General features: G+C 74.4%; 91 protein-coding genes and 4 pseudogenes (2 of these 95 cut by a window edge). 41 read left to right on the top strand and 54 right to left on the bottom strand.

The window, feature by feature from the left end; translation table 11 throughout:
- The 3 genes and pseudogenes from OG946_RS01980 to OG946_RS01970 all read left to right on the top strand — a co-directional run.
- A protein-coding gene (locus OG946_RS01980; protein ID WP_326794419.1) for a DNA alkylation repair protein crosses the window boundary here: on the top strand, positions 1-360 show its 3' end. Its footprint begins 411 nt before the window's first position; only the last 360 of its 771 coding nucleotides appear in the window; its start codon lies beyond the left edge, outside the window; it ends in the stop codon at positions 358-360.
- Positions 297-593 (top strand): annotated as a pseudogene (locus OG946_RS01975) (elongation factor Tu); the annotation flags it as partial. The gene OG946_RS01980 and the pseudogene OG946_RS01975, both read left to right, overlap by 64 nt.
- A 99-nt stretch (positions 594-692) precedes the next feature.
- Positions 693-1556, top strand: a complete 864-nt coding sequence (locus tag OG946_RS01970) for a spermidine synthase (RefSeq protein ID WP_326794418.1) — start codon at positions 693-695, stop codon at positions 1554-1556.
- Here the strand turns inward: OG946_RS01970 and OG946_RS01965 are convergent.
- Together OG946_RS01965 and OG946_RS01960 are read right to left on the bottom strand one after the other, a co-directional pair.
- Positions 1487-2932 carry an MFS transporter gene (locus tag OG946_RS01965; protein WP_326794417.1) on the bottom strand — a complete coding sequence of 482 codons (1446 nt, stop codon included), beginning with the start codon at positions 2930-2932 and terminating at the stop codon, positions 1487-1489. The genes OG946_RS01970 and OG946_RS01965 overlap by 70 nt on opposite strands.
- Positions 2933-2983: 51 nt before the next feature.
- Positions 2984-3934, bottom strand: a complete 951-nt coding sequence (locus tag OG946_RS01960; RefSeq protein WP_326794416.1) for a hypothetical protein — start codon at positions 3932-3934, stop codon at positions 2984-2986.
- A 63-nt stretch (positions 3935-3997) separates the two neighbouring features.
- Between OG946_RS01960 and OG946_RS01955 the strand changes: the two genes are divergently transcribed.
- The gene (locus OG946_RS01955; RefSeq protein ID WP_326794415.1) at positions 3998-4450 is read left to right on the top strand and encodes a DUF4442 domain-containing protein; all 453 of its coding nucleotides are present in this window, start codon (positions 3998-4000) and stop codon (positions 4448-4450) included.
- A gap of 92 nt (positions 4451-4542) precedes the next feature.
- On the opposite strand, the gene OG946_RS01950 is transcribed toward OG946_RS01955, so the two are convergent.
- Positions 4543-5079: a gamma carbonic anhydrase family protein gene (locus OG946_RS01950; RefSeq protein ID WP_326794414.1), complete on the bottom strand. Its 537-nt coding sequence runs from the start codon at positions 5077-5079 to the stop codon at positions 4543-4545.
- A 119-nt stretch (positions 5080-5198) separates the two neighbouring features.
- Between OG946_RS01950 and OG946_RS01945 the strand changes: the two genes are divergently transcribed.
- Complete coding sequence (locus tag OG946_RS01945) at positions 5199-5903, top strand: acyltransferase (protein WP_326800117.1); 705 nt, start codon at positions 5199-5201, stop codon at positions 5901-5903.
- Positions 5904-6058: 155 nt separating this feature from the next.
- Here the strand turns inward: OG946_RS01945 and OG946_RS01940 are convergent, their stop codons facing one another.
- A complete protein-coding gene (locus OG946_RS01940; RefSeq protein WP_326794413.1) occupies positions 6059-6922 on the bottom strand; it encodes a DMT family transporter in 864 nt (287 codons plus the stop codon).
- Between the two features lie 105 nt (positions 6923-7027).
- Between OG946_RS01940 and OG946_RS01935 the strand changes: the two genes are divergently transcribed.
- Both OG946_RS01935 and OG946_RS01930 read left to right on the top strand, forming a co-directional pair.
- Complete coding sequence (locus tag OG946_RS01935) at positions 7028-7600, top strand: helix-turn-helix domain-containing protein (protein ID WP_326794412.1); 573 nt, start codon at positions 7028-7030, stop codon at positions 7598-7600.
- Between the two features lie 20 nt (positions 7601-7620).
- Positions 7621-8175 carry a YbaK/EbsC family protein gene (locus OG946_RS01930; RefSeq protein ID WP_326794411.1) on the top strand — a complete coding sequence of 185 codons (555 nt, stop codon included), beginning with the start codon at positions 7621-7623 and terminating at the stop codon, positions 8173-8175.
- A 43-nt stretch (positions 8176-8218) separates the two neighbouring features.
- On the opposite strand, the gene OG946_RS01925 is transcribed toward OG946_RS01930, so the two are convergent.
- Complete coding sequence (locus OG946_RS01925; RefSeq protein WP_326794410.1) at positions 8219-8626, bottom strand: CoA-binding protein; 408 nt, start codon at positions 8624-8626, stop codon at positions 8219-8221.
- A gap of 84 nt (positions 8627-8710) precedes the next feature.
- Between OG946_RS01925 and OG946_RS01920 the strand changes: the two genes are divergently transcribed.
- From OG946_RS01920 to OG946_RS01910, 3 genes are read left to right on the top strand one after another with little or no spacing between them, the layout of a single operon-like run.
- Complete coding sequence (locus OG946_RS01920; RefSeq protein ID WP_326794409.1) at positions 8711-9337, top strand: YigZ family protein; 627 nt, start codon at positions 8711-8713, stop codon at positions 9335-9337.
- A gap of 51 nt (positions 9338-9388) precedes the next feature.
- The gene (locus OG946_RS01915) at positions 9389-10558 is read left to right on the top strand and encodes an exonuclease SbcCD subunit D (protein ID WP_326794408.1); all 1170 of its coding nucleotides are present in this window, start codon (positions 9389-9391) and stop codon (positions 10556-10558) included.
- Positions 10555-13569 carry an SMC family ATPase gene (locus OG946_RS01910; RefSeq protein ID WP_326794407.1) on the top strand — a complete coding sequence of 1005 codons (3015 nt, stop codon included), beginning with the start codon at positions 10555-10557 and terminating at the stop codon, positions 13567-13569. Before OG946_RS01915 ends, OG946_RS01910 begins: the two co-directional genes overlap by 4 nt.
- Positions 13570-13666: 97 nt before the next feature.
- Here the strand turns inward: OG946_RS01910 and OG946_RS01905 are convergent, their stop codons facing one another.
- Both OG946_RS01905 and OG946_RS01900 read right to left on the bottom strand, forming a co-directional pair.
- Positions 13667-15352 carry a DUF885 domain-containing protein gene (locus OG946_RS01905; RefSeq protein ID WP_326794406.1) on the bottom strand — a complete coding sequence of 562 codons (1686 nt, stop codon included), beginning with the start codon at positions 15350-15352 and terminating at the stop codon, positions 13667-13669.
- Positions 15353-15409: 57 nt separating this feature from the next.
- Entirely contained in the window at positions 15410-15880 is a 471-nt protein-coding gene (locus OG946_RS01900) for an Lrp/AsnC family transcriptional regulator (RefSeq protein WP_326794405.1), read from the bottom strand.
- A 59-nt stretch (positions 15881-15939) separates the two neighbouring features.
- On the opposite strand from OG946_RS01900, the pseudogene OG946_RS01895 reads away from it, so the two are divergent.
- A pseudogene (locus OG946_RS01895) lies at positions 15940-17176 on the top strand (trans-sulfuration enzyme family protein).
- On the opposite strand, the gene OG946_RS01890 reads toward OG946_RS01895, so the two are convergent.
- The 3 genes from OG946_RS01890 to OG946_RS01880 form a co-directional block, all read right to left on the bottom strand.
- Positions 17142-17807 (bottom strand): GNAT family N-acetyltransferase, encoded by a 666-nt coding sequence (locus OG946_RS01890; RefSeq protein ID WP_442814255.1) that lies wholly within the window; start codon positions 17805-17807, stop codon positions 17142-17144. The pseudogene OG946_RS01895 and the gene OG946_RS01890 overlap by 35 nt on opposite strands.
- An 89-nt stretch (positions 17808-17896) precedes the next feature.
- A complete protein-coding gene (locus OG946_RS01885) occupies positions 17897-18406 on the bottom strand; it encodes a DUF1990 family protein (protein ID WP_326794404.1) in 510 nt (169 codons plus the stop codon).
- 61 nt (positions 18407-18467) lie between these two features.
- Complete coding sequence (locus OG946_RS01880) at positions 18468-19997, bottom strand: alkaline phosphatase D family protein (RefSeq protein ID WP_326800116.1); 1530 nt, start codon at positions 19995-19997, stop codon at positions 18468-18470.
- 275 nt (positions 19998-20272) lie between these two features.
- On the opposite strand from OG946_RS01880, the gene sigJ reads away from it, so the two are divergent.
- Complete coding sequence (sigJ, locus tag OG946_RS01875; RefSeq protein ID WP_442814582.1) at positions 20273-21112, top strand: RNA polymerase sigma factor SigJ; 840 nt, start codon at positions 20273-20275, stop codon at positions 21110-21112.
- A gap of 72 nt (positions 21113-21184) precedes the next feature.
- On the opposite strand, the gene OG946_RS01870 is transcribed toward sigJ, so the two are convergent.
- A complete protein-coding gene (locus OG946_RS01870; protein ID WP_326794402.1) occupies positions 21185-21931 on the bottom strand; it encodes an SDR family oxidoreductase in 747 nt (248 codons plus the stop codon).
- Between the two features lie 167 nt (positions 21932-22098).
- Here OG946_RS01870 and OG946_RS01865 point away from each other — a divergent pair, with 167 nt between their 5' ends.
- Positions 22099-22836: a GntR family transcriptional regulator gene (locus OG946_RS01865; RefSeq protein WP_326794401.1), complete on the top strand. Its 738-nt coding sequence runs from the start codon at positions 22099-22101 to the stop codon at positions 22834-22836.
- A 111-nt stretch (positions 22837-22947) separates the two neighbouring features.
- On the opposite strand, the gene OG946_RS01860 is transcribed toward OG946_RS01865, so the two are convergent.
- From OG946_RS01860 to OG946_RS01850, 3 genes are read right to left on the bottom strand one after another with little or no spacing between them, the layout of a single operon-like run.
- Positions 22948-24105, bottom strand: a complete 1158-nt coding sequence (locus tag OG946_RS01860; protein WP_326794400.1) for an ROK family transcriptional regulator — start codon at positions 24103-24105, stop codon at positions 22948-22950.
- Positions 24106-24149: 44 nt separating this feature from the next.
- On the bottom strand, positions 24150-24809 hold the full coding sequence (locus tag OG946_RS01855; RefSeq protein WP_326794399.1) for a response regulator transcription factor: 660 nt from the start codon (positions 24807-24809) through the stop codon (positions 24150-24152).
- A gap of 4 nt (positions 24810-24813) precedes the next feature.
- Positions 24814-26052, bottom strand: coding sequence for a sensor histidine kinase (locus OG946_RS01850; protein ID WP_326794398.1), 1239 nt, complete (start codon positions 26050-26052; stop codon positions 24814-24816).
- A 100-nt stretch (positions 26053-26152) separates the two neighbouring features.
- Here OG946_RS01850 and OG946_RS01845 point away from each other — a divergent pair, with 100 nt between their 5' ends.
- Together OG946_RS01845 and OG946_RS01840 are read left to right on the top strand one after the other, a co-directional pair.
- Positions 26153-26899 (top strand): ABC transporter ATP-binding protein, encoded by a 747-nt coding sequence (locus tag OG946_RS01845; protein ID WP_326794397.1) that lies wholly within the window; start codon positions 26153-26155, stop codon positions 26897-26899.
- 3 nt (positions 26900-26902) lie between these two features.
- Positions 26903-27643, top strand: a complete 741-nt coding sequence (locus OG946_RS01840; RefSeq protein ID WP_326794396.1) for an ABC transporter permease — start codon at positions 26903-26905, stop codon at positions 27641-27643.
- A 35-nt stretch (positions 27644-27678) separates the two neighbouring features.
- Here OG946_RS01840 and purB read toward each other — a convergent pair whose 3' ends face one another.
- From purB to bioB, 11 genes are all read right to left on the bottom strand, one after another.
- Positions 27679-29118 carry an adenylosuccinate lyase gene (purB, locus tag OG946_RS01835; RefSeq protein WP_326794395.1) on the bottom strand — a complete coding sequence of 480 codons (1440 nt, stop codon included), beginning with the start codon at positions 29116-29118 and terminating at the stop codon, positions 27679-27681.
- A 123-nt stretch (positions 29119-29241) separates the two neighbouring features.
- On the bottom strand, positions 29242-30009 hold the full coding sequence (locus tag OG946_RS01830; protein ID WP_326794394.1) for an SGNH/GDSL hydrolase family protein: 768 nt from the start codon (positions 30007-30009) through the stop codon (positions 29242-29244).
- Positions 30010-30064: 55 nt separating this feature from the next.
- A complete protein-coding gene (locus OG946_RS01825; protein ID WP_326794393.1) occupies positions 30065-31078 on the bottom strand; it encodes a hemolysin family protein in 1014 nt (337 codons plus the stop codon).
- Positions 31075-32475, bottom strand: coding sequence for a hemolysin family protein (locus OG946_RS01820; protein ID WP_326794392.1), 1401 nt, complete (start codon positions 32473-32475; stop codon positions 31075-31077). The genes OG946_RS01825 and OG946_RS01820 overlap by 4 nt, the downstream gene beginning before the upstream one ends.
- Before the next feature lie 57 nt (positions 32476-32532).
- On the bottom strand, positions 32533-32970 hold the full coding sequence (locus tag OG946_RS01815; RefSeq protein ID WP_326794391.1) for a GNAT family N-acetyltransferase: 438 nt from the start codon (positions 32968-32970) through the stop codon (positions 32533-32535).
- Between the two features lie 155 nt (positions 32971-33125).
- Positions 33126-35726, bottom strand: coding sequence for an FtsX-like permease family protein (locus OG946_RS01810; protein ID WP_326794390.1), 2601 nt, complete (start codon positions 35724-35726; stop codon positions 33126-33128).
- Between the two features lie 6 nt (positions 35727-35732).
- Positions 35733-36515, bottom strand: a complete 783-nt coding sequence (locus tag OG946_RS01805; RefSeq protein WP_326794389.1) for an ABC transporter ATP-binding protein — start codon at positions 36513-36515, stop codon at positions 35733-35735.
- A 239-nt stretch (positions 36516-36754) separates the two neighbouring features.
- The gene (locus tag OG946_RS01800) at positions 36755-37417 is read right to left on the bottom strand and encodes a class I SAM-dependent methyltransferase (RefSeq protein WP_326794388.1); all 663 of its coding nucleotides are present in this window, start codon (positions 37415-37417) and stop codon (positions 36755-36757) included.
- A 22-nt stretch (positions 37418-37439) separates the two neighbouring features.
- Positions 37440-38186: a dethiobiotin synthase gene (gene bioD / locus OG946_RS01795; protein ID WP_326794387.1), complete on the bottom strand. Its 747-nt coding sequence runs from the start codon at positions 38184-38186 to the stop codon at positions 37440-37442.
- A 17-nt stretch (positions 38187-38203) separates the two neighbouring features.
- Entirely contained in the window at positions 38204-39508 is a 1305-nt protein-coding gene (locus OG946_RS01790; RefSeq protein WP_326794386.1) for an adenosylmethionine--8-amino-7-oxononanoate transaminase, read from the bottom strand.
- Entirely contained in the window at positions 39501-40643 is a 1143-nt protein-coding gene (gene bioB, locus OG946_RS01785) for a biotin synthase BioB (RefSeq protein ID WP_326794385.1), read from the bottom strand. The genes OG946_RS01790 and bioB overlap by 8 nt, the downstream gene beginning before the upstream one ends.
- 145 nt (positions 40644-40788) lie before the next feature.
- On the opposite strand from bioB, the gene OG946_RS01780 reads away from it, so the two are divergent.
- A complete protein-coding gene (locus OG946_RS01780; protein WP_326794384.1) occupies positions 40789-41961 on the top strand; it encodes an 8-amino-7-oxononanoate synthase in 1173 nt (390 codons plus the stop codon).
- Here the strand turns inward: OG946_RS01780 and OG946_RS01775 are convergent.
- A complete protein-coding gene (locus OG946_RS01775) occupies positions 41958-42218 on the bottom strand; it encodes a DUF397 domain-containing protein (RefSeq protein ID WP_326794383.1) in 261 nt (86 codons plus the stop codon). The genes OG946_RS01780 and OG946_RS01775 overlap by 4 nt on opposite strands.
- Entirely contained in the window at positions 42215-43087 is an 873-nt protein-coding gene (locus OG946_RS01770; protein WP_326794382.1) for a helix-turn-helix domain-containing protein, read from the bottom strand. Before OG946_RS01770 ends, OG946_RS01775 begins: the two co-directional genes overlap by 4 nt.
- A gap of 240 nt (positions 43088-43327) precedes the next feature.
- On the opposite strand from OG946_RS01770, the gene OG946_RS01765 reads away from it, so the two are divergent.
- On the top strand, positions 43328-43756 hold the full coding sequence (locus tag OG946_RS01765) for an ATP-binding protein (RefSeq protein WP_326794381.1): 429 nt from the start codon (positions 43328-43330) through the stop codon (positions 43754-43756).
- Positions 43757-43808: 52 nt separating this feature from the next.
- Positions 43809-44759 carry a serine/threonine dehydratase gene (locus tag OG946_RS01760; protein ID WP_326794380.1) on the top strand — a complete coding sequence of 317 codons (951 nt, stop codon included), beginning with the start codon at positions 43809-43811 and terminating at the stop codon, positions 44757-44759.
- Positions 44760-44762: 3 nt separating this feature from the next.
- On the opposite strand, the gene OG946_RS01755 is transcribed toward OG946_RS01760, so the two are convergent.
- The 4 genes from OG946_RS01755 to OG946_RS01740 all read right to left on the bottom strand — a co-directional run bounded on the left by OG946_RS01755 (position 44763) and on the right by OG946_RS01740 (position 47102).
- A complete protein-coding gene (locus OG946_RS01755) occupies positions 44763-45326 on the bottom strand; it encodes a DUF6328 family protein (protein ID WP_326794379.1) in 564 nt (187 codons plus the stop codon).
- A gap of 29 nt (positions 45327-45355) precedes the next feature.
- Positions 45356-46057, bottom strand: coding sequence for a GNAT family N-acetyltransferase (locus OG946_RS01750; protein WP_326794378.1), 702 nt, complete (start codon positions 46055-46057; stop codon positions 45356-45358).
- Between the two features lie 79 nt (positions 46058-46136).
- Positions 46137-46460: a hypothetical protein gene (locus tag OG946_RS01745; RefSeq protein WP_326794377.1), complete on the bottom strand. Its 324-nt coding sequence runs from the start codon at positions 46458-46460 to the stop codon at positions 46137-46139.
- Positions 46461-46466: 6 nt separating this feature from the next.
- Positions 46467-47102 (bottom strand): ATP-dependent Clp protease proteolytic subunit, encoded by a 636-nt coding sequence (locus tag OG946_RS01740; RefSeq protein WP_326794376.1) that lies wholly within the window; start codon positions 47100-47102, stop codon positions 46467-46469.
- Positions 47103-47184: 82 nt separating this feature from the next.
- On the opposite strand from OG946_RS01740, the gene OG946_RS01735 reads away from it, so the two are divergent.
- Positions 47185-47493: a type II toxin-antitoxin system Phd/YefM family antitoxin gene (locus OG946_RS01735; RefSeq protein ID WP_326794375.1), complete on the top strand. Its 309-nt coding sequence runs from the start codon at positions 47185-47187 to the stop codon at positions 47491-47493.
- An 86-nt stretch (positions 47494-47579) separates the two neighbouring features.
- Here the strand turns inward: OG946_RS01735 and OG946_RS01730 are convergent, their stop codons facing one another.
- Positions 47580-48791: an MFS transporter gene (locus tag OG946_RS01730; RefSeq protein ID WP_326794374.1), complete on the bottom strand. Its 1212-nt coding sequence runs from the start codon at positions 48789-48791 to the stop codon at positions 47580-47582.
- Between the two features lie 190 nt (positions 48792-48981).
- Between OG946_RS01730 and OG946_RS01725 the strand changes: the two genes are divergently transcribed.
- The 6 genes from OG946_RS01725 to OG946_RS01700 all read left to right on the top strand — a co-directional run bounded on the left by OG946_RS01725 (position 48982) and on the right by OG946_RS01700 (position 55631).
- On the top strand, positions 48982-49350 hold the full coding sequence (locus OG946_RS01725) for a YciI family protein (RefSeq protein WP_326794373.1): 369 nt from the start codon (positions 48982-48984) through the stop codon (positions 49348-49350).
- A 2-nt stretch (positions 49351-49352) separates the two neighbouring features.
- Positions 49353-50579 (top strand): RNA polymerase sigma factor, encoded by a 1227-nt coding sequence (locus OG946_RS01720; protein ID WP_326794372.1) that lies wholly within the window; start codon positions 49353-49355, stop codon positions 50577-50579.
- 128 nt (positions 50580-50707) lie between these two features.
- Positions 50708-51226, top strand: a complete 519-nt coding sequence (locus OG946_RS01715) for a cupin domain-containing protein (RefSeq protein WP_326794371.1) — start codon at positions 50708-50710, stop codon at positions 51224-51226.
- A 192-nt stretch (positions 51227-51418) separates the two neighbouring features.
- Positions 51419-53653, top strand: a complete 2235-nt coding sequence (locus OG946_RS01710) for an MMPL family transporter (protein WP_326794370.1) — start codon at positions 51419-51421, stop codon at positions 53651-53653.
- 5 nt (positions 53654-53658) lie between these two features.
- Positions 53659-54942 (top strand): sensor histidine kinase, encoded by a 1284-nt coding sequence (locus tag OG946_RS01705; protein ID WP_326794369.1) that lies wholly within the window; start codon positions 53659-53661, stop codon positions 54940-54942.
- Complete coding sequence (locus tag OG946_RS01700; protein WP_326794368.1) at positions 54939-55631, top strand: response regulator transcription factor; 693 nt, start codon at positions 54939-54941, stop codon at positions 55629-55631. Before OG946_RS01705 ends, OG946_RS01700 begins: the two co-directional genes overlap by 4 nt.
- A 3-nt stretch (positions 55632-55634) precedes the next feature.
- Here the strand turns inward: OG946_RS01700 and OG946_RS01695 are convergent, their stop codons facing one another.
- From OG946_RS01695 to OG946_RS01675, 5 genes are all read right to left on the bottom strand, one after another.
- Positions 55635-56831 carry an FAD-dependent monooxygenase gene (locus tag OG946_RS01695; protein WP_326794367.1) on the bottom strand — a complete coding sequence of 399 codons (1197 nt, stop codon included), beginning with the start codon at positions 56829-56831 and terminating at the stop codon, positions 55635-55637.
- Entirely contained in the window at positions 56828-58210 is a 1383-nt protein-coding gene (locus tag OG946_RS01690; protein ID WP_326794366.1) for an MFS transporter, read from the bottom strand. The genes OG946_RS01695 and OG946_RS01690 overlap by 4 nt, the downstream gene beginning before the upstream one ends.
- 170 nt (positions 58211-58380) lie before the next feature.
- Positions 58381-59214, bottom strand: coding sequence for a TIGR02452 family protein (locus OG946_RS01685; protein WP_326794365.1), 834 nt, complete (start codon positions 59212-59214; stop codon positions 58381-58383).
- 129 nt (positions 59215-59343) lie between these two features.
- The gene (locus tag OG946_RS01680; protein WP_326794364.1) at positions 59344-60051 is read right to left on the bottom strand and encodes a lysophospholipid acyltransferase family protein; all 708 of its coding nucleotides are present in this window, start codon (positions 60049-60051) and stop codon (positions 59344-59346) included.
- Between the two features lie 86 nt (positions 60052-60137).
- Positions 60138-61364 (bottom strand): acyl-CoA dehydrogenase family protein, encoded by a 1227-nt coding sequence (locus tag OG946_RS01675; RefSeq protein ID WP_326794363.1) that lies wholly within the window; start codon positions 61362-61364, stop codon positions 60138-60140.
- A 157-nt stretch (positions 61365-61521) separates the two neighbouring features.
- On the opposite strand from OG946_RS01675, the gene OG946_RS01670 reads away from it, so the two are divergent.
- The 5 genes from OG946_RS01670 to OG946_RS01650 all read left to right on the top strand — a co-directional run bounded on the left by OG946_RS01670 (position 61522) and on the right by OG946_RS01650 (position 65703).
- Positions 61522-62196, top strand: coding sequence for a TetR family transcriptional regulator (locus tag OG946_RS01670; RefSeq protein ID WP_326794362.1), 675 nt, complete (start codon positions 61522-61524; stop codon positions 62194-62196).
- 180 nt (positions 62197-62376) lie between these two features.
- On the top strand, positions 62377-63615 hold the full coding sequence (locus tag OG946_RS01665) for a MurT ligase domain-containing protein (RefSeq protein ID WP_047014315.1): 1239 nt from the start codon (positions 62377-62379) through the stop codon (positions 63613-63615).
- A gap of 28 nt (positions 63616-63643) precedes the next feature.
- On the top strand, positions 63644-64372 hold the full coding sequence (locus OG946_RS01660; RefSeq protein WP_326794361.1) for a type 1 glutamine amidotransferase: 729 nt from the start codon (positions 63644-63646) through the stop codon (positions 64370-64372).
- 105 nt (positions 64373-64477) lie between these two features.
- Positions 64478-65413 (top strand): cytochrome c oxidase assembly protein, encoded by a 936-nt coding sequence (locus tag OG946_RS01655; protein WP_326794360.1) that lies wholly within the window; start codon positions 64478-64480, stop codon positions 65411-65413.
- Positions 65414-65565: 152 nt separating this feature from the next.
- Positions 65566-65703: a hypothetical protein gene (locus OG946_RS01650; protein WP_326800474.1), complete on the top strand. Its 138-nt coding sequence runs from the start codon at positions 65566-65568 to the stop codon at positions 65701-65703.
- A 21-nt stretch (positions 65704-65724) separates the two neighbouring features.
- Here OG946_RS01650 and OG946_RS01645 read toward each other — a convergent pair whose 3' ends face one another.
- Complete coding sequence (locus tag OG946_RS01645; RefSeq protein ID WP_326794359.1) at positions 65725-65907, bottom strand: hypothetical protein; 183 nt, start codon at positions 65905-65907, stop codon at positions 65725-65727.
- A 326-nt stretch (positions 65908-66233) separates the two neighbouring features.
- Between OG946_RS01645 and OG946_RS01640 the strand changes: the two genes are divergently transcribed.
- Positions 66234-67040, top strand: a complete 807-nt coding sequence (locus OG946_RS01640) for a hypothetical protein (protein WP_326794358.1) — start codon at positions 66234-66236, stop codon at positions 67038-67040.
- A 48-nt stretch (positions 67041-67088) separates the two neighbouring features.
- On the opposite strand, the gene OG946_RS01635 is transcribed toward OG946_RS01640, so the two are convergent.
- On the bottom strand, positions 67089-68150 hold the full coding sequence (locus OG946_RS01635; RefSeq protein ID WP_326794357.1) for a LacI family DNA-binding transcriptional regulator: 1062 nt from the start codon (positions 68148-68150) through the stop codon (positions 67089-67091).
- Between the two features lie 142 nt (positions 68151-68292).
- Between OG946_RS01635 and OG946_RS01630 the strand changes: the two are divergent.
- Together OG946_RS01630 and OG946_RS01625 are read left to right on the top strand one after the other, a co-directional pair.
- Positions 68293-69038, top strand: a pseudogene (locus OG946_RS01630) (glycosyl hydrolase 115 family protein); the annotation flags it as partial.
- Positions 69038-69361 carry a hypothetical protein gene (locus OG946_RS01625; RefSeq protein WP_326800115.1) on the top strand — a complete coding sequence of 108 codons (324 nt, stop codon included), beginning with the start codon at positions 69038-69040 and terminating at the stop codon, positions 69359-69361. The pseudogene OG946_RS01630 and the gene OG946_RS01625, both read left to right, overlap by 1 nt.
- Positions 69362-69454: 93 nt before the next feature.
- Here OG946_RS01625 and OG946_RS01620 read toward each other — a convergent pair whose 3' ends face one another.
- Positions 69455-70297: an alpha/beta fold hydrolase gene (locus OG946_RS01620; RefSeq protein ID WP_326794356.1), complete on the bottom strand. Its 843-nt coding sequence runs from the start codon at positions 70295-70297 to the stop codon at positions 69455-69457.
- A 524-nt stretch (positions 70298-70821) separates the two neighbouring features.
- Here OG946_RS01620 and OG946_RS01615 point away from each other — a divergent pair.
- Both OG946_RS01615 and OG946_RS01610 read left to right on the top strand, forming a co-directional pair.
- The gene (locus tag OG946_RS01615) at positions 70822-71400 is read left to right on the top strand and encodes a snapalysin family zinc-dependent metalloprotease (RefSeq protein WP_442814254.1); all 579 of its coding nucleotides are present in this window, start codon (positions 70822-70824) and stop codon (positions 71398-71400) included.
- A gap of 196 nt (positions 71401-71596) precedes the next feature.
- The gene (locus OG946_RS01610) at positions 71597-72451 is read left to right on the top strand and encodes an alpha/beta fold hydrolase (protein ID WP_326794354.1); all 855 of its coding nucleotides are present in this window, start codon (positions 71597-71599) and stop codon (positions 72449-72451) included.
- 35 nt (positions 72452-72486) lie between these two features.
- Here the strand turns inward: OG946_RS01610 and OG946_RS01605 are convergent, their stop codons facing one another.
- A complete protein-coding gene (locus OG946_RS01605; protein WP_326794353.1) occupies positions 72487-73488 on the bottom strand; it encodes a glycoside hydrolase family 64 protein in 1002 nt (333 codons plus the stop codon).
- Between the two features lie 261 nt (positions 73489-73749).
- Between OG946_RS01605 and OG946_RS01600 the strand changes: the two genes are divergently transcribed.
- Positions 73750-75033: a lectin gene (locus OG946_RS01600; RefSeq protein WP_442814253.1), complete on the top strand. Its 1284-nt coding sequence runs from the start codon at positions 73750-73752 to the stop codon at positions 75031-75033.
- A gap of 181 nt (positions 75034-75214) precedes the next feature.
- Here OG946_RS01600 and OG946_RS01595 read toward each other — a convergent pair whose 3' ends face one another.
- From OG946_RS01595 to OG946_RS01575, 5 genes and pseudogenes are all read right to left on the bottom strand, one after another.
- Positions 75215-75925, bottom strand: a complete 711-nt coding sequence (locus tag OG946_RS01595; protein ID WP_326794352.1) for a hypothetical protein — start codon at positions 75923-75925, stop codon at positions 75215-75217.
- A 70-nt stretch (positions 75926-75995) separates the two neighbouring features.
- Positions 75996-76787, bottom strand: a complete 792-nt coding sequence (locus OG946_RS01590; protein ID WP_326794351.1) for a hypothetical protein — start codon at positions 76785-76787, stop codon at positions 75996-75998.
- Positions 76788-76899: 112 nt separating this feature from the next.
- A complete protein-coding gene (locus OG946_RS01585; protein ID WP_326794350.1) occupies positions 76900-78213 on the bottom strand; it encodes an ATP-grasp domain-containing protein in 1314 nt (437 codons plus the stop codon).
- Positions 78214-78243: 30 nt separating this feature from the next.
- Positions 78244-78912, bottom strand: coding sequence for a 4'-phosphopantetheinyl transferase family protein (locus OG946_RS01580; RefSeq protein WP_326800113.1), 669 nt, complete (start codon positions 78910-78912; stop codon positions 78244-78246).
- Positions 78913-78987: 75 nt separating this feature from the next.
- Positions 78988-79839 (bottom strand): annotated as a pseudogene (locus OG946_RS01575) (metallophosphoesterase family protein); the annotation flags it as partial.
- A gap of 259 nt (positions 79840-80098) precedes the next feature.
- On the opposite strand from OG946_RS01575, the gene OG946_RS01570 reads away from it, so the two are divergent.
- Positions 80099-81214, top strand: a complete 1116-nt coding sequence (locus tag OG946_RS01570) for a hypothetical protein (RefSeq protein ID WP_326794349.1) — start codon at positions 80099-80101, stop codon at positions 81212-81214.
- A complete protein-coding gene (locus tag OG946_RS01565; RefSeq protein WP_326794348.1) occupies positions 81214-81912 on the top strand; it encodes a TetR/AcrR family transcriptional regulator in 699 nt (232 codons plus the stop codon). The genes OG946_RS01570 and OG946_RS01565 overlap by 1 nt, the downstream gene beginning before the upstream one ends.
- Positions 81913-81954: 42 nt before the next feature.
- Here the strand turns inward: OG946_RS01565 and OG946_RS01560 are convergent, their stop codons facing one another.
- On the bottom strand, positions 81955-83709 hold the full coding sequence (locus OG946_RS01560) for a fatty acyl-AMP ligase (RefSeq protein WP_326794347.1): 1755 nt from the start codon (positions 83707-83709) through the stop codon (positions 81955-81957).
- A 259-nt stretch (positions 83710-83968) separates the two neighbouring features.
- On the opposite strand from OG946_RS01560, the gene fabD reads away from it, so the two are divergent.
- Together fabD and OG946_RS01550 are read left to right on the top strand one after the other, a co-directional pair.
- Positions 83969-91414: an ACP S-malonyltransferase gene (gene fabD, locus OG946_RS01555; protein ID WP_326794346.1), complete on the top strand. Its 7446-nt coding sequence runs from the start codon at positions 83969-83971 to the stop codon at positions 91412-91414.
- 30 nt (positions 91415-91444) lie between these two features.
- A complete protein-coding gene (locus OG946_RS01550) occupies positions 91445-95953 on the top strand; it encodes a beta-ketoacyl synthase N-terminal-like domain-containing protein (protein ID WP_326794345.1) in 4509 nt (1502 codons plus the stop codon).
- 107 nt (positions 95954-96060) lie between these two features.
- On the opposite strand, the gene OG946_RS01545 is transcribed toward OG946_RS01550, so the two are convergent.
- From OG946_RS01545 to OG946_RS01520, 6 genes are all read right to left on the bottom strand, one after another.
- On the bottom strand, positions 96061-96831 hold the full coding sequence (locus OG946_RS01545) for an AfsR/SARP family transcriptional regulator (RefSeq protein WP_326794344.1): 771 nt from the start codon (positions 96829-96831) through the stop codon (positions 96061-96063).
- Between the two features lie 455 nt (positions 96832-97286).
- Complete coding sequence (locus OG946_RS01540; protein ID WP_326794343.1) at positions 97287-98324, bottom strand: alpha/beta fold hydrolase; 1038 nt, start codon at positions 98322-98324, stop codon at positions 97287-97289.
- The gene (locus tag OG946_RS01535; RefSeq protein ID WP_326794342.1) at positions 98321-100222 is read right to left on the bottom strand and encodes an HAD-IIIC family phosphatase; all 1902 of its coding nucleotides are present in this window, start codon (positions 100220-100222) and stop codon (positions 98321-98323) included. Before OG946_RS01535 ends, OG946_RS01540 begins: the two co-directional genes overlap by 4 nt.
- A gap of 285 nt (positions 100223-100507) precedes the next feature.
- Positions 100508-101548 carry a 3-oxoacyl-ACP synthase III family protein gene (locus tag OG946_RS01530; RefSeq protein ID WP_326794341.1) on the bottom strand — a complete coding sequence of 347 codons (1041 nt, stop codon included), beginning with the start codon at positions 101546-101548 and terminating at the stop codon, positions 100508-100510.
- Positions 101549-101552: 4 nt separating this feature from the next.
- Complete coding sequence (locus tag OG946_RS01525) at positions 101553-102755, bottom strand: cytochrome P450 (RefSeq protein WP_326794340.1); 1203 nt, start codon at positions 102753-102755, stop codon at positions 101553-101555.
- 104 nt (positions 102756-102859) lie between these two features.
- Positions 102860-103093: a ferredoxin gene (locus OG946_RS01520; protein WP_326794339.1), complete on the bottom strand. Its 234-nt coding sequence runs from the start codon at positions 103091-103093 to the stop codon at positions 102860-102862.
- Positions 103094-103282: 189 nt separating this feature from the next.
- Between OG946_RS01520 and OG946_RS01515 the strand changes: the two genes are divergently transcribed.
- Entirely contained in the window at positions 103283-104704 is a 1422-nt protein-coding gene (locus OG946_RS01515) for an NAD(P)/FAD-dependent oxidoreductase (protein ID WP_326794338.1), read from the top strand.
- Between the two features lie 113 nt (positions 104705-104817).
- Here OG946_RS01515 and OG946_RS01510 read toward each other — a convergent pair whose 3' ends face one another.
- Positions 104818-115343, bottom strand: the 3' portion of a protein-coding gene (locus tag OG946_RS01510; RefSeq protein WP_326794337.1) for an SDR family NAD(P)-dependent oxidoreductase. 7405 nt of this gene lie beyond the right edge of the window; only the last 10526 of its 17931 coding nucleotides appear in the window; its start codon lies off the right edge, out of view; its stop codon occupies positions 104818-104820.

Genomic DNA, 115343 nt, shown 5'->3' with positions numbered 1-115343 from the left:
GTCACGACCTCCTGGTGGGACACCGTCGACGCGCTCGCCGCGCATGTCGTCGGCGGCCTCGTCGCCGCCGATCCCGCGTTGGCCGGCGCCATGGACGAGTGGATCGAGGACGACGACCTGTGGGTCGCCCGCACCGCCCTGCTGCACCAACTGCGCTTCAAGGACGCCACCGACGCCGGCCGGCTCTTCGGCTACTGCCTGCGCCGCGCCGGCCACCGCGACTTCTTCGTCCGCAGGGCCGTCGGCTGGTGCCTGCGCGAGTACGCGAAGACCGACCCGCGGGCCGTCCGTGCCTTCGTCGACGACCACCGCGCCGAACTGTCCCCGCTGTCCGTACGCGAGGCGCTCAAGCACCTCTGAGCCCGCCGCACCGCCCCGCCACTCCCCGGGCCGGGGGGCCGCAGTTCTCCATCAGGACCGCGGACGTCGTCGGCGATGTCGACCTCGGCGGGACGGCCGTCGCCAGGCCCGGCGACACCGTCGCGATGACGGTCGAGCTGGGCCGCGAGGTGCCGCTCGAAGTGGGGCTCGGCTTCGCGATCCGCGAGGGCGGGCGCACCGTCGGCGCGGGCACCGTCACCGGGCTGGACTGACCCGGCGTAAGCCGGGCCCGGCCCGCCGCCCGCCTTCCGTACCCGCGCATCCGCGCATCCGGGTACGGAAGGCGGGCCTCCTCCGCCACAATGGCCGGTGTGGAGGAGCCCGTCCCCGTCGTCGCCGCCGTGGACGGCGGCACCGCGAGGCTGCTGCCGGACGTCGACCGCCCGCGCGCGTACCTGCTCACGGTCGAGGACGCCCCGCAGTCGTACGTCGACCTCGACGACGCCACGCACCTGGAGTTCGAGTACGTGCGCCGCCTCGCGCACGTCGTGGACCTCGGCTTCCCGCCCGGCCGCCCGCTGGACGCCGTGCACCTCGGCGGCGGCGCGCTGACCCTGCCCCGGTACGTGGCGGCGACCAGGCCCGGCTCCCGGCAGGAGGTCGCCGAGTCCGACCGCGGGGTGATCGCCCTGGTCGCCGAGCACCTGCCGCTGCCACGGGATTGCGGCGTCACCGTACGGGCCCTCGACGCCCGCGCCGCACTGGAGCGGCGCCCGGCGGCGAGCTGCGACCTGGTCATCGCCGACGTCTACGGCGGCGCCCGGGTGCCCGCGCACGTCGCGTCGCTGGAGTTCGTCGGCGCCGCCGCCCGCGCGCTGCGCCCGGACGGGCTGTACGTCGCGAACCTCGCCGACAGCGCGCCGTTCCGCTTCCTCGGCTCCCAACTGGCCACCGCCGCGGCCGTCTTCCCCGAGCTGTGCCTGATCGCCGAGCCGCCGGTGCTGCGCGGCCGCCGCTTCGGCAACATCCTGGTGGTGGCGGCCAAGCACGGCGCCGAGGCCGGTCGGGGGCTGCCGCTCGCGGAGCTGGCCCGGCGCACCGCGGCCGACCCGTTCCCCGCCCGCGTCGAGTACGGGCCGGCGCTGCGGCGGCTGATGGCGGGCGCTCAGCCGGTCGGGGACGCCGACGCCGTGCCGTCGCCCGAGCCGCCGGACGGCGCCTTCACGATCGGCTGATCCACCGGCTGCTCCGCGTCCGCGCCCCCGCCCGTACCGTCCCGGGCGTCCGTGCCGTTCCCGCCGTCCGTGCCCGCGGATCCGGCCGCCGCGTGCTCCGTACGCCGTCGCAACTGCCGTACGTCCGGCACCCACAGCACCGCCGCGGTCAGCGCGACCACCAGCGCCGCGCAGCCCCACAGCGCCGCCGACCTGCCCACCAGGTCCTGCATCGGCCCGGCGAGGGCGGTGGTGACCGGGATCAGCGCGATCGAGCCCAGCCAGTCGTACGACGAGACCCGCGACAGTTTGTCCTCGGGGATCTCCTGGTGAAGCGCCATCATCCACGCCACCGCGAAGACCTCGACACACGCGCCGGAGACGAACATCACCGCCGCGAGCCACGTCACCGGCAGCGGCACCGCCAGCGCCGCGGGCGGCAGCGCGAGCGGGAAGACGCACAGCACCCCGGCGAGCAGCACCCGCTGCGGCTTCCAGCGGGTCATCACGAGCGCCCCCGCCAGCGTCCCGGCGGCGAAGGCGCCCATCGCCAGGCCCCACGGCCCCGCGCCGCCCAGGTGCTCGCGGGCCACCAACGGCCCGTAGACCGCCTCCGCGGCGGCCACCACGGCGTTGACGACCGCGAACTGCAGCACGATCGACCACAGCCAGGGCCGCCCCGTCACCTCCCGCCAGCCGACCTTCAGATCGGCGACGATGCTGCCGCCGGGCTGCCGTTCGGGGATGCCGCTGACGTCGAGGAACGCCCGCAGCGCCGCGGCGACCGCGAACGCGCCCGCGTCCACGGCCAGCACCCATCCCGGCCCCACCGCCGCGACCATGGCGCCGCCGAGCGCGGCCCCGCCGATGCCGGCACCGTTGATGCCGACGCGGAAGAGCGCGAAGGCGCGGCCCGCCTGCTCGCCGGTGACCGAGGAGAGCACCATGCCCTCGGCGGCGGGGGCGAAGAACGCGTGCCCCGTACCGCCGATCGCCGACAGCAGCACCATCTGCCACACGTGCGCCTGGTCGGTGATCACCAGAGCCGCGAAGACGCCCTGCGAGGCGCAGTTGACGGTGTTCGCGACGACCATCACGCGGTGCCGCGGGATCCGGTCGGCGACCGCGCCGCCGACGAGCACGAAGATGATGAGCGCCGTCGTCCGCGCCGCCGCCACCAGGCCGACGTCGGTGGCGGAGCCGCCGGCTTCGAGGACGGCGAACGCCGAGGCGATCAGCGCGCCGGAGGCGCCGAGGTTGGTGATCACCGCGGCGAGGGAGAGCAGCGTGTAGTTGCGCCCCGCCCAGCGACGGCGGGGCGCCGACCCGGAGGCGGCGGCGGTGGCCCGTACGGGATCCGGAGGGGAATCGGCGTCGGGCGCGGTGGGACGGGTCACCCGCGGACTATGCCGGGCCCGCCGGCCCGCTGCAACCGGAATTCGCCGCGCTCAGCCCTCCAACGGGCGCAGGCTGTCCATGATCTTGGCGATGGTGTCCTCGGGCACCTCGTCGTCCACGCCGGTGTCGGTGTAGAGCACCCAGGTGGCGAACTCGCCCTTGGCGTCGGTGTAGGTGAACGCGACGACCTTGCCGTCCGCCGAGCACTTGGTCTCGCGCGGCACGCCGGTGACGGTCGCGGTGGCCATGTGCCCCTTCAGGCCGTGCTTGCTGGAGAACGCCACCGGCTCGGTCTGCTTGACGGTCGCCTTCTTGCTGGTGTTGAAGGCGGCCTCGGCCCAGGCGCCGGCCTCGTTCTCGACGGCCTCCTTGGTGTTCTTCGCGCCGATGCCGCCCTTGGTGCCGGCGCCCGCGCGGCTGGCGTACTTGCAGATGCCGTCCTTGTAGAGCGCGGCCCCCGTCATCGACACCAGCGGGCCGGAGTCGTCCTCGAAGCCGATGGTCATGGTCGGGGACTGCACCTCCCACTCCGGCGGCACGTCGTAGACGTTGTGGCGCTTGGCGTTGTAGACGGCCTTCCAGCCGGAGACGACCGGCTCGATCTTCTGGTCGTCGGCGACGCCGCGCGGGTTGTCGGGGTCGTCCTGCAGTACGGGCTTCTCCGACGGAGAAGGCGAGGAGGAGGCGGAGGGCGAACCGCCGCCGCCCCCGGGGCTCGCCTTGCCACCGCCGCCGTCGTCCTCGTTGAGGAGCACCACGCCCGTCACGGCCGCCGCGGCGATCACGGCCACGGCGCCGATTATGGCGACGGCCACGCGGGGACTCGTCCCGCTCTTGCCGGGGACCGGCGCACCCGGCGGTGTGCTCTGGCCCCACTGCTCCTGCTGCTGGTACTGCTGCTGTCCGTCGTAGCCCTGCGGGCCGTGCGGGGCGGGCTGTTGCTGGTACGGGTTCGGCTGCTGCTGGTGCTGCTCGCCCCCGGGCTGCTGTCCTGGCCACATGCGGAACAACATAGCTGGCGAAGGGGAGTGGCCACACTTATTACCCGTTGGTAACGTGGCCGTATGTCAGACACCATGCCGCCGCTGGGCGAGCTCCTTCAGGCATCGGTCCCCATGGTCCGCACGCTCGGCCTGATCTACGACGAGATCACCCCGGAGGCCGCCACCCTCCGCCTTCCCGACCAGCCCGAGTACCGCAACCACGTCGGCGGCCCGCACGCCGGCGCGATGTTCACCCTCGCCGAGTCGGCGACGGGCGCAGTCGTACTCGCCGCGTTCGGCGACCAGATGGAGCGGGCCGTGCCGCTGCCGGTGCGGGCGGAGATCGACTTCCTGAAGGTCGCCAGGGGCGACGTCACCGCCAAGGCGCGGCTGGGCCGGCCGGTTGCCGAGGTCGTGGCCGAACTCGACGCCGGGAAGCGGCCGGAGTTCCCGGTCGAGGTCGACATCGTCCGCGGGGACGGCGCCGTCAGCGGGCGGATGACGGTGCTGTGGACGCTGCGCCCCAACGACTGAGGGCCGCGGTCGCGGCCCCGGCCGCCGCCGCGGGTGCCCTACCCGCCGGCGGCCGGGCCCCCACCGGCGACCGCGCCCCCGGATTCCGCGGCTCAGCCGCCCAGGGACTCGCGGTGCACCTGCGTCAGGGCCACGTAACCCGCGCCGTTGAGGCGGATGTGCTCGCGCTCCTCGTCGGTCAGCGGCCGCTTCACCTTCGCCGGCACCCCGGCGACCAGGGAACCGGGCGGCACCTCCATGCCCTGCGGCACCAGCGCCTGCGCGGCCACCAGCGAACCGGCGCCGATCACGGCCCCGTTGAGCAGCGTCGCGCCCATGCCGACGAGTACGTCGTCGCCGACGGTGCAGCCGTGCACCACCGCGTTGTGGCCTACGGTCACGCGCTCGCCGATGACGACGGGGAAGCCCGGGTCGGCGTGGACCGTGCAGTTGTCCTGCACGTTGCTGCCCGCGCCCAGGGAGATCGACTCGCAGTCGCCGCGCAGCACGGCGTTGTACCAGACGCTGGCCTCCGCGCCGAGCGCCACGTCCCCGACCACCACCGCGGTCGCGGCCACGTACGCCTTCGGGTCCACCGCGGGCTCCCGCCCGCCCACCGCCGCGATCAGCGGCTCCGGCCGTCCTGACATGTCGTCCGCTCCCGGTGCTCGCGGCGGCCCGCGCCGCCCGCCGTCGTACGTCCTGGTGAGCCGCCGGCGGCCCGTCGCCGTCCGGGGCCTCGGCCGCGCTCGCTCAGAGCGTAGGCGAGATACGGGAGGAGTACGGTGACCGGGTGCCGAACCCGCAGCGCAACTCCGTGACGAGCAGGCTGCTCTCGCGTGCCGTGCACCGCGGCTGGCGGTGGGTGCGGAGCACCGGCGCGGTGAGCGCGGCGCGCCCCGGCCCGTACCGCTTCCGGCGGCTCGGCGCCGGCACGGTCCTCGCCTTCCCGCAGGGCACGATCTTCGGCGAACGGCGGATCGAACTGGGGGCGCACTGCATCATCGGCGAGCAGGTGACGCTCACCGTCGGCCTCGCGCCCGACGCCCCGCTCGGCCCGGACACCGCCGTGCGGCTCGGCGACGGCGTGGTGCTGGGCCGGGGCAGCCACGTGATCGCCGACCTGCCCGTCACCATCGGCAACGACGTCTTCTGCGGCCCGTACGTGTACGTCACCTCGACCAACCACAGCTACGACGACCCCCACGAGCCGGTCGGCAAACAGTGGCCGCGCTCCGCGCCGGTGGAGATCGGCGCGGGCAGTTGGCTGGGCGCGGGCGCGCTGATCCTGCCCGGCGCCCGGCTCGGCCGCAACGTGGTCGTCGCGGCCGGCTCCGTGGTGCGCGGCGAGGTGCCGGACCACGCGGTCGTCGCCGGCGCGCCCGCCCGGATCGTACGCCGCTGGAACCCCGAGTCCGGCTGGCACCCGCCGCTGCGCCCGGCGCCACCGGGCACACTGGAGACCGCGACATGACCGCGACCGGCCGACATCCGAGGAGAGGGACCCCATGATCACGGACCGCAAGCTGCGGATCGTCCTGGCCGTCGTGCTGTCCCTGCACGCCTTCGGGCTGCTGCTCTACACGGTCCGCAACCACTTCTGAGCCGCGCCCGGCGCCGCGAAGGGCCTCAGCCCGACGCCAGCAGCACCGTCCCGGCCAGCGCCAGACCCGCGCCCGCCGCCTGCACCGCGCGCAGTTTCTCCCGCAGCACGCCCCGCGCCGCCAGCGCCGTGACCACCGGGTACAGCGACGACAGCACCGCCGCCAGGGTCACCGGGCCGTGCTGCGCGGCTATCGCATACGTCCCGTTGGCCGCCACGTCCGCCAGGCCCACGAACACCAGCCCCGGGACCGCCGCCCGTATCGTGTCCCAGCCGCCCTCCGGCAGCGCCGCCCCGCCCCGGCGCACCGCGGCGTACAGCGCTGCGCCGCCCACCGCCACGTTCACCGCGCGCTGCACGAACAGCGCGAGGAAGAGCCCCGTGACTGTCGTGGACGCCTCGGCGATGAAGGCGAAGACCGCGCCGAAGCCCGCCGCCGCGCCCAGCGTCAGCAGCAGCGTCCGCCGCGCCACCGGCGCGCCCCGCACCGGACCGGACGCCAGCACCACACCGGCCAGCGCGATGGCACCGCCCGCGTACTGCACCGGGCCCGGCCGCTCCCCGTACGCCACGAGGCCCACGCCGAACGGCACCAGCACGGCCATCGAGGCGAGCGGCGAGACCACGCCCATCGGGCCGCGGGCCAGCGCGCTGTAGAAGCAGATCATCGCGACCGGCCCGGCGACGCCGGCCGCGACCGCGAACCACAGCAGCGGACCGGCCTCGCTCCAGGCGCCGGTCGCCACCACCACGGCGCCCAGCACCACCGTCGCGGCGATCTGCGAGAGCACGACCACGGTGAGGGCGGGGGTGCGTCTGCTCAGCACCCCGCCGCCGAAGTCGGCCAGCCCGTAGAGGATGCTGGTGGCCAAGGCGAAGAGTGCGGTCACGACGAAGCTCCCGAGTACACTGTGATGAACGTTGTGGTGCTCCGCAGTGTAGTTCAGTGCACTGGACGGCCGCATCAAAAATATTGGACGGAGTTGGACGGAGCCTTGGCGGATTTCGACGTCCTCACCCACGCGCTCGCCAGGAACCTCAAGCACTGGCGCAACGAGCGCGGCTTCACCCTGGACTCGCTGGCCGGCCGCTCCGGCGTCAGCCGCGGGATGATCATCCAGATAGAGCAGGCGCGTACGAACCCCAGCGTCGGCACGACGGTCAAGCTCGCCGACGCCCTCGGCATCACCATCACGACGCTGCTGGACTACGAGCACGGCCCCGAGGTGCAGCTCGTGCCGCCGCACCGGGCCGTGCGGATGTGGACGACGAAGGCCGGCAGCGCCAGCCGGCTGCTCGTCGGCACGCAGAGCCCCGGCCCGTTCGAGATGTGGTCCTGGCGGCTTATGCCCGGCGACGGCAGCGGCTCCGACCCGCACCCCGCGGGCACCACCGAGCTGCTGCACGTGACCGCGGGGGAGCTGACGCTCGTCGTCGCCGGCACGGCGCACCTGGTGCCCGCGGGCACGTCCGCGAGCTTCGAGGCGAGCGCCCCGCACGCGTACCGGAACGAGGGGCGGGACCCGGTGGAGCTGGTGATGGCGGTCTCGGTACCGCCCGCGCGCTGAGGCGGGTTAAGGTCACGGACATGCGCGCACCCATCGGAGACTTCGACGACGCCGCCCCCGCCACCGAGCGCCTTGACCTGCTCGCCGACCCCGTGGCGGCCGCCCTGCGCGGCTGGCAGGGCGCCGTCCCCGCCACCGAGCTGGTGCACGTCGACTCCGACCCCGAGGTCGCCGACACGGCCGTCTTCTGCGAGACGTACGGGGACGACCTGCTGGAGCAGTCCGCGAACTGCGTCGTCGTCGCCGGGAAGCGCGGCGGGAACGTGACCCTCGCCGCCTGCGTCGTGCTGTCCACCACCCGCGTCGACGTCAACGGCACCGTCCGGCGCCATCTCGGCGTGCGCAAGGCGTCGTTCGCGCCCGCCGACACCGCCACCGCCGAGACCGGCATGGAGTACGGCGGCATCACCCCGCTCGGGCTGCCGGAGAGCTGGCCGATCCTCGTGGACGCCCGGGTCGCGGACACGCCGCACCTGGTCGTCGGCAGCGGCCGGCGGCGCGGCAAGCTCATCGTCCCCGGCAAGGCGCTGGCCGGACTGCCCGGCGCCGTCGTCCTCGACGGACTCGGCGCCTGATCGGTTCGCCGGCCCCGGCGCCTGCCCCGCCGCCGGCCTCCGCTCAGCCGAGCAGGGGGATCTCGATGGCCGGGCAGCGGTTCATCACCATGTCGAGACCGGCCGCGCGCACCCGTTCGTACGCGCCCTCGTCGATCACGTCGAGCTGGAACCAGACCGCCTTCGCGCCGACCGCGACCGCCTCGTCGGCCACGCCGCCGGCCAGGTCCCTGTTGACGAAGACGTCGACCACGTCGACGGGGAAGGGGATGTCCGCGAGCGAGGCGTACCCCTGCTCGCCGTGCACCGTCTCCGCCTTCGGGTGCACCGGGACGATGCGCTTGCCGAAGCGCTGGAGCACCCGGGACACGCCATAGGCCGCACGTGAGGGGTTGTTGGACAGGCCGACCACCGCCCAGGTGTCGCCGGTCGAGGTCAGAATCCTGCGGATGGTCTCCTGGTCTGCGTACATGATCCTTGCAACGACGCGGGCCCGGCCCGGATTCCCCGGGCGGCCGGGCGTGAGGGGGGCCGGGAGCGCGGCTAGGGTGGCGGGATGCGCGAGGGGTACCTGACCGTCGCCCGGGAGGGCGTGCACGAGACCGAGGTGAACCGCTCCCGGTTCGTCTGCACCCTCGCCCCCGCGGCCACGGAGGCCGAGGCGCAGGCCGTCCTCGCCCGGGTGCGCGCCGCGTACCCCGACGCCACGCACCACTGCTTCGCGTACGTCATCGGCGCCGACGCCGGCGTGCAGAAGTCCGGCGACGACGGCGAACCCGGCGGCACCGCCGGGCTGCCCATGCTGCAACTGCTGCTCCGCCGCGAGCTGCGCTACGTCGTCGCCGTCGTCGCCCGCTACTTCGGCGGCACCAAGCTCGGTGCCGGCGGCCTCATCCGCGCCTACGGCGGCGCGGTCGGCGCCGCCGTGGACGCGTTCGGCACCGTGACGCGGCTGCGGATGCGGCTGGTCACCGTCACCGTCGACCACGGGCGGGCCGGCAAGGTGCTCGGCCACCTGCACGCCGCGGGGCGCGACGTACGCGGCGTGGCGTACGGCGAGAGCGTCGGGATCGAGGTCGCCGTGCCCGCCGCCGAACTGGACGCCTTCCGCTCCTGGCTGGCCGACGCCACCGCCGGGAGCGCCGAACTCCGGCCCGGCGACGAGGTGTACGGCACCGTGTGAGACGCCTGTGCCGGCCCGGGTTGTCGTACCCCGCCGCTACAGTCGGGCCTCATGCGCTTCCTGCACACCTCGGACTGGCACCTGGGCCGCTCGTTCCACCGGGTGAGCCTGCTCGACGCCCAAGCCGCGTTCCTCGACCACCTCGTCGCGGTGGTGGCCGAACGCGGGGTCGAGGCCGTGCTCGTCGCCGGGGACGTCTACGACCGCGCGGTGCCGCCGCTGGCCGCCGTGGAGCTGTTCGACCGGGCGCTGCACCGGCTCGGGGCGCTCGGCGTGCCGGTCGTCATGATCTCCGGGAACCACGACTCGGCGCGCCGGCTCGGCGTCGGCGCCGGGCTGCTGGACCGCGCGGGCGTCCATCTGCGCACCGACCCCGCGGGCGTCGGCGAGCCCGTCCTGCTGCGGGACGCCGCGGGGGACGTCGCGTGCTACGGGCTGCCGTACCTCGAACCGGCGCTGGTGCGCGAGGAGTTCGCCACGCCCCGCGGCGGCCACACCGCCGTGCTCTCCGCCGCCATGGACCGGGTGCGCGCCGACCTCGCCGCCCGCCCGGCCGGCACCCGCTCCGTCGTCCTCGCGCACGCCTTCGTCACCGGCGGCCATGCCTCCGACAGCGAACGGGACATCACCGTCGGCGGCGTCGCCTCCGTGCCCGCCTCGGTCTTCGCCGGCGTCGACTACGTCGCGCTGGGTCACCTGCACGGCTGCCAGACCCTCGCCGAGCGCGTGCGCTACTCGGGCTCCCCGCTCGCGTACTCCTTCTCCGAAGCCGCCCACCGCAAGTCGACGTGGCTGGTGGACCTCGACGCCACCGGCGCCGTCACCGCCGAGCGCATCAACGCACCCGTGCCCCGGCCGCTGGCGCGGCTGCACGGCCGGCTGGCAGACCTGCTCGCCGACCCGGCCCTCACTCCCCTCGAAACCGCCTGGGTCGAGGCCACACTCACCGACACCGCCCGCCCGCACGAGCCGATGGCCCGCCTCGCGGAGCGCTTCCCGCACGTCGTCAGCCTCGCCTTCGCCCCCGAGCCCGCGGACGGCACGGCCGCCGCCGCGTCGTACGCCGACCGGCTGAAGGGCCGCGACGACCGCCAGATCGCGGAGGACTTCGTGGCGCACGTCAGACCCGGCGCGACCGCGACGGCCGACGAACGGGCTGTGCTGGACGCCGCGTTCGACGCCGTGCGCGCTGCCGACGCGCGCGAGGAGACCGCCCGGTGAGGCTCCACCGGCTCGCCGTAGCCGCCTTCGGCCCCTTCGCCGGCACGCAGGAAGTCGACTTCGACGCCCTGTCGGGTGCCGGCATCTTCCTGCTCCAGGGCGCCACCGGCGCAGGCAAGACCTCCGTCCTCGACGCCGTCTGCTACGCGCTGTACGGCGGCGTGCCCGGCGTCCGCCAGGGCGGCACTCTCCGCAGCCACCACGCCGAGCCGCACACCCCGACCGAGGTCGCGCTCGACTTCACCCTCGCGGGCCGCCGCCTGGAGGTCACCCGCAGACCTGCTCAGCCCCGCCCCAAGCGCAACGGCGCCGGCGTCACCACCGAGCGGGCCACCAGCCTGCTGCGCGAGCACGACCCGGCGGCCGGCGAGTGGCGCGGCCTGAGCCGCTCGCACCAGGAGATCGGCGAGGAGATCGGCCGCCTGCTGGGCATGACCCGCGAGCAGTTCTGCCAGGTCGTCCTCCTCCCGCAGGGCGACTTCGCGCGCTTCCTGCGCGCCGACGCGGAAGCCCGCGCGAAGCTGCTGGGCCGCCTCTTCGACACCGGCCGCTTCGCCGCCGTCGAGGACCACCTCGCCGAGCTGCGCCGCCGCTCCCAGGAGGCCGTACGCGACGGCGACGAGCGGCTGCTGCACCTCGCCCACCGCATCCGGCAGGCCGGCGGCCCGGCCGCTGCCGGCGACCCGGACGGCTGGTCGCCCGACGCCGCCAAGCCGGGCGAGGCCGACCTCGCCGACGGCGTGCTCGGCTACGCCGCGGTCGCCCGCGCCACCGCCCGCGAGCTGGCGGACGCCGCGGAGCTGCGCCTGCGCACCGCCGAGTCCGCCCACGCGGCGGCGGACAGCCACCTTCAGGACGTACGCGAACTCGCCCGGCTGCAGCGGCTGCACGCCGACGCCCGGCAGCGGCAGCAGGCCCTCGCCGAACGGAGGCAGGAGCGCGCGGCGCTCGGCGAGAAGCTGCGCCGCGCCCGCGACGCCGCAGCCGTGGCACCCGCCCTGGAGCTGCGCGACCGGACGGCTGCCGTGGCCCGCCAGGCCGCCGCGGCCGAGGAGGCGGCCCGCGCCGCGCTGCCCGGCACCGTCGCCGGCGGCGGCCCGGAACAGCTCGACGCGCACGAGGCCCGCACCCGGCAGGAGCTGGGCGCCCTCGACGCCGCCCGCGCCGCCGCGGCCCGCAGCGCCGGGATCGCCCGCGAACTCGCCGCGCTGGACGAGGAGTCCCGCGCCGACGAGGACGTGCTGCGCGAGGCCGCCCGCTGGCTCGACGACTGGGACGCCCTGCGCGGCGGCCTCCGGCGCCGCGTCGACGAGGCCCAGGGCGCGGCCACCCGCGCGGAACAGCTCGCCGCAGAACACGACGGCGCGCGCCGCCGCCTCGACGCGGCCGAGCGCCGCGACGAGCTGGCCGGCAGGACCGACGAGGCCCGGCGCGCGCACCTCGACGCGGGCGAGCGCGCCGGGCAGGCGCATGAGACCTGGCTGGAGCTGAAGGAGCGGCGTCTCGACGGCATGGCGGCCGAGCTGGCCGCCCGGCTTGCCGACGGCGAGCCCTGCCCCGTCTGCGGCTCCGCCGCACACCCCGCCCCCGCTGCCGCGGACGGCACCCACGTCGGCGAGCGCGAGGAGAACGAGGCCCTGGCCGCGTACCGGGCCGCCGAGCGCGTACGCGAAGAGGCCGCTCTGCGGCTCGACTCGCTGCGCCAGGCCCGCGACGCCGCCGCCGAGGCGGCGGGCGAGGAGAGCAGGGACGCGCTGGCCGCCGCCGTCGCGCAGGTGGCGGGGGAGCTGGGGCGGGCCCGCGAACTGGCCGCCGGCGCGCTCGCCGTACGCGAGCAGTTGGACCAGGCGCACGAGGAGCACGCCCGCCGGGTGCGCGGCCGGCAGCAGGCCGAGAGCCGCGCCGCCGCCCGCGCCTCACGTGCCGACGCGCTCACCGCGGAACGGGCCGCGCGGGACGCCGAGGTGCGCGCCGCCCGCGGCGGCGCCGCCGGCGTCGAGGAGCGCGCGGAACAACTCACGTCGCTGGCCGACCGGCTCGCCGTCGCCGCCCGCGCCGCCCGCGAGGCCGCGGCCGCCGCGGAGCGCAGCAAGGACGCCGACGCGCGCGTCGCAGACGCCGCCTACCGCGCCCGCTTCGAGACCCCCGAGGAGGTCGCCGCGGCGCTGCTCGACCCCGCCGTGCTGCGGGACGTGGAGGCGCGGCTGGAGGCGTGGCAGGCCGAGGAGGCGGCCGTCGCCGAGGCGCTGGCCGAGCCGCGCGCCGCCGCCGCTGCCGCCCGGCCGCCCGCCGCGGTCGGCGCCGCAGAGGAGGCGTTCGCGGCCGCCGCCGGCCGGCTGCGCACCGCCGCCACCGCAAGGGACAACGCGCGCGAGCGGTGCGACGCCCTCGCCGGGCTCTCCGCCGAGGCCGCCGACCGGGTGTGCCGGCTGGCCCCGTTGCGTACGGAGCACCACCGGGTGGCCCGGCTCGCCTCGCTCGCGGCCGGCACGTCCGCGGAGAACGAGCGGAAGATGCGGCTGGAGTCGTACGTGCTGGCCGCCCGGCTCGAACAGGTCGCCGCCGCCGCGACGGCCCGGCTGGCGCGGATGTCGTCCGGCCGGTTCACGCTGGTGCACTCCGACGAGCGCGCCCACGGCCGGGGGCGCCACGGCCTCGGGCTGCACGTCGTGGACGCCTGGACCGGCACCGAGCGGGACACCGCCACGCTCTCCGGCGGCGAGTCGTTCTTCGCCTCCCTCGCCCTGGCCCTCGGCCTGTCCGACGTGGTGGCGGAGGAGGCGGGCGGCGTCCGGCTCGACACGCTCTTCATCGACGAGGGCTTCGGCAGCCTGGACGAACAGACCCTGGACGAGGTGCTGGACGTCCTCGACGCGCTGCGCGAGCGGGACCGCACGGTGGGCATCGTCAGCCACGTGCCGGAGCTGCGCCGGCGGATCCCGGCGCAGTTGGAGGTCGTCAAGGGCCGCTCGGGCTCGTACGTACGGCACCGTACGGCCGCCGACCGCTGACCGCCCCCGCCCCGCACCGTGCACCGCGCCACGCGCCCCGGCAACACGTACGGCCGCGACCCCGCGGGCCGCGGCCGTACACCGTCCTACCGCCGCCTCACAGCGCCGACAGCTCGGCCTCCAGGTCGTCGAGCCCGAGCGAGCCCTGCGACAGCGCGGCCATGTGCCACGCCTTCGCGTCGAAGTCCGCGCCGCGCGCCTTGCGCGCCGCCTCCCGGCCGCGCAGCCAGGCGCGTTCGCCGATCTTGTAGCCGATCGCCTGCCCCGGCATCGACAGGTAGCGCGTCAGCTCGCTCTCCACGAAGTCCGCGGGCCGCCCGCTGTGCATCCCGAAGAACTCCTGCGCCAGCGCCGGCGTCCACCGCTCGCCCGGGTGGAAGGGGGAGTGGTCCGGGATCTGCAGCTCCAGGTGCATGCCGATGTCGACGATCACGCGCGCGGCGCGCATCATCTGCGCGTCCAGATAGCCGAGCCGCTGTTCCGCGTCGGTGAGGAAGCCCAGCTCGTCCATCAGCCGCTCCGCGTACAGCGCCCAGCCCTCGCAGTTGGCGCTGACCCAGCCGAGCGTCGACTGGTAGCGGGAGAGCTGGTCCTTGACGTACACCCACTGCGCGAGCTGCAGATGGTGTCCGGGGACGCCCTCGTGGTACCAGGTGGAGACCAGGTCGTAGACCGGGAAGCGGGTCTCACCCATCGTCGGCAGCCAGGTGCGCCCGGGGCGGGAGAAGTCCTCGGCGGGCGGCGTGTAGTACGGCGCGGCGGCGCCGCCGGGCGGGGCGATCCGCGACTCCACCCGCCGCACAGGACCGGCCAGGTCGAAGTGCGTGCCGTCGAGCGCCTCGATGGCCTCGTCCATGATCCCCTGCAGCCACTCGCGGACGGCGTCCTCGCCCTCGATGTGGGTGCCGTGCTCGTCCAGGTGCTTCAGCGCCTCCCAGGGGGTGGCGGCGCCGGGCAGGATCTTCGCGGCCTCGGTCTTCATCTCGCCGAGCAGGCGGTGGTATTCCGACCAGCCGTAGGCGTACGACTCGTCCAGGTCGAGGTCCGCGCCGTTGAAGAAGCGCGACCAGCGGGCGTAGCGCTCGCGCCCGACGACGTCGGGCGAGCCGGCCGCGGCGGGCGCGTACACGTCGCGCATCCAGTCGCGCAGCGCGCCCACGGCGGCGGTGGCCTCGCCCGCCGCCGCGTCCAGCTCCCCGCGCAGCGACTCGGGCCCGGCGGAGGTCAGGTCGCCGAACCAGCCCCGCTCCCCGCCCGCCCACTCGGTGAGCTGGCCGACGAACGTCGCCGTCGCCCGCGGCCCGCCGAACAGGCCCTTGTCCACGCCCGCGGCCAGCGACCGCCGGTAGCCGTCGAGCGCCGCCGGGACCGCGCGCAGCCGGGCGGCGATGTCCGACCAGTCGTCCTCGCCCTCGGTCGGCATCAGCGTGAAGCACTCGCGCATCAGGTGCACGGGGGAGTGGATGTTGCTGACGGCCCGCAGGCCCTCCTCGGCGTCGTGCACGGCGAGTTCGGCGCTCAGCCGCTCCCGCAGCAGCCGCGCGCAGCGGCGCTCCGCGTCGCTGTCCGCGCCGGGCAGCCGCTCCGCCTCGTCGAGGGCCGCAAGGGTGGCGCGGCCCAGCTCGGCCACGGCCTGTTGGCCGTCGGGGGAGAAGTCGGGGAGAGCCCGGGAGCTCTCCGGCACGCCGAGCATCGTGCCGCTGATGGGGTCGAGGTCGATCAGGTCGTCGACGTAGGCGTCCGCCACCTGCCGGGGCATTCGCTGGTTCGTGGAGTCGGGCATGCGGGCCATCCTCGTACACGGGGGCGGGCGCCGTCATCACCAAAACGGCCTCGTGCCCTACGGAGGCAGCAGCGGCCCGCACTCCCAGTCCTGGAAGACCAGCCGCGTCTCCACCCGGGCCACCTCCCGGCGCGAGGTGAACTCGTCCAGCACCAGCCGCTGCAGGTCCGCGGCGTCCCGTACGGCGACGTGCAGGAGGTAGTCGTCGGGCCCGGTGAGGTGGAACAGCGCGCGGGACTCGGGCAGCGAGCGGACCCGCTCGACGAACGGGCCGATCAGGTCGCGGCGGTGCGGGCGCACCTGCACCGACAGCAGCGCCTCCAGGCCGCGGCCGAGCCGCGCGGGGTCGATCGCGAGCCGGTGGCCGGTGATCACGCCGGCGCGGCGCAGCCGGGCCACCCGGTCCAGGCAGGTGGAGGGCGCGACGCCGACGGCGGCGGCCAGATCGCGGTTGGTGGTCCGGGCGTCGTTCTGCAGCACCCGCAGAATCTCCAGGTCAACCGGATCGAGAGCGGGTGAATCGGGCATCGGCCGAACGTAGCACGGGTCTCGCCCGCGGAAGCCCGTACGAGCTTCAGCATCGGGGCATGGAGACCCCGACGCGTTCACTCGCCACCGAGGCCTGCACGCCGGGCGCGAAGACCTCGCCGCCCTCGGCCTGCACGCCGCCCCGCTCGACCTGTCCACGACCTACCCGTCCCCGGACAGCAGGGGCGAGGCCGCCCGTATCGACGAGTTCGCCGCCACCGGCGCCCCGCTCGAAGGGCCGCAGGTCTACGGCCGGCTCGGCAACCCCACCGTCGCCCGCTTCGAACAGGCCCTGGCCCGGCTGGAAGGCACCGAGTCGGCCGTCGCGTTCGCCAGCGGGATGGCCGCGCTCAGCGCCTGCCTGCTGGTGCGCGCCGGCCTCGGCCTGCGGCACGTCGTCGCCGTCCGGCCGCTCTACGGGTGCAGCGACCACCTGCTCGACAGCGGGCTGCTCGGCACCGAGGTGACCTGGACCGACCCGGCCGGCGTCGCCGACGCCCTCCGCCCGGACACCGGCCTGGTGCTCGTCGAGACCCCCGCCAACCCCACGCTCGCCGAGACGGACCTGCGGGCCGTCGCGTACTCCTGCGGCTCGGTCCCGCTGCTGGTCGACAACACCTTCGCCACCCCCGTGCTGCAGCGCCCCGCCGAGCACGGCGCCCGGCTCGTGCTGCACAGCGCCACCAAGTACCTCGGCGGCCACGGCGACGTGATGGGGGGCGTCATCGCCTGCGACGAGGAACTGGCGGGCGCGCTGCGCCGGATCCGCCCCCACAGCACGCTCCGCGTGCGTGGGCGGTACCCCCGGCCACCGGCGGCGTGCTGCACCCGCTCGCCGGCTATCTGCTGCTGCGCGGCCTGTCGACCCTTCCGGTACGGGTACGGGCCCAGTCCGAGGCCGCCGCGGAACTCGCCCGCCGGCTCGCCGGCCACCCCGCGGTGACCCGGGTGCGCTACCCGCGGCTCGGCGGCGCGATGGTCGCCTTCGAGGTACGCGGCGACCCGCACGCGGTCATCGGCGCCGTCCGGCTGATCACCCCGGCGGTGAGCCTCGGCAGCGTCGACACCCTCATCCAGCACCCGGGTTCGATCAGCCACCGCATCGTCGACCCGGCCGACCGCCGCTCGGGCGGCATCGGCGAGCGGCTGCTGCGGATGTCGGTCGGCCTCGAGGACGTGGACGACCTGTGGGCGGACCTCGGCGCGGCGCTCGACGCGGCCGGGGAGCCGGACCCGGCCGCAGAGGCGAGCCGCGCCGCCGTCAGCGCGGTCCGGCGGGACCCGCCGCGGAGGTGAGCCGCTCGTCCAGGCGCGCGGTGACGACGAGCGTGGCGCCCTCCACCTGGTACTCCAGCGGGACGCCCGCCTTGCGCAGGGTGGCGTCCATGGCGGCGTCCAGCGACCGCGTCACCACGTACACGCTGCCGTAGCCCATGCCCGCGGCCGTCGTCAGCAGCCGGCGCAGCAGGTCGGTGCCGAGGCCGCGGCGCTGCCAGGCGTCCTCCACGAGCAGCGCCAACTCGGCCTCGTCGTCGTCCCACAGCAGGTGCCCGAGGGCCACCAGCCGGCCGCCGGCCGTCTGCACCGCCAGCGTCCGGCCGAAGTGCGGGCTCAGCAGGTGCCGCAGATAGCCGTCGGCCTCGTCGGGCGGGCCCTGGTAGCGCATGGCCAGGGTCCGCCGGGAGCAGCGCCGGTGCAGCGCCAGCGCGGCGTCGTGGTCCTCGGGCCCGGCCTCCCGGACCGTGAGGGGGCTGGCGGTCCGCGGCCCCGGCGCGTCCCGGCGGCGCGGCGGGCGCGCCCCCGGACGGCGGTCCGTCACGTTGTGGGCCCTGCCACCCGCCCGGAGGACGGCGGCGATCGTGTACGGACCGGGCGCAGCGGACGCGCGCCGCGGGCCCTGCCCCCTCGGTGCGGTGTGATCGGCCATGAACTCCAGCTTTCCGGACGGGTATTGCGTGATCAAGAACGAGCTGTGACCGGATGGTAAAGGGTGAATCGGACCTATGGGGGCAGTTTTCAGCCGACGTTCGCGAGCCGCCGCAGCACCCGGCCGCAGCGCCGCGCGTACCCGCGCTGGAAGACGCCGAGGAGCGGGCCCATGGTTGCCACCCACCGCGCGGCCGGGCGGCTGTACGCCGTGACGGTCAGCCAGACGGTGCCGTCGTCCGCCCACTCCACGACGAACGCCTCCTCACCCGTCTCCGGGTGCCCCGGCAGCGTTCCGTACCCGAACCCGCCGCGCCGCTCGCCCTGTTCCGCCCACACCACGCGGCAGGGCGCGAGGATACGCAGCGGGCGCCGGCCCAGGCCGACGACGAGCCGCACGCCGGGCGCGGCGCGCGGCCCCTCCGCGTCGATGGTGACCCCGACCGCCCGGTGCATCCGGAACGTCAGCACCGCCTCGGTCGCCGCCCGGTACGCCGCCGGTCCTGCGCCTATGCGGGTGCGTACGGCGAAGGAGTCGAAGCCCGCGGGTCTGCGGCCCTCGCGGGTGGCGCCGACCGGGGCATACGTGAGGTCGTCCACGCCCCGCAGCGTACGCGCCGGCCGGCAACGCGCCGCCGCGGGGCGTCCGCGGACGCTCCGGCTACTGCCCGACGAGCCCCGGCTGCAGCACCTTCGTGAACAGCACCGCGCCGCCCTCCTCGCGCAGCCGCACCGTCAGCTCGCGGCTGCCGCCGTCGATCTGCACCTCGCCGTAGAACTGGAAGCCCTGGCTCGGCGCCACGTTGCCCGTCTGCGGCGCCTTGAGGAACACCCGCTCGGGACCGAACGTGCCGTCCAGCGCGCTGCCCGGGAACGCGCCCGCGTGCAGCGGCCCGGTGACGAACTCCCAGAACGGGGCGAAGTCCTTGAACCCTGCCCGCGCCGGATCGTAGTGCTGCGCGGAGGTGTGGTGCACGTCCGCGGTCAGCCACACGGTGCCGGTGATCCGCCGCTGCTTGATGTGCCGCAGCAACTCGGCGATCTGCAGCTCACGCCCCAGCGGCGCGCCCGGGTCGCCCTGCGCGACGGCCTCGATGTTCGTGCCGTCCGGCACGACCAGGCCCAGCGGCATGTCGGAGGCGATGACCTTCCATTCCGCGCGGGAACGCTGCAGCTCCCCCTTGAGCCAGGCCAGTTGCTCGCGCCCGAGGATGCCGTGGACGTCGTCGGGGGCGAGCCCGTCGGAGTTGGCGTCGCGGTACGTGCGCATGTCCAGCACGAAGACGTCGAGCAGCGGCCCGTACGAGACCCTGCGGTAGACCCGCCCGGCGCCGTCGGGCCCCAGCGTGGGCACCGGGAAGTACTCGGCGAACGCGCGCCGGGCGCGGGCCGCGAGCACGTCGGCGCGGCGCTCCGTGTAGCGCTCGTCGGTCAGGATCTCGCCCGGGTACCAGTTGTTGACCACCTCGTGGTCGTCCCACTGCACCACGATCGGCACCTGCGCGTTGAAGCGGCGCACGTGCTCGTCGAGCAGGTTGTAGCGGAAGTTGCCGCGGTACTCGGCGAGCGTCTCGGCGACCTTCGACTTCTCCTCGGTGACCAGATTGCGCCACACCGTCCCGTCGGGCAGCGGCACTTCGGCGCTCAGCGGCCCGTCGGCGTATACGGTGTCGCCGCTGTGCAGGAAGAAGTCGGGATCGAGGCCCTGCATCTCGGCGTACACCCGGTAGCCGCCGCGGTCGGGGTTGATGCCCCAGCCCTGTCCCGCGACGTCGCCGGACCAGACGAAGCGCACGTCCTGGCGGCGCCCCGGGGCCGTACGGAACGTGCCCGCGACCGGCTCGCCGGAGCGGCGCGGGTCGTCCGCGTCCTCCAGCACCACCCGGTAGTGCACCTGCTCACCGGGCGGCAGCCCGTGCAGCCGCACGGTGCCGGTGTAGTCGGTGCCCGGACCGAGCAGCGGGCCGCGGCGGCGGTGCACCTGGCGGAACGAGTCCGTCGCGGAGGTCTCCACGACCATCTGCGCCGGGCGGTCGGCGCGCACCCACACGGTGCCGCCCTCGGCCGTCACATCGCCCACCTGTACGCCCCACGCCGCCCCCGGCCGGCCCGCGAGCGCCTGCGCGGGCGCGCCGCCGGACAGCGTGGGCACCGCCAGCGCGGCGGACGCCGCGAGGCCGCCGCGCAGCACCGACCGGCGCGCGGGGCCGCCGCTCGCTCTGTCTCCCGTGTTCACCTGGTCTCCCGTCGACGTGCGGATCTCGTGCGCCGTCAGACCTACCGGCGTGTGTTGCCCGTGGCACGAACGACAAGTGAACAACTGCCCCTGCAATGCGGGAAGTGCGCCGCGCGGGGGAGGACGTCCGGGAGGGGCCGGATTGGACAGGCGGGTGTCTCGTCAGGTGATATGGAGGGGTGGCTTACGGCACCGATCTAGACGTCTTCGAGGAGCACCGATCCGTCCTGATGGGCGTGGCGTACCGCATGCTCGGCGCCTTCGCCGACGCCGAGGACGTGGTGCAGGACACCTGGCTGCGCTGGTCGGCCGCGGACCGCGAACAGGTCCGCGACGCGCGGGGCTACCTCGTGCGCATCACCACCCGCCTCTCCCTCGACCGGCTGCGCCAGACGCAGGCGCGGCGCGAGGCGTACGTCGGCTCCTGGCTCCCGGAGCCGCTGGCCACCGACCTGCTCGGGGACACGCCGCCGGACAGCTCGGAGCGGGCGCTGCTCGCCGAGTCGGTGACGCTGGCGATGCTCGTGGTGATGGAGTCGCTGTCGCCGCTGGAGCGGGCCGTCTTCGTGCTCCGGGAGGCGTTCGGCTTCCCGTACGCGGAGATCGGCGCGATGCTCGACCGCTCCGAGGACGCCGTACGCCAGCTCGCCGGCCGCGCCCGCCGGCACGTCACGCAGCGCAAGCCGCGCTACGACGTGGACACCGCCGCGCAGCGCGACATCACGGAACGGTTCCTCGAAGCCGCCGCCGGCGGTGACCTGGAGGGGCTGATGGCGCTGCTGGCCCCGGACGTGGACGTGATCTCCGACGCCGGCGGCAAGGCGAAGGCGCCGCGCCGCGTCATCGAGGGCGCCGACAAGACGGCCCGCATCTTCCTCGGCAGGGCGGGCGGCATCCACGAGGTGCCGGAGCCGGAGCTGGTGTTCCGTGAGATCAACGGCCAGCCCGGGCTGCTGCTCCTGTCGAAGGGCGAGCCGGACACCGTCATGGTGCCGCAGCTCCGGGACGGCCTGATCGCCCGCGTCTTCGTCATCCGCAACCCGGACAAGCTCCGCGGCGTCCGCACATAGCGGGTCCCGCCGCAGCGGGGGGAACCGCCGGGCGCGGACGCCCAGCGGGTCCCGCCGCCGCGGCGGACGCGGCTAGAGCCCGCCGGAGACCCGCAGTACCGCGCCCGTGGTGTACGACGCCTCCGCGGACAGCAGCCACGCGACCGCGCCGGCGATCTCCTCGGGCTCCCCGGGGCGGCGCATCGGCACCCGCTCCGGGTTGCGCCACGGCCGCTCGGGGTCGCCCATCGCCGCGTGCATGTCGGTCACGGTCATCCCGGGCTGCACGGAGTTGACGCGTACGCCCTCGGGCCCCAACTCCTTGGCAAGGCCGAGCGTCATGGTGTCCACGGCGGCCTTGCTCGCCGCGTAGTGCACGTACTCGCCGGGGCTGCCGAGGGTGGCCGCGCCGGAGGAGATGGTGACGATCGCCCCGCCGCCGCCCCCGTGCCGGGTGGACATCTCGCGCACCGCGCGCCGGGTGCAGATGAACGTGCCCATGACGTTGACGTCCAGCACCCGGCGCATCACGTCGAGGGACGTATCGTCGAACCGGCCCAGCGGCCCGGTGATCGCGGCGTTGTTCACCAGCCCGGTCACCGGCCCCAGTCGCTCGCGGGCGGTGTCGAACAGGGCGTCGACCTGCTCGGGGTCGCTGACGTCCACCCGTACGGCCACGCACGCCACCCCCTCGGCCCGCGCCTCCGCCGCCACCCCTTCCGCGGCGGCCTCCGCCCGCTCGTACGCGAGCGCCACGCCGTGACCGGCGCGGGCCAGTCTCCGCACGATCGCCGCGCCGATGCCGCGGCTGCCCCCCGTGACCACCGTGACCTGGTCCATCGCTGCCTTTCCGCCGTCCGTCGGATCGCCGGACGGACCGTACCCCAGGGGCATTGGTCTTGACCAAGTCCGGGTGGCGTCCTACTGTCGGCGAGAGATACTGCAACAACCTTTCATAAACAACCGCGCATAAAGGCGGCCAGGCCGACGGGGATTGCGAGGATCAGGTGGGGACCACGCAGCCGGACACCGTGACCGAGCTGAAGTACTGGCATCTCAAGGGCGTGATCAGCGAGGCGCTGGAGTCGGAGTTCTCGGTAGGGGAGATCCTGCCCAACGAACGCGAGCTGGCGGCCCGCTTCGGCGTCGCCCGCGCGACCCTGCGGCAGGCGCTCGACCAGCTGGAGCTGGAGGGCCGGCTGCAGCGCAGGCGGGGCGTCGGGACGACCGTCGCGCCGCCGCGCGTCGGGGTGCCGGTGGGCTCCCCGCGCGAGATGTGGCCGGGCGAGGGCGACGACGGCTGGGAGGCCGTCGACGCCGCCGCGGTCGCGGCTCCCGCCGCCGTCGCGCGCATGCTCGGCACCGACGCGACGGAGCCGGTGCACCGGGTGCACCGCTCCCGCAGCCGCAACGGGCAGCCGGTCGCGGCCGAGCTGATCTACGTGCCCGGTGTCTCCGCGCCCGGCTTCAACCGCGGCGACTCCTCCGTCGGCGCCGCCCGCGCCCGCGCCGTGCTGCACGAGCTGCACCGGCTGCCGCTGGAGGGCCAGGACCGCACCGTCGAGCTGGGCTCGGCGCGCGCGGAGGACGCCCGCGAGCTGGACCGGCTGCCGGGCGCCCCGGTGCTGGTGGTCACCACGCGCTACGTCTCCCGGGGGCGCACCGCCGCCGTCGCGGTCTCGACGTACCGCGCGGACACCTGCCGGCTCACCCTCGACGCGGACGCGGCGGTGCTGGCGAGCTGAGCCGCCAGCCGGAGCGTACGGACCGGGCGGGACACCCCGCGCGGAGCAGGAAGCCGCAGCCGGACGGCCGGGCCGGGAGCGCACACCCCGTCCGGCCGGCGGCCGGCCGGCTCACCGCCGCGCCGTGACCGTGCTCTCCACGGCGAACAGCTCCTCGTCCAGGTGGTCAAGGGCCAGCCGCAGCGCGCCCGTGGCCACCGCCGCCTCGCCCAGCAGCGACAGCACGACCTCCGGGGGCCGGAGGCAGTAGCGGGCCAGCTCGGCGTGGAGCGGCTCCAGCACGTCGTCCACGCCCGCCGCCCAGCCGCCGATCACCACCAGCTCCGGGTCCAGCGCCAGCACCAACGCGGCCACGTCGTGCACCAGGCGCTGCATGAACCGGTCCACGGCCCGGCGCGCCCGCTTGTCGCCCCCCTGGGCCAGCGAGAAGACCTCCGCCACCGCCGGCTCGTCCAGCGGGTGCAGCGGCTCCCCGGTGACGCTGAGCAGCTTCTCCGGCGTCGCCTCCCGGCCCAGCAGGTGCAGCGCGCCGATCTCGCCCGCCGCCCCGCCGAAGCCGCGGTGCAGCCGCCCGCCGATCAGCGAACCGGCGCCGGGGCTCAGTCCGGCGCGGACGAAGACCATGTCCGCCGAGTGCCGCGCGGCGCCCTTCCAGTGCTCGGCGACCGCGGCGGTGTTCGCGTCGTTCTCCACCAGCACCGGGCAGCGGAACGAACGCCCCAGCCGCTCCGCGAGGTTGAGGCCAGTCCAGCCGGGCAGCGCCGTGCTCAGCCGCACCATGCCGTCCGCCTCCACGATGCCGGGGCTGCCGACGCCCACCGCGCGCAGCGTGCTGCGCGCCACGCCGGTCTTGCGCAGCACCTCCTGCACCACGGTCCGTACGCTCGCCAGCCGGTCGTCGGCCTCCGCGGCCTCGTGCACCGTGCGCAGCGCCGAGCCGCGCAGCCGGCCGTCGAGGTCGGAGAGCAGGACGGAGACCCGGTGCGGGCCGATCTCGATGCCCAGCAGATGGCCGGACTCGGCGTGGAAGCGGAACTTGCGGGCGGGCCGGCCCTGGCGCCGGGCCGTGCCCTCCTCGGCCGGGGCCTCCACCACCAGGCCGCTGGCGGCCAGGCCCTCCAGCACGCCGTCCAGGGTGGGCCGCGAGAGCCCGGTGGTACGCACCAGTTCGGTCAGCGTCGCCGAGCCCGCGTCGCGCAGCGCGCGCAGGACCACGGCGGAGTTGATCCGCCGCAGCAGGGACGGATCCCCGCCGGTGAGCTGCGCCAACGTCAGCCTCCCTGAGCGTGCTTCCGGATAGCGGATCGTATCCGCTATCCGGCCGCGCCGGGGGCGACGAACCCCGACTCGTACGCCGTGATCACCGCCTGCGTCCGGTCCCGGGCCCCCAGCTTCGCCAGCAGCGCACTGACGTGCGATTTGACCGTCTCGGTGCCCAGCACCAGCTCCGCGGCGATCTCGGCGTTCGTCAGCCCGCGGGCGATCAGCCGCAGCACCTCGCCCTCCCGTTCGGTCAGCCGCGCCGCCGCCAGCGCCGCGCGCGCCTCGTCGTTGCCGTGCCCGGCGGCCAGCGACCGCAGCGCGGCCGGGAAGAGCAGCGACTCGCCCTCGGCGACCAGCCGCACCGCGTGCACGATCTCCGCCGGCCGGGCCCGCTTGAGCAGGAACCCGTCGGCGCCGGCGCGCAGCGCCCCGTACACGTACCTGTCCTCCTCGAAGGTGGTCACGACCAGGATCTTCGGCGGCTCGGGGAAGGCGCGGAGCACGGCGCGGGTGGCCTCGATGCCGTCCATGAGCGGCATCCGTACGTCCATCGCGATCACATCCGGCGCCAGTTGCCGCACCAGCGGGATCACCGCCGCGCCGTCGGCCGCCTCGCCGGCCACCTCGATGTCCGGCTGCGCTTCGAGGATCGCCCGCAGCCCGGCGCGGACCAGGGCGTCGTCGTCGACGAGGAGGACGGAGACGGGCACGGCGTCACTGTATCGGCAGGGTGACGCGTACCCGCCACTCGCCGTCGGACGGTCCTGCGACCGCCTCGCCGCCGAGCAGCGCGGCGCGCTCGCGGATGCCGCGCAGGCCGCTGCCGCCGGGCCCGGGAGGCGCCGCGGCCGCGGGCAGCCGGTTGCGTACGTGCAGTTCGAGTCCGCCCGCCGAGGCCGCGATACGGACCCTGACCGGCACCGGGCCCGCGTGCCGCAGCACGTTCGTCAGGCACTCCTGCACGATGCGGTAGCCCTCCCGCGACACCGGCCCCGGCACCGACTCCAGCGGCCCCTCGATCTCCGCGCTGATCTCCGCACCCGCGCCGCGCGCCGAGGCCACCAGCCGCTCCGCCTCGGCCAGCCCCGGCCGCCGGGACGGCGGCGCACCCTCCTGGCGCAGCAGCCGCAGCACCCGCTCCAGGTCCTCCAGCGCCTCCCGGCCGGTGTCCTCGATCGCGCCCAGCGCCCGCTCCGTGAACTCCGGCGACCCCGCCGCCCGCGCAGCCCCGGCCTGCACCACGGCGACGGTCAGCGCGTGCCCGATGGTGTCGTGCAGCTCCCGGGCGAGCCGGTTGTGCTCCAGCAGCCGTTCGGTGCGCTCCTCCAGGGCGGCCAGCCGCTCGGCGGCCGAGGGCCCGAGCAGCCGGGGCGCCAGTGCGGCGATCAGCACGCCGAACCCCCAGCCGGCCGCCAGCAGGGCCGGCACCACGACCGGGACGAGCAGCAGGTACGACCCGTGCCACTCGCCCGGCAGCGGCAGGACCTCCTCTTCGAACGAGGACCAGTGGTGCGCGGAGGTCAGTGCGACGGTCAGGAAGATGCCCTGGATGCCGACCACGGCGGCCAGCAGCCCCACCCACATCCGCAGCACCAGCCAGACGAACACCCGGCCCCGGTCGGCCCACGAGACGGCCGGCGTGCGTGCGAGCCCCGGATCCGGCTGCGCCTCCATGCCGTGCGGACCCGGGAACAGCAGGAGCCGGGCCTGCATCGTCTCCAGGAGCCGGGTGGCGGGGATGGCCGCCGCGACGGCGAGCAGCGGCACCGGACCGAGGGCGAGGACGGCATAGCCGACCACCGGCGGCACGTCCTCCACGCCCCAGACGAAGGCGCCCAGCAGAGCCAGGGTCGCGGCGATGAACAGGTGCAGCCACCGCGTGTACGTCACCGGCCGCAGCACCGGCCGCAGCGGGCGGGAGAGGGATCGGAGAAGGCGCGGCATGCCGTTCATCGTGCCAGCGCCGTCCGGCCCGCGGCTCCCCCGCACGGGGGAGGGCGAACCCGCGCGCGGGGGAGGCCCCGGCACCGCACCGAGGGGCAGCGTGGCCCGTATGACAGCAGCGACAGCCATCGAGGTCCGCGCACTGACCAAGGACTACGGGGACGTCCGGGCGCTCGACGCCGTGACCTTCACCGTCCGTCCCGGCCGGGTCACCGGCTTCCTCGGCCCCAACGGCGCCGGCAAGTCCACCGCCATGCGCCTCGTCCTCGGCCTGGACCGGGCCACCTCGGGTACCGCCACCGTGGGCGGCCGGCCGTACCCGGAGCTGGCCGACCCGCTCCGGCACGTCGGCGCCCTGCTCGACGCGCAGGCCGCCCACGGCTCCCGCACCGGCCGCGCCCACCTGCGGGCGCTGGCCGCGAGCAACGGACTGCCGGACGCCCGCGTCGCCGAGGTGCTGCGGCTGACCGGGATCGAGTCCGCCGCGGGCCGGCGCGTACGGACGTACTCCCTCGGCATGCGCCAGCGCCTCGGCATCGCCGCCGCGCTGCTCGGCGACCCGCCCGTGCTGCTGCTGGACGAGCCGTCCAACGGGCTCGACCCCGAGGGCATCGTGTGGATCCGGCGGCTGCTGCGCCGGCTGGCGGACGAGGGCCGCACCGTGCTCGTCTCCAGCCATCTGATGGGGGAGACCGCCGCGTTCGCCGATCACCTCGTGGTGCTCGGCCGCGGCCGGCTGCTCGCCGACGCGCCGCTCGCGGAGTTCGTCGCGGGCAGCGCCGGCGGCCTGGAGGAGGCGTACCTCCGGCTGACCGCTGGCGCCGTGGAGTTCACCAGCGAGACCCGGGAGGTCTGAACGATGACTGCCACCGCCGTGCTCCGCGCCGAGTGGATCAAGATCACGACGCTGCGCGGCACCGTGTGGTCGCTGGCGTGCGTGCTGCTCGTCACCGCCGGCTTCGGAATCCTCGCCAGCGCCGCCCTCGGTGGCGCCGAGACCGTCGACGGGGACTTCGACCCGCTGTTCTCCGTCCTCACCGGGGTGGGCCCAGGTCAGATCGCCGCGATCGTCTTCGGCACGCTCGCCGTGTCATCCGAGTACCAGAGCGGGCTCATCCGCGCCACACTGGCCGCCGTGCCGCGGCGCGGACTGCTCTACGCGGCCAAGCTCGCCCACGTCGGAGGGCTCACGTTCGCCGTCGGGCTGCCCACGACGCTGCTGTCGTTCCTGGTCGGCGGTGCCGCGCTCGGCGACCGGGCACTGGGCCTCGGCGACGACGGCGCGCTGCTCGGCGTCGTGGGCGGCGCCGTCTACCTCACGCTCATGGCGCTGCTCGCCGCGGGGCTCGCCGCCGTGCTGCGGAGCGGCATCGCGGTGCTGGGCATCCTGATCCCGTTCGTGCTGGTGGTGTCGATGGTGCTCGGCGTCGGCTCGTCCGCGGGAGTCGCGGACTACCTGCCGGACCGGGCCGGGCAGCAGGTGCTCTTCGCAGAACCGCCGGGCGACCTCCAGCCGCTCGCCGGGCTGGCCGTCACCGCGCTCTGGGCAGGGGCGGCGGTGCTGGCCGGCTGGTGGACGCTGCGGCGGCGCGACGCGTAGCGCCGCGGTCCGCTACGCGGCCGGGGCGGGCGGCGTCACAGGATCGCCCCGGGCGCGTACCCCGCCGCCTCCGGATGCCGCTTGACGACCTCCTCGACCCGCGCCACCACCGCCGCCACCTGCTCCTCGGCCGCGCCGGTGAACGACAGCCGGTCGGCCATCAGGGACTCCAGCCGGTCCCGGTCCAGCGGGATGCGGGCGTCGGCGGCGAGCCGGTCGAGGAGTTCGTTGCGCTCCGCGCCGCGCTCGCGCATCGCCAGGGCCGCGGCGACCGCGTGCTCCTTGACGACCTCGTGCGCCTCCTCCCGGCCGACCCCGGCCCGTACCGCCGCCATCAGCACCTTGGTGGTGGCCAGGAACGGCAGATAGCGGTCCAGCTCGCGGGCGATCACCGCCGGGAAGGCGCCGAACTCGTCCAGCACCGTCAGGAACGTCTCCAGCAGCCCGTCGAGCGCGAAGAACGCGTCCGGCAGCGCCACGCGGCGCACCACCGAGCAGGACACGTCGCCCTCGTTCCAGGTGTCGCCGGCCAGCTCCGCGGTCATCGAGGCGTATCCGCGCAGGATCACCATGAGGCCGTTCACGCGCTCGCAGGAGCGGGTGTTCATCTTGTGCGGCATCGCGGACGAGCCGACCTGGCCCGGCTTGAAGCCCTCGGTGACCAGCTCGTGCCCGGCCATCAGCCGGATCGTCTTCGCCAGCGACGACGGTGCGGCGGCGACCTGCACCAGCGCCGCGACCACGTCGTAGTCCAGCGAGCGCGGGTAGACCTGGCCGACGGAGGTGAAGGCGCGGGCGAAGCCCAGGTGGCCGGCGACCCGGCGCTCCAGCTCCGCCAGCTTCGCGGCGCCCTCCTTGCCGCCGCCGAGCAGGTCGAGCATGTCCTGCGCGGTGCCGACCGGGCCCTTGATGCCGCGCAGCGGATAGCGCGCGAGCAGGTCCTCCACCCGGCCGTACGCGGTCAGCAACTCGTCGGCGGCGGTGGCGAACCGCTTGCCCAGCGTGGTGGCCTGCGCGGCGACGTTGTGCGAACGGCCGGCCATGACCAGCCCTGCGTGCTCGCCGGCCAGCCTGCCCAGCCGGGCCAGCACCGCGACCGCGCGGTCGCGTACCAGCTCCAGGGACTGCCGCACCTGAAGCTGCTCCACGTTCTCCGTGAGATCGCGGGAGGTCATGCCCTTGTGGATCTGCTCGTGCCCGGCGAGGGCGTTGAACTCCTCGATACGGGCCTTCACATCGTGCCGCGTGATCTTCTCGCGCTCGGCGATCGAGGCGAGGTCGACGTCCTCCAGCACCCGCTCGTAGTCGGCGACGGCGCCCTCCGGCACCTCGATCCCCAGATCCCGCTGGGCGCGCAGCACGGCGAGCCAGAGCTGCCGCTCCAGGACGACCTTGTGCTCGGGGGACCAGAGGGCGGCCAGCTCCGTGGAGGCGTAGCGGGCGGCCAGGACGTTGGGGATGCGCGGCTTGTTCACGTGGGGAGATTCTACGGGGCCCGCCGGGCGGGGTGCGGACGGCGGCCGGTGCGGGCGTACGGGGGCGTGTGCGGGTGTCGCGCGGGGCGGGCGTCGGGGGTCAGCGTCCGCGCGGTGCCGGCGTCAGGCGTCGTACGGCAGCAGCTCCGGGCGCTTCGGCGCGCGGCCGTCGCCGGAGGAGCGGCCGGTGAGCCGGCGGTGCACCCACGGCAGCAGGTGCATACGGGCGAAGCGGGCGTCCGCGGTGCGGCGGGTGAGCCACGGCGGCCGCGGCGCCGGGGGCGGCAGCGGGCCCGTCCAGTCGTACTCGGGGGTGCCGCCGAGCGTCTGCCAGACGGCCTCGCCGACCCGGCGGTGGCCCTCGGGCGTCAGGTGCAGCCGGTCCTCGTCCCACAGCCGTACGTCGCGCAGCACGTCGGCGCCGTACAGGTCGACGACCAGCGCGCCGTGCCGCGCGGCCAGGTCGTCGACGTGCGCGAAAAGCTGCTCCATCCGGGGCCTGACCCGCTCCAGCACCCGGCCGTCGCGCCCCGGGCTGCGCATCAGCACGAGCTGCTTGCAGCTCGGCGCCAGCTTCGCCACCGCCTCTTCGAGCAGGCCGCACACCCGGTCCATGTCGCAGCGCGGCCGGATGGCGTCGTTGAGGCCGCCGACGAGGGTGATGACGTCGGCCTCCATGGCGGCGGCCCGGTCGACCTGCTCGTCGAGGATCTGCCGGATGAGCTTGCCGCGGACGGCCAGGTTCGCGTACCGGAAGCCGGGCTGCGCCGCCGCGAAGCGGGCCGCGAGGAGGTCCGCCCAGCCGCGGTAGGAGCCGTCGGGCTGCAGGTCGGACATGCCCTCCGTGAAGGAGTCGCCGACCGCGACGAAACTGGTGTAGCGCGCGTTCACGTCCGCCGATCCTACTCGCCGCCGCGGACGTCGCCGCCGGCGCCCGTACCGCGGGTCACGACTCCCGGCCGACCAGCTCGCGGAGCACGTCCTCCATGGTCACCAGCCCCGTCACCCGGCCCTCCTCCCCGGTCACCGCGGCCAGGTGGGTGCGGCTGCGGCGCATGGCGGTCAGCACGTCGTCCAGCGGCGCGCTCGCGCGCACCCGGGCGATGCGGCGCATCGCCGTACGCGGGAACGGCGCCTCGCGGTCGGCGGTGCCGAGGGCATCCTTGACGTGCAGATAGCCGAGGATCCTGCCGCTGTCGTCCACCACCGGGAAGCGGGAGAAGCCGGAGGCGACGGCCAGTGCCTCCAGCGCCTCCGGGGTGACGCCGACGGGCGCGGTGACCACGTGCCCGGTGGGCACCACCACGTCGCCCACGGGACGGCGGCCCAGCTCCAGGGTGTCGCGCAGCCGCTCGGCGGAGCGGTCGTCGAGCAGCGCGGCCTCCGCGGAGTCCGCCACCATGCGGGCCAGGTCGGCGTCGGAGAACGACGCCGCGACCTCGTCGCGGGTCTGCACGCGCAGCAGCCGGAGCAGCGCGTTGGCGAAGGCGTTGACGGTGAAGACGACGGGGCGCAGCGCCCGGGTGAGCGCGACCAGCGGCGGGCCGAGCAGCAGCGCGGAGCGCACCGGGTCGGCCAGCGCCACGTTCTTCGGCACCATCTCGCCGAGCAGCATGTGCAGGTACGTCGCCACGGTCAGCGCGATGGCGAACGAGATCGGGTGCACCAGCCCGTGCGGCACCCCCACCGCGTTGAACAGCGGCTCCAGCAGATGGGCGATGGCCGGCTCGGCGACGACACCGAGGACCAGCGTGCACAGGGTGATGCCGAGCTGGGCCGCCGCCATCAGCGTGGAGACGTGCTCCAGACCCCAGATCACCCGGCGCGCACGGCGGTCGCCTTCCTGGGCGTACGGCTCGATCTGGCTGCGCCGCACGGAGATGAGCGCGAACTCCGCGCCCACGAAGAAGGCGTTGAGCACCAGCGTCAGCAGGCCGATGATCAACTGGACGACGGTCATCCGGGCTCCCCCCTGCCGGCGGCCGTACGGCTGCCGCTGCCACTGCCGCCCGCGCCGGTGCCTGCGTCTTCGCCGTCGTCGGGCTCGGCGCCCGGCGGCGGGGCGTGCAGCAGCACGCGCGCGGCGCGGCGCCCGGCCGCGTCCACGACGTCCAGCCGCCAGCCCCCCACCTCCAGCGCGTCCCCGTCGACGGGGATGCGGCCCAGCTCGGTGGCGACCAGCCCGGCCAGCGTCTCGTACGGGCCCTCCGGCACCCGCAGGCCGATCTCCGCGAGCTGGTCGGGGCGCACCCCGCCGTCGGCGTCGAAGAGCATCCGGCCGTCCGGGTCCGCGCCGCTGGGCAGCAGGTCGGGCGTCTCCAGTGGGTCGTGCTCGTCCCGCACCTGGCCGATGACCTCCTCCACGACGTCCTCCATGGTGACGACGCCGGCGGTGCCGCCGTACTCGTCGATCACCACTGCCATGGTGCGCTTCTCCGTCAGCCGGTCCATCAGATGGTCGACGGGCAGCGTCTCGGGCACCAGCACCGGATCACGCAGCAGCCGGGTCAGGGGGTGGCGGGCGCGGCGGTCGGCGGGGACGCCGAGGACGTCCTTGACGTGCACGTAGCCCAGGACGGTGTCCAGGCTGCCGCGGTAGACGGGGAAGCGGGACAGGCCGGTGGCACGGGAGGCGTCGACGACGTCCCCGACGGTGGCGTCGTCCTCCAGCGCGACGACCTGCATCCGGGGCGTCATCACGTTCTCCGCGGTCAGCTCCGCGAGCCCCAGGGTGCGGACGAACAACTCGGCGGTGTCGGCCTCCAGCGAGCCCTTCTTCGCCGAGTGCCGGGCCAGCGCGGCGAGTTCCTGCGGGCTGCGCGCCGAGGCCAGTTCCTCGGCCGGCTCCAGGCCCATCAGCCGCAGCACCCGGTTGGCGGTGTTGTTCAGATGGCGGATGAAGGGGCGGAAGACACCGCTGAACGTGCGCTGGAAGGCCGCGACGCGCTTGGCCATGGCCAGCGGGCGGGAGATGGCCCAGTTCTTGGGCACGAGTTCGCCGACGACCATCAGCACGACGGTCGACAGCGCCGTGCCCAGCACGAGCGCGACGCTGGAGGTGGCCGAGTCCGGCACGCCCGCTGCCCGCAGCGGGCTGTGGAGCAGCGAGGCGACGGACGGCTCGGCGAGCATGCCGACGACAAGGTTGGTGACGGTGATGCCGAGCTGTGCGCCCGAGAGCTGGAACGTCAGGCCCCGTACGGCCTGGAGCGCACCGGCCGCGCCGCGCTCGCCGCGGTCCACGGCCCGCTCCAGCTCGGCTCGCTCCACGGTCGTCAGCGAGAACTCGGCGGCCACGAACAGGCCGCAGGCCAGGCAGAGCGCCAGGGCCAGGACCAGCAGCAGCACCTCGGTCATCGGGTCACCTCCGTCTCATGATCACGCAGGGTCGCGGGGGCCGCGCGGCGACCGCGGTCAGCCGGCGGCAAGCGGCTTGACCCAGCGGCTCCACTGCTCCTGGCGGACATAGCCCCCGGCGTGCCAGGCGTGGTGCGCCCGCTCGTTGCGGTTCAGCACCATCGCATCCGCGCGCCGGCCGCCGAAGGCCGCGAACCGCTGCTCCGCCGCGGCCAGCAGCGCCGTGCCGACGCCGCGGCGCCGGTGGCCGGGGTGCACGGCGAGCCGGTACAGATGGCAGCGCCAGCCGTCGAACCCGGCGATGACGGTGCCCGCCAGCTCCCCGCCGCGCTCGGCCAGCAGCAGCGCGCCCGGATCGCGCTCCAGCAGCCCGGCGACGCCCGCCTCGTCGTCGCTGACGGACGTGCCCTCCGCCGCCGCCTTCCAGAACGCGAGCACCGCCGGCACGTCCGCGGGCTCCGCGGCCCGGATGTGGAGATCGTCCATGCCGGGCATCCCATCACCGGGTGCCCGCCCGCGTCGACCGTATTCGGCGCACGGCCGGGCCGCGGCCGCCCGGTGGGCCGGCCCATGACGGGCCGTCCGCCGGGCGGCGCGCGCGGTCGCGCGCCCCGCCCGGTCCGTACGAGCGCGCCCGGACCGGGCGGTGGTCACTCGTGGGCGATGGCCGCCAGCACGTTGAGCCGGGAGGCCCGCAGCGCCGGCAGCAGTGCGGCCAGCAGGCCGACCAGAACCGATCCGATCACCACGGCGAGCTGCACCGTCCAGTCGATCGCGAAGGCGCGCATGCCCTCCAGCGCCAGCACCTCGTGCACCCCGGCGCCCCAGGCCAGCCCCAGCACCAGGCCGAGCAGCGCGCCGAACACGGCGATCACGACGGACTCCAGCCGGATCATCCGGCGCGTCTGGCGTCTGGACAGCCCGATGGCCCGCAGCATGCCTATCTCCCGGGTCCGCTCCACCACCGACAGCGCCAGCGTGTTCACCACGCCCAGCACCGCGATGACGATCGCCAGCCCCAGCAGCGCGAAGACCAGATAGAGCAGCACGATGATCTGCTCCCGGATCAGCTCCTTGAAGTCCGCCTGGTCGCGCACCTTCACCTGTGGGAAGGCTTCGAGCCCGCTCTCCAGCGACGCGCGCAGCTTGTCGACGTCGGTGCCGCTCGCGGCGTTGACGAAGACGACCGCCTCCTGGCCGCCGGGCAGGTACTTCTCCAGCGTCTCCATGCCGAGGAAGAAGCCGCCCGCCGCACCGAACCCGCCGCTCGTCTCCTGCTTGGTGAGCGCCCCGACCGTCAGGTCCGCTTCCTTGCCGTTGGGGAACTCGACCCGGAGCGTGCTGCCCATGCGTATGCCGTGGTCACGGGCGAACTGCCGCTGCAGGCCCACGTGCCCGGGCGCGAGCGCGTCGCCGGTGCTCCCCTGCGCGTACTCCAGCCGGCTGACCTGGTCCAGCTCCTTGTCGAAGGCGCCGGCGCTGGTGCTGGTCTTCTCGCCGTCCGGCAGCGTCACCCGCAGCGGCGCGAACCGCTGGCGCACGACGAGGCCCACGCCGTCCGCCTCCTCGACCCGCTCGGTGACCTCACGGGGGAACGGGCCGAAGCCGTCGCTCTGCACGAGGAAGTCGGCGCCCAGGGTCCGGTCGATCTCCTCGTCGAAGGACTTCGTCATCGACGCGGCGGCCACGGACATGCCGCCGACCAGGGCCAGGCCCACCATCAGCGCCACGGCCGTGGCGCCGGTGCGCCGCGGGTTGCGCAGGGCGTTGCGCTGGCTGAGCGCGCCGACGGAGCCGAAGATCCGCGGGAACCAGCCGCCCACCACCCGGATGACCGGCCGCACCAGCAGCGGCCCGGCCGCGACCACGGCGAGCATCGTGAGCACCACGCCGCCCACCAGCCACACCGCGGAGTCCCGGGTCCGGTCCGCCGTGGCGCAGAGGTAGAAGGACAGCGCCCCGGCGGCCCCGAGGACGGAGCCGAGCGCCGCCCGCACCCGCATCGGCCGGCCGACCTCCGCGATCTCCAGGTCGGCGAGCGCCGCCATGGGGGAGACCCGCGCCGCGCGCCGGGCCGGCAGATACGCCGCGACGAACGTGACGCCCACGCCCACCGCGTACGCGAAGACCGGCGTGACCCAGCTCACGACCATCTCTGCCGCGTCCAGGTTCATCCCCAGCAGGCCCATCGTCTCGATGAGCCCGGCAGCCAGGCCGATGCCGCTGAGCAGCCCGAGCGTGGAGCCCGCAAGACCGAGCAGCAGCGCCTCGGTGAGCACCGAGCGGCGGACCTGCCGCCGGTCGGCGCCCAGCGCGCGCATCAGCCCCAGCTCGCGGGTGCGCTGCGCGATGAGCATCGAGAACGTGTTGACGATCAGGAAGATGCCGACCAGCACGGCGATCCCGGCGAAGCCGAGCATCACGTACTTGATGATGTCGAGGAACGTGCCCAGCTCCTCCGCCGCCGACTTCGCCTGCTCGTCGGCGGTCTGCACGGCGTAGTTCCCGTCGAGCGCCGCCTTGACGCGCTTCTTCAGCGCGGCGTCCGACACTCCCGGCGCCGCGTCCACGGAAACCGACGTGGCCAGCGCCGGGCCCGCGGCCTCCCCGTCCCGGAGCTCCGGGTTGTCGAGCAACTGGCGCTGGGCGGCCGCCGTGTCGAGATAGACCACCGTGGCGCCCGGGTTGGTGGTGGTGAACTTCGCGATGCCGACGACCTCGACCTCGAACCTGCCGGGCTGCGCGAGGACGTTGAGCGTGTCGCCGATCTCGATGTTCTTGCGGTCGGCGGTGTCCTTGTCGAGCAGCGCCTCGCCGGCCCCGGCCGGCTCGCGGCCGTCCGACAGCTCCACCGGGCTGCGATCGCTGACGTACCAGTTGGTGGCGATCGTCGGGGGGCCCGTCGTCCGGCCGATCGGCTCGTTCTCCGCGTCGGTGACGGTGAGGTTCTCCACCTCGACGTCGAGGTGGACGGCCTCCACCCCCGGCACCTTCGCCACCTCGTCGGCGACCGACGCGGGCAGCGTCGGCACCAGCCCGGAGCCGAACCCGCGGTTCTGCTCGAACGCCTCCTTCGGCGAGACCGCGACGTCGGCGGCCGTGGAGGCGAAGAGCCGGTCGAAAGTACGGCTGACGGTGTCGGAGAAGATGAGGCTGCCGGAGACGAACGCCACCGACAGCAGCACGGCCAGCGCCGACAGCAGCAGCCGCCCCTTGTGCGCGAAGAAGCTGCGCAGAGTCGCCTTGAGCACGCCGCCTCAGCTCTTCCTGATGCCGTCGAAGCGCTTCATGCGCTCCAGCACCGCCTCGGCCGTCGGCTGCGGCATCTCGTCCACGATCCGGCCGTCGGCCAGGAAGAGCACCAGGTCGGAGTGGGCGGCGGCGCCCGGGTCGTGGGTCACCATCACCACCGTCTGCGCCAACTGGTCCACAGCCTCCCGCAGGAAGCCCAGCACCTCGAAGCCGGAGCGCGAGTCGAGGTTGCCCGTCGGCTCGTCGGCGAAGATCAGCTCGGGCCGGGAGGCCAGCGCCCGCGCGCACGCCACCCGCTGCTGCTGGCCGCCGGAGAGCTGCGAGGGCCGGTGGTCGAGCCGGTCGCGCAGGCCGAGCGTGTCGACCACCCGGTCCAGCCACTCGGGGTCGGGTTTGCGGCCCGCGATGTCCATCGGCAGCGTGATGTTCTCCAGGGCGTTCAGCGTGGGCAGCAGGTTGAACGACTGGAACATGAAGCCGATCCGGTCGCGGCGCAGCCGTGTCAGCTCCCGCTCGCCCAGGCCGGTGATCTCCTCGTCGCCCAGCCAGATCCGCCCGGAGGTCACGGTGTCGAGCCCGGCGAGGCAGTGCATCAGCGTGGACTTACCGGAGCCGGACGGGCCCATGACCGCGGTGAAGCGGGCGCGGTGGATCTCCACGTCCACCGCGTCCAGCGCCACGACCGCCGTCTCGCCGCTGCCGTACGTCTTCGTCAGCCCGCCGGCGCGGGCCGCGACCCCGGCGGGGCGGTCCGCTTCGCGTCTGTCGAGTGCCGCCGGTGTGGACAATGCCGTTCCCCCATCGGGCTGTGAGCCGGGCGCCGGATGCGCGTGCCTGTCTCCCCGCCGTACGCCGTGGGTGCCCGGCGGGGACGTGCTGCAAGGCTGCGCGATCGATCGGGTCCGCGCGGCCTGCCAGCGAGACTAAGCGGCCGCGGAATTCCGCGCATCCCTCCCGGGTGGCACCTGTGGACAACCCACTACTCCCGCGGGAGGACCGGCCTCTCCTGTGTCCGGCGCAGCCGCCGTCACCCGCGGAGCGCAGTGCCCAGGACGTGGTACGAGGCCGGGGTCGGCGGCCCCTTCTCCGGCATCCGCACCCGCCGGTACGGGCCCAGCGTGAACCCGGCGGCGGTCAGCTCGCCGAGCACGTCGCGACCGGAGTGGCAGCCGCCGAGCAGCAGCGGCCAGACCGTGCGGTCCGCCGCCCGCTGCACCGCCCGCATCACGCGCCCGCCGGCCCGCCCGTGCTCGTAGAACCGCAGCTCGCCGCCGGGACGCAGCACTCGGCGCAGCTCGCCGAGCGACCGCGGCACATCCGCGACCGAGCAGAGCACCAGCGAGGCGACGGCGGCGTCGCACGACCCGCTCTCGACCGGCAGCTCCTCCGCCGTCCCCGGCAGCACGTCCACCCGTACGTCCGCGCGCATCGCCGACTCCGCGGCGAGCTGCCGCAGGTGCCGCTCCGGCTCGACCGCGACCACCTCGGAGACGGCGGGCGGGTAGTGCGCGAAGTTCAGCCCGTTGCCCGCGCCGATCTCCACGACCCGGCCGGACAGGCCGGTCAGCAGCTCCTTGCGCAGCTCGGCGACCCCGCCGTGCTCGTCGGCGGCGACGCTGAGGCGGGCGTAGAAGCGCGCGAAGTACGGGTGGTACACGGCGTCCTGCGCCGCGCGCGTCGATGAGGGCATACCGGCCTCCTGGCGTGCGGGGTCAGTGCGATTGTCCCCTCCCGGACCCGCCCGGGGCCTGCCGGGCGCGGAAGCCGTCCGCGTCCCAGTGCCCGCCGAGCGCCGGCGCCAGCCACCCGGGGGCGGCGGCGCAGAAGGTCTCCGGGCCGTACCCGCCGGCGCCCTCCGGCACCGCGCCCAGCAGCGGCACCCGCGCCGTGGCCGGCAGGTCCGCCAGGTTGCACCGGGCCGCCAGGTCCGGCGCCGCCGGCCAACTGCCCACCACCGCGCCCGGGCATGCAAGACCGCGGCGGCGCAGCGCCTCCGTGGTCAGCTCGGTGGCGTTCAGCGTGCCGAGCCCCGCGGCGGCCACGACCAGCACCGGCGCCGCCACCAGCCGCGCCACCTCCGCCAGCGTGCCGCCAGCGTCGTCCAGCCGCACCAGCAGCCCGCCCGCGCCCTCCACCAGCACCAGGTCGTGGTCGTGCCCCAGCTTCTCCACCATCCCCGCCGCGTCCGCCGCCGTCAGCGGCGGCAGCCCCGCGCGCCGGGCGGCCGTCGCCGGGGCCAGCGCCTCGGGGAAGCGGGCCAGCTCCACGGCCCGTATGCCCGGGACGAGGCGCGCCGCCTCGTCGGCGTCCCCGGGCTCGCCTTCGGCCACGCCCGTCTGGGCCGGCTTGAGCACGGCCACCGAGCGGCCCCGCGCCAGCGCCGCGGCGGCCACGGCGGCGGTGACGACCGTCTTGCCCACGCCGGTCGAGGTGCCGGTGACCACGAGCACGCTGCCCATCGCGTCGCCCCCGCCCGTCAGCCGGCCGCCGCCGCGGCGCGCACGGCGGCGCAGATCCGGGCGAGGTCGGCGGCCCCTGTCACGTACGGCGGCATGGTGTAGATCAGATCCCGGAACGGGCGCAGCCACACCCCCGCCCCGACCGCGGCCCGGGTGGCGGCGGCCATGTCCACGTCGTGGTCCAGTTGTACGACGCCGATGGCGCCCAGCACCCGTACGTCCCGAACCCCCGGCAGCTCCGCCGCGCCGGCCAGGCCCTCCCGCAGCCCGCTCTCGATGCGCTTCACGTCCTGCCGCCAGCCGTCGTCGGCCAGCAGATCGAGCGAGGCCAGGGCGACGGCGGAGGCCAGCGGGTTGCCCATGAACGTCGGCCCGTGGGCGAGCACCGGAACCTCGCCCCGCGAGATGCCCTCGGCGACCGCCGGGGTGCACAGCGTCGCGGCCATCGACAGATAGCCGCCGGTCAGCGCCTTGCCGACGCACATCACATCCGGGGTGACGCCCGCGTGGTCAGCGGCGAAGAACGCGCTGGTGCGGCCGAAACCGGTGGCGATCTCGTCGAACACCAGCAGCACGCCGTGTTCGTCGCACGCCTCGCGCAGCACCCGCAGATAGCCGGGCGCGGTGAAGCGCATCCCGCCCGCGCCCTGCACGACGGGCTCCACGATCACCGCGGCCAGCTCGTCCGCGTGCCGCGCCACGAGGTCGCGCAGCTCGTGCTCGTACGCCCCGTCCACCGGCGCGTCGAAGCCCGCGGGCGGCACTCCGGCGAACAACTGCCGCGGCAGCATGCCGGACCACAGCTCGTGCATGCCGCCGTCCGGGTCGCAGACCGACATCGGCTGCCAGGTGTCCCCGTGGTAGCCGCCGCGCCAGGTCATCAGCCTGCGCTTGCCCGGCAGCCCGCGTGAACGCCAGTACTGCAGGCACATCTTGACCGCGACCTCGACCGACACCGAGCCCGAGTCGCTGAGGAACACGTGCGCCAGCGGCTCCGGCGTCACCTCCACCAGCCGCGCCGCGAGCCGCACCGCAGGCTCGTGGGTGAGCCCGCCGAACATCACGTGGCTCATCCGCTCCAACTGCCCGCGGGCGGCGGCGTCGAGCGCCGGGTGGCGGTAGCCGTGGATCGCGGACCACCACGACGACATCCCGTCGACCAGCTCGTCCACGCCCCACGCGGGCTGTGCCAGCCGCAGGCGTACGCCCTCGGCGGAGTCGACGACCAGCGGCTCCTGCCGTCCGGGCATGGGCCCGTAGGGGTGCCAGACGTGCTCGCGGTCCAGATCGAGCAGCCGCCGCGGCGGCAACGGCTCAGGCATTGGGCGGCAGTTCCGTGCCGGCCCCGCGGCGGCGTACGGCCACGAGGTCCGTTCGCGCCTCCCGCGGCTGCTCGTCCGCGGCCGCGGGGCCGCCGGCGGGTCCGGCCTCCGGAGGAGCCGCCTCGTCCGCCGCCCGGTGCGGCGGCAGCGTCGTCGTCCCCGCTTCCTCCACCTCGAACCCGGCGTCCGCGATCATCTCCAGGTCCGCCTTGCCCGCCTGCCCCTCGCTGGTCAGGTAGTCCCCCAGGAACACCGAGTTGGCCAGGTGCAGCGCCAGCGGCTGGAGCGTCCGCAGATGGATCTCCCGGCCGCCCGCCAGCCGCACCTCCACGTCCGGACAGACGAACCGCGCCATGGCGAGGATCTTCAGACAGCGCTGCGGCGTGAGATCCCACTCCCCGGCCAGCGGCGTGCCCTCGAACGGGATCAGGAAGTTCACCGGCACCGAGTCCGGGTCCAGCGCGCGCAGCGCGAAGACCACGTCCACCAGGTCCTCGTCGCTCTCGCCCATCCCCGCGATCAGCCCCGAGCAGGCCGACATCCCGGCCGCCTGCGCCTGCTGCACGGTCTGCACCCGGTCCTCGTAGCCGTGGGTGGTGCAGATGTCCGCGTACGTCGCCTCGGAGGTGTTGAGGTTGTGGTTGTACGCGTCCGCCCCCGCCGCCTTCAGCCGCTCCGCCTGGCCGTCGGAGAGCAGCCCGAGGCAGGCGCACACCTCCACGTCCCCGTTCTGCTCCTTGATGGCGGCGATGGTCTCCGAGACCCGGTCGACGTCCCGGTCCGTGGGCCCGCGCCCGCTGGCGACCAGGCAGACCCGCTTGGCGCCGCCCGCCACCCCCGCCGCCGCGGCCTCGGCGGCCTGGTCGGCCTTCAGCCACGTGTACTTGAGGATCCCCGCCTCGGAACCCAGCCGCTGCGAGCAGTACGAGCAGTCCTCGGGGCACAGCCCCGACTTGAGGTTGACCAGGTAGTTGAGCTTCACCCGGCGGCCGAAGAACGCCCGGCGCACCTTCCCGGCCGCCGCGACGACGTCGAGCACGTCCTCGTCCGGGGTGCGCAGCACGGCCAGCGCCTCGTCACGGGTGGGCGCCTCGCGCCGCAGCCCCTTGTCCACCAGCGTCGAAAGCAGGTCCATGGCGCCGATCCTCGCCCACCGCACCGGCCCGGGCCAATGGGGCACCGCACAACGGCCGCCCCCGTCTTCTGTGCTCATCGCCACATCACCGCGCGCCCCCGCGCGCACTACGGTGCAGAAACAGCCCGCCGAGCCGAGGAACCGCATGCCCCGTCACGCCTTCGACTGGATCGACGCGCAGGCCGAGGAGCGGCGGCGCGCCGGTCTCGTACGCGCCCTGCGCCCCCGCGCGCACGACGCCAGGCTGCTCGACCTCTGCGGCAACGACTACCTCGGCCTCGCCCGCCACCCCGAGGTCACCGCCGCCGCGGCCGCCGCGGCCCGCCGCTGGGGCGCGGGCGCCACGGGCTCCCGGCTCGTCAGCGGCACCACCGCGCTGCACGCGGAACTGGAGGCCGAACTCGCCGCCTTCTGCGGCTTCGAGGCCGCGCTCGTCTTCTCCTCGGGGTACGCGGCAAACCTCGCCGCCGTCACCGCTTTGAGCGATCGCGGCACCCTGGTGGTCTCGGACGCGGGCAACCACGCCTCGCTCATCGACGGCTGCCGGCTCTCCCGGGCCGACGTCGCGGTCGTCCCGCACGCCGACGCCGACGCGGTCGCCAAGGCGCTCGACGGCTTCGCCGGGCGCGCGCTGGCGGTCTCCGACGGGGTCTTCTCCGTCGACGGTGACGCCGCGGACCTCCCGGCGCTGGCGGCGGTGTGCCGCTCGTACGGCGCCGGGCTGCTGGTGGACGACGCCCACGGGCTCGGCGTCCTCGGGTCCGGCGGGCGCGGCGCGCTGCACGCGGCGGGGCTGGCGGGTGCGGCCGACGTCGTCGCCACCGTCACGCTGTCCAAGGCGCTGGGCAGCCAGGGCGGTGCGGTGCTGGGTCCCGCGCGGGTGATCGAGCACCTGGTCAACACCGCCCGCACGTTCATCTTCGACACCGGCCTCGCGCCCGCCGCCGCGGGCGCCGCCCTCGCCGCGCTGCGCCTGCTGCGCCGCGAGCCGGAGCGGGCGGCGGCGGCCCGGCGGGTGGCGGCGGCGCTGCACGGCGGGCTGACGGCCGCCGGGCTGACGGCCGTACGCCCGGACGCGGCGGTGGTGTCGGTACGGGCCCCGGCGCTCGAGGCGGCCGTGGCGTGGGCGGCGGCGTGCCGCGAGGCGGGGGTGGCGGTCGGCTGCTTCCGTCCCCCGTCGGTCCCCGACGGCATCTCGCGACTGCGCCTGACCGCCCGCGCGGACCTCACGGAGGAGCAGGTGGACACCGCGATCGAAACGGTCGTACGCACCGCGCCCGCGCCCCCGGCCCCGGGGCGCACGGCGCCCGAGCCCTAGTACTCGACCCGCGCGCCCCCGGTGAACTCGCCGTCACTGAGCGCCGCGACGAACGCCCGCCACGCCTCGGCCCGGAACAGCAGCGCCGGCCCCTCCACATGGGTGGAGTCCCGCACGGCGATCAGCCCGGCGGATTCCGGCCCCACGGGATAGGCGGCCTCGACGCAGTTGTTCGCCCCCGTACTGTGCGAACTGCGCCGCCAGCGGACGTCGTCGAGTGCCGTACTGCAGGAGACGTACCGAGGCAATGAGGTCATGGTGCCTCCTTTGCGCCCGCGCCGAGCGCGGCTATGAACGACAGGGACTCCTCGTGCGAAAGGGCGCTTGCCTGCAGCGAGGCAAAGGCCGTCTCATACGCCCGTAAGTCTTCTTTCCTTTCGAGGTGAAGGCTACTCATCAAATGGTCGACGACGACCACGTCGAGATCAGAACTGCGCGAATAAGAGAAGATAACGAAAGGCCCGGTGAGGCCCACGTGCTCGCCGGCGGAAAAGGGCAGGATCTGGACGCGTACGTGCGCAAGCGCCCCCATCCGCCCCAAGTGCCGTAACTGCTCCGCCATCACCCCGGGACCGCCCACGCGCCGCCGCAGCACCGCCTCGTCGAGCACCGCGTGCAGGTGCGGCGGGCGCGCCGCGCGCAGCACCGCCTGCCGGGCTATCCGCACCTCCACCAGCGACTCCACCTCCCGCGGCGCCGCGCCCGCGACGGCCGCACGGGTCACCGCCAGCGCGTACCGCCGCGTCTGGAGCAGCCCCGGGACCACCGACGTCTCCAGCGTGCGCACCGTGGTCGCCTCCGCCTCCAGGCTGATGAAGTCCCGGTAGGCGGCCGGCAGCAGCTCGCGGTACTCGCTCCACCAGCGGTCCTCGCGGCCCTCGCGTGGCGCCGTGGCCAGCGTCTCCAGCAGCGTGCGCAGCCCGGGCTCGGTGACGCCGTAGGCGTCGAGCAGCCGGGCCACGTCCGCGGCCTTGGCCGCCGACGTGCCCGTCTCTATCCGGCTGATCTTCGACTGGTGCCAGCCGACCAGCTCCGCCGCCTTCCCGCTGGTCAGTCCCGCTCTGCCGCGCAGCCTGCGCAGCTCCGCGCCCAGCTTGGCGCGGCGTACCGCCGGCTCATTGCGCATGACGCCCCTCCCGGCCGCTCGGCCGAACGCGTGACAACTGGCCAGTCTGCCGCCCAAATACGGTCGCTCGCGGCAGAGTTCACCGCTTCGAGCGACAGATATATGCATAACTTGGTGGCGGGCTCGCGCTCCGGGCACGATCGATGGCACCGTGGCGCGAACAACAACCTCAAGCGGTCCTCGACTTCACCAGGCACGCGTCGGAGTCCGGCACACGCGTGCGAAAGGGACGGCGTCGCAATGGCAGACCAGCAGGAAGCATCCGTCACGCTGCCGAGTGAGGCTGCTTCTGTCATGCAGGCGCGTAAATATGTCACTGACATTCTCGGGAAATGGGGCCTCCCGGAAGGCCCGGATGCGACGGACACCGTCCGGCTCGTCGTCTCCGAACTGGCCACCAACGCCGTCCAGCACACGCGCGGGCAGTCGCCGACGTTCACCGTGCGGATGGTGCTCGTACGCGAGCAGTTGCGCGTCGGCGTCAGCGACAGCCACCCGCGCTGGCCGCGCCGGCTGCCGGCCGCGGTCCAGCAGGACAACGGGCGCGGCATGGTCATCGTCCGCTGCCTCGTCGCCGAGTCCGGCGGCCGGCTGTCCGTGACGCCGACGGACGACGGCGGCAAGACGGTGTGGATCGCCCTTCCCTGGCGGCCGGCCCCTGTGGCCTGACGCACACGCCCCCGGACCGCCGCCGCGCACCCCGCTGGTCCACCCTGGAGGCATGACCGACCAGCCCATCAGCCACGAGGACGTCCACGCCGCCGCGCAGCGCATCGCGGGAGGGGTCCGCCCGGTCGCCGTCGCGCCCGCGGGCGCCGGGGTGGCACCGGACGCCGAGGTGTGGTTCGCGCTCGAGTTCCTCCAGCACACCGGCTCCTTCAAGGCGCGCGGTGCGCTGAACTTCACCGCCGCCCACGCCGCCGCCGGCACCATGCCGGACGCGGGCGTGCTCATCGCCTCCGGCGGCAACGCCGGCCTGGCCTGCGCCTGGGCCGCCGCCCGGCACGGCGTCCCCGCACACGTCTTCCTGCCCGCCACCGCACCGGAGTTCAAGGTCGAGCGGCTACGCGGCCTGGGCGCCGACGTACGGCTGACGGGCCGCACGTACGGCGAGGCGCTGGCCGCGTCGCGCGAGATGGCCGCGGAGACCGGCGCGCTCGTCTCGCACGCCTACGACCACCCGCTGATCTCCGCGGGTGCCGGGACGCTGCTCCCGGAGATCGCCGCGGCGGTGCCCGGCGGCGTCGACACCGTCGTCGTCGCGGTCGGCGGCGGCGGGCTGTACGCGGGCGTGGCGGCGGCCGCGGCGCAGCAGGGGATCGGCGTCGTCGCCGTCGAGCCGGAGAACTGCCGCGCGCTCAACGCCGCGCTTGCGGCCGGGGAGGTGGTGGACGTCCCGGTCGACTCGATCGCGGCGGACTCCCTGGGCGCCTCCCGCACGTCGGGCGACGCGCTGGTCTGGGCGCAGCGGCCGGGCAGCACCTCGGTGCTCGTCGCCGACGCCGACATCGCGGCGGCCCGGCGGCGGCTCTGGGACGAGCACCGGCTCGTCGTCGAGCACGCCGCGGGTACGGCGCTCGCGGCGCTGACCACCGGCGCGTACAAGCCGCGGGCGGGGGAGCGGGTGGCCGTCGTGCTCTGCGGCGCCAACACCGACCCCGGCACGCTCTGACGCTCAGCGCCGCCCGCTGTTCTGCCTCGCCGCACGCGCGGCGAGGCTCCTGCTCAGGCCCCACGGCAGCGCCGCCCACAGGCCCGCGATGAACACCAGCACCGACGCGCCCGCCGCGATCCCGGCCGGGCGCCCCAGGACGACGTCCACCACGAGCAGGACGGCCCCGGTCAGCGCGAACGCCAGCACGCCGAGACCCGCGGCCGCCAGTCGCGAGGAGACGTCGACGATGCGGCGCTTCGCGTGCCGCCGGAACAGCCCCCGGTGCACGGCCGCGGGCGCGGTGAGCAGCACCGCCGCGGCCACGGAGAGCAGCAGGGTCGTCACGTACGTGCCGCGCTGCAGCGAGTCCAGCTCGGTGAAGCGCTGGGTGAACGCGAGGGTCAGCAGGAAAGCGAAGAGGATCTGTACGCCCGTCTGCGTCACCCGCAGCTCCTGGAGCAACTCCACGAAGTTGCGGTCGTCCCGCTCCAGCGCGGTCTCATGGCGCGCGTACGCCGCATCGGAAGCGGCATCCGCGGCAGGCGCCGTGGTGCCGTGCTCGTCCTCGTTCCGGTCTCGGTCCATGCCCTTCCCGGTTGCCCGCTCCGCCCGTCCTACTCCTCGTCTACCACCAGCAGCGCCTCCGCGCCCATCGGCCGGAACCCGGCGGCAAGGAACGCCCGTACGCTCGCCGCGTTGCCCGGCGCCACCTGCGCCCACAGCGGCTCGCCCGGCGGCACCAGGTGCCGGGCCGCCGTCGCCAGCCGCCGCCCCAGCCCGCGCCCCTGGGCCCCCGGCTCGACCTCCACGGCGGCCTCCCAGCGCCCGGCGACGCCGCGGCCCAGCAGCACGGTGGCCCCGGGGACGGTCCAGGCGCGTACGCCGTCGCGGTGGCGCAGGGCGCGGCGCAGCCGGGGGTGGGTGCCGTCGGCGTCTGGCGTGAGCGGCAGCGGCGGCGGGCCCGGCAGGTGGCCGGCGACCAGCAGGGCGTCGATGTTGTTCACGGTGCGGCCCAGGCGGGCGGTGAGGGCGCCGAGGAACGGCGGGTTGAGCGGCGCGGACAGGTCGCCTGCGGGCAGCAGGCCGCATATCCACGCCGGGTCGGCGTCGGCGAAGACGACGTGGCTGCCGGTGAGGGCGAGCACGCCCGCGTCCCGGGGCGACGGCTGCGGGAGCACGGTGACCGCGCCGTCCGGCGGCGGGAAGTCGCCCCGGGCGGCCGCGGCCAGCAGCGCGGCGAGGCGGCCGCCGTCGGGACCGCCGGTTCCGTATTCGGGCGTCGTCGGGGAAACGGGATCGACGGGCTGCGGACACATAGCGGCTCGCTCCTCGAAGCGCGGTCGGCGGAACGCGGCCAACCTATCCGGCCGTGCGCCACCCGCCCCCGCTCGCCCGTCACGGCGCCCCGTCGGGCTCCCGCGGCCCCGGCGGCACCGCCACCAGCCGGGTCCGGCGCTCCCCGTCGAGCACCCGCAGCGCACGCGCCAGGGTCGCCGCGTGGATCTGCGTCTCGCGCCGCTCGTGCATCAGCGCCAGCGCGTCCCGCAGCCCGACCGCGGTGCGCACCAGCGCCTGCGCGGCGCGCAGGCCCGCGTACGTGTCCGTGCCGCGCGCCGGGTTGATCCGGCCCAACTGGTCGACGGCGTCCAGATAGCGGTCGATCACCTCCGACTCCGCGCGCGTGAGCGCGGGCAGCGGCGGCAGTTCTGGCGGCAGCACGGTCGCTCACCTCCCGTAGTGCGCGGTGCTCGTGCCCTTGCGGCTCTCGGTCATCCGGTCGGCCAGCCCGTACGCGATGGCCTGCTCGGCGTCGAGGATCTTGTCGCGCTCGATGTCCTCGCGGATCTGCTCGATCGGCGTCCCGGAGTGCCTGGCGAGCAGCTCCTCCAGCAGCGCGCGGTGCCGCAGCAGCTCCCGCGCGTAGATCTCCAGGTCGCTCGCCTGCCCCTCCACCGGCTCGGCGAACGACGGCTGGTGGATGAGCACCCGTGCGCCGGGCAGCACGTACCGCTTGCCGGGGGTACCGGCGGCCAGCAGCACGGCGGCGGCGGAGGCGGCCTGCCCGAGGCAGACGGTCTCGATGTCGCTGGTGACGAACTGCATGGTGTCGTAGATCGCCGTCATCGCCGTGAACGAGCCGCCCGGCGAGTTGATGTACAGCGAGATGTCCTGGTCGGGGGCGGCGTGCTCCAGATGCATGAGCTGGGCCATCACGTCGTTCGCCGACGTGTCGTCGACCTGTGTGCCGAGGAAGACGATCCGCTCCTCCAGCAGCTTCGAGTACGGATCCTGTGTGCGCACCCCGCTGCTCGTCCGCTCGGTGAACTCCGGCAGCACGTAGCGCGCCGTGGGGCTGTCCATGGCCGTCGGCACCTCTCCCTCTCTCGGTTTCATGATCCTCGGTGCAAAATGTACAGGACGTACATCCGGTTATGCTGGGAGCATGGCGTACGAAATTCCGGTGACGCAAGCCCGCGCAGAACTGGCCGACTTGATCAACCGCGTGGTCTACGGTGGCGAGCGGGTCGTGGTCACGCGTCACGGCCGGCCCCTCGTGGCCCTCGTTTCCGCCGCCGACCTGGAAAAACTCGACGAGTTGGAGAACCCGCCCGCCGAGGAGCAGGTCATCACCACCGTCTCCGGCGTTCACACCGCCCACCCCGCCGGATCTGCCACGGGCGAACGCCGCTTCGGCATCGCCGCCGAACACCGCGCCCCCGACACCCGAGCGAGCGGCGAGGGCCCCGCCTAGTCACGGGAGCTGGACGTCGAAGACACCGCCGGGGAGCGGTGAAAGGGGCGGCGGGCTCCTTGCCCTGTGCCGGGGGATCGAACGCGTCAACTCTCGTGGTTCGAGGCCGGCGCGGGCTCCCCGGCCGGGGACGGCGCGAGGCGGCGGGTGGCCGCGGCGACCGCGAAGGCCGCCAGGGCGATGCCCAGCGCGGTGAGGAACGCGGCCTGGACCGAGAAGCGGTCGATCGCCGCGCCGCCCGCGAACGAGCCGAAGGCGATGCCGGTGTTGATCGCGGAGGCCGGCAGCGACTGCGCGAGACCGCCGCCGGGTCCCGCCAGGCCGACGACGCGGTACTGCAGCGAAGGTGCCATGCCGAAGACGCAGAGCCCCCAGGCCAGCATCGCCACGGCCACGACGACCGGGTGCGCACCGAGGATGCAGAGGGTCAGCAGGGTGAGGGCACAGCCCGCGGTTCCCGCCACCAGCGTGCCCGCGGCGTTCCGGTCGGCGAACCGGCCGCCGCCGAAGGAGCCGATGGCCGTCGCGGCGCCGTACGCCAGCAGGAACGCCCCCGCCGCCGCCCCGGAGACGCCGGTGATCTCCGCGAGGAACGGCACGATGTAGGTCAGCGCGGTGTAGGTGGACGCGAACACCAGGAAGCACAGGCCCAGCACGGCCAGGACCCGCGGCGCGAACGCGTGCCGGGCCTGGTCGGCCGCGGTCCCCTCCGCCGCCGGTACGGACGGGACCAGCGCCGTGGCCGCGGCCAGGGCGGCGCCCGCGAGGACGATCACGGCCACGAACGTGCCGCGCCACCCGAGCAGGTTGCCCACCACGGTGCCCAGCGGCACCCCGAGGGCGGCCGACACGGAGACACCGGAGATGACCACCGCGATCGCCTGTCCCGCCCGCTCCGGCGGGACGCTCGCGAGGGCCACCGCGAACGCGGTGGCGTCGTAGAGCCCGGCCGCCGCACCGGTCAGGGCCCGGCATGCGAGCAGCAGGCCGAAGCTGGTCGTGGTCACCGCGACCAGGGTGCCCAGGATGAACAGGACGAGCGCGCCGGCCAGGACGCTGCGCCTGTCCAGCCGCATCGTCAGCGCGGTCAGGAGCGGCCCGCCGAAGGCCAGGCCGAGCGCGTACGCCGTGACCAGCGCCCCGGCCGAGGAGACCGCGACGCCGAGGTCGCGCGCCATGACGTCGAGCACGCCGACCACCAGCAGTTCCGCGCCGCCCATGACGAACATGCCGAGGAACAGCGTGCCGAGCACGCGGTTCGACCGCCGCGTGCCGCGGGAGCCTGCCTGGGTACTCACGAGTCCTCCTTCGGGCGTGGCCGCACCGGGTGTGCCGCCGGCTGCTCCGTGGTCGGCGGCGTGTCCGGGAACCGGACACGGGTGCCTGGTAGGAATCGGTGGGAGGCGGCGTGTCCGGTTCGGCGCGGTGGCTTCGACCAGGGGGCCAGCGGCGGGACGAGAGGTGCCGCCCGATGACGAGGAGCGAACCGTGAAATACCTGCTGATGATCTACGCCTCGACCGAGGAGTGGGTGGCGCTGAGCGAGAGCGAGCACGCGCGGATGGACGCGGACTACCAGCAGTTGCTGGCGGATTGCACGGCGTCCGGCGAGTGGCTGGCCGGCGATCCGCTGGCGGGACCGCCGGCCGGCAGGGCTGTCCGGGTGCGGGACGGGCAGACGCTCGTCACCGACGGTCCGTACCTCGAACTCAAGGAGCACATGGCGGGCTACTGGCTCGTCGACTGCGAGTCCATGGACCGCGCCGTGGAGATCGCCGCCCGGTTCCCGGACGCCCGGCACTGGGGCGTCGAGGTCAGGCCGCTGCTCGGCCCCGGCGGCGCGGCCGACGACCTGTAGCCGTGGTGACCGAGGCCCGGCTGGACGCGCACCTGCGGGAGCTGCTCCCGCAGGTGCTGGGCGCGCTCACCCGGCGTACCGGCGACTTCGACCGGGCCGAGGACGCGGTCAGCGAGGCGATGCTGGCGGCCGCGCAGCAATGGCGGGCCGAGGGCGTGCCGGCCGACCCCCGCGCCTGGCTGGTCACGGTCGCGAGCCGCCGCCTGACGGACATGTGGCGCTCGGAGTCCGCGCGCCGCCGCCGCGAACTCCGGACCGCCGAGGCGGAGGCGCGGCTGACCGCTCCGGTGGAGTACGCGGCGGACGACACCGCCGACCTCCTCTTCCTGTGCTGCCATCCGGATCTGTCGCCGGCCTCCCAGGTGGCGCTGACCCTGCGAGCGGTCGGCGGGCTCACGACCGCCGAGATCGCGGCGGCGTTCCTGGTGCCGGCCGACACCATGACGCGGCGCATCTCCCGCGCCAAGCGGGCGGTCGCGGCGGCGGGCGGCGGGTTCGGGGTCCTCGACACCGCGACCAGGTCCGCGCGGCTGCCGAGTGTGCTGCGGGTGCTCTACCTGATCTTCAACGAGGGCTACTCGGCCGCCACCGGGGCGGAGCTGGCGCGGGTGGAGCTCTCCGGCGAGGCGATCAGGCTGACCCGCCGGCTCCGGGAGAGCCTGCCGGAGCAGTCCGAGCTGGCGGGCCTCCTCGCCCTGATGCTGCTCACCGACGCCCGCCGCCCGGCGCGGCTCGACGGCGACGGCAGGCTGGTGCCCCTGGAGGCGCAGGACCGCGGGCTGTGGCGGCGCGAGCTCGTCGACGAGGGCGTCGCGATCCTCACCGACGTCCTGCCGCGCCCGCCGACCGGGCCGTACCAGCTCCAGGCGGCGATCGCCGCCGTCCACGACGAGGCGGAGCTTGCGCAGGACACCGACTGGCCGCAGATCCTCGGGCTCTACGACCTCCTGGAGCGGCTCGACCCCAGCCCGATGGCGCGGCTCGGCCGCGTGGTCGCCCTCGCCATGGTCGCGGGCCCCCGGGCCGGCCTGACCGCCTGCGAGGAACTGGCCGGCGAACTGGGCCACCACCACCGGTGGTTCGCCGTACGCGCCCACCTGCTGGAGGACGCGGGCGAGACGCGGGCCGCCGTCCGCGCCTACCGCGAGGCGGCGCAGCGCACCGCGAGCCTGCCCGAGCGCGACTACCTGACCCGCCGCGCCGACCGGCTCAGCACCGAGCAGAGCTGACGTGCCACGCCCGCGGCGTAGGTCCGCGGGCCTCGGCCCGGGGCGGGCGAAGATCGTCCGGTCGCCCGATGCCGCCCGGGCGGCGCCCGGGACACGATGCCGGAGGACCCGCAGGAAGGAGCGCACCCATGTCGTACCCCGAAGACCTCGTCTACCCCGAGCCCCGCTACCACGGTGAGACAGGCGAGGTGAACGCCACGTTCCGGCCGGCAGGCAGCCGGCCGGACCTCACCTCGCCCGGCGGCTTCACCCGCTACCTCGCCACCGAGGAGTCGACGGGCGGTGAGTTCGGGCTGTACGACGTGCAGCTCGGCCCGCGCTCGCCCGGGGCGAAGACGCACTTCCACAAGGCCATGTCGGAGTCCTTCTACGTGGTCTCCGGTGAACTGGAGCTGTACGACGGCGACAGGTGGGTGACGGGGCGCATGGGGGACTTCCTGTACGTGCCCGTCGGCGGCCTGCACGCCTTCAGGAACGCCACCGACGACCCCGTCCGCGTGCTCATGCTCTTCTCCCCGGGCGCGCCGCGCGAGGAGTACTTCGAGCGGGTCGCGGAGATGTCGCGGCGCGGCGGCGAGGAACTGAAGCAGTTCCGCATCCGGCACGACAGCTTCTTCGTGGAGGACTTCGAGGGCGACGCGGAGTGACCGCCGGGTGACCCCGGCCCGGCGCGCGGTCCGTGGTGCGTAGGCACCAGGAGACGCCGCCGTCTGGTCCGGGCGCACCAGACGAGAACGGCCACGGCAGACGATGCCCCGGCAGGCGCCGGACGGGAGTGTGGACAGGGCGCGGGATCCCCGCGTTTTCCCCTTCCTACGGGTGTCTGGAGTGATCGAGAAGTGGCCACTTTTCTGTACGGGATCGGGCGGTGGGCCTTCCGGGGGCGCCGGCTCGTCGGCGGCACCTGGCTGGTCGCCCTGGTGCTGGCCGGGGTCGCCGCCGCGGCGGCGCCGGCCGGGGAGGAAGAGGACCTCTCCATGCCCGGCACCGAGTCGCAGGAGGCGTTCGACCTGCTCGACGAGCGCTTCCCCGAGAGCAACGCGCAGGGCGCCGAGGCCCGCCTGGTGTTCCAGGCGCCGGACGGGCAGCGGGTGACGGCGCAGGAGCACAAGGCGGCCGTCGCGGACGCACTCGACTCGCTGGCGGGCGGCGGTCAGGTCGCGGCGGCCACCGACCCGTACGAGGCCGGTGACGTCAGCAAGGACGGCAACATCGCCTACTCCACGATCACCTACACCGCGGACGCCGTGGACCTGACGGGGCCGACGAAGAGCGCCCTGGAGGACGCCGCGGACCAGGCCAGGGACGCCGGGCTGACCGTGGAGATCGGCGGTTCCGCGCTGGACGCGGAGGAGGAGCCGGGCGGGACGACGGAGATCATCGGCGTGGCCGTGGCCGCGGTGGTGCTGGTCCTCGCCCTCGGCTCGCTGGTCGCCGCCGGGCTGTCCCTGCTGACCGCGTTCGCGGGTGTGGCCATCGCCTTCGGGCTGGTCTCCGCGCTGGCCGTGCCGCTGGGGCTGACGTCCACCGTCGCCATCCTGGCGCTGATGCTGGGTCTTGCGGTCGGCATCGACTACGCGCTCTTCATCACCTCCCGGTTCCGCGACGAACTCGCCCGCGGCAGCGAGCCGGAGGAGGCCGCCGGCCGGGCGGTGGGCACGGCCGGGTCCGCCGTCGTCTTCGCCGGCGCGACGGTCTTCATCGCCCTGGTCGGCCTGGGCGTCGTCGGCATCCCCGAACTCACCAAGATGGGTATGGGCGGTGCGGGCGCCGTGGCCCTCGCCGTGCTCGTCGCGCTCACCCTGGTGCCCGCGATGCTCGGCTTCGCCGGCCGGCGCGTGCTCTCCCGGGCCGCCCGCAAGGCCGCCCGGCGGACCGGCGAGCGCCCGCACGCGGTGCCCCCTGCATCCGGCCGGCCCGGTCTCGGCGTTCGCTGGGCACGCTTCGTCCTGCGGCGGCCGGTGGCCGTGCTGCTGGTCGCGGGACTCGGCCTCGGCGCCGTCGCCGTACCGGCGCTGGGCCTCGAACTGGGGCTGCCGGGGGACGAGTCGAAGTCGGTCGAGACCACCCAGCGGCGCGCCTACGACCTGCTGTCGGAGGGCTTCGGCCCCGGCTTCAACGGCCCGTTGACCGTGGTCGTCGACACGTCGGAGGCCGCGGACACCGAGGCCGCCACCGATCGGGTCGCCGAGACCGTACGGGACCTGGACGGCGTCGCGTCGGTCGGCGAGCCGGTGCTCGACAAGGCCGGGGAGACGGCCCTCTTCACCGCCGTCCCGGAGACCGCGCCGAACAGCGGCGAGACCAAGGACCTGGTGAACTCGATCCGGGACGAAGCCGCCGGCGTCGAGGCCGACACGGGTGCGGACGTCCTGGTCACCGGCACCACCGCGATGAACATCGACATCTCGGCAGCCATGTCGGACGCGCTGCTGCCGTATCTGACCGTGGTCATCGGCCTGGCGGTGCTGCTGCTGACGGTGGTCTTCCGCTCGATCCTGGTCCCGCTCAAGGCCGCCCTCGGCTTCCTGCTGTCGGTCGGCGCCGCCTTCGGCGTCCTCGTCGCCGTCTTCCAGTGGGGCTGGGGAGCGGACCTGCTCGGCATCGAGCAGACCGGGCCCGTCATGTCGCTGATGCCGATCCTCATCATCGGCATCGTCTTCGGCCTCGCCATGGACTACGAGGTCTTCCTCCTCACCCGGATGCGGGAGACCTACGTCCACGGCGCGTCACCCGGCGAGGCGATCGTCCACGGGTTCCGGCACAGCGGCCGGGTCGTGGCGGCCGCGGCGATCATCATGATCAGCGTCTTCGCCGGATTCGTCGGGATGAGCAGCCCGACCATCCAGACGATGGGCGTGGGCCTGGCCGCCGCCGTCGCCTTCGACGCCTTCGTGGTCCGGATGGCGATCGTGCCCGCGGTCCTGGCGCTGCTCGGCCACCGGGCCTGGTGGCTGCCTCGTATCCTGAACCGTGTGCTGCCGAACGTGGACATCGAGGGCGAGGCGCTGAGCAGGCGGGCCCCCGCCCCCGTGAGCGGGTCGGTACCGCGGCTTCCCGCGGGCCGGTACTGACCGGCATGACGACCCCGGGCGACGGCGGCTGGCGACCGCGCCGTACATGGTGGCGGGAGGCGGCGGTCACGGCGACGGCGTTCACGCTCTGCCTGCTCGGCGGCGTGGTGCAGGTCGACGACACGCTGACAGCGCCGCCCGCCGCCGCCTACATCATCGCCGTGGCGTCCTGTGCCGTGCTGCCCGTACGGCACAGGGCGCCGCTGGCCGCCCTGGCGGCCACCACCGCGGCCGGGCTGCTGGTGCCGCCGCTGGGTCTCCTGCTGAGCCCGCCGATCATGGCCCCCGCCGTGATCGCCGCCTACGCGTACGCGCTCCACGCCCGCACCGAACGGCGCGCCGCGGTCGTGGTGTCACTCGCGTCCGCGGCGCTGCTGCTCGCCGCCACCCCCTGGTTCGAGGACCTGTCCTGGCAGGACGCGAGCCGGATGGGCTCGGTGGCGGCGTTCCCCATGGTGGCCGGCGTGCTCGGGCACTCGGCGCACAACCGGCGGGCCTATCTGGCGGCCGTGGAGGAGCGGGCCAGGCGGGCGGAGAAGAGCCGGGAGAGCGAGGCGCGCCGCCGGGTGGCCGAGGAGCGGCTGCGGATCGCCCGCGAGCTGCACGACCTCGTGGCCCACCAGATCACCCTGGCCAACGCGCAGGCCACGGTCGCGGCCCACCTCTTCGACTCCCGCCCCGAGCAGACCCGCAAGAGCCTCACGGAGCTGGTGAGGACGACCAGCGACGCGCTCGACGACCTGCGCGCCACGGTCGGGCTGCTGCGCCAGTCCGGGGACGCGGCCGAGCCCGCGGAACCGGCGCCCGGGCTGTCCCGGCTGCCCACGCTCCTCGACTCCTTCGGCCGCGCGGGCCTGGAAGTGTCGCTGGAGCAGGAGGGCACGGCCAGGCCGCTGCCGCCGGGGGTGGACCTCACCGCGTACCGCATCGTCCAGGAGGCCCTGACCAACGTGACCAAGCACGCGGGCACCGGCAGCGCGCGGGTGCGCCTCGTCTGGAACCGCGACCGCGTGACCCTCACCGTCGCCGACGACGGCCGCGGTGCCCGTACGGCGCCGGACACCGCCGCGCCCGAGCGCCAGCCCGGCTACGGTCTGATCGGGATGCGCGAACGCGCCACCGCGGTCGGCGGACAGCTCTCCGCGGGCAGCCGCCCCGAGGGCGGCTTCCTCGTCTCCACCGAACTTCCTCTCCCGGCGGCCAGGGACACGGCGCGTGGAACGGGCGAGGACGCGACAGACGACGCAGAAAAGATGGAAAAGACGGAAGAGACGGGAGAGGCGCAGTGACGCTACGGGTGCTGCTCGCCGACGACCAGGCGCTGCTGCGCGGTGCGTTCCGGATGCTCCTCGACACCGCCGACGACATCACCGTGGTCGGCGAGGCCGTCGACGGCAGAGAGGCGGTGCACCTCACCCGCGAACTGCGCCCGGACGTGGTGGTGATGGACATCCGCATGCCCGACGTCGACGGCCTCACCGCCACGTCGGAGATCGCCGCGGACCCGGAGCTGCGCGGCAGCCGCATCCTGATCCTCACCACGTACGAGACGGACGAGTACGTCGCGCAGGCGCTGCGCGCGGGGGCCGGCGGCTTCATCGGCAAGGGCATCGGGGCCGAGGAACTGGTGGACGCCGTCCGTACGATCGCCGCGGGCGACACCCTGCTGTCGCCCGCCGCGACCCGCTCGCTGGTCGTCCGCTTCCTCGCCACCCCGGACGACGCCCCGAGGCACCACCCGGAACGGCTCGCCGTGCTCACCCCGCGGGAACGCGAGATGGTGGCGCTGGTCGCCACCGGCCTGTCCAACCAGGAGATCGCCGAGCGGATGTTCCTCAGCCCCTTCACCGTCCGGGCCCACGTGCAGCGCGCGATGACGAAGCTGGAGGCCCGCGACCGGGCCCAGCTCGTCGTCATCGCGTACCGCACGGGCCTGGTGCAGGCCACGCCCGGGGGCGACGGCGACCGCCCGGCGTGAGCGTCACGGCCGCGCGGCGAACTCCGGCAGCGTCAGCGCGGAATGGGCGGGACGCGGGGGCGCGGCGGGCATCGTGCTGAGGCCGCGCAGCGCGGCGTTGCGCCGCTGAAGGGCGCGGGCCGTGGTGGGGAAGAGCGTGGCGCCGCCGACGTCGACCAGCGCCTGGTTCGCGGCCACGAAGTCGCGCAGGCCGCGCTCGTACGCGGCGAACGCCGACGCGTGATCGGGGTGCGCGGCCAGCGCGTGGGCGAGCATGTACGCGCCGGCCAGCGCCAGGCTGGTGCCCTGGCCGGTCAGGAACGAGGGCGCGTACGCGGCGTCGCCGACGAGCGCGACCCGGCCGCGGGACCAGCGCGGCATGCGGATCTGCCCGGCGGTGTCGAAGAACGGGTCGTCCGCGGCGCGCAGGGCCCCGACGATCGCCGGGACCTCCCAGCCCGCGCCCGCGAAGGCTTCGGCGACCAGCTCCCGCTGGGCGTCCTGGTGCCGCAGGCCGTCGAGCGGCGGGTGCGGCCGGTGGAAGGTGAGGAAGGCGTGCAGTTCGTCGTGCGCGCCGACCGCGTAGAGGGCGGCGGCCCTCCCCGGGGCGTTCCACATCACCACCTCGCGGGCGAGCCCGAAGGTGTTCGGCATGGTGAAGAGGGCGAACCAGTAGCCGAGATAGCGGTGGAACCGCTTCTCGGGGCCGAACAGCGTCTCCCGGGTGCGCGAGTGCATGCCGTCCGCGCCGATCACCAGGTCGTACGTCCGCCTCAGCCCGCTGCGGAACGTCACGTCGGCCCCGCCGCCGGACTGGTCCAGGTGCTCGACGGAGTCGCCGAAGCGGAACTCCACGTCGTCCCGGACGAGCGCGTACAGGACGGCGGCCAGATCCCCGCGGCGTACCTCCAGGTCCCTGCCCTCCGCATCGCCGGTGACGGCCCGCGCGCTGACCGCGGCCACCTCGCCGCCGTCGGCGTCGAAGAAGGTGAAGCGGTGCGAGTCGATGTGCTCGTCCCGCAGTTGCGGGAGTATGCCCATCCGCCGCACCACCTCGACCGCCGTACCGCGGATGTCGATCGGATAGCCGCCGGCCCGCAGCGCGGCGGCCTTCTCCACCACCGTGACGGCGAATCCGGCCCGGTGCAGCCAGTACGCCAGCGCGGGTCCTGACACACTCGCGCCGGAGATCAGCACCGTGCGCTTCCCGGTCGTGCTCATACGCGGGCTCCCTTCTTCGTGATACGGACAGCGAGCAGCGACAACGCGGCGACGACCCCGGCGACGGCGAATCCCGTGGTGAACGCCGACTCGGCCGGCAGGCCCGCGGGGCCGGCTCCGGCGTCGAGGATCGCGCCGGCGATCTGGGCGCCCAGCGCGACCCCGACCACTCGCGTCACCACGAGCAGGCCGGTGGCGATGCCGGTGTCCCGGGGGTCGACGGCCGCCGCGGTGTGGGCGACCAGCGCCGTGGTGCCGACACCTGCGGCGAAGGCCGTCAGCACCTTCGCGAGGACGAGGTGCCACGCCGACGAATGCAGCGCGGCGAGTGCGGTCATCGTCGCCGCGGTGACGACGGCGCCCGCGAGGACCACGGCGCGCGGCCCGAACCGCCGCGCCGCGAGCCCGCCGACCGAGTCGCTCACCGCCCCGGCGATGGCGCCGGGCAGCAGGTACCAGCCGATGCCGGTGGTGTCGGCGCCGAAGCCGTACCCGCCGGCCGGCAGCGCGAACAACTGCGGCAGCAGGAAGACCACCATCCCGAGGCTGCCGGTGATGACGAACGTGAGCAGGCACGCCTGCCACATGACGGGCCTCGAGAGCATGCGCAGGTCGACCATCGGCGAGACCGCCCGGCGCTCCACGGCGACCCACCCGGTGGCGAGGACGACCACGAGCAGGGCGAGGGCGCCGATCGCGTACGGCGGCAGGCTGTGCCGCGCCACCGACACGAGCCCGACCATGAAGGCGAGCAGCGTGCCGCTCAGCAGCGCGACTCCGGGCCAGTCGATCCGTTCGTCCGAGGCGGCCGGCGGATCGTCCGGCAGCAGCCGGGCCACGGCCGGCGTCGTCGCGACGACCGCGATCGTCGGCAGCAGGAACATCCACTGCCACGACAGGGCGTCCGCGACCGGCCCGGCGAGCATCGTGCCCGCGATGCCGCCGCCGGTGAAGAGCGCGATGACGAATCCGATGGCGGCCTGCGACTGTGCCGCCGGGAGGTGGGTGCGTACGAGGATGAACGAGAGCGGCAGCGCGCCGACCATGACGCCCTGGAACACCTGGCCCAGCAGCAGCACCGGCAGGTTCGGCGCCACACCGGCCAGCAGACCGCCGGCCGACACCAGGGCCATCAGCCCGAGCAGCACCCGCTTTCCGCCGTAGCGGTCGCCGAGCTTGCCCGCGACGGGGGTGACGACCGCGCCGGTGACGAGCAACGTGTTGGCGACCAGCGCCCCTTCGGAGGGGCTGACCCCCAACTCGCGTTGCAGCAGCGGGAGCGCGGGCTCCACCACCGACTGCAGGGTGCCGAGGGCCAGGGCCAGTAAGCCGAGGGCGCCGATCGGCAGCCACCCGATACGGGCAGGGGAAACCGCCACCTGTGGATCACTCCAGACACCGTGGGGAAGGGGAGAAGCGCGGTTGGGGCGCGCTTTCCACACTTCCTTCCGGCGCCCCGCGGGGCATCGTCCGGCGTCACCGGTTTCCCCTGGTGCCCCCGGACCAGCCCGCTACGCGCCCTGGTCTCCACGCACCACGGCCGGGGCGCTCAGCCGGCGCCGAACGCCGCTTCGAACGCGGCCCTGTTGGCCGACCGCGGCTGCCGGTCCCAGACGGCGAACACCAGCCGCGGGAACCGCCCCGCGAAGCGTCCGCCGGGCTCCAGGTGCGTACGGAACGCCGCCGCCACCTGCGCCGGGTCGTTGCGGAACACCCCGCAGCCCCAGGCGCCCAGCACCAGCGCCGTCACCCCCGCGACGGCCGCCACCTCCAGCACCCGCTCCGCGCGCCCGGCCAGCGCGGCGGGGATCCGGTCCGTCTCCTCCGGCGTGCGCTGGGCGATGACGCCCGCGTTGGGGGCGGGAGAGGTGAGGAAGTCCACGGCGTACGGCTCGGGGAGGAGCGCGCCCGCGTCGTCGCGGAAGACCGGGACGGCGGGGGAGCGGATGACGCGGTGGGTGTAGAAGGGGCTGCGGTCGGCGCGGTGGGCGGCGTAGAACTCCGGGGCCCGCAGCAGCGCCGGGTAGAGCGCGGAGGCCCGGCACAGCTCCTCCTCCTGCGCGCGGGCGCCGTTGACGTAACCGCCGCCGGGGTTGCGGGCGGAGGAGAAGTTGAGCACGCCGACGCGGTAAGCCCCTTCTCCGGCCAGCCGCCGCGCGGCGGCCAGCGAGGTCTCGGCGGTGACCTCGGCGGGCGTGTCCTGCGGCCCGTCAGCGGGGGCCTCTCCGGCGCCCGCGACCGCTCCGGGACCGTACATCCGCGTGCCGTCCGCCGCCCGCGCGGCGGCCTCGCCCAGCGGCACCCACCGGCCGGCGGCCTCGTACCCGCCGGCGGCGAGGATCCGCTCGTTGTCGCGCGCCACTTCGCGCAGCCGCGCGCTCACCTGGCACCGCCGCGGCCGGTCCGTACCGTGCCGCAGGCCGCCGGGGCGGCGCGGTCCGCTGTCCTCGTCATGCCAGGACCGTACGCACCGGGGCCGGGCCGCGACCACCGGGTTTCCACGGGGCGTCCCTCAGGCCGCGGCCGGCGGCTTCTTCTTCGCGGCCTCCTGCTCGGCCTTGACGTCGGGGGCGTAGCGGTCGACGTACTCCTGGTCCGACATGCTGAGGATCGCGTACATGATCTCGTCGGTGACAGCCCGCAGCACGGCCTTGTGGTCCTCCAGCCCCTCGTACCGGGAGAACTCCAGCGGCTCGCCGAAGCGGATCGTGACCTGGCCGAGGCTGGGGATCTTCTGCCCGGGCGGCTGGACTTCGCGGGTGCCGAGCATCGCGCACGGGATGACCGGCACGCCCGCCCTGAGCGCCATCGCCGCGACCCCGACCCGGCCCTTGTACAGCCGGCCGTCGTGCGAGCGCGTGCCCTCCGGGTAGATGCCCAGCAACTCGCCCTTGGCCAGCACGCCCAGGCCCTCCTCGATGGCGGCCTGCGCCGCCTTGCGGCCCCGGCGGTCGACCGGGATCTGGCCGATGCTGTGGAAGAACCCGGCGGTCAGCCGCCCCTTGAGGCCGGGGCCGTTGAAGTACTCGGCCTTGGCGAGGAAGGTGATGCGCCGCTTCAGCATCACGGGCATGAGGAAGTGGTCCGCGAACGACAGGTGGTTGCCCGCGACGATCGCCGCCCCCTCCTCCGGTATGTGCTCCAGGCCCTCGATCCGCGGCCGGAACAGCGGCCGCAGCAGCGGCCCGAAGAACAGGTACTTCAGCAGGTGGTAGAACACCGCGGTCTCGCCTTTCCCCCCGGTCGGTCGTCGTGCGCTCGCAGAGTAGCCGCGCGCCGCCCGCCGGGGGAGAGGGGCGGCCGAAGTCAGCGGATCGGGACGCCGGCCAGGGTCCGGGCGATCACCAGCCGCTGGATCTCGCTCGTGCCCTCGAAGATCGTGTAGATGGCGGCGTCGCGGTGCATCCGCTCCACCGGGTACTCGCGGGTGAAGCCGTTGCCGCCGAGGATCTGCATCGCCCGCGCGGTGACGTCCTTGGCCACCTCGCCCGCGTACAGCTTCGACATCGAGCCCTCCGCCGAGGTGAACCCCTTGCCCGCGCTGGCCATCCAGGACGCCCGCCAGACCAGCAGCCGGGCGGCGTCGATCTGGGTGCGCATGTCGGCGAGCTGGAAGGCGACGCCCTGGTTGTCGATGATCGGGCGGCCGAACTGGACCCGCGTCTTGGCGTACTCCAGCGCCGTCTCGTATGCCGCGCGCGCGATGCCCACCGCCTGCGCTCCCACCGCGGGGCGGGACGCCTCGAAGGTGGCCATCGCGGCGTTCTTGACCCGCTCGCCGCCGGACTTCACCCGCTCGCGCGCCCTGGCCAGCCGCTCCTGGAGCTTCTCCCGGCCGCCGAGCAGGCACGAGCCGGGCACGCGCACGTCCTCCAGCACCACCTCGGCGGTGTGCGAGGCGCGGATGCCGTGCTTCTTGAACTTCTGGCCCTGCGACAGACCGGGCGTGCCCGGCGGGACGATGAACGAGGCGTGCCCCTTGGTGCCCAGCTCCGGGTCGACGACGGCGACGACGACGTGCACGGCGGCGATGCCGCCGTTGGTCGCCCAGGTCTTGGTGCCGTTGAGCACCCACTCGTCCTTGGCCTCGTCGTAGACGGCGCGGGTGCGCATCGCGGAGACGTCGGAGCCGGCGTCCGGCTCGGAGGAGCAGAAGGCGGCCAGTCGGACGTTGTCGACGTCGCCGTACATCTGCGGGATCCAGGTGCCGATCTGCTCCTCGGTGCCGTTGGCCAGCACGCCGACGGCGGCGAGGCCCGTACCGACGATCGACAGGGCGATGCCCGCGTCGCCCCAGAACAGCTCCTCCATGACCATCGGGATGCTCAGCCCGGTGGGGTCGAAGTACTGCTGGGCGTAGAAGTCCAGGGAGTAAAGGCCGATCTTGGCCGCCTCCTGGATCACCGGCCAGGGGGTCTCCTCGCGCTCGTCCCACTCGGCGGCGGCGGGGCGGATGACGTCGGCGGCGAAGCCGTGCACCCACTCCTGGACGGACCTCTGGTCCTCGTTGAGCTCGAACGTGAACTCAGACATGGCGCCTCCGCAGCCTTCGCAATTCGTTACCGTCGGTAACGTAAGTCTGTTACCCGCGAGTAGACGATGTCAACTCCCGTACGCCCGCGGGGGGCCCGCCACGGGGGTGCTAGGTTGCGCAGGCATTCGGGCATCGACCAGCAGGGGAGCGGTCTCCATGGACAACCGGCGCGGCGAGAGGGAGCAGGCGACCGAGGACCGGCGCCGCGAACTGCTCGAAGCCGCGGACCGGGTGGTCCTGCGTGACGGCCCCGGCGCCTCGATGAACGCGATCGCCGCCGAGGCCGGCATCACCAAGCCCATCCTCTACCGCCACTTCGGCGACAAGGGCGGCCTCTACCGCGCGCTCGCCGTACGCCACACCGACGCCCTCCTCGCCGCCCTGCGCGCCGCGCTCGACGCCCCCACCGGCCGGCGTGAGCGCGTCGAGGCCACCCTCGACACGTACCTCTCGGCCATCGAGGCGCGCCCGCAGGTCTACCGGTTCCTCATGCACCCCGCCGACGGCGGCGCCGCCGAGGTCGCGGAACAGGCCGCGTCCCCCGAGGCCGGAGAGCGCGGCTTCGAGGTCGGCCGCCACTCCGCGCCGCTGCTCCGCCGGCTGGGCGAGGAGCTGGCCCAGGTCATAGCCGACCGCATCGACTTCGGCCCCGGCGGCGCGGTGATCGCCCGCGCCTGGGGCCACGGCATCGTCGGCATGATGCACGCCGCGGGCGACTGGTGGCTGCACGAACGGCCCTGCACCCGCGCGGAATTGGTGCAGAGCCTCGCCGATCTGCTCTGGGGCCGGCTCGCCGCCGCCGCGGACAAGGCCGGCGGACCCGGCCTCTAGGGGCCTCCAGGGTCGCTACGGGACCGGCCCCCGACCGCCGCGACGTGCCGCGATTCGGGGCCGGGCGCGGATCTCGATAGGCTGGCCGCTACCGCGCCGCGCCGCAGGCCGGGCAGCGGACGAAGGACACCGGAGCACCGCGGCGTACCACGCACGGGCACGCGAGGAGGAGCTACGACGATGGCAGGCAACACGGAACCGCTGTCGCCACGGTCCAAGCTGGCCGTCACGGCGGGCAGGGCGGCAGCAGCGGTGTCCCGCGCCGCGGGCAAGGGCAGCGGCTCCGTGATCGGCGGCAAGGTCGCGCTCAGGCTGGACCCCGACCTGCTCGGGCGGCTCGCCGGCCACCTCGACGTCGTCCTCGTCTCCGCCACCAACGGCAAGACGACCACCACCCGGCTGATCGCCGAGGCCCTGCGCGCCTCCGGCCCCGTCGTCTCCAACGCGCTCGGCGCCAACATGCCCGCCGGCATCACCTCGGCGCTCGCCGGCGGCTCCGACGCGCGCTACGGCGTCATCGAGGTCGACGAGAAGTACCTGGCCGGCGTCGCCCGCGACGTCACCCCCAAGGCCATCGCGCTGCTCAACCTCTCCCGCGACCAGCTCGACCGCGCCGCCGAGACCCGCATGCTGGCCGAGCGCTGGCGCGAGGGCCTCGCCGGCAACAAGGCCCTCGTCGTCGCCAACGCCGACGACCCCCTCGTCGTCTGGGCCGCCTCCTCCAGCCCGAACGTCGTCTGGGTCGCCGTCGGCCAGGAGTGGAAGGACGACGCCTGGTCCTGCCCCTCCTGCGGCGGCGTGCTCCAGCGCCCCGGCGAGGACTGGCTGTGCGCCGAGTGCGGCTTCCGCCGCCCCGTCCCCAGTTGGGCGCTCTCCGGCGAGCACGTGCTCGACCCGCACGGCGCCGCCTGGCCGATCCGCCTCCAGCTCCCCGGCCGGGCCAACCGGGCCAACGCCACCACCGCCGCCGCCGTGGCCGCCGCCTTCGGCGTGCACCCGCAGACGGCGCTGGAGCGGATGTGGGAGGTCACCGCCGTCGCCGGGCGGTACGACACGGTGCAGTTCGGCGGCCGCGACCTGCGGCTGCTGCTGGCGAAGAACCCGGCCGGCTGGCTGGAGACCTTCTCCCTCATCGACCCCCCGCCCACCCCCGTGGTGCTCTCCGTCAACGCCCGCGGCGCCGACGGCACCGACACCTCCTGGCTGTGGGACGTCGACTACACCCGGCTGACCGGCCACCCGCTGTACGTCATCGGCGACCGCAAGCTCGACCTCGCCGTCCGCCTTGAGGTGGCGAACCAGAGCTTCCGCGTCTGCGAGCACGTCGACGAGGCCGTCGCCGCCGCGCCGCCCGGCCGGATCGAGGTCATCGCCAACTACACCGCGTTCCAGGACCTGCGCCGCCGCGTCGGCAACTGACCCGTACGAGACGCCAAGGAGCCACCGCATGAACGACACCAGCCTGCGCCTCGTCTGGGTCTACCCCGACCTGCTGTCCACCTACGGCGACCAGGGCAACGCCCTCGTCGTCGAGCGCCGCGCGCGGCAGCGCGGCTACGACGTCACGCGCGTCGACGTCCGCTCCGACCAGCCCGTGCCCGCCTCCGCCGACATCTACCTCATCGGCGGCGGCGAGGACCGCCCGCAGCGGCTGGCCGCCGAGCGGCTGCGCCGCGACGGGGGCCTCAACCGGGCGGCGGGCAACGGCGCGATCATCTTCTCCGTCTGCGCCGGCTACCAGATCCTCGGCCACGAGTTCATCAACGACCTCGACCGGCCGGAGCCGGGCCTCGGCCTGCTCGACGTCACCAGCGGCCGCGGCCAGGCCGGCCGCTGCGTCGGCGACGTGCTCGCCGACATCGACCCGCAGCTCGGCCTCCCCCAGCTCACCGGCTTCGAGAACCACCAGGGCGTCACCCACCTCGGCCCGACCGCCAAGCCGCTCGCCCGGGTCCGCTTCGGCCACGGCAACGGCACCGGCGACGGCACCGAGGGCGCGTGGAACGGCAATGTCTTCGGCACGTACATGCACGGCCCCGTGCTCGCCCGCAACCCGCAGATCGCCGACCTGCTGATCCGGCTGGCGCTGGAGTCCCCGGGCCTGCCGCCGGTCGACGACCGCTGGTACGAGGCCCTGCGCAACGAGCGCATCGCCGCCGCCAGCGCCTCCCGCTGACGCCGCGGACCCCGGCCCACCCCGCCGGGGTACCCCGGCGAAGCGGCGGAACGGGCCGGGTCTAGCCTGAGTGAGGGCATCACCGGCACAAGGAGCAGCACCGACATGGACCACGGCGGGCACGGCGGCCACCTGGATCTTCCGCCGTTCACCCTGGGGCGCGGGCTGGAGTGGACCGGCGAGCCGATCTTCCTCATCGGCTCCCTCGTGGCCCTCGCCCTCTACGGGTACGGGGTCTTCCGGCTGCGCCGCCGCGGGGACGACTGGCCGATCGGGCGGACCGCCGCGTTCACCATCGGCGTGCTGACCATCGTCCTCGTCATGTGCACGGGCCTGAACGACTACGGCATGGTCATGTTCAGCGTGCACATGGTGCAGCACATGGTGATCAGCATGCTCTCGCCGATCCTGCTGCTCCTCGGCGCCCCCGTGACCCTGCTGCTGCGCGCGCTGCCGACGGGCCGGCCGCGCTCCGCGGTGGTCTCGGTGCTGCACAGCCGCTATCTGATGGTGATCACGCACCCCGTGTTCACGATCCCGCTGTTCATCGCGAGCCTGTACGCGCTGTACTTCACCCCGCTCTTCGACACGCTCATGGAGAGCAGGGCCGGGCACGTCGGGATGATGATCCACTTCCTGGCCGTGGGCCTGGTCTTCTTCTGGCCGATCATGGGCGTCGATCCGGGCCCGAACCGGCCCACGCACGTGATGCGGATGCTGACGCTGTTCGCGGGCATGCCGTTCCACGCCTTCTTCGGCATCGCGCTGATGATGGGCAGCGAGCCCATGGTGGACGTCTACAGCAACCCGCCCGCGTCCCTCGGCATCGACGCCCTGGACGACCAGCAGGCCGCCGGTGGCATCGCCTGGGCGTTCAGCGAGATCCCCTCGGTGCTCGTCCTCATCGCGCTGGTCTACCAGTGGTACAACTCCGAGCAGCGCCGCGCCAAGCGCAGCGACCGCACCGCGGACCGCGACGGGGACCAGGAGCTGGCCGCGTACAACGCCTATCTGGCCTCGCTCCAGGCTCGCGAACAGTAGCCGCGCGGACACCCGCCGCTCTCCCGACTACCGCACCGCTCCCCGGCGAGGGACCATGGGGGCAAGGTTGCGTGCGGTCGCGCGGGGACGGCCGTCGGCTGACGGCTGGTGGAGGCGGCATGGGCAAGCCCGGTTCTGCGAAGGCCATGGTCGTGAGTACCGTGGCCGGTCTCGTGGTCATCACGGCGTACACGGTGTCGGTGGGCAGCAGCGGATGGCTCTGGTTCGGCTGGGTCATCCTGGGGCTGGCCGCGCTAGGCGTGGTGCTGACCGGCGGCTCCTGGAGATAGGCGGTAGCCCGGCGGCCCGCGTCAGCCGGTGAGCAGGGTGCCGCAGCGGGTGCAGCGGACCGGGGGTGCGGCGTCGGCGAGCCGCCCGCACTCCGGGCAGACGCGTTCCAGCCAGCAGACCGACTCCCCGCCCTCGGGTTCGGCCCCGCCGGTGGCGGCGGGGCCGGCCGTCGTCGGGGGCTCCTGCTCGTCCTCGTCGCCCATCGGTGCCCTTCCGTTCCGTACGGGATCACCTGGCGGATCCCGCCTGCAGCCATTCACACCCTTCGCGCCGTAAGCGGCCGGAATTCGAGGCCAGTTCGACGTCAATTCGTTACGGTACCGTAATCTGAGGACGTGTCTGCGACTGCATGCAACGACTCAGGTTGCCGAACCCCGCCGCGCGACGGCGGGGTTCGGCTGTGGCCCGGTCCGCGGCGGCGCGCAGAGCCCAGTGCGTCGGCGTGAGACAGGGGTGACGGATGGCGGCCGGCACAGCGACTCTGGAGCGACCCACCTCCCTGCCGGCCCCGGCCGGCCGGCGGGCCCCGGTGAGACCGGTCGAGCGCAGAGTGGTGTGGTGGGCGGCCTGCCTGATATGCGGCGGGCTCACGGGGCTGCTCCTCGCGGTCGTCGGCACGCTGCGCGGCGCGCGGCCTTCGCGGCGGCGGGTGCTGATCGTCGTGTGGGGCACGGTGGTGCAGGCGGTGCTCGCGTGCGCCTTCGCCGTGCTCGGGCTCGGCGGCCAGATGCGGCCGTGCGCGGCGGCCGGGGAGGGCGGCGGGGTGTGGCAGACGGCCCGTACGGTCCTCAACGCCCCCGTCTCCGGCGCCGCATTGCTGTACGCGGCGGGGGAGGGCGGCGAGATGTACCACTGCGCGGCGAACGGCACGACCGCGGTCATCCTCGACGACGGGTTCGCCCGCGCGGGCACGATGTACGGGACCGTCTTCCTCACCGACCAGCGGGCCGAGACGCAGTCGCCCCGGATGCGCAAGCTGTCGGAGCACGAGGCGCGCCACTCCGACCAGTGGGCGCTGGGGTCGCTGCTCGCGGGGCCGGCCGCGTTTCCCGCGCTGTACGCGGCGGACGAGGTGTTCTTCCCCGGCGCGTACAACCACTTCGAGCAGGCGGCGGGGCTGGAGGACGGGGGCTACGACCCGCCGCCGGACAGCCCTCCGGCCGCGGGGCGGCTCGCGGTCCTGTCGGTCGGCGTGCTCGTCGGCTACACGCTCGTGGTGAGCCCGGGGCGCCGCAGGCCGGCGTACGCCATACGCCCCGGCCCGGTGCCGGCCGCCCTGCACGACCCCGGCGCCGCCCACGGGCGGGAGGCCGCGAAGCCCGCCGCGCGGCGGTGAGTGCAGGGCCGCCGTCCGTTCGAAAGTTTCGGTCTCTTGGGGGTGCCGTCAGCGCTCGGGCGGCGGGGCCGTGCTGTTGCGGGTGACCAGGCTCGTCGCCAGCTCGACGCGGCGCGTCACCGGCTCGTGGCCGCGGCCGATGTCGAGCACCAGCCGGGCCGCCGCCTCGGCCATCTCCGTCAGCGGCTGCCGCACGGTCGTCAGCGGCGGGCCGATCCAGCGGGCCACCGGCAGGTCGTCGAAGCCGACGACGCTGAGGTCGTCGGGGATGCGCAGGCCCAGCTCGCGGGCGGCCTCGTAGAGGCCGAGGGCCTGGAGGTCGTTGCCGGTGAAGATGGCGGTGGGGCGGTCGCGCAGGGCGAGCAACTCGCGCCCGGCGGCGTAGCCCGCCTCGTGGTGGAAGTCGCCCTCCCGGATCAGCTCGGGGTCCACCGGCAGCCCGGCGACGCCCAGCGCCGCGCGGTAGCCGTCGATACGGGCCCGGCTGCACATCATCGTCGGCGGCCCGCCGACGACGCCGATCCTGCGGTGGCCCAGGCCCACCAGGTGGCGGGTGGCGGCCAGCCCGCCCTGCCAGTTGGTGGCCCCGATGGACGGCACGTCCTCGGCGAGGTCGCCCGCCGGGTCAAGCACCGCGAACGGGATGCCGCGGCCGGTGAACTGCGCGCGCTGGTCCGCGGAGAGGTCCGACAGCACCAGGATGACGCCCGCGGGCCGGCGCGCGAGCACGTCCTCCACCCACGTCTGCCCCGGCGTCAGCCGCCCGGCGCTCTCCGAGAGCACCACGCCGAGCCGCTCCACCCTGGCCACGTTCTCCACGCCCCTGATGACCTCCATCGCCCACGCGCTCTCCAGCTCGTGGAAGACCAGGTCGAGCAGCGGGGCCTGGCGGGCGCCGCCGCCACGGCGCCGGTAGCCGTGCTCGCGCAGCAGGTCCTGGACCCGCGCGCGGGTGCCGGGGGAGACGTCGGAGCGGCCGTTGAGGACCTTCGAAACTGTCGACGCCGACACGCCGGCGGCCTCCGCGATCGCCGCCAGCGTGGCGGTGGCCTGCGGCTCCTCGCCGGCCGCGGGGGCCTCTCCGTCGAACTGGACTCCAGCACCACTCATGGCGGGATGGTAGCCCCGCCGCCCGCCGCTGCGCGATGTCTTGACCTTCCCATGGCCTCAGCCTAGGTTGCGCAGAAATATTCGCGATGCTTTACGAAACATTGCCGCCTGCTCCTGAAGGCTCGGCGAAGGAAGGCCCGGCATGGACAGCAGCGACTCCCGGCACGACCCGTCTCCCGCATCCGACGCCCCGCCCGGCGACGGCGTCAGCAGGCGCCGCGTCCTCGGCGCCGGGCTCGGCCTCGGCGCGCTCTCCGCGACCGCCGGCGGGGTCCTCGCGCTGCCGGGCCCGGCCGCCGCCGCGCCGCCGCAGGACCCGCCGCAGCCGACCGACCCCGGCGCGTACATCGCCCACGGCCCCGGCGCCGGCCGGTTCCCGCTCGTCGCCGACGGCCGCGCCGCGCCGCTGGTGGCCGACGGCGGCGACTTCCCCGGCGTGCTGCGCGCGCTGGGCGACCTGCGGGCGGACCTGGAGCGGGTCACGGGCGTACGCCCCGCGCTCACCCGCGGGCGCGCGCCCTCCGGACGTACCGCGGTGCTCGTCGGCCCATCGGCCGCAGCCCGCTGATCGACGGCCTGATCGCCGCCGGTAAGCTCGACGTGACCGGCGTCGAGGGCCGGTGGGAAACCTCGCTGCACGAGGTCGTGGCCGACCCGCTGCCCGGCCTGGACAGCGCCTTCGTCATCGCCGGCAGCGATCAGCGCGGCACCATCTTCGGCATCTACGACGTCTCCCGCGGTATCGGCGTCTCCCCCTGGCACTTCTGGGCCGACGTCCCGCCCCGCCGCCACGACGCGCTCTACGTGCTGCCCGGCCGGTTCTCGCAGGGCACACCGGCGGTCAGGTACCGCGGGATCTTCATCAACGACGAGAACCCCGCCCTCGGCTGTACCTCTCGCCACGCAACAGCGTCCTCACCCCGGACGGACTGCGCTACGCCGTCGCCTTCGACGACGACGCCCCGCAGACGGTGAACGTCACCCGGGTCACGGGCGCCGACGACGGCCGGATGAACCGTCAGTGGGAGCGGAACACCTCCGACAACGCCACCGTCACGGTGACGGAGCACCGGGTGACCAGGCCGGGCGTGCACGTGCTGAAGCTGTGGATGGTGGACCCGACGGTGGTGGTGCAGAAGCTGGTGGTCGACACCGGCGGCGTACGCCACAGCTACCTCGGCCCGCCGCCCAGCAGGTTCGTGCGTCGCTGAGCCCGCCGATGCGCGGAGGGCGCCCGGACTTCTCGTCGGCCGCAGGCCCGCGGGACCGGCCCCCCGGAAACCGGTCCCGGCACCTGCGGTCCGCTATCCGAGCATGAGCATCGCCTCGGCGACCTCGCCGGCCGCCGCATCGGGGATCGCGGTGGCCGCCTCCTCGAGGACGAGCAGCTGTGCCCCGGGGATCTCGCGCGCGATCGCCTCACCGTTGCCGACGGGGAAGAACGGGTCGCGGCGGCCGTGGACGACGAGCGTGGGCACCGCGATCTCGCCCAGGCGTTCGCGCCAGCGGGGTGTGCAGTCGAGTCGGGAGAACACCATGCCCAGGTGGTTGGCCAACTGGACCGGGGGTGCGGTGCCGGGCGTGCGGTCCCAGATACGCCCGGCGACGGCGCGTGCGGCGCCGGGGTCGTCGCCGAGGATCTCCGCCCCCGCGGCGGCGAACTCCGCCACCGCCGCGCGGTCGGTCCAGTCGGGCATCGCCCGCGCGAACAGCCGGCTCATCGTCGCCTGATCGTGGTCGGGGAGGTCGTCGTCGGGCGGGCCGGGCGCGACCGCGCGGGTACCGGCCAGGGTGAGCGCCGAGAACGCGCCCGGATGGTCGAGCGCCGCCACCTGGGCGACCATCCCGCCGACGCCGGTCCCGGCGAGGTGCGCGGGGCCGCCGCCGAGCACGCCCGCCAGGGCCGCCGCGTCGGCGGCGAGGTCGCGCAGGGTGTACGCGGGCGCCTCCGGGTCCGCCCCCGTCGACTCGCCGCTGTCGCGCAGGTCGTAGCGCACGACGCGGCGCCCGCCGGCGGCCAGGTGCTCGCAGAGCGCGTCCGGCCAGGAGAGCATCGTCGTCCCGCCCACGAGCAGGACGAGTGGCGCGTCGTCGGCACCGAACGACTCGCAGCCCAGGCTTACCTCACCGACGTTCACGATGGTCATCAGATCACCGGAGGACATCGTAGGTCGGGTGGGTCACGGTCGATGGTGGTGTCCCGGTGCGGGGGCCGGTGACGAAGCCGTCGAGAGAGATTCGAGTCATGCCAGAGCAGACCCGATCCGCCGCCAGAACTCATCGCTCACGGAGGAAACGGGTGTGCCCGCGTCCCCTCAGCGGGGCCGTCCGGGCGGGATCGCGGGCGCCCGTACGCCCGCGGTCAGCGTGGCCGTCGGGTCCGACAAGACGTCCGGTGCGGCGGATCGGCCCTGAAGCGCAATCCGTCTCGACTTCCCGACTACTCCGGAAGAATGACCCGCGCTGCGCGACCGGATTCCGCCCGTACGGAATCGGCCGTGTGCGCCGCTCAGGGAATACCGGGGGCGGCGCCGAGATGGCGTAAGAAGGTGAAATCTGCTGCCATTGCCGCCTCTTGTGGGCCGCGGAGCGCCGCTCCTACACTCGGGCCGACCCTTATCAGGGTCGCGCAGTAGTGCTCGATTCTCACACCAAGAGGAGGGCTCCCCGCATGCTGCGAAAGTTGGGTATCGGCGTTATGGCCGCTGCCGCAATCGTCACTCTGTCCTCGGCCCCCGTGGCCACCGCCGCCCCCGCTCCCGCTCCCGCTCCGGAGCGTACGGCCGTCGCCACCACGCTCTACTACGACGACAGCCAGGCCGGTGAATTCAAGGGCGCCGTCGCCGCGGGCGCAGAACAGTGGAATTCCACGGTGCAGAACGTCAAGCTGGCGAAGGCCCCGGCGGGCACCCGCGCCGAGATCACGGTCATCGCCGACGACGGCTGGCCGCGGGCCACCCTCGGCCCGGTCCGCCCCGGCGGGCGCGCCACGGTCTGGTTCGGCCGCCAGGCGGTCAACGAGGGGTACGACACGACCCGCATCGCCGCGCACGAACTGGGCCACAGCCTCGGACTGCCCGACATGAAGCCGGGCCCGTGCTCGTCGCTGATGTCCGGCTCCACCGCCGGCGTGAGCTGCACCAACCCGGTCCCGAACGCGACCGAGCGGGCGCAGGTCGAAGCCAACTACGGCGGCGGCTTCGCGAGCCTCGTGCCGATGGACGGACGCATCGTCGTCGACGCGCCCTGACCCCCGTCGGACCGCACGTACGACACCTCCCGTGGCCGGGGCGGAGACTCCCCGGCCACGGGCCACGGCCGGGCCCGTACGCGCACATTCCCTTCCGGAAAGCCAGGGGAATTCACCACCGAATACCACAGACCGCCCGCGCCCCGAACCACCCCTGTGCGCGTCCCGGCTGATCGTCGTGTGTGAGGGTGGCACCATGCCGAACACGCCGACCTTCGTCCTCGTCCACGGGGCGTTCGCGAACTCCTTCTCCTTCGCGCCGCTCCAGGCGGAACTCGCTCTGCGCGGACACCGCTCCCTCGCGATCGACCTGCCGGGCCACGGATTCGCCGCCACGTTCCCCGCCGCCTATCAGGCCCCGCAGGATCTCGGCGCGCTCGCCACCACTCCCGGCGGCATCAAGGGCGTCACGCTCGCCGAGAACGCGGCCCATCTCATCGGCGTGCTGGAGCGGGCGAAGCGGAACGGCCCGACGATCGTCGTCGCGCACAGCCGCGGCGGCATCACCGCCACCGCCGCCGGCAACGCCCGCCCCGACCTGATCGACCGCCTCGTCTACGTCTCCGCCTGGTGCCCCGTCGACCTCGACGTGAACGCCTACTACGCCGAGCCCGAGATGGCCGGCGTCGACGCGGCCGGGCTCGCCCGGGCTCTCGCCGGCGACCCGGCCGCGCTCGGCCTGATCCGTACCAACTTCCGCACCGCGGACCCCGAAGCGCTGGCCGCCTTCCGGCAGGCGTTCGCCGCCGACCTCACCGACGACGAGTTCCGGACCTTCCTCAACACCTTCCAGCCCGACGAGAACCTGGACACCGGTTCGTCCGCGGACCGCGCGCAGGCGGCCACCTGGGGCCGGATCCCGCGCAGTTACCTGCGGCTGGCGGACGACGTCAGCATGCCGCCCGCCATGCAGGACCGGCTGATCCGCGAAGCGGACGCCCTCACCCCCGGCAACCGGTTCGACGTGCACACCGTGCCGGGCGGCCACCTGCGCTGGCTGGTGCACCCGGAACCGGCCGCCGACGTCCTGGCCGGGCTCGCGGCGGGCTGACCGTACGGGGCGGCCGGGGGTGCGGCGCCCGGCTGTCACCAGCCGACGGCGACCACCATCCACTGCGGGTTCTGGACCGAGACGAACGACGACTGCTCGGCGACGTCGTCGTACGGGAAGCCGTACGCCAGGCTGCCGATCGCGTGCTGGTGCCAGAACTGGGCGTAGTAGTTGGCGGGACCCTGCCGGTAGAAGCGGCTCGGGTCGCCCCACTGGTTCTGCGGCAGCTCGGCGACGTGCCGGTTGAGCGCCGCGCAGCCGGGGGCGTCGCCCGCGAGCGGGCCGGAGCAGCCGAAGACCTCCTGGGTCGAGACGTTCCTGCCGGCCGACCGGGCGTAGTCGCTCATGTAGGCGGCGTGCTTCCCGCCGGGCTGGAAGTCCGGCACGTTGCCGGGAGAGGGGATGCGGTACGGCGCCTGCACCCGGCTCAGCGACGCGAACTCCGGCGGCATGGCCGCCGCGAACTTCTGCCACGTGGCCTCACGGGACTCCTGGAACGTCGCGTAGTCCTCGCCGACCTGCCGGTCCGTGCCGTCGTGGCCGTGCACCCGCATGGCGAGCTTGAGCGCGAAGGCGTCGACGCGGGTGGTGTTGCCGTGGAAGGCGTCGGGGCCGACGGTGAACTCGATGAAGTCGGAGTACCTGCTGTCGGGCGAGCCGAGGTGGAAGTACATCCGGCCGGCGGAGTTGGCGCGCATGTCCACGTACCGCTGCTGGGCGATCGAGCGGGTCTGCCCGCCGAAGGACCAGAAGACCTGGTCGTCGGGGTACTGGCCGTTGGTCCTGTTGAGGATCTGCACCGTCAGCACGTTCCGCGCGGGCGGGATGGCGCCCGTGTCGCCCCAGAAGGAGGCGGGTGGCGGGTCACCTGCCGCCGCGGGGGCCGCGAGGACCGGGGCGGACGCGGGCGGTACCGCGGCGTGGGCGGCCGTGCCGGTGCGGTCGGCCACGGCGTAGCAGGCGAATAACAGCAGGGCGACGACGGCCGTCAGCAGGCCGCGGTGGCGTCTGGGCCACGTCGGGTGCGCGGGGGACATGCGGGGGCTCCTTCGCTGTGGGGCGTACACGGCCCGAGGCGGGAGCTGCCCGGCGGGCCGGGCGTACAGAGAGCGCTCTCGGAGCGTCGTGAGGCGCAGGTGCGTTGTCAAGGGGAGCGGTCGTTCGACCTCCGGGAGTTGAACACCGCGCGTGCCCGCCGGACCCATTGACTGCATGACATGAAGGGAGTTCACTCACCTCGCGCAAAGGTATGGACCATGCTCCACGCTCGACCCCACGACGCATCGAGGTGAGCTTCCATGTTCGTACGACGACGCAGACGTCCGCTCCGCAAGGCCGTGCTCGTCGCCACGGCCCTCGCCGCCGTGCTGGCCGTGCCGCTGCCCGGCGCCGCCGGCTCGGCACCGGCGCCCGGACCCGGCGGAAAGGCCGAAGCCGCGCCCTACGCCGTCACGTTCGAGGACACCTTCGACGGCCCGGCCGGCTCGGCCGTCAACGGCGGCAAGTGGCTGATCGAGACCGGCGACAACGTCAACAACCACGAGCGGCAGTACTACACCGCGGGCAACGCCAACGCCGCGCTCGACGGCCAGGGCAACCTGGTCATCACCGCCCGGCGCGAGAACCCGGGCAACTACCAGTGCTGGTACGGCCGGTGCGAGTACACCTCCGCCCGGCTCAACACCTCCGGCCGCTTCACCACCACGTACGGCCACCTCGAGACCCGGATGAAGCTCCCCCGCGGCCAGGGCATGTGGCCCGCGTTCTGGATGCTCGGCAACGACATCGGCCAGGTCGGCTGGCCCGCCAGCGGCGAGATCGACGTGATGGAGAACGTCGGCTTCGAGCCGGGCACCGTCCACGGCACCCTGCACGGCCCCGGCTACTCCGGCTCCGGCGGCATCGGCGGCGGGTACACGCTGCCCGGCGGGCAGCAGTTCGCGAACGGCTTCCACACCTTCGCCGTCGACTGGTCGCCGAACGAGATCACCTGGTCCGTCGACGGCAACGTCTACCAGCGGCGTACGCCCGCCGACCTCGGCGGCCGGCAGTGGGTGTTCAACAAGCCGTTCTTCCTGATCCTCAACCTCGCGGTCGGCGGCTACTGGCCGGGCGACCCCGACGGCAGCACCTCCTTCCCGCAGCAGCTCGTCGTGGACTACGTCCGCGTCAGCACCTCCGACGGCGGCGGCGGTAACTCCGGCACGTTCACGGGCGCGGGCGGCAAGTGCCTCGACGTGGCCGGCGCCAACCCCGCCAACGGCACCGCGGTCCAGCTCTACGACTGCAACGGCACCTCCGCGCAGCGCTGGACCGTGGGCACCGACGGCACCATCCGCGCCCTCGGCAAGTGCCTCGACGCGGCCGCCGCCGGCACCGCCAACGGCACCCGGGTGCAGCTCTACGACTGCAACGGCACGGGTGCCCAGCGCTGGTCGTACAACTCGGCCACCCGCGACATCGTCAGCCTGCCCGCGGACAAATGCCTGGACGCGGTGGGCGGCTCGACGGCCAACGGGACGCCGACGCAGCTCTGGACCTGCACCGGCGCCGCGAACCAGAAGTGGACGCTCAACTCCTAGCGCCACCGGGCCCGCAGGGGTGCCGGGAAAGCGCTCTCGCAGGTACGGACCTCACGTCTTGACACCGCTTCCCGGCGCCCCCTCAACTTCAACACGTGAAATGGCCGGACCCCCACTCGACTTCACCGGGCACGGAGGCGGCCCCTCCCACGCCACCGTGCCCCCCGGCTCCCGCTGCGGCTCACCCGGCGAGAAACGACAGGTCGCCGTTCTCCTCCGCCCGGATGGGCCGGTCCCCCCACCACACGTGCTGGACGTCGTCGGTGCAGGTCTTCGAGACGTCCTGGCAGTAGTAGCCGGTCTCCTTGCCGGGCTCGGCGAGGAAGACTTCCGGCAGCCGGTCGCACCGCGGGTCGACCGGCGCCAGCGGGCCGTCCGTCGTGCCGTTCTTCCCCTTCTCCCAGGCGAACCAGTCGTAGACGGCCCGGGCGGTGTGCACGCTCTTCAGCGGCCGCGCCGTGTAGACGAAGTCCTGGCTGAACGCGCCTGCGCTGCCCGATGTAGTGCCCTTGCTCGTGACCAGCCAGGGCACGGTCACGCCCTCGTACGTCACGGTGCAGCGGACGGTCTCGCCGCGCGGGCGGTCCACCTCGCCGGCGCAGCGCCCAGGGCCGGTCTCGCCCATGACGCCGGCCATCCGCACGGTCTCCTGGCGCAGATGGTTGAGCACCTTGTCATTCGTCGCGGCCTCCGGCTCCGGCTCCGGGAGCGCCTCCTCCAACTCGCGGTCGGTCAGGCCCGGATGGTGCGTGCTCGGCTCGATCCGCACCGGCCGCTTCTCGCCCTTCACCTCGGACAGCCGGTACTCCGCGTCGCAGCCGCCCGCCTCCTCGGCGCAGCCGCCGACCAGGGCCACGACGACTGCCGCGGCAGGTATCACCGTGCGATTCATACCGCTGTTGTACCGCGAGGGCGCCGGTAGGGGTCCCGCGCGGTCCGCACCCCGGCCGATGTCGGGTGGCTCACCGCCCCGTCGCCAGCCAGCCGCCGCCCTCGACGCGGCCGGTCACCCGGGCCCGTACGCCCTTCTCCGCCCGTTCGGCCAGCGTCGGGCCTTCGGCGGTGGCCGTCACCTCCCCGGTGGCCTCCAGGTCGCGTACGTCCCGGCTGCCGGCGGCCAGCAGATACCAGTCGCCCGAGGGTGCGCGCCAGTCGGTGGACGCGAGGACGTGCCGCCCGAAGCGGCTGCACGCGGCGGAGTCCTCCCCGCTGCTCTGCGCGGCGACCACGCGGCCCGGCGTCGCGGCGGAGCGGGCGGGCGGCTGCAACTGGACGACGACCCGCCCCTGCCCCCGCCAGGTGGCGGCCCTGCTGCACACCCAGTCGGCGCGGCCGGCGTCCTCGGGCAATCTCTGCTGCGCGAACACCCAGTTGTTCACGGCCCGTACGCCCTCGCCGCGCCAGCCGTCGAGCCGGCAGGCGGAGCGGGCCCAGTCGCGGCGCAGCGCGTACCGCAGCACCCGTACCCGCAGTTCGTCGAGGCGGACGTCGGTCTCCGGCTCGCGGGGCGCGGGTGTGCGCTGCGCCGGGACGCGCGCCAGGCGCCGCGACCGCCCGGCCGCGAGGGCGCGTTGCACGGCGGCGTGGGCGGTGAGAACCCGCCGGTGCCTGCCGAGGGCCGGCGGGAGCGTGAGGTAGGCGAGCCGGGCGAGCGGCGCGTAGTGCGCCAGCGGGGGTGCCCCCGGTGCGGCGGCGGGTGCCCGGTCGCGGGGGCGGTCGCCGTCGTGGAGGTGCGGGCGGCTGCTCGTCGGCATGGGGACCCTCCACGGGGGCTCGTGCGGGGGGGCTCGTACCGCCAAACGAACGACCCCCGGACGAGTCACGGAGCGATCCCCTCCCCGCCGGCTTCCGCCGCGCGCCGCCGCCTCAGACGGTGCCGGGGACCGGGCGGCACAGCTCGGAGATCGCCGTTGCCAGCCGGGCGAGTTCGGCGTGGTCCGCCGTACGGCCGTGCAGGTGCCCGAGGCGTGCGCCCGCCCCGTCCCGGGGGTCGGGCGGGGGCGCGGCGGCGGTGGTCAGGTCGGCGAGGTCGACGCCCGGCAGGTGGCGCAGGCCGTCGAGCCGGGCGGACAGGTCCTCCGGGGCGGCCGCGGCTTTCTGCCCGGTCCCGCGGGCGGGAGGCAGCAGCGTGTACTGGTACGTGACCCCCTCGAAGCGCGGCGGGTCCGGCACCGGCAGCCCCAGCGCGAGGCGCATCGCCGCCGCCACCAGGTCGAAGCCGGATCCGCGCCGTACGACGTCGCCGACGAGGCCGCCGAGGCGTCCGTTGACCTCGATCAGCCGGGGCCCGTCCGCGGTGAGCTTCAGCTCCGTGTGGACGATCCCGTCGCTGATGTCCAGCGCGCCGATCGCCGCCTCGGCCAGGTCCTCCGCGCACTCCGCCAGCGGTGCGTCCAGGGTGTGCGGGACGAAGGAGCCGCGCTCCCGGAACGGCTCGACCAGGGGGAACTTCCCCGTCACGCAGAGCGGTTGGCACTCCTTGCGGTGCACGGCCGTCTCCACGGAGACGTAGTCGCCCCACTGCGCCCCGGCCGCCCCGGGGTCGCCCGGGAGCAGCGCCTCGACCAGCAGGTCCGCACCGGGCGCCGCGTCCGCGCAGGCCGCGACGGCGGCGCGGGCGCCGGAGACGCTGTCGAGCCGGTGCACGAGCCGGCCGCCGGCGCCGCGCCGCGGCTTCAGCACGGCGGGCAGCCCCACCGTGTCCAGCGCGGCGTCGAGGTCGGCGGCGTCGGCGACGGGTGCGAACGGCAGGTCGTCCAGGCCCGCTTCGGCGAAGGTCCGGCGCTGCTGGAGCTTGTCCACGAGCCGCCCGGTGACCGCGGGGGTGTGCCAGTACGGGATGCCGAGCGCCGCCGCGATCGCGGAGGTGAGTTCCATCCGGTGCTCGCTGAACGTCAGCAGCCCGTCGGGTACGAACACGGCGACCGCCCCCGCCGCGTCCTGCGCGTCCAGCCCGGTGATGTCGCACAGCGCGAACCGCCGCGTCAGTACCGGCAGCAGCTCCCGTATGTGCTCGGAGGTCCGGTCGACGACGAGGAACAGCTCCGCCCCGCAGAAGCGGGCGGCGGCCGCGACCTCCGCGGCGCCGGCCGAGCCCGCGTCGTACAGGACGCCCACCGTCCGCTCCCCGCCCACCGTGCCCACGCCGTCGCCCGGCGGATACGGGAGGGACTGGGGCACCGGGCCCGTCCCGCCCCGCGCCGCCCGCACCTATCCGCCGTCCCCGGCGCGCCCGCCGGCCCGCGCGGCCAGCGCGACGGCGGTGACGAGCAGGCCGCTGCGGCACAGCCAGCGGCCGTTCATGTGCGCCAGCGAGGTGCCGTCGACGGTGGGCGCGGGGACCAGGATCCGGGCGGTGAAGGTCCCCTTCCCGGGGTCGACGTCGATCCGGGCCTCGTCGAAGTCCAGCTCCCTCGCGGTCAGCGGGTACCAGACCTTGAAGACCGACTCCTTGGCGCTGAACAGCAGCCGGTCCCAGCAGACTTCGGACGTGCCGCGCATCCGGGCCCGTACCTGCTCCTGCTCCTCCGGCAGCCCGATGGCCTCCAGGAGGTCGTCCTTCAGCGGCTCGTTGGGCTCGGCGTCGATGCCGATGCCGAGTACGTCGCCGCGGCGGGCGACGGCGGCGGCGCGGTAGCCGGCGCAGTGCGTCATGGAGCCGACGATCCCGGCGGGCCACTGCGGCGCGCCGCGGCGGCCGGGGAGCAGGGGCGCGGGCTCGACGCCGAGCGTGCCCAGGGCGCGGCGGGCGCACTGCCGTACGGTGGCGAACTCCGCCTGCCGGTGCGGTACGGCCCGGGCGACGGCCCGCGCCTCCTCGGGGTACAGCCGCTCCGCGGGCGGCTCGGGCGGGTCGGTGAACGCCTCGGCCGCGGTCACCTTGCCGGGAAGTAACCCCTGGAGCAGCCGGGCCCGTTCGGGGGTCGTCGCCAGCTCCTTGGGCGGTCCCGCCGGGGCCGCCGCCGTCGTCGTCGACGGGGGCAGGACCGTGCGCAGCAGCTCGCGCGGCGGGCGGCGCTTCCACTCCCGCGGGTAGCCGAGCGAGACCTCGGTGAACTTGACCCCGTCGTACCAGGTGACGCGGGGGATGTGCAGGTGGCCGTAGACGACGGCGGCGGCGCGGAAGCGGCGGTGCCAGTCGGCGGTGAGCGTCGTGCCGCACCACTGCGCGAACTCCGGGTAGCGCAGGATGTCGGTCGGCTGGCGTACCAGCGGCCAGTGGTTGACCAGCACGGTGCGGTGCGCAGGATCGACGGCCGCGAGCCGCCGCTCGGTCAGGGCCACCCGCTCCCGGCACCAGGCGTCCCGGGAGGCGTACGGGTCGGGGTGCAGGAAGTACTCGTCGGTGCAGACGACGCCGGCCGAGTGGGCCAGGCGCAGCGACTCCTCCTTGGTCGCCGCGCCCGGGACGCGGAAGGAGTAGTCGTAGAGCACGAACAGCGGCGCGATCGTCACCGGGCCGCCCTCGCCGTGCCAGACGGGGTACGGGTCCTCGGGCGTCACGACGCCGAGGCCGCGGCAGAGCTCGACCAGGTGCCGGTAGCGCTCCTCGCCGCGCAGCGTGACCGGGTCGTCGGGGTGGGTCCACAGCTCGTGGTTGCCCGGCACCCAGACGACCTTGGCGAACCGCTCGGCGAGCAGTCCGAGGGTCCATTCGATGTCCGAGACGCGCTCGCCGACGTCGCCGGCGACGATCAGCCAGTCGCCGGGCGCGGTGGGGCGCAGCCCGGCGGTGATGTCGCGGTTCTCTTGGTAGGCGACGTGCAGGTCGCTGACGGCCAGCAGTCTTCCGTGCATCAGGGCCATTCGATCATTCGGCGGCGGCGGCTCGGGTGGTGTCAAGGGCGCGATGGCGGCTTCCGTCCGGCAGCCGCGCATCGGGCGCGTGCCGACAGGTTGGTACCCGTACCTAAATTCCCGCCAAAAGGCTGCTGACCGGCACTTTCGCTGGGGCAAAGCGCGCCCGCGGCGGGGGAGTTGCGGGCGCGGCGGGGGCCGCGCCAGACTGGATCCTCAACGTCCGTTGAACAGAAGTGTTCTGTTTGCGAATGACAGGGAGCAGATCGTGACCACACCGGCCGCAGGGTCCCCCCACGGCGCGGCGCCGGCCCCGGTGCCGACGGAAGCGCCCCCGGAAGCGCCGGAAGCCGGCGGCTCCGGCAACAACCGCGTGCTGTTCGGCCCGGTCGTGCTCGGGCTCTTCCTCGTCCTCGCGTTCGCCGGGCTGATGATCCCCGGGCTGCGCAACCCCGCCCCCAGCGACATGCCGCTCGGCCTGGCGGGGCCAGGTCCCGCGGTCGCGCAGGTCGAAGCGCAGCTCGACGCGGCCGCTGCCGGCGCGTTCGAGGTCAAGCGGTACGCGGACGAGGCCGAGGCCCGCACCGCCCTGCGCGAGCAGGACGTGCTCGGCGCCATCGTCGTCGGCCCTTCGCCGAAGCAGCCGCCCGGGCTGCTCGTCGCCAGCGCCGCGGGCGACGCCCCGAAGACCGCCGCCACCACGGCGTACGAGCAACTGACCGCGCAACTCGGCACCCCGCAGAAGGTCGACGACGTCGCCCCGCTGCCGGAGAAGGACTCCCGCGGGGTCAGCGCCGTGCTGCTGTGCGTCGCCCTCACCATCGGCGCGCTGATCTTCCAGCTCGTGCTGAGCCTGGCCGCCGCCCACGTCGGGGCCGCCAGGCGCTGGCTGTCCTGCCTCTGCTACGCGGTCGTCGCCGGCGCGGCCGGGGCGCTCTTCGCCGGGCCCGTCACCGGCACCCTGGACGGCCACTTCCTCGAACTGCTGGGCGTCGCCACGCTGCTGTCGCTGACCGTCGTCGGCGTCGTCGCGGCGTGCCAGGCGCTGCTGGGCGCGCTCGGCATCGCCGTCGGCGCGCTGCTCGTCCTCCCGCTCGGCCTCGCCTCCTCCGGCGGCGTCGTCGATCCGCACTTCCAACCCGCCTTCTACGGCGCCGTCTCGGAGTATCTGCCCATGGGCAGTACCGTCTCGCTGCTGCGCCGCGTGCTGTACTTCGACGGCAACGCGGCCGGCGGACCGCTGCTCACGCTGGTGCTGTGGGCGGCCGGCGCCTGGCTCGTCACGGTGGCGATGGAGCGGGTCCGTCCCTTCCGCCCGCTGATGGTCATCGTGCCCGCAGCCGCCGTGGGCCCGGCCCGTACCGGCGCGGCGCGGACGGCCTGATGGCGCGGCCCCACGAGCCCGGCGGCCGGCCGGCGGACGAGCCGCCGGAAGCCGGGCAGGACCGCCGCGAGCTGATCCGGCTCGCGGCGGTCGAGCTGTTCGCGCGGCACGGCTACCGCGGCACCACCGTGCGCGCCATCGCCGAACGCGCCGGAGTGGACCCGGCGCTGGTGATGTACCACTTCGGCAGCAAGGAGAACGTCTTCTCCACGGTGATCCGGGAGACGATGCGCGCCGAGGAGCTGCTGCCGGAACTGCCCCGGCTGCTCGACGAGGTCGCCGACACCGAGAGCGCCGACGACCCCGCCGTGGACGGCAAGTGCCCCGGCGGGCCCGGCAGCCGGCTGCTGCGCGGCTTCCTCACCCGCTGGGAGGACGCCGCCACCCGCCCCTCGCTCCTCGTGGTCTTCCGCTCCGCGATGGAGCACCCCGAGGCGTCGCAGCTCTTCCGCGAGGTCGCCGGCGGCGACCTGCTGCTGCCCATCGCCCGCCGCATCCCCGCGCCCGACCCCGAACTGCGCGCGGCGCTGGTCGCCTCGCTGCTCGTCGGGCTGGTCACCGGGCGCTACGTGGTGCCCATCGAACCGCTGGCCGGGATGGAGCTGGACACCGTCGTCGGGCTTTACGGCCCGTACGCCGACGACATGCTGCTCGGCCGGCTGGGCGGCTCCCCGCCGCCCAGCCGGCCCGACGCCTGACCCGCGGAGCGCGTCACCGGCTCCGCGGGGTCAGGCCCGTCGTCAGTGGCTCGTCGGCAGCGTGCCGTTGACGAGCGCGTCCACCACGTGGCGCCGCTGGAGCTTGCCGCTCGGGGTCTTCGGCAGCGTGCCCCGCGGCACCACCTCCACCCGGTCGGGGCGCAGCCCCGTCTCGGCGGAGACCGCCTGGATGACGCCCTCGCGGATCTGGGCGACGGCCTCGGCGTCCGCGTGGCTCTTCGACTCCACCACCAGCACCAGCGCCTCCGTGCTGCGCTCCTCGTCGGGGCAGCCCACGGCGGCGATGGAGTTCGCCCGCAGCCCCTCCACCGCGGCGGCGGCCGACTCGAAGGCGTACGGGTGGTAGTTGGACCCGGCGATGATGACGACGTCCTTGATGCGGCCGGTGACGTAGGTCTGCCCGGCGTCGGTGAAGCCCTGGTCGCCGGTGTTCAGCCAGCCGTCGTCGCCCAGGACCTTCGCGGTCTCCTCGGGCTGGCGGTAGTAGCCGGACATCATCGAGGCGGTACGCAGCAGGATGGTGCCCTGCTTGCGGTCCGGCAGGTCGGCGCCCGCGTCGTCCACGACGCGCAGCTCCATCCCCGTCAGCGGGGTGCCGGAAGAGACCAGCTCCTGCGCGTCGGCGGCGCCCGGCTCGGCCTCCACGACCTCGCCGTCCGCGGCCAGCCGGTCCCGGCTGACGGTGAGCGTGGTCAGCGGCTCGCCGGGCACGCACATGGTCGCGGCGAGGGTGATCTCCGCCATGCCGTAGCAGGGCATCATCGAACGCTCGCCGTAGCCGTACGGGGCCATGCGCTCGGCGAACAGCCGCAGTGTGTTCGCCTGGACGACCTCCGCGCCGTTGCCCGCGACCCGCCAGGCGCTCAGGTCGAGGCCCGCCAGCTTGGCGTCGGGGATGTTCGAGGCGCACATGCGGTACGCGAAGTTGGGCGCCGAGGTGAACGTGCCCCGGTAGCGGTGCATCGCCCACAGCCACCGCTCGGGCCGGACCGCGAACGACAGCGGCGGCATGCTCGCCACCGGCAGCCCGTGCAGCAGCGGCGCGAGGTTCAGCCCGATCAGGCCCATGTCGTGGTGCATGGGCAGCCAGCTCACGATCAGGTCGCCGGCGCGGTAGGCGTGCTCGCCGATGGCCGCGGCGTTGGCGAAGATCGACTCGTGGGTCAGGGTCACGCCCCGGCTGTCGCCCGTGGTGCCGGAGGTGAACTGCAGCAGCGCGATGTCGTCGGGCTTGGCCTGCGCGGCGGCCAGGTCGAGACCGCCTTCGAAGGGCGGCTCGACGATCGCGACGCCCGCCTCCTTGCACGGCTCCGTCACCGCGTCCAGGAACTCCGGCGCGACGACCACGGCGCGCGGCTCGGCGCGGCTGATCAGCAGCCGCAGCCGGTCGGCCCAGCGCTGCCGGCGCATCGTCGCCAGCGGCGGCTCGCTGACGAACGGGATGGCGCCCAGCAGGAAGCAGCCGTGCAGCGTGGCGTACGCGTCGGCGCTGGTGTCCATGCAGACGCCGACGCGGTCACCGCGCCGCACGCCGTGCTCCGCGAGGGTCGTCGCGGCGGCACCCGCGCGCTCGGCCAGCTCCGCGGCGGTCAGCCGTACCGGGTCGCCGGAGCCCTCGACGTACGCCAGCGGACGGTCGGGGTCGCTGTCCGCGAGATCGAGCAGCGCCGCGCCTATCGTGGCGGCCGTCGTCATCGCGACCGGACCCGGATCCGTCTCCGGCTGAAATCCCGCGCGGTCCGCGTGGATTTCCTCGGTCGAAACGGCAATTGTCATTCCATACCCCCGAATTGACTGCCGCGGTCGCGGCATGAAATGGGCTGGCTGAGGTAAGGTCATGATGGGCGGCGGGCAACGGCGACGTCAAGTCGGGTAATTCCAGGTCGCGGCTTTAGCGGGCCGCTAGACGGCCCTTAGTCGGCAGGGCCACGATGGACTCGCCAGAATAGTGCTGCGCGGCCAGGACGCGTAGCCGTAAAGTCCCCGCGGTCCCGTACCGGGATTTCACAGACGCATACTGAAGGAACGACTCGACATGTTTGCGCTTGCATTCCCAGGTCAGGGTTCGCAGCACAAAGGGATGGGTGCGCAGCTCTTCGGCAGGTTCCCGGAGGAAGTCGCCCGCGCGGACGAGATACTCGGCTATTCCATTGAGGAGCTGTGCCGCGACGATGTCGACGGCAGGCTGCAGAACACGGAGTACACGCAGCCCGCGCTCTTCGTCGTCAACGCGCTGAGCCACCTCGCCCACCGCGCCGACGGCGGCGCCGAGCCCGACTATCTCGCCGGGCACAGCCTCGGTGAGTACAACGCCCTGCACGCCGCCGGCGCGTTCGACTTCGCCACCGGGCTGCGGCTGGTAGCCAAGCGCGGCGAGCTGATGTCGCGGGTGGCGGACGGCGGTATGGCCGCCGTCGTCGGGCTGACCGCGGAACAGGTCGCGGAACTCCTCGGCCGGCCGGGCCTGGAGAACCTGTCGATCGCCAATTACAACAACCCGACGCAGATCGTCGTCGCGGGACCGCGCGAGGACGTGGCGGGCGCCCGCGCCGTCTTCGAGGAGGCAGGCGCCGGCCTGTTCACCGTGCTGCGCGTCAGCGGCGCGTTCCATTCCCCGTACATGTCGGCGATCCAGGGCGAGTTCGCCGAGTTCCTGAACGGATTCACGCTCGCGCCGCCCGCCGTGCCCGTCATCTCGAACGTGACCGCCCTGCCGTACGAGGACGACGTCGCCGCCGCGCTGGTGCGGCAACTCGACCACCCGGTGCGCTGGACCGACACCGTCCGCTACCTCATCGCGCAGGGCGTCGCGGACATCAAGCCCGTCGGCCCCGGCCGGGCCATGCGCGGGCTGATCAAGGCGACCAGGCGGGACGAGGAGCGCCGCGCCCAGGAAGCGCGGGAGGCGCGGGAAGCGGTGGCGGCGGAGCAAGCCGCGCAGACCGCGGCGGCACCCGCCTCCGGCGGCGAACTGCGCCTGCGCCGCCCCGAGCGCGACCGCGCCCGCCCCGAGGGCACCCCCGCCGTCCAACTGCACCAGGCGCTCCTGAAGGACCTGCGCACCACCGTCGCGCAGGTGCTGAAGGTCGAACCCGCCGTCGTGCGCAGCGAGACCGAGCTGAGCGAGCTGGGCTTCGACTCGATCCGGCTGATCGAGTTCGCCGACCTGCTGCGCCGTGACCTCGGCGTCGACCTCACCCCCTCGGTGTTCTTCGAGCACTTCACCCTGGAGGCGTTCGCGCGCCACCTCCTCACCGAGCACCACGATCTCGTCTCCGCCCGCTACCCCGACGCCGGCGACGACACCCCCCGCACCGGCCCCCGCGGCGCCGGCCGCGCGGGAGACGACGCCCCGCTGCCGGACCCGTACCCCGTCGCCGTCGTCGGCCTCAGCGCCGTCCTGCCCGGCGCGGCGGACCTGGAGGGCTTCTGGCAGCGCCTGCTGGCAGGCGACGAACTCGTCACCCGGGTCCCCGAGGCCCGCTGGCGCGATTGGGCGGGCGCGGAGCGCGCGGCCCGCGCGCACGGCGCGTTCCTCGACGAAGTCGACTCCTTCGACTGCTCGTTCTTCGGCATCTCGCCGCACGAGGCCGAGCTGATGGACCCCCACCAGCGGCTCTTCCTGCAGACCGTGTGGAAGGCCGTCGAGGACTCCGGCCGCCGCCCCGACGCCCTCGCGGGCAGCCGCACCGGCCTGTTCGTCGGGCTCAGCTCCATGGACTACGCGGAGGTGCTGGGCCACAGCGCCGCCGGACCCCAGGCGCACACCGCCACCGGGCTCTCCCACGCCGTGCTGCCCAACCGGGTCTCCTACCAGCTCGACCTGCGCGGCCCCAGCGAGGCGATAGACACCGCGTGCTCGTCGTCGCTCGTCGCCGTCCACCGCGCGGTCCGCAGCCTGCGCGCGGGCGAGTGCGGGCTCGCCATCGCCGGCGGCGTGAACCTCATGCTCAGCCCCACCCCGTTCGAGTGCTTCGAGCTGGCGGGGATGCTCGCCCCTGACGGCCGCTGCAAGACCTTCGACCAGTCCGCCGACGGGTACGTACGCGGCGAGGGCGTCGTCGCCGTCGTGCTCAAGCCGCTGGCCGCCGCCGAGGCGGACGGGGACCACATCCACGCCGTGATCCGCGGCAGCGCCGTCGGCCACTCCGGCCGCGCCGCGTCGCTCACCGCGCCGAGCCCCGAGGCGCAGGCCGACGTCATCGTCGACGCCTGGCGCGCCGCCGCTCTCGACCCGGCGACCGCCACCCACGTGGAGACCCACGGCACCGGCACCAGCCTCGGCGACCCCATCGAGATCGAGGGCCTGAAGCAGGCGTTCGCCCGCCTCTACGCCGCCTGGGGCCACGACGCCCCCGCCGAGCCGCACATCACGCTGGGCTCGGTCAAGACCGCCATCGGCCACCTGGAGGCGGCGGCCGGTCTCGCCGGCCTGGTCACGATGGTGCAGGCGCTGCGGTACGGGAAGCTGCCCGCCCTGCGCCACTTCGAGACGCTGAACCCCTACATCCGCCTGGACGGCAGCCCCTTCCGCATCGGCGACCGCGCCGGCGACTGGCCGCGCCACACCGCCCCCGAAGGACCCGCCACCCCACGCCGCTGTGGCGTCAGCTCCTTCGGCTTCGGCGGCAGCAACGCGCACGTCGTGCTGGAGGAGTACGAGCGCGAGCCCGCCGCCGACGAGGCGCCGAGCGCCCCGCTGCTGATCCCGCTGTCGGCCCGTACGCCCGACGCGCTGCGCGACTACGCCCGCGAGCTGGTCCGCCACCTCGACCTGCACGCGCCGGCCGAGGGCACCGCCGACTTCGCCCTCACCGCGCTCGCCGACACCCTGCAGCTCGGCCGGGAGCCGATGGCGGCCCGGCTCGCGGTCGTCGCGGAGGACGTCGACGAACTGTACGACGCGCTGGTGCACTTCCTGCGCGGCGAGGACCAGGGCGACACCTGGTGGAGCGGGCAGGCCACCGGCGCCGCGGACCTCTCGCGCGCGCTGCTCGCCGGGCCCGAGGGCAACACGTACCTCGACGCGCTCGCCACCGCGGGCAAGACCGCGGCCCTCGCCCGGCTCTGGGCGGCCGGGGCGGACTTCGACTGGGCGCTGCTGCGCGGCGGCAGGCCCGTACGCCGCACGCCCCTGCCGACGTACCCCTTCGAGCGCCGCCCGATCCGCCCGCAGGACCTCGTCCCGCACGTCCTGCTGACTCCAGGACAGGCGCAGCCCGCCCTCGTCGCAGCCCCCGCACCCGCGGCCCTGGCCGCCGCCCCGGCCCCTGCCGCGCTGCCGAGCGGCGCGGGCGCCGCGCAGGAGGCCGTGCTGGGGCATCTCGTGGGGCTCTTCGCCGAGGAGCTGAAGTGGCGGCCGGAGGAGATCGACCCGCGGGCCGGCTTCGACGACCTGGGCCTCAGCTCCCTGCTGGTGGAGAAGCTGCGCCGGCGGCTGGAGGAGCACTACGGGCCGGTCGACAGCGCCACGCTCTTCACGTACAAGAACCTCGACGCGCTCGCGCGCCACATGGCGGGACGGGTACGCACCCTGCCCGCCGCGACGCCCGCACCCGCGGCCGTCCAGCCCGCCGCCGCGCAGCCCGCCGCCGCGCAGCCCGCCGCGGTCCAGCCCGCCGCCGTGCAGCCCGCTGCCTCGGGGGCCGGCACCGCGGACATCGCCATCGTCGGCATCAGCGGCCGCTACCCCAAGGCCCCCACCCTGGCCGATTTCTGGGACCGGCTGCTGGCAGGCGACGACTGCGTGGACGAGATCCCACTCGACCGCCCGGGCTACCGCCGCTACGCGGAGCTGGCGCGCGAGAAGTTCGGCGACCAGTGGCCGCGCTGGGGCGGCTTCCTCGACGACGTCGACGCCTTCGACCCGCAGTTCTTCCACATCTCGCCGCGCGACGCCCGGCTGCTCGACCCGCAGGAGCGGCTCTTCCTCACCACCGCGTGGGAGACCCTGGAGGACGCCGGGTACACCCCCGCCTCGCTGGCCGACCCCGAACTCGGCGACGAGCGCGGCTCGGTGGGCGTCTTCGCCGGGGTGACGTACAACAACTACCAGATGTTCGCGGGCGGCGACCTGGACGAGGGCGTCTGGCGCATCGTCGGCTCGCAGACCTTCTCGGTCGCCAACCGCATCTCCCACCTGCTCAACCTCGGCGGCCCCAGCCTGACCCTGGACACCGCCTGCTCCTCCTCCCTCTACGCCATCCACCTGGCCGTCGCCGCGATCCGCCGCGGCGAGTGCGCCATGGCGCTGGCCGGCGGGGTGAACCTGTCGCTGCACCCGAGCAAGTACGTGATGCTCGCCGAGGCCGGGTTCCTCGCCGAGGACGGCCGGTGCCGCGCCTTCGCCGAGGGCGGCACCGGCTACGTACCGGCCGAGGCGGTCGGCGCGGTGCTCCTCAAGCCGCTCGACCGGGCGCTGGCCGACGGCGACCGGATCCACGCCGTCATCAAGGGCTCGGCGGTCAACAGCGACGGCCGCACGTACGGTTACGGCGTCCCCAACCCCGTCGCGCAGGCCGAGCTGGTACGCGCCGCGCTCGCCGACGCCGGGGTCGACGCCGGCTCCATCGGCTACGTCGAGGCGCACGGCACCGGCACCAGCCTCGGCGACCCCATCGAGGTCCGCGGCCTCACCGAGGCGTACGCGGACGCCGCCGCCCCGCACCGCCGCGACGGCCGCCCGGCCTGCGCCATCGGCTCGGTGAAGGCCACCATGGGCCACGCCGAGGCGGCGGCCGGTATCGCCCAGGTCACCAAGGTGGTGCTGCAGTTGCGGCACGGCACGCTCGTGCCCTCCCTGCTGCACACCCCCGAACTCAACCCGAACCTCGACCTCGACAGCACGCCGTTCGCCGTGCAGCGCGAGACCGCCACCTGGGAGCCGCCGGTGCTGCCCGGGCCCGGCGGGGCCGTGGCCGGGCCGCGCCGCGCGGGCGTCAGCTCGTTCGGGGCGGGCGGCGTCAACGTCCACCTGATCCTGGAGGAGGCCCCGGCCCGGCCCGCCCCGGCCGCCACTGCCGGCCGGCCGCTGGTGTTCCCGCTGTCGGCCCGTACGCCCGAGAACCTGCGCGCGTACGCGGCCCGCATGGCGGCGTTCCTGCGCGCCCTGCCCGCGGAGCCCGGCGCCGAGGACCCGGAGGTGCCGCGGGCCGCCGACGTCGCGTACACGCTCCAGCACGGCAGGGAGCCGATGGAGTACCGCGCCGCGTTCGCGGCCCGCACCCTCGCCGACGCCGCCGAGCGCTTCGCGCGTGTCGCCGCCGGCGACGACGCCGACGGGAGCGTCAGCACCGGCCGCCGCCCCGGCCGGTCGGGCGCCGCGCCCGCGGTGCCCGCCGACGCCGCACCGGAGCAGGCCGCCGCGCTGTGGGCGGCGGGCGGCGACGCGGACTGGGCGGCCCGGCCCACCGGCGGGCGCCGGGTGTCGCTGCCGACGTACCCCTTCTCGCAGGAGCGCTACTGGCTGGAGCCGAGCGCCACGAACCCGGCACGGCCGACCGCACCGGCCGTGCCGATCCCCGTCCCCGCGCCGCGGAAGGCCCCGGAGGCGACGGTCGCCGCGGCGGCTCCCGCGCCGCGGGAGGCGGCCGCCGCGGCGGACCTGCTCGCGTCGCTGGCCGCCGCGCCCGTGAGCGAGCGCCACACCGCGCTGGCCACGCGGATGCAGCAGACGCTCGGCGAGCTGCTGGAGTTCCCGCCCGGCAGCCCGCCGGACCGGCAGCGCGGCTTCTTCGAGCTGGGTATGGACTCGGTGATGGCCGTCCGCCTCGGCAACCTGCTCGAAGAGGCGCTGGGCCTGGTCCTGTACGCCGGGGTCGTCTTCGACTACCCGTCCATCGACGAACTCGCCACCTACCTGCTGGACGAGCTGAGCCTCGACGACGCCGCCGCCCCTGCGGCGCCGGAACCCGCCGCGGAGGCACCGGAGTCCGCGCCCGACGGCGCCCTCCAGGTCGTGCACTACACCGCCGGCTGGGAGCCGGCCGCCGCCCCCGAGGGCCCCGCCTCCTGGCTCACCGGACCCGTGCTCGTCTTCGACGACGACGGCGCCCTCACCGAGCGGGTACGCGACCGCCACTCCGGCGCCGCGCCCGTCGTCGGCGTCCGGCCCGGCGAGGCGTACGAGGTGGCCGGCGACGGCCGTACCGTACGCGCCGGGTCCGCCCAGGACCACGCCGCGCTGCTCGCCGGACTCGACGCCCCGCCGGTCACCGTGCTGCACGCGTGGAGCGATCCGCGTACCGCGCTCACCTCGGTCTTCCACCTGAGCCAGGCGCTCCTGCGGCAGGGCCTGCGCGCCCCCGTGCGGCTGCTGCGCGTCACCGCCCACGCCGACGGCGGGCCCGACCCGCTGGCGGAGGCGTTCGGCGGCTTCGCCCGCAGCGTCGACCACGAGAACCCGCGGCTCGTCCAGCAGGCCGTCGCCGTACGCACCGCCGCGGGCGAGGACCCCGCCGCCGCCCTGCTGCGCGCCTGCGAGGCCGAACTCGCCGCGGACGCCCGCGCCGACGCCGAGGTCCGCCACGACGCGGACGGCCGCCGGGTGCGCAGGCTCCGCGAGCTGCCCGCGGTACGCCCCGACGCGCCGGCCGGCGTCGCGGTCCGGCCGGGTGGCACGTACGTCATCACCGGCGGCGGAGGGGGCCTCGGCCTGCTCTTCGCCGAACACCTCGCCCGCCAGGCCCGGGTGAACCTGCTGCTCGTCGGCCGCTCTCCGCTCACCGGAGAGCGCCAGGAGGCCCTGGAGCGCATCCGCGCCCTGGGCGCCGACGTCCGCTACGAGCGCGCCGACGTCGCCGACCGCGGCGACGTCGAGTGGATCCTGGCCGCCGCCCGCAACCGCTGGGGCAGCGTGCACGGAGTCATCCACTCCGCGGGCGTGCTGCGCGACGGGCTGCTGCCCAACAAGACCGCCGACGAGATCGACCTGGTCCTCGCCGGCAAGGTCGACGGCGCCGTCCACTTCGACGCCGAGACCGCCGCGGACGACCTCGACTTCTTCATGGTCTTCTCGTCGCTCGCCGCGCTCGCGGGCAACCCCGGGCAGGTCGACTACGCCTTCGCCAGCCGCTTCCTGAACGCCTTCAGCCGCCGCCGCGAGGAGCTGCGCGCCGCGGGCGAGCGGTCCGGCGCGAGCATCGCGCTCGTCTGGCCGTTCTGGCGCGACGGCGGCATGCGGGTCGACGAGTCGACGGAGGGCTTCGTACGCCGCCGCCTGGGCCTGACGCCGCTGGAGAACGCGGTCGGGGTGGAGGCGTTCGACGCGGCGCTGCGGCACGCCGCGCCGGAGTTCGGCGTCGTGCACGCCGAACGGGACAAGTTGCAGCGGGTGCTGCGGATCGAGCCGCCGGCCGCCGGACCCGCAGAGGAGAAGCCCGCGGCGGCCGCCAAGGCCGGCGGCGGCAAGCCGGCCGCCGCGAAGGGCGATTCGACGGTGGAGATAGAGCTGAAGGGCGTCCTGACCGAGCTGGGGCTCTAGCCCACGGCCCGCGGGGGAGAGGAAACGGCGATGACGGACAAGGCACTGCTGAGGCGTTCCCTGGAGGCCGTGCGCACCCTGCGCGAGCAGGTCGACGAGCTGCGCGCGCGGGCCGCGGAGCCCATCGCCGTCGTCGGCCTCGGCTGCCGCTTCCCCGGCGGCGCGGACGGCCCCGAGCGGTTCTGGGAGCTGCTGCGCGAGGGCCGCGACGGCGTCGTGGACGTGCCGGGGGACCGGTGGCCCGTCGAGGGCTGGTACTCCTCCGACCGGAACGAGCCCGGGACCTCGTACACCCGCCGCGGCGGGTTCCTCGCCGAGGGCGCCCACGCGTTCGACGCCGGGTTCTTCGGCATCACCGACGCCGAGGCCCGCGACATGGACCCGCAGCACCGGCTGCTGCTGGAGACGAGCTGGCAGGCGCTGGAGAGCGCCGGGCTGCTGTCGGGGACCACGGCCGAGCGGCGCGTCGGCGTCTTCGTCGGCGTCTCCGGCTCGGAGAACACCCTGCTGCCCCGGTCGCCGCGGGCGGCGGGCCCGTACACCGCGACCGGCTCCGCGATCAGCGTCGCCGCGGGCCGCATCGCGCACACCTTCGGGCTGCGCGGCCCGGCCCTCGCCGTGGACACGGCCTGCTCGTCGTCGCTGCTCGCGGTGCACCTCGCGGTCGAGAGCCTGCGCCGCGGCGAGTGCACCGCCGCCCTGGCCGGCGGGGTCAGCGCCATGATGTCGCCCGCCGTGATGGTCGCGCTGTGCCGGATGGAGGCGCTGGCCGAGGACGGCAAGTGCAAGGTCTTCGACGCCGCCGCCGACGGCTACGTACGCTCCGAGGGCAGCGGCATGGTCGCCCTCATGCGCGCCTCGGACGCCGCAGCCGTACGCGCCCCGGTCCTCGCCCTCATCCGCGGCTCCGCCGTCAACCACGACGGCCGCACCAGCGGCCTGACGGTTCCCAACGGCCGCGCGCAGCGCGAGCTGATCGCCGACGCCGTCGCCGCGGCCGGGGTCGAGCCGCGGGCCGTGGACTACCTGGAGGCGCACGGCACCGGCACCGCACTGGGCGACCCCATCGAGGTACGCGCCGCCGCCGACGTGCTCTGCACCGACCGCGACCCCGCGGCGCCGCTGCGCATCGGCGCCGTCAAGTCCAACATCGGGCACCTGGAGGCCGCCGCCGGGGTGGCGGGCCTGATCAAGACCGTACTCGCGCTGCGCCACGGCGAACTCCCCGGCGGGCTGCACCTGAACGAGCCCAACCCCCGCCTCGGCGTCGAGCGGCTGCCGGTGGCGCTGTGCGACCGTACGGCGACGTGGCCGCGGCACGCCGACGGCCGGGCCCGTACCGCGGGCGTCAGCTCCTTCGGCTTCTCCGGCACCAACGTGCACGTCGTGCTCACCGAACCGGACGCCCAACCGCCGCGCCCCGCGGGCCCCGAGCGCCCCGCGCACGTCTTCGCGCTCTCCGCGCGCGACCCCGAGGGCCTGCGCGAGGCCGCCGCCCGGCACGGCCAGTGGCTCGCGACGCACCCCGACGCGACCCTTGCCGACTTCTGCCACACCGCCACCGCGCGCCGCGCGCACTTCGCCCACCGCACCGCGTTCGTCACCGCCTCGCGTGACGACCTCGCGCGCCGGCTCGCCGCGCTCGCAGCGGGCGAAGGACCCGAGCCGGCCGCGGTACCGCGGCAGACCGCGGCGGCCGAGGCGGTCGGCGCCCGCGACCGGGCCCCCGCGCCGCCGGTCGCCTTCCTCCTCGACGCCACCGCGCCCGCCGCGGAGCGCATCACGGAGACGCTGTACGCCACCCACCCGGGCTTCCGCGCACACGTCGACCGGTGCACCGCGGAACTGCGTGCTCCCGCGGCGGAGTCGGACGGCGCGCCCGCCGCGCTCGCCGCCGACGTACGGACCGTGGCCTGCCAGATCGCGCTGGTCCGTACGCTCGCCGACTGGGGCATCGCCGCCGGCGCCGTCGCCGGCGGTGCCGCGCCCGGGGACCTCGCCGCCGCCGTCCTCAGCGGCGCCCTCGACGCCCCGACCGCCGGCGCCCTGCTCGCCGCCCGGCACGGCGCCGCCGCCCCGCCGGCCGCGCTTCCGCAACGTCCGCGCGCGCTGCGGCTGCTGCACGGGCCCGACGCCGGCGAGGCGGGTGCGGACCAGGCCGCCGACCCCGGGTTCTGGCTGCGCACAGGGCCCGGCGTCCGCCCCGAGGCCGCCGCCGCGGCGCTCGCCGCGCACGGCTACGACACCCTCGTCCACCTCGGCGGCCCCGCGGGGCGGCACGCCCCCGGTGAGGTCCGCGGGCTGCCCGGTGACGACATCTGGCGCGAACTCCTCGGCTGGCTGGCGGACCGGCACGTCGCCGGCCAGGACGTCGACTGGTCCGCCTGCGACGACGGCTACGAGCGGACCCGGCTCGACCTGCCGGGTCAGACGTTCCGACGCCGTACGCACCGCCCGGACGCCGCGGCACTCGATGCCGCTCCCGCGGCGTCCGGGGCCGGTGCGCCCATGGGAGCGCTCGGGCTGCGGCAGGTCGCCTCGCCGCTCGCGCAGCGCCAGTACACGGCCGACGTCAGCCGCGCGGCGCTGCCCGAAGTCGCCGACACCGCCGGGGTCCTGCACGTCGGCTACTACCAGGAGCTGCTCGCCGCCGCGGCCGGGACGGGCCCCGGGCTGCGGCTGGACGACGTGCGGTTCGAGCGGGCGCTGACGCTCGCCCGCGGCCAGGAGCGCACCGTGCACCTGGCGGTCGGCCCGGCAGACGGCGACGGCTGGGCGGAGTTCTCCGTACACAGCCGGGAGGCCGGGGACGCCTCGCCGGACACCTCCGGGGACGAGGGCTGGCACCGGCACGCCGCCGGCCGGCTGCGCCCCGGCGGCGGGGGAGCGGAGCCGGGTCCGCTGCCCGAGGCGGCGCGGGCGGAGATCCGCGAGCGCTGCCCCGTACGCTTCGAAGGCGCCGAGTTCTACCGGCAGATGGCCGAACGCGGCGTCCCCCTGGGCCCGTCCGTCGAATGGGTCGACGAAGCGTGGCTCGGCGAGGGCGAGGTGCTGGCACGCTTCCGCCTGCCGACACCCGCCGAGACCGGGACCGCCACCGGTCGCCCGGAGCGCGCGCTTCCCGTGCCCGCCGGGATGCTGGACGCCTGCGTGCAGCTCTACGCGCTCGCCGCCGGCCCCCAACTGGCCGAGCGGGACCTGTTCATGACCGCCCGCCTCGGCGAGGTCGGCTTCGGCGCGCCCGCCGAGGGCACCCTGTGGTGCCACGTCCGGCTGACCGCGCCGGTCGGCGAACTGCTGGTCGGCGAACACCTGCTGTGCGCGGAGGACGGCGCGGCGGTCGGCTGGGGCCGCGGCACCGAGATCAGTGTCATCAGCCCGAGCACCGGGACGTACGAGACTCCCGTCGACGACGTACGCGACGACGCGGCCCGGCAGCGCTTCCACGGCCCGGACGGCGCCGCCGCGCTGCGGGACCTGCTCACCGGCATGGTCGCCGAACTGCTCCAACTGCCGCCCGCCGAGGTCCCGAGCGGCCGGCCGCTCGCCGAGACGGGCCTGGACTCCCTCGCCGCGCTGGAGCTGCGCCAGCGGGTACGCGCCGAGACCGGCGTCGACCTCCCGGTCGACCTGCTCATCGCCGGGCCGTCGCTGGACGAGGTGGTGGAGCGGCTCTGCGGGTCCGTTGCGGGCGACGAGCCGGCCGCGCCCCGCCCATACGACGTGGACGGCAGGCTCTGGCTGCCCGTCACGCCGCAGGACGACGCCGCCGTGCGGCTGTTCTGCCTCCCGTACGGCGGCCGCGGCGCGTCCCTCTACCGGGACTGGCCGGGCGGTGCGGACGCCGGTGTCGAGGTGGTGCCCGTGCAGTTGCCCGGCCGGGAGGAGCGCGCCGACGAGCGCTGCCTGGCCGACGCCGACGAGGCCGTCGACGCCGTCGCGCAGGCGCTCAAGCCGTATCTGGACCGGCCGTTCGCCTTCTACGGGCACAGCATGGGCGCCCTCCTCGCGTACCGCCTGGCCCACCGGCTGGGCGCGGAGTACGGGGAGCTGCTGCGGCACCTGTTCGTCGGCGCGTTCAGCGCCCCGACCGGCGGCGAGAACCCGCTCGGCGCCCGGCTGCGCGCGGTGACCCAGCGGCTCGGCTACGAGCAGATGCCGGAGCACGAGGAGCTGGCGCGGGTACGGCGGGCGCAGCCGCGGCTCTACGACACGGCGCTGCGCGCGGAGCTGGGCGAGCACCTGGCGGGCAAGGCGGACGTGGCCATGGACGGCGCGGGCTACTCGGACCTGCGGGTGGTGCAGAGCTACCGGCACGATCCGGCGGAGGCGCCGCTGCGGGTGCCGGTGACGGCGTTCCACGGCGCCGGCGACCCGGTGGTCGCGGAGCAGGACGCCGACGGGTGGCGGCCGTTGACGGATGCCGGGTTCGAGCTGCTGGTCGTACCGGGTGACCACTTCTTCGTCCACGGCGACCAGAGCGGCGCGCGGGTCCTGGCGGAGATGGCCGCGCGACTGCGGCAGCCGGTACGGGCCTGACCCCGGAAGCCCCGCCGCGGGCCCGTATCCGGGCCGGACAAGCCGAAGGGGCGGGCGAAGCCGGTGGCTTCGCCCGCCCTTCGTCGTAGCAGGACCGGGTGGCCTCGTCAGACCGCCGCGGGCAGCTCCAGCCGCTCGTCGGCGACGAGGATGGCCTGCTGCAGGTTGCGCAGCGCCCGGCAGGGCTCCAGGCCGAGTTCCTCGTTGAGACGGGTCCTGGCCTGCTGGTACGTACGCAGCGCGTCCGCCTGCCGCTCCGAGCGGCACAGCGCGAGCATCAACTGCCGGTAGAACGTCTCCCGCAGCGGGTACTCCGCCGTCAGCGCGGACAGCCGGCCGATCAGCTCGCGGTGCAGCCCGAGGCTCAACTGCGCCTCGATCAGCCACTCCAGGTACTCAAGGCGCGTCTCCTCGAGCCAGGTGGCGAAGCCCGCGATGATCGGGCCGTCGCACAGGTCCCCGAGGACCGGACCGCGCCACAGGGAGAGCCCGTCCTCGAAGGCGGTGGCGGCCTGCTCCGGCCGGCCCTCCTTCAGGTGCAGGCGCCCCCGGTGCAGCAGCTCCTGGAAGCGGTCCACGTCGAACTCGTCGTCCTCCAGGTGCAGCAGGTAGCCGGGCGGGCGGGTGAGGATCGGATTGTTCCGGCTGCCGGGCTCGCCGAGGAACTTGCGGAGCTGCGAGATGTAGACGTGGATGCCCGCGGTCGCACGGCGCGGCGGGTTCTGCCCCCAGATCTCGGCTATGGCCTCGTCGATCGAGACCACCTGCCGGGCACGGATCAGTAACAGGACGAGGAGCACCTGCATCTTCTTGGCGCTCACGAATCTGCTGCCGCGACTGTCCACCACCCGGACGGGTCCGAGTATTTCGTACTGCACTTTTCAACCCCCGATGAATTTCTCTAGGCCGAAGTGCTCAGTTTCCATGGCACTGTTGTTCAATTCTCTCGCCGCTACAGGCAGGGGAGCTTGTGTGTGACGCGGCGATGCTGTACAGGTCTTTGCAGGTTATGGAGGGGGTAGGGGGTGCCGAAACCCCTACCCACCCCTAAGTCCCCCCTAGGTGTTGTCAGGGGTATTGCGCAGGGCGCGCAGCGGCGTGTGTGACACATTCACGCCCCCCGGCCAATACATCGTGATCATCCGCCGTTCTCGCAAATGCCCGGTATTCACCACAGCGTATCCGCTGCCCGATATCCGAGTGCGCGGCCGCCGGAATACGCCCGTCCCGTATGGCAACGGCCGCAGGGCCCCCTGGCGCGCCAGGGGGCCCTGCGGCCGTTGCGGGACTCCAGCGGACCGGCCGGAGGCCGGGAGGGGCGGGCTGAGCGGCCTCAGCGCAGGGCGTGGCCCTGGCGCATCGCCAGCAGCGAGCCGAACGTCCAGTCCACGGTCTGCTGCACGTGCGCCGGCGCACCGTGCACGTCGTCGAACTCGTTCATGCTGACCTGCTTCACGTGCTGCCGCACGAACGCCGGGTCCCCGGCCGGGATGATCTCGTCGCGCAGGCTGGCGGAGTAGCAGACGGGGATCTCCAGCGCGGCCAGCTCCTCGGGCGTCAGCGCCCAGTCGGCGAGCGCCTTGTGCAGCGCGCCGTCGTCGCCCTCGGCGGTGCCCGTCAGCCGGGCCAGCGTGTGCCGGGTGATGCCGGGCACGCCGCGCAGCCAGTCGGCGTCGCCGAAGAACTCGCTCACCGGCGCCCCCGACGTCACGATGCCGCGCAGCCGGGCATCGTGCCCGGCCCAGCGCAGCGCCAGGTGCCCGCCGAAGCTGTTGGCGAGGGCGTACGTGTCGGCCACGTCGGCCCGGTCCGCAATCGCGTCGAGCACGGCGGGCAGCATCCGCCAGCTCTCCCGGTCGTACGGGAGGGTGTTCTCGCCGATGCCCGGCAGCTCGGTGACGACGATGGCCATACCCAGCGCCGCCGCCTGGAGCGTCACCGGCGCCCACTGCTCCTTGAGGCTGACGATCCCGCCCGTCACCAGCAGCACCGGCTTCGGCTCCGCCGCCGAGAGCCCGCCGGCCCAGGCCACCACCTCGCCGTCGGCCAGCGGCGCGGTGACCCGCTCGATGCCCTGCTGGCCGGCGCTCCAGCGGTCGAACGCCGACCGGCACTTCTCGTACGCCTCCTGCCGCGCCGGGCCGTCGACGACGGGGAAGCGGGCCATGGTGTAGCAGAGGAACGCGGGCAGCAACTGCCCGGCGCCGTCCAGTTCCGCGGCCGCCGCCGACCACTCCGCCGTCCACGAGCCGGGGGCGCCGTCCTCGTCGTTGGTGATGCGGTCGAGCACCTTCTCGTACTGCCCGGGGGGCAGTTGCAGCGCCTTGGCGTGGACGAGCGCGAACTCCTTGAGCTCTGTGACGTCGTTCATCGTGTTCCCTCCCGCGCCCAGCGCACGGTCAGGGCGAGGTGGCCGGGCACAGCGTCGATCTGCCGCAGCTCGTGACGGAAGTCGGCGGTCCCGTCCTCGGCGTGCCCGTGGGCGTCGAAGCCGTTCCGTGAATAGAAGTCCCTGACCTTGCCGTTCTTCGGCGACGGCACATACCGTGCCGCGACCGCCTCGGCCCCCTCGGCCCTGGCGTGCTCCAGCAGCGCGGCGAGGCAGCCCTGCTCGATGCCGCGCGCGAAGACCCGGCAGCTCAGCAGGAAGTTGTCGACGTGCCACACGGGCCCGTCTGTCCGTACGAACACCGCACCGACCAGGCCGTTGTCGCCGAAGCGGTCGCCGGAGCGGATGGCCAGGACCAGGTTCCCCGGCGAGCCGGCCAGGGAGGCGACCTCGTCCTGCTGGAGCCGCCGGGTGGTCAGGTTGAACTGGTTGGTGCGCTGAGTGAGCTGGGCGACGCGCGGCACGTCGGCCTCGGCGGCGGCGGTCAGCTCCACCCGTACGTCCAGCTCGCGCAGGTAGTCGTCCAGCGAGGAGAAGGAGTCGAGGAAGTCCTTGCGGACCAGTTCCTCGCGGTAGCGCTCGGGGCGGCGGACGTCGTCGTCGGTGAGGTCCCGTACGTCGAACCAGCCGTCGGCGAGCAGCCGCCCGGCGTGCAGCGCCGGGTCGCCGTCGAGGTGGAGCACCGTGACCTCGGGCAGCTCGCGGGCCACCAGGCCGCACTCGTAGGGGCTGTCGTCGGCGAAGACGAACGAGTCGAGGCCGAGGTTGAGGTCCTCGGCCAGCGCCCGCAGGTTGTCGTGCTTGGGCGACCAGTTGGCGACCACCCGGACGAAGTCGTCTTCGCGCAGGGTCATCTCGGGGTGGTCGCGCAGCACCTCGCGTACGGGCTCCACGTCGTTCTTGCTGACGGCGGCCACCAGCACCCCGCGCGAGGCGAGCTGCTTGACCACCCGCTGCATGCGCTGGAACGCGCGCCCCGTGCGGCCGTCGGCGACCTCGATGCCCTCCCGGCCGTCGTCGCCGAGCACGCCGCCCCACAGCGTGTTGTCCAGGTCGACCGCGAGCACCTTCTTCGCCCGCCCGGACCGGCTGCGGGCGAGGTGCGCGACCTCCCGCGCGACGGCGGCGGTCAGCTCGGCCGCGAACGGCGTGCCGACGTAGGTCGCCAGCCGGTCCTCGGCGAGGGCGGCGGGGCCGGTGAGGAGCGGGTCGAGGTCGAGGACGACGAGGCCGGGGTGCTCGTCCATCAGCCCGAGCAGCCGGGCGTTGCCCTCGCGCCAGACGGCGCCGAGCCGGGCGCGGGAGCGGTGGTCCACGAGCTGGGCGGTGAACTCCCGGGGGAGCGGCATCGTGGTGTAGACGAGGGTGCCGGAGCCGGAGGTGCCGTGGGTGGCCGCGAGCTTGCCGAGGAGGTGCACCTTCTCGGTCAGCACCCGCTCGACGTCCTCGGGCCGCCACGGACGCGGTACCTCGTCGAAGACGATCCCGGCGGCCAGCAGGCACACCACGAGGTCGGTGCCGGCGGCGTAGACCTCGCCGGCCGGGTCGGCGAGGTCGAACAGCCAACTGTCGTAGTCCGCGACGTGGGAGCGCAGCAGCATGCCGTGCCTGGCCAGCTCCATGGTGAGCGGCGGCACGAGGCCGGCGACCGTGCCGTGCCCGGTGACCGCGACGGACACGGTGGGGATGCCGGGGTGGACGGCGCGCACCTCGTCGGGGGAGAGGCGGGACAGCAGCCGCCCGGCGCGCTGCCGTTCGTCCTCACCGAGGCCGTGCAGCAGCGCAGGGAGTCTCGGGTACTCCGCGACCAGGCTTCCGGACCGGTGCAGCTCCGCGACGGGATCCGGAGTGGATGGCGGGGGAGCGGGGGCAGCGGACACGGATCTCACACCTCCTGGTGGACCAGCGCAGCGGGCCGCCGGGCGGGCGCGACGGGAGAGGCGCGGGCGGACCGCCCCCAGGCTCGCCAGCGGGGCTTGACGGGGCCTTGGAGGGGTCTAAAGCGGTCGTACGCAGCGGTGGCGGCCCGGCGCGCCGGGCCGCCACCGAGGGCGCCTCCGGCCCCGCGGCTGTGCATGCCCCCGGAGCCCGTACGCCACGGGCGCCGCGCGCCGCTGCGTGAACACAGCGGCGCGCGACGCCCGTTGAGGACCTCTGCGATCCCGTCAGCCGGTCGCCTCCAGCGCGAAGCCCGACTTGATCCACTTGCTCGACTCGATGGCGACGCCGAGGGCCCGGTCGCCCGCGGCGAGCTTCGGCAGCAGCCGCTCCAGTTGGAAGAACACCAGCGCGTTGCCGTTGTTGCCGGTCTCGTCGACGCAGGAGACCTCCTGCGCCTCCGGCGCGCCCATCCGCTCCCGGATCTTCGCCGTCATCCGCCCGGAGAGCTGCGGCGGCAGCACGTAGGTCAGCTCGTCCGGCTTCCAGTCCAGCCCGTCCAGCAGTTCCCCGGCCGACTCGGCGGCCATCTCCGGCACCGCCGCCTCGATCGCCTTGTAGTCCTCGCTGACCGGCGGGCCGTCGAACCGGCGGCTCGCGCCGTACCAGTCGAGCGTCTGCCCGGGCTGCTTGCCCAGCCCCACCAGCCTGGTGAACACCGCCCGCAGCGCGGGCCCCGGCGACGGCTCCGCGGTCAGCACCAGCGCGCCGGCACCGTCCCCGAACAGCATGAGGTTCACCAACTGTGCGGGCGGCAGCGCCGCGGCGTCCATGTCCGGGTCGACGAGCTTCGCCGAGACGTCGCCGCCGAGCACCAGCGCCGTGCGGTGGCTGCCCGACAGCAGCAGCCCCGCCGCCACCGACAGCGCCTGCACCGCGCCCGAGCACCCGGACTGCAACTGGTACGTCGGCACCTGGTCGATGCCGAGCCGGTCCGCGACGACGTTCACCGTCGTCGGCATCAGCATGTCGGGCATCGCCGTGCCCATCACGACCACGTCGACGTCCGACGGCTCCAGGCCGGCCGCGGCCAGCGCCCGCCGACCCGCCGTCTCGCCGAGGTCGGCGAGCGAGAACCGCGGCTCACCGGTCTCCAGATCGACCGCGAGATGGCGGTACTTCGTGCCGACGAACGCCTCCGCCCACTGCTCCCACATCGGGCCCAGGCCCATGCGGCGGCCCAGGGTCGCGTTGTCGATGGGCGGGCCCGGCGACGCCGTGCCGAGGCCGGCGACCCGCAGGCCGCTCTCCGGGTTCAGAACGAGCACGTGATCACCAGGCCACCGGGAGCGAGCTCGCGGCGTACATCGTCGCCTCCGCGCGCAGCGGCACCTCTTCCGGCTCGACCGCCAGCCGCAGGTCGGGGAAGCGGCGGAAGAGCGCCGAGTAGGCGATGCGCATCTCCACCCGGGCCAACTGCTGGCCCAGGCACTGGTGGATGCCGTAGCTGAACGCCATGTGCCCGGAGGTGGAGCGGCTGACGTCGAAGCTGTCCGCGTCCTCGAAGCGCCCCGGGTCGCGGTTGGCCGCCGACAGGGACACCGTGACCCCGTCGCCCGCCTTGATCAGCTTGCCCTCCAGCTCGACGTCCTCCAGCGCGGTGCGCGGCACGCCGAACTGGGCGATCGTCAGGTAACGCATCAGCTCCTCGACGGCGTTGCCGAACAGCTTCGGGTCCTCGCGCAGCCGCTTGACCTCGCCGGGGTGGCGCAGCAGCGCGTACGTGCCGAGCGACAGCATGCTGGCGGTCGTCTCGTGCCCCGCCATCAGCAGCAGCATCCCGATGCCGGTCAGCTCCGCGTCGTTCAGCTCACCGGTCGCGATCAGCCCGCTCAGCAGGTCGTCCTCGGGCTCCTTGTGCTTGAGCTGCACCAGCTCGTGGATCAGCCCGTAGATCGCGGCGAAGGCCGCCGCCACCTCCTCGCCGGACGAGCCGATGCGCATCACGGTCGTCGAGTGGTCCTGGAAACGCTTGCGCTCGCCGTACGGCACGCCCAGCAGCTCGCAGATCGCGAGCGAGGGAATCGGCAGCGCGAACGACGGCACCAGGTCCGTGGGCGGACCCTGCCGCTCCATCTCGTCCAGGTGCTCCTCGGTGATCTGCTCGATCCGCGGCTCCAGCGCCTTCATCCGCCGCACCGTGAACTGGCCGGTGAGCAGCCGCCGGTAGCGGGTGTGGTCCGGCGGGTCCATGTGCATGAAGAAGCCGGGCGGCACCTTCTCCCAGGGCCGGCCGCCGGAGGGCAGCTCGAACGGCACCTTCTTGATGTCGCCCCGGGCGCTGAACCGCTGGTCGCTGAGGACCTTCCGGGCCGCGGTGTGACTCGTCACCAGCCAGCCCACGTGCCCGTCCGGATACAGCAGCGGGCTCACCGGCTCCTCGGCACGCAGCCGGCCCAGCTCTTCCGGCGGGTCCAGCGGGCGCGGCCGCTCGGTCGGCAACCGCCGGGGCGGCGTGGACAGCGTGTCCGACATGACGCGTTTCCTTCCTCCGCATGCGAAGCCGCGGGGCCGGCACTGCCGGTCCACGCCTTTCCGCCCAGCCTCGGGTTATGGCCTTAAGGCGGACTTGGGCGTGCTTAAGGCGCGTCGGCAGGCTCGGCCGACTCCTCGAACCGGATGACCTGTCCCGGGCAGGAGCGCACGGCTTCGTCCACCGCCTCCCACTGCTCCTCGGCCGGGCGCTCTTCCAGCACCACGACCTGACCTGTCGCCTCATCCTGGTCGAAGACCCGCGGGGCCAGGAGCGTGCACATGCCAGACGCGACGCACCGCTCGATCTCGGTCTCGACCTGCATGGAGGAATCCCGCATGAGGGCATCCTTCCGGAAACTCGGATCCGTTGAACCGGCCCGTAGCGTAAGGCCATTCACCTCCGCCTTCGTAGCCGGAAAAGGCTTTAGAAACCGGCAAGTCACCCCCAAGCCGGGGCCCGCATGGTGAACCGGGCGGCATACGGCAACCGCCCGGCACCGGACCATGCGGAAAGGGCGGAACAGCAAATGGCGGAAGCAACCCGGGGCCCGAACACCCGAGTTCACGGAGTCGTACTCGGGGGCGGTCTCGCCGGCGTGCTGGCCGCACGGGCACTGCGGGACCACGTCGACCAGGTCACCGTGGTCGAACGCGACACGTACCCGGAGGAGCCCGAGCCCCGCAAGGGCGTCCCGCAGGGCCGGCACGCGCACATCCTCTGGTCCGGCGGCGCGGAGGCCATCGAGGCGCTGCTCCCCGGCACCCTGGACCGGCTGCGCGCCGCCGGCGCCCACCGCATCGGCGTCAAGGAGGACATGGTCCTCTACAGCGCCTACGGCTGGCAGCACCGCTTCCCCGGCTCCCACTACGCGCTCACCTGCAGCCGCCCCCTCCTCGACCAGACGGTCCGCAAGGCCGCCCTGGACCACCCGGACACGGAGGTGCTGACGAGGACCGAGGCGCACGGGCTGCTCGGCGACCGCACGTGCGTCACCGGCGTCCGCGTACGCACCTCGGACGGCGGCACGCGCGAACTGCCCGCCGACATCGTCGTCGACGCCACCGGCCGCGGCTCCCGGCTGCGGCACTGGCTCACCGACCTCGGCCTGCCGCCCGCCGCCGAGGAGAGCGTCGACACCGGACTCACCTACGCCACCCGCGTCTTCCGCGCCCCCGCCGGCGCCCCCGCGGACTTCCCCGTCGTCAGCGTCTACGCCGACCACCGCACCGGGCAGCCCGGCCGCAACGGCCTGCTCCTGCCCATCGAGGACGGCCGCTGGATCATCACCCTCTCCGGCACCCGCGGCGGCGAACCGACCGCCGACGACGCGCGCTTCGCCGAGTTCGCCCGCAGTCTGCGCGACCCGATCATCGCCGACCTGATCGAGGCCGCGGAGCCGCTGACGGCGGTGCGTACGACCCGCAGCACCCTCAACCGCCGCATGCACCTTGACCGCCTCGCCGACCGCCCCGAAGGGCTCGTCGCGCTCGGCGACTGCGTGGTGTCCCTCAACCCCATCCACGGCCACGGCATGAGCGTCGCCGCCCAGTCCGCCCGGGCCCTGGAGACCTCCCTGAGCCGCGCCGGCGGGCTGAAGCCCGGCCTGGCCCGTACGGCGCAGCAGGCCATCGCCGCCGCCGCCGACGCGCCCTGGCTGCTCTCCGCCTCGCAGGACCTGTGCTACCCCGACAACAAGGCCACGGTCAGCGACCCCCGCCTGACCACCCAGGCCGCGCAGCGGCAGGGGTTCGCCGACCTGGTCACCAGCGCGTCCCTGGTCAACGAGCGCGTCTGCGACGCCCTCACGGCCGTCACCACGCTCACCGCACCGCTGGGCAGCCTGGAGACGCCCGAGTTCCTGGCGTCGATGCGGCAGCAGGGCCGCCCGCCGCTGACGGCGGCGCCGCTGAAGGATGCGGAGGCGGCGGTGCTGCGGGCGGCGAAGTAAGCCGAGCCCGCGGCGAGGCAAAGCCCGCGGCGAGAACAACCCTGGAGAAAAGCAAAGCAACAAGAGAACCGCCCGCCGCGATCGCGGCGGGCGGTTCTCCTTTCACCGGCCTTTCACTGTCCGGGCGTCGAAGGTGCCTCGCTGCCGTCCGTACGGCCGAGCTGCCGGTCGATGAAGTCGAAGATCTCCTCCGTGGACGACTCCTGGATCTTGTTGCTCACGTCCTCGGCCGGGGCTGGACGTGCGTCGTTCCAGTTCGACAGCAGCGTCTGCAGCCGCAGCGTGATCCGCGAGCGCTCCGCCTCGTCCGCCGCGAGCTGCTTCAGCTCCAGCTCCAGCGCGTCCAGATCGGCGATCACCCGGCGCGACGCGCTGACCGCCTCCGGCATCAGGTCCGCCAGGATCCGGCCGGCCAGGGCGTCGGGGGTGGGGTGGTCGAAGATCAGGGTTGCGGGGAGGCGGAGTGCGGTGGTGGTGGTGAGCTGGTTGCGGAGCTGGACGGCGGTGAGGGAGTCGAAGCCCAGCTCCTTGAACGGGCGGTGCGGGTCGATCGTCTCCGCGGTGCCGTGGCCGAGGACCGCGGCGATGTTGCTCCGTACGACATCGAGGACCGCCTTGTGCCGCTGCTCCGGCTCGGGCAGCGCCGCGAGCTGCTCCGCCAGCGCGGTGCCGCCGGGCACGCCCGCGGTCGGCGCCGCGGCCGTACGGCGGGGGGCCCGTACGAGGTCGCGGAGGAGCGCGGGCAGGTGGGGTGCGGTGCGCAAGGTGCTCGGGTTGAGCGGTACGCACAGGTGGTGGGACGCGGAGGTGGTCAGCGCGACGTCGAGGAGGCGCAGCCCGTGCTCCGTCGTGAGCGGGGTGCCGGTGCGGTTCTGCTGGTGGGTGGTGAGGCGGCCGGTGAGGTCGGTGGTGTGCTGCCAGTAGCCCCAGGCGAGGCTCGTGGTGGGGAGCCCTTGCCTGGTGCGGTGGTGGGCGAGGGCGTCGAGGTAGGTGTTGGCGGCGGCGTAGTTGGCCTGGCCGGGGTTGCCGAGGGTGCCGGCGGCGGAGGAGTAGAGGACGAAGTGGGCGAGGTCCAGGTGCCGGGTCGCCTCGTGGAGGTGGTGCGCGGCGTCCACCTTGGGTGCCAGGACGGGGTGCAGGTCGTCGGGGGTGAGTTGGGTGAGGGTGGCGTCGTTGAGGGCACCGGCCGTGTGGACCACGGCAGTGAGCGGGTGCTGCTCGTCGACGGAGCCGACGAGGGTGCGTACGGCGTCGGCGTCGGTGACGTCGCAGGCGGTGAGGGTTACCTGGGCGCCGAGGTCGGTGAGTTCGGCGCGCAGGGCGTCGGCGCCGGGGTGGTCGGGGCCGCTGCGGGAGGCCAGCAGGAGGTGGCGTACGCCGTGCTCTGTGATGAGGTGACGTGCCGTCAGGCTTGCGAGACCGCCGGTGCCGCCCGTGATGAGCACGGTGCCGTCCGGGTCGAGTGGCCGGGACTCCGTCGCGGCGTCGTCGGTGGAGCGGGTGAGGCGGGGGATGAGGACCGTGTTGTCCCGGAGGGCGAGTTGCGGTTCGCCCGTGGCCAGTGCGTCGGTGAGGTGCGGGACGTCGGCCGCTTGCGTCCCGGGCTCGATGCCGGTGGTGTCGGTGTCGATGAGGTGGATGCGGTCGGGGTTCTCGTTCTGGGCCGTACGGACCAGGCCCCACAGCGGCGCATGGGCGAGGTGGATGTCCTCGGCCGGGTCGGTGGCCACCGCGTGGTGGGTGAGGACCGCGAGGCGGCGGTCGGTCTCGTCGTTGTCGGACAGCCAGCTCTGCAGGTGGGTGAGCAGCGCCTCGGTCGCCACGTGCGCCGCGGCCGGGGAGTCCTCGGCGGCCGGGACGGCGACGTACACGTCCACCCGGTCCGGATCCACCACCGCCGACTGATCGGCGGTGGCCGGGCTCCAGCCGAGGTGGAACAGGCTGTTGCGGGTGTCCTCGCTGCTACGGGCGCTGAGCGCCGCGGCGTCGATGGGCCGGGTGTTCAGCGCCGAGACCGTCGCCACCGGCGCGCCCGTCGTGTCCCAGGCGCGGAGGGCGAGGTCGTGGCCGTGCTCGCCCGTGGGGGCGAGGGTGGCGCGTAGCCCGGTGGCACCGGTGGCGTGGACCGACACACCGCTCCACGCGAACGGCAGCCGGAGCTGCCCGTCCGCCCCGTCGTTGTGCGCCGCGAGGGGGTGCAGTGCGGCATCGAGGAGCGCGGGGTGGAGGGTGTGGCCGGAGGCGTCGGCGCCCTGCGGGAGGGCGATCTCGGCGTGCAGGGTCCCGTCGGCTTCCTTCCAGGCCGCGGTCACGCCCTGGAAGACCGGGCCGTACTCGTAGCCAGCCGCGGCCAGCTCCGGGTAGAGCGCGCCGACCTCGAAGGGCTCCGCGCCTGCCGGCGGCCACTGGGTCAGCGGCTCGGCCGGGGCCGCCGGCTCGGCGGTCAGGGTGCCGGTGGCGTGGCAGGTCCAGGGCTCGGGCTCGGCCTCGTCGGTGTGCGGGCGGGAGTGGACGGTGACCTGCCACCGGCCCGTGCCGGACGAGTCGGATCCACCCTGGGGTGCGGCGGTGACCTGGAGGTCGCGGGCGCCGGTCTCCTGGAGCACCAGCGGTGCCTGGAGCGTCAGCTCTTCGAGGTGGGTGGCGCCGGTGTGGTCACCGGCGTACAGGGCCAGGTCGACCAGGCCGGTACCGGGCAGCAGCACGGTCCCGGTGACGGCGTGGTCGGCGAGCCACGGGTGGCTGCTCAGGCTGACCCGGCCGGTGAACACCGTGGTGCCCGCGCCGCCTTCGGTACCGTCGGCGAGCTGGACCGCGGCGTGCAGCAGCGGGTGGGTCGTCGTAGCGAGGCCGAGGTCGGTGGCGCTGGCGAGCCGGGCCGGGGCGTTCAGCCAGTAGGGCTGGTGCTGGAACGGGTAGGTGGGAAGGCTCGGCAGCGCGCTCGCCGACTGCGGGAGATGGGGGGCGAGGTCGACGGAGTGGTGGTGGGCGTGGAGGGTGGTGAGAGTAGTAAGGAAGCGGGTCTTGGCGCCGTTGTTGCGCATCAGCGTGGCGTGGTGGTGGGCGGCGGTGGGGTGTTGCTCGAAGGTGTCCGCCAGGGCCGCGGTCATCACCGGGTGAGGGCTGGACTCGACGAGCGTGTAGTGGCCGTCGTCGAGGAGTTGTTCCAAGGTGGTGTGGAAGTGGACGGGGTGGCGGAGGTTGTTGAACCAGTACTCCGCGTCCAGGTCCTGGTCGAAGGCGAGCTGGGTGCCGGTGTGGGTGGAGTAGAACGGGATGGTGGGTGCCATCGGCTCGATGCCGGCGCGTTCGGCCAGGTCCGTGATGATCGTCTCGCGCAGGTCCTCGACGTGGGGGGTGTGCGAGGCGTAGTCCACCGGGATCAGACGGGCCCGGATCTCCCGCTCCTGATAGGAGTTGACGAGGTCCGTGAGCGGCTGGGTCTCGCCGGCGAGGATGGTGGTGTGCGGGCCGTTGACGGCGGCCACGTGGACGCCCTCGGGCAGGTCGCCCAGTTCGTCTTGGGGCAGCGGGAACGAGGCCATGGTGCCGGTGCCCGCGAGTTGGGTGATGGCCTGTGCCCGCAGGGCGACGACCGCGATGGCGTCGGGCAGGGTCAGCGCTCCGGCGACGTACGCGGCGGCGATCTCCCCCTGCGAGTGGCCGATGACCGCGTCCGGTTCCACGCCGTGGTGGCGTAGCAACTCGGCGATGCCGGTCATCACGGCGAAGAGCGCGGGCTGCACGATGTCCACGCGGTCCAGGGCGTGTTCGTCCTCGCTGGCCAGGACTTCCAGGAGATCCCAGTCGCACCAACGCGACAGCTCGTCGCGGCACGCGGCCAGATGTGCGGCGAAGACCGGCTCCTCGGTGGCCAGTTCGTAGCCCATACGGGTCCACTGTGAGCCCTGCCCGGGGAAGACGAACGCCGTCTTGCCCGCGGCCACCGACCCCGGTCCCGTGACCAGCGCCGGGTGCGCGGCACCCGTGGCCAGTGCGGTCAGTGCTTCACGCAGCTCGTCGCGGTCGGCGGTGACGATGCCCGCGCGGTGCTCCATCTTCGACCGCCCGGACCACAGCCGTCCGGCGAGTGCGCCCACTTCGATCTCGGGGTGCTGCTCCACGTACGCTGCGAGCTGCTCGGCGCTCTGCGCCAGCGCGCCCGCCGTACGGGCGGAAACCACCACCGGAACCGGCGCCGCCCCCGCCTCCGGCTCAGCCTCGGCCTCCGGCAGGGCCGGGGCCGCTTCCAGGATCAGGTGCGCGTTGGTGCCGCTCATGCCGAACGACGACACCGCCGCACGCCGCGGTCCGCTCTCCTCCGTCCAGGGGCGGGCCTCCGTCAGCAGCTCGATGTGGCCCGCGTCCCAGTCGACATGGCTCGTGGGCATGTCGACGTTGAGCGTCGGGGGCAGCACACCGTGCCGCATGGCCTCGACCATCTTGATGACGCCGGCGACACCGGCCGCGGCCTGGGTGTGGCCGATGTTGGACTTGATGGAGCCCAGCCACAGCGGATTCTCTTCGGAGTGCGCCTGGCCGTACGTCTCCAGCAGCGCCTGCGCCTCGATCGGGTCGCCCAGCGTCGTGCCCGTGCCGTGCGCCTCGACGGCGTGGACCTGGTCGCCGCTCAGCCCCGCGTTGGCGAGCGCCTGCTCGATGACGCGGCGCTGCGACGGGCCGTTGGGCGCGGTGAGGCCGTTCGACGCGCCGTCCTGGTTGACCGCGGAGCCGCGGACGACGGCGAGCACCTCGTGTCCGTTGCGCCGCGCGTCCGACAGCCGCTCGACCAGCACCAGGCCGACGCCCTCGCCCCAGCCGGTGCCGTCCGCCGCGTCGGCGAAGGGCTTGCAGCGGCCGTCGGCGGCGAGGCCGCGCTGGCGGGAGAAGACCTGGAAGGTGCCGGGGGTGGCCATGATGGTCGCGCCGCCGGCGAGGGCGAGATCGCACTCCCCGTTGCGCAGCGCCTGCGCCGCGAGGTGCAGGGCGACCAGCGACGACGAGCAGGCCGTGTCCACGGTCATGGCCGGGCCCTCAAGACCGAAGGTGTACGCCACCCGGCCCGAGGCGATGCTCGCGGAGCCGCCCGTGGCGAAGTAGCCCTCCAGGTGGTCCGGCGCGTCGTGCATGCGCATCAGGTAGTCCTGCGAGATGACGCCCGCGAACACGCCGGTGCTGCTGCCCTTGAGGCTGGTGGGATCGATGCCCGCCCGCTCGAATGCCTCCCAGGCGGTCTCCAGAAGCAGCCGCTGCTGCGGGTCAGTGGCCAGGGCCTCGCGCGGGTTCATGTGGAAGAAGTCCGCGTCGAACCGCCCGGCGTCGTACAGGAACGCGCCCTTGCGGGTGTACATCTTGCCCGGCGCGTCCGGGTCCGGGTCGTAGAGGTCGTCGAGGTCCCAGCCGCGGTCGTCCGGCAGGTCGCCGATCGCCTCGACGCCCTCGGAGACCAGCCTCCACAGGTCCTCGGGCCGCCGCATCCCGCCGGGGTAGCGGCAGGCCATCGAGACGATCACGATCGGGTCGTCGTCGGCCACGGCCGCGACCTGCTTCGCCGCGCGCAGCCGCGGCTGCTCGTCCAGCAGCTTGCCCCGCAGGAACGCCGACAGCTCGGTGAGCGTCGGGTGGTCGAAGACCAGCGTGGACGGGAGCTGGAGTGCGGTGGCGTTGGTGAGCCGGTTGCGCAGCTCGACGGCGGTGAGGGAGTCGAAGCCCAGCTCCTTGAAGGGGCGCTGCGGGTCGATGGTCTCCGGACGCGCGTGGCCGAGGACCGCCGCGACGTTGCTCCGGATCAGGTCCAGCACCAGCCGGTCCTGCTCGGCCTCGCCGAGCCCGGCCAGTTCCTCGGCCAGCCCGGAGCGTCGTACCGCGCTCGCGCCCGCGGCGGTCGCGCGGCGCGCGGTGGCCGGTACGAGGTCGCGGAGCAGCGCCGGCACCTTGGGCGCGCGGCGCAGGGCCGCCGGCTCGATCGGCATGCAGACCAGCGTCGACTCGGGCCGGTCCCGGAGCGCGACGTCGAAGAGGCGCAGGCCGTGCTCGGTGGTGAGCGGCTTGCCGGTGCGGCCCTGCTGGTCGGCGGTGAGGTGCTGGGTGAGGCCGGTGGCCTGCTTCCAGTAGCCCCAGGCGAGGCTGGTGGTCGGCAGGCCGAGCCGGTTGCGGTGGTGGGCGAGGGCGTCCACGTAGGTGTTGGCGGCGGCGTAGTTCGACTGCCCCGGGTTGCCGAGGGTGCCGGCCGCGGAGGAGTAGACGACGAAGTGCGCCAGGTCGAGGTGCCGGGTCGCCTCGTGCAGGTGGTACGTGGCGTCGACCTTCGGCGCCAGGACCGGGTGCAGGTCGTCCGGGGTGAGCTGGCTCAGGACGGTGTCGTTCAGCGCGCCCGCGGTGTGGATGACGGCGGTCAGCGGGTGGTCGTCGCCGATGGAGCCGACGAGGGTGCGTACGGCGTCGGCGTCGGTGACGTCGCAGGCCGCGAGGGTGACGTGGGCGCCGAGCCCGGTGAACTCGTCGCGGAGCGCGGTGGCGTTGGGGTGGTCGGGGCCGCTGCGGGAGGCCAGGAGGAGGTGGCGTACGCCGTGCTCGTTGATGAGGTGACGTGCCGTCAGTCCGGCGAGGACTCCGGTGCCGCCGGTGATGAGCACGGTGCCGTTCGGGTCGAGCGGCCGGGGGAGGGTCAGGATCAGCTTTCCGGTGTGCCGGGCCTGGCTGAGGTAGCGCAGGGCCTGGCGAGCCTGCCGTACGTCGAACGAGGTGGTGGGCAGCGGGGTCAGCACACCTTCGGCGAACAGCTCGGTCAGGTGCGCCAGGATCTGCTGGATGCGGTCGGGGCCCGCCTCGATGAGGTCGAAGTTCCGGTACCCGGCGCCGTGTTCGGCCTGGACCGCCTGCGGGTCGCGGATGTCGGTCTTGCCCATCTCGATGAACCGGCCGCCGGGGCGTACGAGGCGCAGGGAGGCGTCGGTGAACTCGTGGGCGAGGGCGTTGAGGACGACATCCACGCCCTGGTCCGGGCCGTGGGTGCGGAAGTGGTCCTCGAAGCCCAGCGTGCGGCTGGACGCGATGTGGTGCTCGTCCAGACCCTGCGCGTACAGCAGGTGGTGCTTGCCGGGGCTGGCGGTGGCGTAGACGTCGGCGCCGAAGTGGCGGGCGAGTTGGAGCGCGGCGGAGCCGACGCCCCCGGTCGCCGCGTGTAGCAGCAGCGACTCGCCGGCCTCCAGCCGCCCGAGGTCCTTGAGCGCGAAGTACGCGGTCAGGAAGGCCACCGGAATCCCTGCCGCCTGGGTGGAGGACCACTCCGCCGGCACGGGCGTGAGCAGCCGGTGGTCGGTGATCGCCCGGCTGCCGGCGCCCTCGGGCATGAGACCCATGACGCGGTCGCCGACCGCCACGCTCGTGACGTCGGCGCCGACCTCGGTCACCACACCCGCGCCCTCGCTGCCGAGGGGCGCCTGGCCCGGGTACATGCCGAGCGCGATGAGCGTGTCGCGGAAGTTCAGCCCGACCGCATGCAGTTGCACGCGGACCTGGCTGCCGGTCAGCGGCGCGTCCCACTCGGGGGCGGGCCGGCAGGCGAGCGCCTCCAGCGTGCCGTCGCCGTCGCTCGCCAGCTTCCACGTGCCTTCCGGAACGTCCAGCACGCCGCTCTCCGCGCCCGTCGCGCGGACGAGGCGCGCGGCCAGCACCTGGCCGCCGCGGACGGCGGTCTGGGGCTCACCGGTGGCGAGGGCGTCGGCGAGGTGCGGGATGCCGGCGGCGCCGCCGTGCGGGTCGATGCCGACGGCGTCGGTGTCCACGAGGTGGATGCGGTCGGGGTTCTCGTTCTGGGCGCTGCGGAGCAGCCCCCAGAGCGGGGCGTGGGCCAGGTGGACGTCCTCGGCCGGGTGGGTGGCGACGGCCCGGTGGGTGACGACGGCCAGCATGCGGTCCGTCTCGTCGTTGGCGGCCAGCCAGTCCTGTACGTGGCCGAGCAGCGCCTCGGTCGCGACGTGCGCCGCGGCCGGGGTGTCCTCGCCCGCGGGCGCGGCGACGTACACGTCGTACCGATCCAGCTCCGCGGGCTCGCCCTGCTCCGTCCCGGCAGGGCTCCAGGAGAGGTGGAAGAGGCTGTTGCGGGTCGCGGCGCCGGTGTCGGCCCCGCTGGTCAGCGCCGAGGCGTCGACGGCCCTGGTGTTGAGGGCGCCGATGGTGGCGACGGGGGCGCCCGTGGGGTCCCAGGCGCGGAGCGCGAGGTCGTGGCCCTGGTCGCCGGTGGGGGTGATCGTCGCGCGGAGGTGGGTGGCGCCGGTGGCGTGGACGGACACACCGGTCCACGCGAACGGCAGCCGCAGTTGCGCGTCCGTCTCCCCTCCGGTCTTGGCGCCGCCCTGGGCCGCCAGCGGGTGGAGGGCCGCGTCGAGGAGGGCGGGGTGGATCGTATGACCGTCGGGGTCGGTGTCCTCGGGCAGGGCGATCTCGGCGTGCAGCGTGCCGTCGGGCTGCGCCCACGCCGCCGTGACGCCGCGGAAGGCGGGCCCGTACGCGTAGCCGCCCGCGGCCAGCCGGGGGTAGATCTCCGACACGTCGAGGGCCTGCGCGCCGGCCGGCGGCCACTGGGTCAACGGCTCGGCCGGGGCCGCCGGCTCGGCGGTGAGGGTGCCGGTGGCGTGGCAGGTCCACGGCTCGGGCTCGGCCTCGTCGTCGGCGTGGGTCCTGGAGTGGATCGTGACCTGCCAGCCGTCCGCGTCGGGGTGGGGCCCTGCGGTGACCTGGAGGTCGCGGGCGCCGGTCTCCTGGAGCACCAGCGGGGCCTGGAGAGTCAGCTCTTCGAGGTGGGTGGCGCCCGTGTGGTCACCGGCGTACAGGGCGAGGTCGACCAGCGCGGTGCCGGGCAGCAGGACCGTACCCGCGACGGCGTGGTCCGCGAGCCACGGGTGGCTGCTCAGGCCGACGCGGCCCGTGAACACCACCGTGCCGGTGGCGCCCGTGCCCGTCTCGTCCGCGAGCGGGACGGAGGCGTGCAGCAGCGGGTGGGTGGTGGTGCCCAGGCCGAGGTCGGACGCGCTGGTGAGCTGGGCGGAGCCGTGAAGCCAGTAGCTCTCCCGCTGGAACGGGTAGGTGGGCAGCTCGGGCACCTGGTCGGCGGGGTGGTCGGTCCGCGGGAAGTGGGGGGTGAGGTCGACGGGGTGGTGGTGGGTGTGGAGGGCGGTGAGTGCCGTGAGGAAACGGACCTTGGTGTCGTCGTTGCGGACGAGGGTGGCGTGGTGGCGGGCCGGGGTGGCGCGCTGCTCGAAGGTGTCGGCCAGGGCCGCGGTCATGACCGGGTGGGGAGAGGACTCGATGAGGGTGTAGTGGCCGTCGTCGAGGAGCTGTTCCAAGGTGGAGTGGAAGTGGACGGGGTGGCGGAGGTTGTTGAACCAGTACTCCGCGTCCAGGTCCTGGTCGAAGGCGAGCAGGGCGCCGGTGTGGGTGGAGTAGAACGGGATGGTCGGGGCCATCGGCTCGATGCCGGCGCGTTCGGCCAGGTCCGTGATGATCGTCTCGCGCAGGTCCTCGACGTGGGGGGTGTGCGAGGCGTAGTCCACCGGGATCAGGCGGGCCCGGATCTCCCGCTCCTGATAGGAGTCGACCAAATCGGTCAGAGGTTGGGTCTCGCCGGCGAGGATGGTGGTGTGCGGGCCGTTGACGGCGGCGACGTACACGCCGTCGGGGAGGTCCTGGAGTTCGTCCTGCGGCAGCGGGAACGAGGCCATCGTTCCGGTGCCCGCGAGGCGGGTGATGGCCTGTGCCCGCAGGGCCACCACGGCGATGGCGTCGGGCAGGGTCAGCGCTCCGGCGACGTACGCGGCGGCGATCTCGCCCTGCGAGTGGCCGATGACCGCGTCCGGTTCCACGCCGTGGTGGCGTAGCAACTCGGCGATGCCGGTCATCACCGCGAAAAGCGCCGGCTGCACGATGTCCACGCGGTCCAGGGCGTGTTCGTCCTCGCTGGCCAGGACTTCCAGGAGATCCCAGTCGCACCAACGCGACAGCTCGTCCCGGCACGCGGCCAGGTGGTCTGCGAAAGCAGGCTCGTCCGCGGCGAGTTGATAGCCCATACGGGTCCACTGCGAGCCCTGCCCGGGGAAGACGAACGCGGTCTTGCCCGCGTTGACCGCGCCGGGCCCGGTCACCAGCGCCGGGTGCGCGGCACCCGTGGCCAGTGCGGTCAGTGCCTCGCGCAGCTCGTCGCGGTCGGCGGTGACGATGCCCGCGCGGTGCTCCATCTTCGACCGCCCGGACCACAGCCGTCCGGCGAGTGCGCCCACTTCGATCTCGGGGTGCTGCTCCACGTACGCCGCGAGCTGCTCGGCGCTCTGCGCCAGCGCGCCCGCCGTACGGGCGGAAACCACCACCGGAACCGGCGCCGCCCCCGCCTCCTCATCCGGAGCCGGCTCCGCCGACGGCGCATCCGCAGCCGCGGTCTCCACCGGCGCCGCCTCCAGCACCACGTGTGCGTTCGTGCCGCTGATGCCGAACGACGACACCGCCGCCCGGTACGGCTCGTCGCTCTCGGGCCACGGCGTCGATTCCGTGATCAGCGAAATGGTGCCGGAGCTCCAGTCGACGTGCTGGGACGGCTCGTTGACGTGGAGGGTGGGGGGCAGCGTGCCGTGGCGCATGGCCTCGA

Origin of the sequence: Streptomyces sp. NBC_01808, from assembly GCF_035917395.1 — a bacterium.
Classification (GTDB): Bacteria; Actinomycetota; Actinomycetes; order Streptomycetales; family Streptomycetaceae; genus Streptomyces.
The sequence above is the reverse complement of the archived record's forward strand: the minus strand, read 5'-3'. Positions and strand labels throughout refer to the sequence as shown.

What these genes read in the sequence shown, in the direction of transcription:
- OG946_RS01960 (WP_326794416.1), bottom strand. Translation starts at nt 3,934, where the DNA reads ATGTGGCCAGGACAGCAGCCCGGGGGCGAGCAGCACCAGCAGCAGCCG.
- OG946_RS01955 (WP_326794415.1), top strand. Translation starts at nt 3,998, where the DNA reads ATGTCAGACACCATGCCGCCGCTGGGCGAGCTCCTTCAGGCATCGGTC.
- OG946_RS01950 (WP_326794414.1), bottom strand. Translation starts at nt 5,079, where the DNA reads ATGTCAGGACGGCCGGAGCCGCTGATCGCGGCGGTGGGCGGGCGGGAG.
- OG946_RS01930 (WP_326794411.1), top strand. Translation starts at nt 7,621, where the DNA reads ATGCGCGCACCCATCGGAGACTTCGACGACGCCGCCCCCGCCACCGAG.
- OG946_RS01925 (WP_326794410.1), bottom strand. Translation starts at nt 8,626, where the DNA reads ATGTACGCAGACCAGGAGACCATCCGCAGGATTCTGACCTCGACCGGC.
- OG946_RS01920 (WP_326794409.1), top strand. Translation starts at nt 8,711, where the DNA reads ATGCGCGAGGGGTACCTGACCGTCGCCCGGGAGGGCGTGCACGAGACC.
- OG946_RS01915 (WP_326794408.1), top strand. Translation starts at nt 9,389, where the DNA reads ATGCGCTTCCTGCACACCTCGGACTGGCACCTGGGCCGCTCGTTCCAC.
- OG946_RS01905 (WP_326794406.1), bottom strand. Translation starts at nt 15,352, where the DNA reads ATGCCCGACTCCACGAACCAGCGAATGCCCCGGCAGGTGGCGGACGCC.
- OG946_RS01900 (WP_326794405.1), bottom strand. Translation starts at nt 15,880, where the DNA reads ATGCCCGATTCACCCGCTCTCGATCCGGTTGACCTGGAGATTCTGCGG.
- OG946_RS01890 (WP_442814255.1), bottom strand. Translation starts at nt 17,807, where the DNA reads ATGGCCGATCACACCGCACCGAGGGGGCAGGGCCCGCGGCGCGCGTCC.
- sigJ (WP_442814582.1), top strand. Translation starts at nt 20,273, where the DNA reads ATGGGCGTGGCGTACCGCATGCTCGGCGCCTTCGCCGACGCCGAGGAC.
- OG946_RS01870 (WP_326794402.1), bottom strand. Translation starts at nt 21,931, where the DNA reads ATGGACCAGGTCACGGTGGTCACGGGGGGCAGCCGCGGCATCGGCGCG.
- OG946_RS01850 (WP_326794398.1), bottom strand. Translation starts at nt 26,052, where the DNA reads ATGAACGGCATGCCGCGCCTTCTCCGATCCCTCTCCCGCCCGCTGCGG.
- OG946_RS01845 (WP_326794397.1), top strand. Translation starts at nt 26,153, where the DNA reads ATGACAGCAGCGACAGCCATCGAGGTCCGCGCACTGACCAAGGACTAC.
- OG946_RS01840 (WP_326794396.1), top strand. Translation starts at nt 26,903, where the DNA reads ATGACTGCCACCGCCGTGCTCCGCGCCGAGTGGATCAAGATCACGACG.
- OG946_RS01825 (WP_326794393.1), bottom strand. Translation starts at nt 31,078, where the DNA reads ATGACCGTCGTCCAGTTGATCATCGGCCTGCTGACGCTGGTGCTCAAC.
- OG946_RS01820 (WP_326794392.1), bottom strand. Translation starts at nt 32,475, where the DNA reads ATGACCGAGGTGCTGCTGCTGGTCCTGGCCCTGGCGCTCTGCCTGGCC.
- OG946_RS01815 (WP_326794391.1), bottom strand. Translation starts at nt 32,970, where the DNA reads ATGCCCGGCATGGACGATCTCCACATCCGGGCCGCGGAGCCCGCGGAC.
- OG946_RS01800 (WP_326794388.1), bottom strand. Translation starts at nt 37,417, where the DNA reads ATGCCCTCATCGACGCGCGCGGCGCAGGACGCCGTGTACCACCCGTAC.
- bioD (WP_326794387.1), bottom strand. Translation starts at nt 38,186, where the DNA reads ATGGGCAGCGTGCTCGTGGTCACCGGCACCTCGACCGGCGTGGGCAAG.
- OG946_RS01790 (WP_326794386.1), bottom strand. Translation starts at nt 39,508, where the DNA reads ATGCCTGAGCCGTTGCCGCCGCGGCGGCTGCTCGATCTGGACCGCGAG.
- bioB (WP_326794385.1), bottom strand. Translation starts at nt 40,643, where the DNA reads ATGGACCTGCTTTCGACGCTGGTGGACAAGGGGCTGCGGCGCGAGGCG.
- OG946_RS01780 (WP_326794384.1), top strand. Translation starts at nt 40,789, where the DNA reads ATGCCCCGTCACGCCTTCGACTGGATCGACGCGCAGGCCGAGGAGCGG.
- OG946_RS01775 (WP_326794383.1), bottom strand. Translation starts at nt 42,218, where the DNA reads ATGACCTCATTGCCTCGGTACGTCTCCTGCAGTACGGCACTCGACGAC.
- OG946_RS01770 (WP_326794382.1), bottom strand. Translation starts at nt 43,087, where the DNA reads ATGCGCAATGAGCCGGCGGTACGCCGCGCCAAGCTGGGCGCGGAGCTG.
- OG946_RS01765 (WP_326794381.1), top strand. Translation starts at nt 43,328, where the DNA reads ATGGCAGACCAGCAGGAAGCATCCGTCACGCTGCCGAGTGAGGCTGCT.
- OG946_RS01760 (WP_326794380.1), top strand. Translation starts at nt 43,809, where the DNA reads ATGACCGACCAGCCCATCAGCCACGAGGACGTCCACGCCGCCGCGCAG.
- OG946_RS01755 (WP_326794379.1), bottom strand. Translation starts at nt 45,326, where the DNA reads ATGGACCGAGACCGGAACGAGGACGAGCACGGCACCACGGCGCCTGCC.
- OG946_RS01750 (WP_326794378.1), bottom strand. Translation starts at nt 46,057, where the DNA reads ATGTGTCCGCAGCCCGTCGATCCCGTTTCCCCGACGACGCCCGAATAC.
- OG946_RS01740 (WP_326794376.1), bottom strand. Translation starts at nt 47,102, where the DNA reads ATGGACAGCCCCACGGCGCGCTACGTGCTGCCGGAGTTCACCGAGCGG.
- OG946_RS01735 (WP_326794375.1), top strand. Translation starts at nt 47,185, where the DNA reads ATGGCGTACGAAATTCCGGTGACGCAAGCCCGCGCAGAACTGGCCGAC.
- OG946_RS01715 (WP_326794371.1), top strand. Translation starts at nt 50,708, where the DNA reads ATGTCGTACCCCGAAGACCTCGTCTACCCCGAGCCCCGCTACCACGGT.
- OG946_RS01705 (WP_326794369.1), top strand. Translation starts at nt 53,659, where the DNA reads ATGACGACCCCGGGCGACGGCGGCTGGCGACCGCGCCGTACATGGTGG.
- OG946_RS01695 (WP_326794367.1), bottom strand. Translation starts at nt 56,831, where the DNA reads ATGAGCACGACCGGGAAGCGCACGGTGCTGATCTCCGGCGCGAGTGTG.
- OG946_RS01675 (WP_326794363.1), bottom strand. Translation starts at nt 61,364, where the DNA reads ATGTCTGAGTTCACGTTCGAGCTCAACGAGGACCAGAGGTCCGTCCAG.
- OG946_RS01670 (WP_326794362.1), top strand. Translation starts at nt 61,522, where the DNA reads ATGGACAACCGGCGCGGCGAGAGGGAGCAGGCGACCGAGGACCGGCGC.
- OG946_RS01665 (WP_047014315.1), top strand. Translation starts at nt 62,377, where the DNA reads ATGGCAGGCAACACGGAACCGCTGTCGCCACGGTCCAAGCTGGCCGTC.
- OG946_RS01660 (WP_326794361.1), top strand. Translation starts at nt 63,644, where the DNA reads ATGAACGACACCAGCCTGCGCCTCGTCTGGGTCTACCCCGACCTGCTG.
- OG946_RS01655 (WP_326794360.1), top strand. Translation starts at nt 64,478, where the DNA reads ATGGACCACGGCGGGCACGGCGGCCACCTGGATCTTCCGCCGTTCACC.
- OG946_RS01645 (WP_326794359.1), bottom strand. Translation starts at nt 65,907, where the DNA reads ATGGGCGACGAGGACGAGCAGGAGCCCCCGACGACGGCCGGCCCCGCC.
- OG946_RS01635 (WP_326794357.1), bottom strand. Translation starts at nt 68,150, where the DNA reads ATGAGTGGTGCTGGAGTCCAGTTCGACGGAGAGGCCCCCGCGGCCGGC.
- OG946_RS01620 (WP_326794356.1), bottom strand. Translation starts at nt 70,297, where the DNA reads ATGACCATCGTGAACGTCGGTGAGGTAAGCCTGGGCTGCGAGTCGTTC.
- OG946_RS01615 (WP_442814254.1), top strand. Translation starts at nt 70,822, where the DNA reads ATGCTGCGAAAGTTGGGTATCGGCGTTATGGCCGCTGCCGCAATCGTC.
- OG946_RS01610 (WP_326794354.1), top strand. Translation starts at nt 71,597, where the DNA reads ATGCCGAACACGCCGACCTTCGTCCTCGTCCACGGGGCGTTCGCGAAC.
- OG946_RS01605 (WP_326794353.1), bottom strand. Translation starts at nt 73,488, where the DNA reads ATGTCCCCCGCGCACCCGACGTGGCCCAGACGCCACCGCGGCCTGCTG.
- OG946_RS01600 (WP_442814253.1), top strand. Translation starts at nt 73,750, where the DNA reads ATGTTCGTACGACGACGCAGACGTCCGCTCCGCAAGGCCGTGCTCGTC.
- OG946_RS01595 (WP_326794352.1), bottom strand. Translation starts at nt 75,925, where the DNA reads ATGAATCGCACGGTGATACCTGCCGCGGCAGTCGTCGTGGCCCTGGTC.
- OG946_RS01590 (WP_326794351.1), bottom strand. Translation starts at nt 76,787, where the DNA reads ATGCCGACGAGCAGCCGCCCGCACCTCCACGACGGCGACCGCCCCCGC.
- OG946_RS01565 (WP_326794348.1), top strand. Translation starts at nt 81,214, where the DNA reads ATGGCGCGGCCCCACGAGCCCGGCGGCCGGCCGGCGGACGAGCCGCCG.
- OG946_RS01560 (WP_326794347.1), bottom strand. Translation starts at nt 83,709, where the DNA reads ATGACAATTGCCGTTTCGACCGAGGAAATCCACGCGGACCGCGCGGGA.
- fabD (WP_326794346.1), top strand. Translation starts at nt 83,969, where the DNA reads ATGTTTGCGCTTGCATTCCCAGGTCAGGGTTCGCAGCACAAAGGGATG.
- OG946_RS01550 (WP_326794345.1), top strand. Translation starts at nt 91,445, where the DNA reads ATGACGGACAAGGCACTGCTGAGGCGTTCCCTGGAGGCCGTGCGCACC.
- OG946_RS01540 (WP_326794343.1), bottom strand. Translation starts at nt 98,324, where the DNA reads ATGAACGACGTCACAGAGCTCAAGGAGTTCGCGCTCGTCCACGCCAAG.
- OG946_RS01525 (WP_326794340.1), bottom strand. Translation starts at nt 102,755, where the DNA reads ATGTCGGACACGCTGTCCACGCCGCCCCGGCGGTTGCCGACCGAGCGG.
- OG946_RS01520 (WP_326794339.1), bottom strand. Translation starts at nt 103,093, where the DNA reads ATGCGGGATTCCTCCATGCAGGTCGAGACCGAGATCGAGCGGTGCGTC.
- OG946_RS01515 (WP_326794338.1), top strand. Translation starts at nt 103,283, where the DNA reads ATGGCGGAAGCAACCCGGGGCCCGAACACCCGAGTTCACGGAGTCGTA.